We start from the raw sequence: 115,343 nt of genomic DNA, 5'->3' as shown, positions 1-115,343 counted from the left end.
ATGCACCCAAAGTTGGTATGGTAAACGTAATTTTATGGTGCGCCGACAATAAGAACAACACATTATATGAACAAACATTTCAAGTACCTGTCAATGAATCAAAGACAATTACGGCACCAGAAATAGCAGGCTACACAGTAGCAACAACCTTTCCTGCGATTAACGATCCACATTCTATGGTAACAACTGATTATCAGAATAAAGCGTACACTGTAACACCTGGTGGAGTTGAAATGAATGAAGCGATTCGAATTCAGTTTAACTATCGAAAAATTGTTCCAAAGAATTATTCTGCTACTTTTCGTACAACTGAGACTCCCCCTTATATTAGCTCCAACGGGGAAAGCTACAGCTTCAATATATATGATGAAGATGGTTGGGAAGTGGGGTACATCTCATGTACGTTCCCGAATGAAGATTCCGATGAGTTTTATTGGTATGCTTGGGATTATGACTCTGATTATCCTGTAGAAGGAACCGGTGGACGTAATGGACAGCCTATTATCTATGAAATTGGCGATGCAAAATATAATGTTACATTAATTGTTGATCAACGGGCACCAGTAACATATTCCACCATTTCTTTTGCAGTTGAGGGAAATGGACTATTGTCAGATGCTAATCCAATTGAAAGAAAAACAGGCTACTATTTATCTTACGATGAATTGCCTACGGTTACTCCAGCTGCAGGACATCGATTTGTTGGATGGCGTACAGAAAATCAAGAGTGGCTTGCTGGTCACGGAACAGAGATACGTCAAGATATAACCTTAACAGCTGTTTTTGAAGCAGGTGAATTAGATTGGTCTAAGTATGATGCTTCTCTCGCAGATTATGAAGCATATGTTCAATTAAAAGATATTTATGATCATTTTCAATGGTGGAGTGACTGGGAGGCTTGGAACAGCATCTATCAGGATTATTTAGAAATTAGAAATCGTACAGATATTTCTCAGAAGGAAATAGATCTTTTATCGCAACCTTTAGGGGGAATGCACCTGAATTTTATTGACCATTACTTTATGTATGGAGAAAAAATACAACATCGTATCAAAGAGATTTTTGATTCATTGCAAGACATTTATCAAGATACAACTAGCTATACCAGTGCATCCAAACAGTTATTTGATCAAGAATATTTGAACACAAAAACACTATTGGAACAAGAAACAAAAGATCATGGTGCCTATGAAAGAGAATTATTCACAGCTTATCAAGGTATGGTGGATGCTCGTAGAAACTTAGTCCGCAACGACGGAACTAAAAGTTTAACCGGTATAAACTTAGTCCCTTACCCAGGAATGTCTTTTGATGGGGAACTTGCACCATTCTCAAGTTTCATGATGCAACTTTATTATTCGGATGGTACTTATGAGAACCTTTATTTGAATAAAAATGATTATATAATCTCTACTGGCAACGATCAAGATATTATTACTGACGAAGGAATCATTTTCCATGGGGAAGGTCGTAGGGATATTTCAGTTATTCGTCAAGGATATAAAACTGGCAGTGGCTATTCAGTTGTTAAAAGAGAAGATCCAGCAGAAGATTTTTCAAAGGCAAAAGAAGCGATGAATCAGTTTAATGGACTGAAGGAAGCCGATTATACACCAGAATCATGGAAGAAGATGCAGCAAATTCTTGCGGATCAAGCAATTGGTGAAACGCCTGTCAATGAATTTTTACAAGCGATAATTGACGGAACTTATCCAGAGGAAGTTAGTCAATCATGGCTAGACTGGCTGACGGAAACACTACAGACAGCAATGAGTGAACTAGTCAAAAAAGACGACAGTGGTAATAACGGAAATAATGGAAATAGCGGCAATAATGGTTCTGGCAACAACGGATCGAATAATGGAAACAACTCAGGAGCAGGTAACAATGGCGGAACCAACAACAATGCAGGCAACGCCAACAATAATGGAACAAAAGATAAAGATACTAATTCTGATAACAAAAATGCAGATGATGGCGGTCAGAATAATTCAGCACCAAAAAATACTGGCAAAGAATCAAATAATGGGAAAGTAAAAACTGTAAACGTAGATAAATACAGTCACGTTAATACACAAGGAGCAACGGAAACTAAAGGACTCCCTCAGACAGGGGAAAAAGGATCTTTCGTTTTATCGTTGATAGGTATTTCAACCCTTGGTGTTGCTTTGGCAGGTGCGTTTTTAAAGAGTAGGAAAAAATTTGATTAATAGTAAAAATGTGAGCTCTCTTTGGTTTTCAAAGAGAGTCCATTTTACTTTATTAAGCATAAAGATAAATTTACCCACAATAGCTTTGGAGATTAATGGGTATCCGATTTAGGATGATAATCAGGAAAAATCATATTCGTCTAACTCTTTGAAGCAAGTAATGAGGGACATAAAAAGTAGTAATTGTTCATTGAAGCAATTATATAGAAGGGATGGGATAGGTATTTATAGATTAAGTAATTAGTAGTTTAATAAAGCTACTTTCCCAAAAACTCCCCCATCTTTTTGACACTTTCCTTCTAACATGTTATGATTCTTGGCGAAAGAGGGAACATCTGATGATTTACGATTACTATTTTAGATTTACAAGAAAATCAGCTCTTAACAAATGGATACGATGAAGCATTGTTAGGGGCATACAATAAAGGTTGAGACTTCATCGAAAACGCCCGAAATAGGCAGTTTTATTTGTCGTGCTTGGTGTTTTCGATTTGGAAAAAGACGTTGTAGCTGCAGACAATTGCTGTTGTCTGCGGTTTTTTTGTTAGTCTTGCTTTTCGCAGCATGCACATATGCACGAAATAGCTGTTAGAATCGGTGATGTTTTCCTGCACTAGAATGAAACAGTAAATAAGGAGATAGAAAAGTTATGATGAATTTAGTAGATATTACTCAGCAGTTTGGCGATAAGCTGCTGTATGAAAAAATTAATGCGCAAATTAATAAAGGTGAACATGTGGGCCTAATTGGTCGGAATGGTGCTGGCAAAAGTACTTTGATTAAGATTATTACTGGTGAAATTTTGCCGGATGAGGGACAAATTGTCGTTTCCCCTAAATTTCATGTGGGCTACTTGGACCAGTATGTAAATGTGGATGAAACCTTAACCATTCAAGAGTTTCTGCAAACGGCCTTTGCTGAAGATATTGCCAAGGAAGCAGAGATTATCAAATTGTACGAAGACTATGCCACCGATATGGATGACAGGTTGTTAGAACGAGCTGGCAAGCTGCAAAACGAACTAGACCAAGGCGAGTTTTATCAAATGAATACCTTGATCGATGAATTGGCTACTGGATTAGGAATTAATATTCTTGGTATGGATAGTCCCCTGAAGAATTTGAGTGGAGGACAGCGTTCAAAAATTCTTTTAGCTAAATTGCTGTTGGAAAAACCAGATTTGTTAATTCTGGATGAGCCCACCAACCATTTAGATGATGATCATGTACATTGGTTGACGGATTTCTTAAAGGATTTCCCAGGAACGTTCTTAGTCGTTTCTCATGACCAAGATTTCTTAAACGCTGTAACGACACATATCATGGATATTGAATTTGGACAGCTCACCAAATATACCGGAAATTTGGAAAAAGCATCGAAGCAAAAGGAATTGCGGGCGGAAACATACATGCGCCAATATGAGGCTCAACAAACACATATCAAGAAAACGGAAGAATATATTCGGAAATACAAAGCGGGTTCTCGTTCAACCATGGCGAAAAGTCGGGAAAAACAATTGGCGAAGGTCGAGCGTTTGACACCACCATCAGATGCACCAACGCCAAACATTGTGTTCGAGCCAGTACCGCTAGTAACGACCTTGGCTTTGGAAACGGATGAGCTGTTAGTCGGCTACGACAAACCATTATTAGCACCATTACAATTAACTATTCGTTATGGCGAAAAGGTTGCTTTGCGCGGGTTTAATGGTATTGGTAAATCGACGTTGATCAAAACTTTGATCGGTGAAATTCCGGCGTTAGGTGGCAGCTTCCATTTTCCTAACCACACGAAGATCAATTATTTTTCTCAGGAATTAGCTTGGGAAAATCCTTTGGAAACCCCGTTTCAGTATTTAAGCAATCGTTATCCAAAGGCCAATAACAAAGAGCTTCGTCGTCAGCTATCTCGTTCAGGTCTTAGCAGTCAGCTAGCTCAGCAAAGCTTAAAAACTCTCAGTGGTGGAGAACAAACAAAAGTAAAGCTGGCTGACATGACGATGATTAAAAGCAACTTCCTAATTCTCGATGAACCAACAAACCATATCGATCAAGCAACCAAAGAGAATTTACAGCTGGCTTTGGAGAAATTTCCAGGCACAGTTGTCGTCGTTTCTCACGAAAATGGTTTTTACGAAGATTTTGTGGATCGGGTAATTGTTTTAGGCGAAGAATAATAGATAAAATTGGAGGGCGATCTATTCACTTAGATCGTCTTTTTTTGTTTACTTTTCATTTTTCATCCGTCAGAATAAATATAAGATGTCAACGTATTTTGACAAGCCTTCAAGGCGTTTGCAAGCGAGAATTGCTAGTCATTGCAAGCTTTTGCCTTTACGCTTGTAGTAAAGGAGGATATCGTCATGGTTGGAGAAATTTTGAAAGAACACCGAAAAAAGTTGAAGTTGACTCAACAACAAGTGGCTGATCAACTGCATATTTCAAGACAAACGATTTCTAATTGGGAGACCGGAAAAAGTCTGCCGGATGTTTCTATGCTAATTGAAATTAGCTTACTTTTTGACCTATCATTGGATTACTTAATAAAAGGAGACCCGCAGCTGATGAAAAAAATCAAGGAGGATACAACTGTGAATCAATTGATTTCAAAAGGCATCTTTTTGTTGATCATTTGTTTAGCAGCATCGACGTTTTCAATTTTAACTTTACCTTTTAATGGATTGCAAGTTCAAAATGGGGTCGTTTTATTATCGGCAGATATTTTACTTCAGCTGTCTGCTGTTGTAGTTGTAGTTTGGATGGTTGTTATTTATATCAAAAATTTTTATGAGAAAGCTGAAGGTCAAATTCAACGATCAATTCATCGAGTCATCCAAGTTTTTTTGACACTCTCTTTAGGAATTACCAGCTGTTGTGTTGTTTTAACTGTATTGAATTATTTGGGAATTATTAGTTTTCTAACGTGAAGTTATTAGATATTTGGAAGATAAAGCGTCCTATTTGAGGACGCTTTTTCCTTTTAGTAGTTTTGAAATTAAAAAAAGGGAGTTGAAAGAGCTTACTCGACTGTGTACAATGTGGATAATAAAAGGGGGTTGTTCTATGGGGAGAAAAGAAATTATTTTTGACTTTATTACTGAACAAACGGCAAAATTTATTGCGGGCGAAGAGCAGGTAAAACTAGATTCTACAAAAATTTCTGAAGAATTACATATTGCACGCTACAATGTTAGTCGTGATTTAAACAGGTTGGCTGAGGAAGGAAAGGTATTGAAATTTTCTGGCAGACCTGTTTATTTTCTTACAAAGGAACTAGTAGAAAAAGCAGTTGGATATAAAATTATTGCTAACGATGAGCTTGATTTTGAGGAAATGAAAAACTCGCTGCTGTCAGAAGAACCTACGCTGCCAGCTGATTATCCATTTACTGAATTAATTGGCTACGATGGCTCACTGGAAAATGCGATTCGTCAGGCAAAAGCAGCCTTACTTTATCCCCCCAATGGACTACACACGCTTTTGACAGGACCTTCTGGATCGGGCAAAACGACCTTTGCTCGCTTTATGTATCAATATGCTGAGCGAGTAGGAACTTTGATTGAAGGGGCACCTTATGTGGTTTTCAACTGTGCGGATTATTCCAATAATCCCCATTTGCTGCTAGATCATTTGTTTGGACATGTGAAGCAGGCCTTTACTGGAGCTGAGACGGATAAAGCGGGATTGATTGAGACTGCTAACCAAGGAATCTTGTTTCTGGATGAAATTCATCGCTTACCACCAGAAGGCCAGGAAATGTTGTTTTCCATAATGGATCGAGGAGAATATTATCGTTTAGGGGAATCAGCTAAGCCCCGCAAGGTTCAAGTTCTGATCATTGGAGCGACAACGGAAGAAATTCAGGGAACCATTTTGGCGACTTTTTTGCGACGAATTCCATTGACTATTAATATGCCTAGTGTGAAGGAACGTGGCTTAACAGAAAAAATTAAGCTGATTTATTTCTGCTTTGAACAGGAATCTAAAAAAATCAATCGCAGACTGCAGGTCAATGAAGATGTTGTTCGTTTCTTCCTGCAATATGATCCAGTAGGGAATATTGGACAGATCAAGAATGATGTGCAATTGTTATGTGCGAATGCGTTAGTCGACAGTATTTCTAATCAGCAGGAAACCGTTCAGGTGAAGCTTTCTCACCTATCCACCTATTTGATTGATCAATTTTATTATGCTCATTCCAATGAAATGAATGATCAGCAAATGCGGGAAAAGCTGAAGCTGTTAAAAATCGATGAATTGGTTTTTACACCTCAGCAGGAGAAAAATGCCGATCCGTTTTTATTAGTGGATGAGGAAGAAAGTGTGTCACACGATGTTTTGGAAACTTATCAACGTTATCTGGAAGGCAAAGGCACACTCTCACCATTAAAAACGATTATCCACGGGAAAACACAAGAGCTGGCGGAAAAGCAGCAAAATCGCCAGCAGCCCATTTTCAAAATTGTTTCTCGCAAAAATTACGAGGTCACGGTCAATATTTTGAAAAAAATCGCACAGGTCAATCATTACCATTTAGACGAAAGCAATATTAAAAGCTTGGCCCTGCATTTGGATACGTTAATCGAAAAAATTTCTGAAGGGTATTCTTTCCGGGACAACACATTTTTAGAGCATAAGCGCCAAAATGACTTTGAGCTGGAAAAGGAATTGGAGGTAGCTGAGCATATCTGCACAGAAATTTCGAAACAGTTAGAGGTGGAATTACCGGAAAGTGAAAAGTATTTTATCTCATTGTATTTGAAGGCAATGAGTGAGAAATACACGGAGAAAAAAATTGGTGTGCTCATTCTAACCCATGGCAACGCTGCTGCGACAGATTTTGCAGCAACTGCCAATCAATTGTTGAATGTCGAACATGCAGTGGGGCTCAATATGCCGCTTTCGCAATCCGTCGGGGAAACTTTGGAAAAGGCAACCGCGATTGTTCAAAAGCTTGATCAAGGAAAAGGGGTAGTTATCCTTAGCGACATGGGTTCGCTGAATATGTTCGGTGACATCATTAGCAAGAAAACCGGAATTGCTACTGAAACGATCAAAATGGTAACCACACCGATGGCAATTGAAGCAACAAGAAAATCTTTGCTGCCCAAAATGACTTTACGGAAGCTCGCTGAGGATATTGTCGAACAAAGCGGCTATATTGGAAATAGTGTGCAGGAATTTCAAGAAAAGAGTTTGGAAGAAAGCAGTGGAATTTTTGAAGAGGATCGCCGCAGTAAAATCATCTGTATTTTGGAAGAGAGCCTGATTTTTTTAGATGGTGCTGCTATTTATGATTTATTGGAGATTGAAGCCAGGAAAATTTGTGAACAGTATCAGATTGATCATTATGAGGATTTTTGGATTAAGTTTTTATTCCATACCAGCAGCATGCTGGAGCGGGCGATTCGCAAGGAACAGTTTCTCCGAGAAGAAACGAAGCGAATTATTCAGCAAAATCCTAGCTTGCATGCTTATCTTCGGGAAATGCTGATACCGATTGAGAATCGGTTTGCTATCTCAATTGAAGATAGCGAAATCAGCTTTTTAATGGAGCTGATTGAAGTGAATTCGGAAATGACTGTTTAACAGCACACATAGGAAGGATCGCCAGCACACTAATAAAACCTTACAGCACACATAAATGGAAAAGACAGATAAAGCTAAAGCCACGAAACAGCCAATGAGATAAAAGGCTGTTTTATGGCTTTTTTAGTGTTGTTCACAAAGTTGGCACAGGGCTTGCTTTATTAGAAGTGAGGAGGTGAAAGGATGATTGGACTATTGATCATGACTCATGGTGAGCTGGCTAAGGGCTACTTGTCAGCCTCGGAGTTGATTTCAGGAAAAGCGGAAAACATTGATTCATTAGGACTCTTTCATGAAACAAGTATTGAAGATTTCAAAGAAGCAGCGGCAGAAAAAATACAGATGTTGGATCAAGGGGAAGGGGTATTAGTATTTTGCGACATCTTTGGTGCAAGCCCATACAATGTGACCGCTCAAAACTATCATCTATTAAAAGGAAAGGTAAATTATCGATCTGTAACTGGGGTGAATTTGCCGATGGTAATCGAGGCAATTTGCAGTCGTGAAACCATGGAGCTGGATCAGCTGGCTCAATATATTCAAACGGTAGGTAAAGAAGGTATTAAGGAACTTTTTGAGACGATGGAGAGGAAGGATTGACATGAGTGAGATTGTATTAACCAGAATTGATGATCGCTTAATTCACGGGCAGGTGATGACTGCCTGGGTGAAAAAAACACGAGCCAATCAAATTTTGATTATTGATGATGAGGTTGCCAAAGATGAGTTTATGCGAGAAGTGTTGAAAATGTCGGCGCCAAATGGCATCGATATTGTGGTTAAGGGGTTAGCAGATGCGGTGGCGTTTTTAAATCAGCAGGGAGACAATGACAAACGTTTAATTATTTTAGTTAAGGGACCGACAGTGATTGAACAGCTTCTGGAAAATGGCATCGCAATTGATAAGTTGGTTGTTGGAGGAATGGGCGCAAAAGCAGAAAGACGAGTATTATACAAGAATATTTCCGCTTCCGAGGAAGAACGAGCAGTATTCAAGCGAATGATTGATCGAAAAATTCCAGTGGTCATTCATATTATTCCCGACCAAAAGGAAACGGATCTTTCCAAGTATCTGTAAATAGCATAGCTTAAAAAGGAGGAGAAAAAATGTTACTATCCGCAATTTTAGTTGCCATTATTTCAACTGTTTGTAACTGGTGGCCTAGTCATTTAATCACTCGATCTTGGCTTTATCCGATTTGGTCAGGTTTCTTAGTAGCTTTGGCGATGGGAGAACCGCTAATGGGGATGCAGGCAGCTGCATATATCAACCTGGCTTATCTCGGTTGGATTACTGCTGGTGGAACGATGCCCGGAAACTTACCAGTTGCAGCTGTATTTGGTACAGCAATGACTATTTTATCTGGTGCTGATCCAAGCTTGGCAGTCACCTTTGCTGTTCCATTTAGTTTGTTCGGAATTTTGACCTTCCAGCTGACTATGTCAATCAATGCGTTATGGGTTCACCAGGCCGAAAAATTCTTAGATAACGGCAACATTCGTGCGATGCGAATGATGAATTATGTACCCTCAGGAATTTTAAACTTTGTCATTACCGGAATTCCAGCTTTCATTTTAGTTTATTTTGGTGCTGAACCGATGCAGAACTTGTTAAACATGATTCCTGATTCGTTTGTTACAGCAATGCAGGTTGTGGGAGCGATCATGCCCGCATTAGGGATTGCTATGCTGATCAGCTTCATGGGGAACAAAAAGATTATGCCATTTTTCTTTTTAGGTTTTATTTTGGCCGTTTATTTAAAATTGGACGTAATGGCGATCACTGCGATTGCCGCAATTCTGGGTTTTGTTTTCTACAACACTGGTTTCTTAGATATGAAACCTGCTGGAAAGGAGCAATCATAGATGGAAGTGAAATTAACGAAGAAAGAGATGTTGAAAAACTGGGCGTTAACTTATTCCAGTGAGACTGCCTACAACTATGAACGTCTGCAGGCTCTAGGTCAAGCGAATGCCATGGTTCCAGTAATTCGCAAGCTGTATCCCGATGACAAGGAAAGACAAGTCAAGGAATTAAAGAAGTATTTTGTCTTTTACAATACAGAGCCTTCTTTTATTGGGACTATGATTCCTGGTGTAGCTGCAGCGATGGAGGAACAAAGGGCAAATGGTGCTGAGGATATTACGGATGAAACAATTAATTCACTTCGTACAGGTTTAATGGGGCCAATCGCTGGGATTGGAGACACAGTCAGTCAAGGAATAGTGTATCCGATTTTGGCTGGGATTGCTTGTTCATTAGCGATTGATGGCAGCTATGTAGGTCCAATCTTTTTTGAGATTGCCTATAAAGCCTGCTTAATCGGTTTTGGTTGGAACATGTATCGTTTAGGTTATCAAAAAGGAAAATCCTTTATTTTAACCATGCTGCGTGAAGGTACAATTGCTCGATTGACGGAAATTTTCAGTATGATTGGGTTGATGGTAGTCGGTTGTATGACCGCTTCACGGGTGAATGTGGTAATTCCGCTGATTTTAAATATTAAAGGAGTAGAGCTAAACGTTCAAGAGCAGGTAATCAATGCTTTAATGCCAGGCTTGGTGCCGTTGGGAATTACGATGCTGGTATATTGGTTAGTTCGAAAGAAAGTAAATATCAATCTGATCATCTTGATCATTTTTGTCCTAGGAATTGCATTAGCTTATCTTGGCGTGCTGGGAATTCCTGAAGGATAGAAGGAGGATTTAATGAAAGCAGTTGAATTAGTTTCCATTGGTCAATTAACTTTAGTAGAAAAAGAAAAGCCCTCGCCTAAAAAAGGCGAGGTGCTGTTAAAAATTATGGCTTGTGGAATTTGCGGTTCAGATATTCCCCGTACTTTTGTTACTGGGTCTTACCATTTTCCAACCGTTTTAGGTCATGAATTTTCGGGTGAAATTGTAGCTTTGGGTGACGAGGTTGAGGAAAGCTATTTAGGCAGAAAAGCTGCTGTTTTTCCGTTACTTCCCTGCAACCAATGTGAGTTTTGCCAGTCGGGAAATTATGCGCAATGTACCAACTATAATTATTTTGGTTCACGCACAGATGGCGGCTTTGAAGAGTATTTGGCAGTTCCGGTGTTTAATTTAGTGCTTTTGGAAGATCAGGTCAGCTTTGAAGAAGGTGCGATGGTGGAACCAGCAACGGTTGCTCAGCATGTTGTTAATAAAGCTCAGGTAACCTTAGGTGATTCAATTGTCATTTTTGGAGCTGGCCCAATTGGAGTAATGGTTGCACAGTGGGCCAAAATCAACGGGGCGGGAAAGGTTTTACTAGCCGATATTGATCAGACAAAGGTTGATTTTGCTAAAGAGCTGGGCTTTGAATTTGTTTGCAACAGTGGGGAAGTTTCGGCAGAAGAATTCATCAAAGAAACTTTAGGCGGAAAATTGGCGGATATAGCTGTGGAAGCAACTGGCTCCAGTGCAGCCTTTGATCAATGTGTCCAATCCATACGCGCATTTGGTCGCGTAGTATTGTTAGGCAATCCTCATTCTGATATGACACTAAAGCAAAAAACATACGATCAATTTATGCGAAAAGAGGGCACGATTGTCGGCATGTTTAACAGTGTTTATGATAAAATTCCTAAAAATGAGTGGCGAGTAACCGCCCAGGCTATTGCCGATGGAAGCTTGAATTTGTCTCCGTTAATTACCCACAAAGTGCCAATTGAAGAACTGATAGCAGCCTTTGATATGGTTCATGAGAAAAAAGAATTTTACAATAAGGTGTTGATGGTTCATGAAGACTTATTATGAAAATAGTCAGGCAGTGATAGAAGAGTTAAGTCATCTGTTAAGTAAGGTTTCTCAAGAACAGATAGACAGTTATGCCATGGAACTTCTACAGGCAGAAAAAGTTTTCTTTATCGGTGTAGGACGGGTTCGGCTGGCGTTGGAGGCTACTGTAAAGCGATTGACACATCTGGATATTCATTGCCATATGGTGGGGGATTTAAATGAACCACCGATTACCAGTCAGGATTTATTAGTGGTAGGCAGCGGTTCGGGTGAATCAGTGATCCCGTTAGAAATTGCTAAAAAAGCTAAACGCTTTGATGCGCGCATTGTTCATCTGACGTCTAATCCAACAAGTTCAATTGCTCAGCTGGCGGATGTCATTGTCCAATTCGAGAGTCCATCAAAAAGTTCACAGGCTTTTACGTCAATTCAACCGATGACCACAGTATTCGAGCAAGGCTTATTATTGTTCCATGATGTATTAACCTTGCAACTGATGGCGGAAAAAGGCTTGACCTTTGACGAAATGAAAGCTAATCATGCCAATTTAGAATAGAGGGAAATAGTTTGAAAAAGAAAACCGCAATGATTACCGGTGCCGCTGGCGGTCTGGGACAGGCCGTCGTGGAAAAATTGATTGATCAAGATTTTATGGTATTTGTGAATGATAACAATCAAAAACGCTTGGATCTGTTAGCAGAAAATTATGATTCCAGCAGTATTTACCCAATGTGTTTTGATGTTACTGATGAAGCGGCTTGGCAAAAAGCAGCAGCAACTATTCAGGAAAAAGCAGAAAAGTTGGATGTACTGTTTAACAATGCCGGAATTTTTAAAATTGCTACGATTGAAGATACAACGGTTGAGCTGTGGGAGAAAACGCTGGCCGTAAATACATTAAGTATGTTTTTAGGAATTAAAGAAATGCTTCCTTTATTAGGTGACGGCAGCAGTGTCATCAACACTGCTTCTATTGCTTCCTTTCTAGGATCAAAAAACCGCATTGCTTATGCAGCTTCTAAAGGAGCAGTGGCAGCACTAACGAAAGCTGCTGCAATCGAGTTAGCACCGCGAGGTATTCGGGTAAATTCCGTACATCCTGCTTATATCAATACTCAAATGGCCGAACATGCGGCTCAAGCTACCGATCGCACTAAGGAGGAAATGGGCCAGCGGATTCCTTTACACAATCGAATCAGTACAGCTGATGAGGTTGCCGATGCAGTTGTTTTTCTAGCCACAGAGGGGTCACGCTTTATGACTGGTGCCGAGATGGTTGTTGACGGTGGACAATCGGTTAACTAAAGGAGGAAAGCTGATGGTACAATTATCACCTTCACTAATGTGTATGGATTTAGGTAAATTCAGTGAACAGATTGCTTACTTAAATACGGTAATGGATTATTATCATATCGATATTATGGATGGACACTATGTAAACAATATGACGCTATCACCATGGTTCATCGAACAATTACAAGCGCATACTCAAATTCCACTAGATGCGCATTTGATGGTAACAAATCCAGTAGAATATGTTGAACCATTATTGAATTTAGGTGTCGAAGTAATCAGCATTCATGCGGAGCATCTAAATGGTCATGCCTTTCGAGTGAGTCAAACAATTAACGCACAAGGCAAAAAAATGGGTGTCGTTCTGAACCCCGAGACACCGATGAATTTGATTTTAGACTATCTTCATTTAATTGATATCGTAACGGTGATGACAGTCGACCCTGGGTTTGCTGGACAGAAATTCATCGTAGAGAGTTTAGACAAAGTTCGTTGGCTGAAGAATTATCGCGAGGAAAATAACCTGTCATTTTTAATTCAAATTGACGGTTCCTGCAACGAGAAAACTTATCCGGTTATGTTAGAAGCAGGAGCGGATATTTTGATTGTGGGCTCCAGTGGATTGTTTAACTTGGATGATGATATCAAGAAATCTGTTGCGTTGTTAAATGAACATTTAGCAAAGGCCACAGTTTAAAAGTAGAGAACCGAACGATTATAAGTTAGGGTTCCTTAAAACAGGAATCTACACAAATAATCGTTCGGTTCTATTTATTGCTTTCTTTCGTTTTTAGACGCGTTTCTTCCTATTTAATAGGAACATTAGCAAGGCTTGAATAAATAGCGCCCCAATTAGCGAAGCCGCGATAACCAATTGTCCTGTTTTAGAATTGAGAAAACTGGAGAAATCATTGATACGCAGCAAAATACCACCAAACAAATAAACCGACAATAGAGGAATAAAGGGGATCCAAGGCGCTTTATCCTTTTCACGAATAAACAGGGCGACAAGAATAAAACCCGTTAACAAAATGAATAAGATTCCAGTGGTACGATTTAAAGTAATCACCAAAGGAGTAGAGATGAAAATCATCAAGAGAAGTCCACAAACTAAGCCTACAAGAATGAATGTGTAAAACAATAGGCTGCTGATTTTCGACTGATAACAATAGACACTATGACCTAGAAGTTTCAAAATGAAGATGGCAAAAATAACCGTCAATAGTCCCACGATTAAGTAACGGCCTAAATCGATTCCTTTGGTTGGATCAATCAGAGTTGGTATAAACATAATCAAAAGATAAGTCACTAGACCGGTTAGCACTACCTTCGCTAAATCTAGTAGCTTTATCGGCAATTGTTTAATAATTTCGTCTGCAATTTGTTTAGGATTTTTGCCAAAATATTCTTCAGCAGAAATTCCCTGATTTTGTGCGTCTAAAAGGTCCTGCAATATTTCCAGTAAAAGTTCTTCGGATTGCTGATTATCTCTGATCATTGATTTTGCTCTAACATAAATTAACAGATTCCCGTAGTATTTTTCATTTTCTGCTGTCAGTTCTTTTTGCAGCTCTGCGTTAGTTTCCTCCAATGTAGATTTAGTCATTCCCCTCAACTCCTTCAATTATTCGTTCCATATTATTTTTTAAGTCTGACCACTGAGCCAAAAATTTTTCTTTTTCAGCAGTTCCTTCTTCAGTGATAGCATAATATTTTCTTTTTGGTCCGTTTTCAGAAGCGCGCATGCTTCCCTTAATTAAATTTTTCTTTTCTAGAGAAAGCAGTAGAGGATAAATGGTGCCTTTTGAAATATTGGTGAAGCCAAAGCTGTCTAAACTTTTGCTTAGTCCATAACCGTATAGTTCTTCTTTAGATAATAAAAGTAAAATACTTCCTGTTAAGACACCTTTCAACATTTGGGAATCAATTTTATCGGACATTTTTCCACCTCAATCACTAGCTTGCTTTACAAGTTAATCATAGGCTAAACAAGCTAGTATGTAAAGCAAGTTAGTGATTTTTTTTGTAGCCATAATAAAAGGCACTAAGTTTCCTTAGTGCCAGAACAATCAATTATTCCATAGTTCCTTTAACGCCTTCAATTACTGCATTGCGAAAGCCGTATTTTTCTAAAGCAACAACGCCTTTGATAGTTGTACCGCCGGGTGTTGCGACACCGTCTTTCAATTCGCCGGGATGTTTCTTTGATTGCAGCGCCAATTCGGCAGCGCCTTTAATCATTTGTTGGGCGATTTGGTAAGAAAGGTCGCGGTTTAAACCGTAAAAAACGCCGGCATCGGATAATGCTTCAATAAACAGATCGACAAAGGCTGGGCCACAGCCAGCTACTGAACCAACAATACCTAACAAAGGCTCATCGATTTCAACCAATGTTCCTAGCAGCTGCAGTCTTTGATCAATCGTTTCCTTGTCATCTGTAGTTAATTGTTCGCTATAAGAGATGCCTAAAACGCCTTCGTTGACTGAGACAGGTGTGTTGGGAATGCAGTGAGACAACGGATAATCCTTTCCTAGGACTTCCGCCATTTCTGCTAAATCAACACCAGCCGCTACAGAAACCAAAGGAATTTTCTTTTCAATTACAGCAGCAGGTAAGGACTGAATGATTGGCAAAACGGCCGCAGGATTCACCGCTACAATAAGCAGAGAAGTCTCAGCTAAATCTTCTAATTGATCAATTAAAGTAAAACCCAATTCCTTTTGACGATTAGCTGCGGTTTTACTTCGGCCACCTTTAACTAAAATATTTTCGGGTTGAACTTTTCCTGAAGCAATAAAGCCTTGAATCATCGCAGTGCCCATGTGACCGGCACCAAAAAAGCCAATTTTCATAACAAAAAACCTCCTCCTTCTCATTATAACGAGAAAGAGGAGGAAAGCTAAGGGGTTTGCTTTACTATTGCCCTTTTTATTAGGCAGTTTTTTTAAATGCGGCTGATTGAATGTAGCTGTTGCTTGTATGTTGTGCATGAGCTTTTTGCTCAGCAGCCATTAACTTGGCTCTGTTTAAAATATCTTCTTGTCTTTTATGTTCGTAAGCATCAATTCGTTGGAAATAAGCACGTTTCTTCATTTGACTCGTTTGATATCTCCAGATAATCAAGGCGACTAGCAACAATAATCCTAGTAAATAAAACATATTGAACACCTCCATGACCCTATTGTAAGTGATTGTTTGCAATCTAAGTAGGACATATGTCATACTTGAGAAAAAGTGGAGAAAAAAGATGGAAAACTATCAATTAACAGAAGTACATCGAAAATTATTGGAAAAGTATGGTCTTTCGGACATGGATACCAGGTGTTTTATTCATTGGTACAAAGCAGGAGAAACTATTCATAATGAAGGGGAGCCTTATCAGCACCTGATTATGTTGGTTTCTGGGAAAGCCAAAGTTTGTACGACTGCCTCAAATGGCAAAGATTTGGTATTGAGTTATTATGTGTCAGGTGGATTAATTGGCGATATGGAATTGGCAAGTACTACGAATACGGGTACCGCTTCAGTAGTAGCACTATCTCCGGTAGAGTGTTTGGTGATTCCTTATCAGCATCAACGTAATTTTTTACTGGAAAACTTAACCTTTGTTCAGCATTTAGCCCGAGGTTTGTCGGAAAAATTACTTTTAAGCTCACAAAATTATGTCTCAACTGCTCTTTATACTGGAGAACAGCGTCTGTGTTCTTATATTTTACAGGGAGCATACAAAGGATATTTTCAGGATAATTTGACAGATGTAGCCGCAACAATTGGCATGAGCTATCGCCATATGTTTCGTTTATTGAAAAATTTGTGTGAAGAAGGAATTCTAGAGCGGGAAAATCACAGCTTTTTGATTTTAGAAGAAGAAGAATTACAGGCACGTTCTTCTGAAGCAGCATCAAAACACGACTAATGAAGTTTCGATGCCATTAGTCGTGTTTTATAAGTCGTTATTGATCACATTTTGTCTCGACAATTTCTGCAATTTGAATTTTATAATCTAAATTCTGCTGGTAATTCAACGAAAAATAGCAGGCATATATGGTATCCAAAATAAAATTAATCGAAGCTAGAGAAGAAAAGTCGGCAATTTTGGAATAGGATGTTTCTCGCGTGGTCGTGTTCAAGACGACGTCAGCCCATTCAGCTAGGCGATTATTACCAATACTAGTAATGGCAATAATGGGTACATGGTTCTCTTTTAGCAGCTTAACTGATTTTAATAAGGCGGAGGTTTCGCCAGAATAGGAAAGACAGATAGCACAATCAGCATCAGTCGTCATAGCCGCATCATGAAAAGGATCTGCAGAAATTTCGGCTTCTTTATTGATCCTTCTAAGCTTAAACACAAACTCTTCTCCTGCATAATTTAAATTGTCTACCGCAAACACCCGAACTTTTTTGCTTCTTTCCATAATCCGAATAGCTTGATGAAGCTCATCGTGTGAAATCAGCGAAAGAGTATCGTGAATACTTTCAACATGCAGCTGCCCCATTTTGTCAATAATCGTCATCAAGGGATCTTTAACATAAAAGGGATGATCAGCATCTATTGATTGGAAATGTTTTTGCAGGTAATTGATTTCTGTTAAGAAGGTTTCTTTGAATTCTACCCAGCCGGCGCAGTCCAATTTTTGGGCAATTTGTACCAAAATTGACGGCGAAGTAAAGGTTTCGTTGGCAATCGCTTTCACAGAGTAATCCTTAATCAAGGATTTTTTTTCTAAAATAAAATCTATCACCACTTTTTCGTTGGGAGAAAAAGGATAATCTTTCATTCGTTGGGTTAATAACATAAGCTCACCTCTACTATTTCTTTGCTTAAAGTATAGGCGATTGCTAGTGCGAACACAATACGAGAAGGAAAATAAACAACAAAGAAGAGGGAATAAATAATTTTAGAATTTAAAAACTAAATTTTTATTTTTTAAAAGTTCGAAATTACCAATGATAATGGTTTTGTGTGCTAGGTAGTAGTCAAGCAGCAGCTTTTTCTGCTGTTTTTTATTATGCGAAAAAGCATACTGATTTGGAGTTCAAATTTTTGTCTAAAATTAAGGATACTGCTACCCTTTAAGAGAGTTATAAAAAGAAGGAGGGCTTTACTAATGAGATATACAAATGGCAATTACGAGGCCTTTGCCAAAAGCAGAAAACCAGAAGGTGTCGATGATAAAAATGCTTATATTGTAGGCGCGGGTCTGGCTGGTTTGGCGGCGGCTGTATTTTTGATTCGTGATGGGCATATGAAGGGGGAGCATATCCATATTTTTGAAGAATTATCCCTTTCTGGTGGTTCGCTAGATGGTAAATTCATTCCACATGATGGGTTTGTTACTCGTGGTGGACGAGAAATGGAAAATCATTTTGAATGTTTATGGGATTTATTTCGTTCGGTCCCTTCATTAGAGGTTGAGGATGCTTCGGTTTTGGATGAATTTTATTGGTTGGACCATGATGATCCTAATTCTTCCAACTGTCGGATTATCCATAATCGCGGAGAGCGAGTTGAAGATGATGGAGAGTTTACATTGTCGAAAAAAGCCCAACGAGAATTGGTTGAACTCTTTATGACTTCAGAAGATCAATTAATTGGTAAGCGGATAGAGGATGTTTTTGGCGAAGAATTTTTTGCATCAAATTTTTGGCTGTACTGGTGTTCAATGTTTGCCTTTGAAAAATGGCATTCAGCAATAGAAATGCGCCGCTACGTGATGCGTTTCATTCATCACATCAAAGGACTGCCGGATTTTACAGCTTTAAAATTTACGCGCTACAATCAATATGAGTCATTGGTGAAACCGTTACTAAGTTTCCTAGAGGACCAAGGTGTAGATTTCCAATACGAAACTAAAATCGAAGCTATTGAGGTCGATATTCAATCCGATAGCAAAACGGCTAAAAAAATTAGTTTGACTAAGGCTGGCAATGCAGAAACGATTGAATTAACTCAAAAGGACTTGGTTTTTGTTACGAATGGTTCCATTACTGAAAGCTCCACCGAAGGAGATCATAATACACCAGCGCCTATAACTCATGAATTAGGCGGCAGCTGGAATCTATGGAAAAATTTAGCTAAACAATCACCTGAATTTGGTCATCCAGAAGTCTTTTGCGACAATTTGCCAGATGAAAGCTGGTTTGTTTCAGCAACTGTAACGTGGGAAAACTTTGACATTGAACCATACATTAGTCGATTAACGCAAAGAAAATTGCGGACGGGGCATATTGTTACCGGCGGAATTATTACTATTAAAGATTCCAACTGGTTAATGAGCTTTGCGACCCATCGTCAACCACATTTTAAGGAACAAAAGGATCAACAGACCGTTACCTGGGTGTATGGTTTGCTTTCTAATACCCCAGGGAATTACATTAAGAAGCCGATTGAAGAATGTTCAGGTAAAGAAATTGTTCAGGAGCTGATGTATCACTTGGGAGTACCTGAAGATGACATTGTACGCTTCTCTGAGAACTCTTGCAAAGTGATTCCGGTTTATATGCCGTTTATTACTTCGTACTTTATGCTGCGAGAACCTGGTGATCGACCATTGGTTATTCCTAATGGTTCAACCAATTTAGCTTTTATTGGAAACTTCGCTGAAACGCAACGAGATACTGTATTTACGACAGAATATTCGGTACGTACTGCCATGGAGGCTGTTTATCAGCTTTTAGATGTAGAACGAGGTGTGCCAGAAGTATTTGCTTCGGCCTATGATTTGCGCACCCTGGCAAATTCCGTGTATTATCTAACCGATAAAAAGAAACTGACTGAAATGGATATGCCATTTGTGGAACGCAAGCTGGTAGAAGGTTTTGTGAAAAAGGTAGAAGGAACATACATCAGTGATATTTTGAAAGATAATCATTTGATTTAGGCAAAGAAAAGCAGGAAAACTGTGTCTATCAGTTTTTTTGCTTTTTTCTGTAGTCATCTATATATAAACTAAAACAGGCAATGTATAATTAACAAAAGATCGTAAAAGGGGTAAAAAATGAAGCAAATTAGATGGGCAATGATGGTGGTAATTGTTGTAATGCTTAGTGGGTGTAGCCAAATAAAAAAGACAACTCAAATGACGCATGAAAAAGAGTCCAGCAGTCAAACCAATGAGCGAAATGAAAAGGAGCAGCTGATTGCTGATTATCCAGAAACGTTATTGGCATGGATTTATCAGAACGAGGCGTTCAGCTTTGATTACGAAGAATTTACGGTTGACCAATACAACAAGTTCGTTTCCGTTGAGAATAATGTTCGTGGTAAATATGTTTATGATCCTCAACAACCAGCAGCCGCTCACCAAACGTATGAATTGGAATCAATTGCCGGAAAAGTCAGTGATAAAATTGACCACAAGGAAGTTATCAAAGATGGAACCTTTCAAGCAATTGCTGTTCCCAATAAGGAAATTATTTTTTCTACTGATGAGCAGTTGACGAGTAGTTGCTGGCATCGGGTCGCAGTGATGAATTATCTTGATCTGAGAGGCTTTAAGCGAACCAATGGTGGAAAAGAACGCTTAGCAAATGAGCGTGAGCTTCGTTTTCTGCAATATGAAAACAGTGAGGGAAAGGTGATTAAGCTTTATTTAGACGATACGCCGCAGCTTTACGGAGTGGGTGTCAGTAATCTAAATACACCTGAAGAGGATCATCAGCTCTATATCATCAGTAATATTTCGCAAGATGTACCAGAGGAAATGTTTGAGACAGATGAATACACTGAAAAATAAAGGAATAGCAACATTTGGTTGTTCTTGTCTAACTGTTACTCTTGTCAGATAATTTATAGTGTGATATTATTTCAACAGCAATTAGGACAAATTCTCCGAAAAACCCTTTTGGGCATATAAATTGTTAGGAACATACATTTATATGAAAAGGGAGAGAATAAAAATGTCAAAAGCTATTTATGATGAAAAGAATTGGAAAAGAAACATAGCATACCTGCTAACCTCACAAGCGATCTCAATGATCGGAACGATGTTGGTACAGTATGCTATTATTTGGCATGTAACATTGTCAACAAAATCAGGAACCATGATTGGATTAATGAGCTGTATCGGGCTTTTACCGATGGTTTTAGTCATGCCTTTTGCGGGAGCACTTGCTGATCACTATAATCGAAAGAAGCTTGCCATCGTATCAGACAGCTGTGTAGCTGTCGTATCTTTGATGATGGCAATCATTCTGCTTGTGAATATTCGTATGGAGAACAATATTCTCCTGCTGCTGGCAGTCACGTTCATTCGTTCTGTTGGACAAGGATTTCAAACGCCAGCAATTTCATCAATTATTCCACAGCTTACCCCTAAAAAACACCTGGTACGTGTTAATGGAGTTGACCAAACCATTCAGGCAGTGATGCTGCTGGCAAGCCCAGCATTGGCAGCTGCTTTGCTTGCTGTTTTACCCTTGGCTGGTATACTTATGATTGATTTCGTAACAGCTGCAATTGGCATTACTACAATGTTTTTCAAAGTGAAAGTTCCATTACTGCAATCGGCAGAAGTCAAGAAAATTAATGTTTTCGAGGAAATAAAAACAGGTATAAATTACTTGCGTACCCATAAAATTCTAATTGCACTTATTGTTGCAGGGTTTGCGGGAAGCGTATTTTCTACGCCAGCATCGAATTTAGGACCTTTGCAAATTACTCGTAAGTTTCATGATGGCTTGTGGCAGTTATCGACCATTGAAATTGGATTTGCCTTGGGAATGCTGCTGGGGGGATCCGTTATGAGCACCTGGGGAGGACTTAAAAATAAAATCGAAACTGTAGCTTTAGGCTATTCATTGTTGGTTATACCATTTATCCTACTAGGTATTACCTCTGTTTTTTGGTTATATTTGGCAATGATGGCAGCAATCGGATTTGTTGTTCCAATATCACGGACTGCGATGGTGTCATTTTTTCAATCAGAAACCGATGATGAACATATGGGCCGTGTTATGAGCATAGTAACCATGGCTATCAGCATTGCTTCGCCAGCTACAATGCTGCTGCTAGGTCCATTGGCAGATGTCATTTCGATTGATTATATTATGATAGCTTCGGGAATTTCAATGATACCACTTGCGGTATGGCTATTATTTGGCAAAAGCTTCCGTTCATAAGGTTGCTACAAAACTTCTTAGCGTCTGAAACAAAAACCGAGCAGACTTCGCTAGAAAAGGAAGCTGCTCGGTTTATTTTCTTTAAAGATCATTTGCTGGTTGCTTCATTATCCGTTTCGTTTGTAAAATATTTCCAATAATATAAATCAGGATGCCTAACCATATAAAGGAGAAGGCAATAAATTGGGACAATCCATAAGGTTCATGGAATAAGAAAATAGCTAAGGCCAACATAATTGTGGGATTGACATACTGTAAAAAGCCCAATGTGACATAAGACAAACGCTTGGCCGCATTGGCAAATAACAACAGAGGAATTGCTGTGACGATTCCTGCTCCCATAGCCAAAAGGTTAGTAGTTGTATCGTATCCTAAGAAGCCAGCCTCCGAGAAGAAGAATAGATAAATCAAACCAATCGGAGTAATAATCATTGTTTCCAAAGTAATACTAGTTACGGCACTTAAATCAAGCTGCTTTTTAGTTAAACCATACAGGCAAAAGGAACCTGCCAAAATAATTGAAGCCCAAGGAAATTCCCCCGTTTGAAGGGTCAAAAGAATGACACCAATCAAGGCAAAAAAAGTTGCAATTTTTGCTGAACGTGTTAAAGGCTCCTTGAGATAAATGGCTGCTACCAAAACATTGAATAGCGGATTAATGTAATAGCCCAAACTGCCTTGCTGAACATGCCCGGAATTTACAGTATAAATGAACACGCCCCAATTAATAGAAATAAAAATAGCAGCTGACGTAATTGCCAGGATGTCTTTGCGATTTTTCAATAATGATTTTGTTTCATTGAGGAAGACCGGAATTTTTCGGGTGATAGCCATATAAATAAGCATAAAGACCAAGGACCAAATAATTCGATAAAACAATACATCCACTGCACCAACGCTGGGCATCAGCTTCCAATAAAGAGGGATAAATCCCCATAAAATATAGGCGCTAAGGCCATAAATCAATCCTGAATTTTTTTTCACTACGGCCCTCCTTTATTATCTTGAGTGAAATGAAACTTTACTTTAGGCTGTAAGATGTAGTTCTAAAGCTAGGTATTAAACTGAAAATGAGTAGTAAAAAAGATAGGGAGGGCACCAATCGGATGATTGATCCCCTCCAGATTTTAACGTTGATTATTCCTCGTCTATGGAAGCACCAGATAACGGCATGGATGGAAGTTCGCCGTCCGCGGATTGTCCTAAGCGCAGGAAGTAAGATTTGGTTTCCTTAAACACCACAGGACTCAAAAGAATCAAGGCGATGATATTTGGAAAGGCCATTAATCCGTTAAAAATATCGGCAATCGTCCAAACAGCAGTGACTGTTAAGTAAGGACCGATAAATACGGCTGCAATGTAAACGATTCGGAAAGCAGAAGAAAACTTCGTGTTTCCGTTGGTCAGATAACTTAAGCAGCGCTCTGAATAATAGTTCCAGCCTAGAATCGTAGTAAAAGCAAAGAAGGCTAAACAAATCATTAATAATAATGAAGCGATCGTTTGTGAAATTGGCAAAGCCTCAGTAAAGGCATAAATAGTTACTGCCGAACCTTCCAAGCCGGTTTGCCAAGCACCAGTAAGAATAATTGCCATTCCAGTCATATTACAAACGATAATTGTGTCAATGAAAGTTCCCGTCATTGATACTAAACCTTGACGGACAGGTTCTTTTGATTGAGCAGCTGCCGCAGCAATTGGTGCACTACCTAAACCAGATTCGTTAGAGAAAATTCCTCGGGCAATTCCTTTTTGCATGGCAATCATCATGGCTCCTAGGGCACCACCAGAAACAGCCCGCAAACCAAAGGCGCTTTGAACAATTTCGACAATCACAGCTGGTAGCTTGCCGATATTCAAAATAATCATAAATAAGCAAAGGCCAACGTAGATAACAATCATTAATGGAACAATAATTTCAGATACACGGGCGATCCGCTGCACCCCACCAATTAACACGATTGCGACTAGAATAGTTACCACGAACCCTGAGATAATAGTTGCCCACGTGTAGTCATTGCCAAACAAACTAATTGTATTTAGTCGATTGGGATCAAAGAATGTTTCCGCAGCTGAAGTGATGCCGTTGATTTGTGTAATCGTTCCGATACCAATCAAGCCTGCAATGGCACCAAAGAAGGCGAACATCTTAGCCAGCCAGCGCCAGTTTTTTCCTAAGCCATTTTCGATGTAGTAAAATGGTCCTCCTAGCGCATTACCGTTATCGTCAAAGGTACGATATTTTACCGCCAACAAGCCCTCAGCATATTTGGTAGCCATCCCTAATAGTCCAGCTAATTCTAACCAGAATAAAGCTCCAGGGCCCCCAGCTACAATTGCGGTAGCTACCCCAACAATATTACCAGTACCGATTGTTGCAGAGAGGGCAGTACATAAGGCTTGGAAGCTTGTTACATCACCCTGACCACCTTCCTCATTTTTTACCATATACTTCAAAGCCAATGGCAAACGGCGAATTTGGATGCCTCGACAACCAACAGTCAGCACCACGCCAATTCCCAGAATCAAGAAAATCATTGGTGCTCCCCAAATTATAGAATTAAAATTTGTTAAAAATGCGTCCATCCAACCCCTCCTATTTCTTGCCATTTTATCATAAAATAGCCATAGGAGTGATAAAAAAGTAAAAAAAGATTTGTTATTACATGGGAATGTTCGTTTTTTTTGAAATAGATTACGATTTGATAGAGGATTTCGAAGAAGATTTAGCAAGCTTTATTAACGACAAGGAAAAACGCCGGCATAACCCGGCGTTAAAAGAGCTAATCTATTTTAGTTGTTCCGCTGCCAATGTGAGCAACATAAAATTCTGGAGCATATCCAACGGTGTTTAAGTATTCATCATAAACATTGTTTTTAAAGGCCGGGATAGCTGCTTCTTCAACTACAGCAATCGCACAGCCGCCAAAGCCAGCACCGGTCATGCGGGCACCTAATACACCTAGTTGTTTTTGTGCTGCTGAAACTAGGGTATCTAACTCTAGTCCGGTAACTTCATAATCATCCCGTAAAGAGGTATGGGAATCATTTAACAGCTGACCAAAGGCAGTCAAGTTTCCTTTAACCAATTCTTGTTTAGCAAGTAGGGTTCGTTGGTTCTCTGTTACGGCATGGCGGGCACGCTTAACTAAGACGTCATCACCAATTAAATGAATGTTGGCTTCAAAGGTTTCTTCATCTAAATCACCTAAAGAGTGAATATCCAACTCTTTTTGCAGGCGAGATAAAGCTTCTTCACATTCACCTCGGCGTTCATTGTATTTAGAATCCGCCAACTCACGACGCTTATTGGTGTTCATGATGACAATCGCATAGCCGTCTAATTTCACCGGAACCATTTCGTATTCTAAGGTATTGGTATCCAACAGGATGGCTTTGTCTTTTTCACCAAAGCCAATCGCAAATTGATCCATAATTCCAGAATTAACGCCGATAAATTCATTTTCAACTTTCTGACCTAGTTTTACTAATGTTAGGCGATCCAGCTTCAGCTGGAAGAGATCTTCCAAAACTACCCCTACTAATAATTCCAAAGAGGCACTACTAGAAAGGCCGGCACCGTTAGGAATCGTTCCATCAACCAGCAGCTCAAAGCCATGATCAATAGTGAAGCCAGCTTCTTTCATTTTAAGAATCATACCTTTTACATAATTAGCCCAGTCGGCATTTTTGTCAAAGGACAAATCATCTAAAGAAAAGCTGATGACACCTAATTCGTCAAAGTTTGTTGAATACACCAAGACCTTTTGATCTTCACGGGGACTAGCCACACCGTAAGTACCGTAAGTGATGGAAGCAGGGAAGACATGACCGCCATTGTAATCAGTATGCTCGCCAATTAAATTTATTCGACCTGGCGAGAAGTAATGACTGGTCTCTCTAGGACCAAATACCTCGGCAAATTTAGTAACTAATTCTCTTTTTATTTCCATAACTATTCCTCATTTCCTTCTATTATAAATTCAGTAATCGTTGTAAATGGCTGATAGGCAGTCAATTTGATCGAACCAAAGCTTGGAAACTGTTCCGCTCCTGGGGCGGTTTGAGTCTCAAAGGTAATCCCGCCATGATTAGCCATTTTTTGTCCGTGCATTTCAGGGGTGTTGTCGCCAAAATTCGCAGTGAACAAAACAACACTGCTGGCATCTGTTTTTACGGTCAGTTGAACCTTTTCATCTGGACTGGTCAAGGTTGCAGCTGGAATAGCTAAGTCTGATTGATTTAAAAAGAAAGGATGATCCATGCCATCTGCCAACTGTTTTTGATCAAAGTCACTGGCAAACAATTCAGCTAAAGCCTTTTTCTTAGTGAAATCAAAGGCGGTTCCAGCAACCGGCAGTTTTTGTCCAGTTGGAATGGTGTCATTTCTTAGTTCCGCAAATTGAGAACTATTCAACCAGAGTTGGTGCTGGTCAATTGCTTGAGTACACTCACCGGTTAAATTGAAATAAACATGATTCGTAGGGTTAAATAAGGTATCTTGATCACTAATTCCACGAGTTGTAATGCGCCAAATATTATCAGCGGTCAGAGTGTAACGAACCTCCATGTCTAACGTTCCAGGAAAACCGTGCTCACCTGTTGGACTGATCAAGTTAAACAAAACCGAGGCTTCGTTATGGCCCTCGATAATGGTATAGGTCCATTTTTTACTTTCAAATCCAGGCTGTCCACCGTGTAAGGAATGATGGGTCGCTTCATCAACATCCACCTGAATAGTTTGCCCATTTAGTTCAAAGATCCCATTTTCAATTCGACCAGCAGTTCTTCCAATACTAGCTCCAATAAAGGGATCCTTCGCTAAATACTCCTCAGCAGAATCAAAACCTAAGACCAATTCTCGGCGGGAATCTGCCACGGGTACACTCAAGCTAACAATTCTTGCTCCTAAATCAGAAACAGCTAAACGCATGCCTTGTTGGTTTTCTAAAGTGATTAAGTGGAATCCTTTACCGAAGTCTTTTTTACTAATTTTCAATCGAAACATCCTTTCCATTATCCATGAATGAGCATTTTGATGCATATGATTGGCTTCTATATACCAAATAGTAGCAAAAAAACGCTTCCTTTTTTACTTCCTTCTGTGATTACTATTTAACTTTTTGTTGCATCTTATTATACTGGTAGTAAGGAGTGTGAGCAAATATGGAGCAGGCAATGTTTTTAAAAAAAGGACAGCATTATCTTTCTGGCGATTTGCAGTTTCAGTTTTGCGGGGTTTCCCAGACTTTACCGTATCATTCATTTGGTCCGGCTATTCGAGAATGCTTCGTTTTGCATGTGGTATTGGAAGGAAAAGGGACCTATCATGTGAAAGATCAAAAATTTCAGTTGAAAAAAGGGGATCTTTTCTTGATTCGTCCGGAGTTGACCACTTTTTATCGTGCGGATGCCGAGGAGCCTTGGCTGTATGCTTGGTTGGCTTTTAGCGGAGAAACGGCAGAAGAGATTATTCGACATTCAGCATTTGGCGAAGAGGGTTTTACTATGATAACTTCGGATACGCAACAATATGTGGAAACGATTAAGCAGTGCATGGAGTATAGTCAGGATAATTTACTAAATGAATTGCATTTAAATGAACTTGCTTATCATTTCTTAGCTAATTTGCTCAAAGATGGGGGAAAGGTGAACGCCTCGGCAGAAGAGCTTTCTTCACCATTAGCATTGGCAACGGTTGAATATATACAACAACACTACGCAGAAAAAATTACGGTAGAAGCTATCGCCAAGCATTTGGCGGTGAATCGCAGCCATTTGTCTCGAGTCTTTAGTAAACAGATGGATATGGGGATTAAAGAGTATTTGAACGGTGTTCGGACCAACAAGGCAGCTTTTATGTTGGCTTATACACAAGAAACGGTGGAGGAGATTGCTATCGAGGTGGGCTTTAACAGTCTCATCGTTTTTAGCCGGACATTTAAAAAAAGTACCGGTGAAACTCCTACCGAATATCGAAAACGTATGATGAATACGTCAATGGCAAAACGCACCTTTTCGGACATGGAGGAGCAGTTAAAGCAGCAGGCTATCGTACCAAGAGCGACTTAAATGATTGGAATTATTTAGCTTTATATTTTGAAACCTTCCATTCTCTCATTGTTATCTTAAAATTTACATGGTAAAATTTTATTAGAATATCAGAATCCTGATATATTGAAGTTGAAAAGCCATCATATATTTTAATTAATCATGTGAAGCTTCAATCAATAGTAGGAGATGATAAGCGAAGCGTTTTTGAAAAAAAGAGGGGGAGTTATCATGCAAGCAGCAGATGTAAAGCAAGGATTGCGAAAGAATTTTTTTACAGTCATTTTGTTGGCAATCGCAGGATCAATTATTTATGGTTTAGCTTATTTTCGATTGTATTATTATGATGCGTATGTTGCTACCTATGGATTAACCAATACTCAAATGGGATCCTTAGGAAGTGCGTATGGGTTTATGGGACTTGTTTCCTATTTAATAGGAGGTATTTTAGCGGATCGCTTTGCGGCAAAAAAATTATTGGTATTCTCGCTGATCGCAACTGGATTAGGGGGCTTTTTACATTTATTTTTTACTAGCTTTATCGCACTATTTCTAATTTATGCTCTATGGGGAGTTACTTCACTATTAACCTTTTGGCCAGCTCTATTAAAGATTGTGCGGATGCAGGCAACGGACGATGAGCAAAGTCGTGCGTATGGAATTTTTGAAGGAACTCGAGGAATTACCAACGTGATTCATATGGCGATTGCCACAGCCATTTTTGGCTTTTTCCAAAAAGGCTTGACCGAGGCAGCAGGTTTGCGCTGGATTATCATCTTCTATTCGGTGATCCCGATTTTGTGCGGCTTGGCCTTTTTATTTTTAGTAAAAGAACCGACCCGTTCAGAAGAGGACACTTCTACTGAAAAGTTCAAATTCAAGGATGTTTTGGATGTCATCAAAATGCCGGCAATTTGGCTGATTGTTGGAATGATGTTTACTAGCTATATTTTCAATATGTCGATTTATTATTTTACTCCGTATGCCTCCAACATTATCGGCACCTCAGCGGTTTTTGCGGCGATTGTCACAGTTTTAGCGCAATATTGCCGACTAGTAGCAGCACCAATTGGCGGTTTTTTGGCTGATAAAATCAGTAAATCAACGGTTATGATGGCCGGTTTTGTGATTATGGGACTGGGTACTTTGCTGATGCTTTCGATTGCAGGAATGAGCGGTCAAATTCAAGTAGTTCTGCTGATTGTTGCAGCTAGTATGGTTTACTTAGCGATGTATTCAAATTATGGAATTTTCTTCTCTTTCATGTCAGAGGGAGGAATTCCGTTGCGGCTTTCGGGTGTAGCTATTGGCTTAGCCAGTACTTTAGGCTATTTGCCAGAAGTTATCGCGCCGTTGGTAGCTGGTAATATTTTGGACCGTTTTGAAGGTAATACGGGGTACTTTATCTACTTTAGTTTAATGATTGCAATGGCAGTAATTGGAGCTGTCCTGTGCTTTATTTGGGGCAGAACCTATGGCAAAAAGTATAAAGAAGAACAAAAGCTAAAAGCAGCACAACAATAAGGAGGAACCAATGGTGAAAAAAATCGTAACAGAATTTCCTTATCAGGTAACAGTTATCGAAAACGAATGGTTTACTTTATCAGATGGCACACGCTTATCTTGTCGGAGATGGCAGCCAGAATCAGAAGAACCACTGCCAACGATTCTTGAGTATCTACCTTATCGAAAAACCGATGGGACTCGCGGAAGAGACAATCCAATGCATGGCTTCTTTTCCGGTCATGGCTACAATGTTGTCCGAGTAGATATGCGCGGGACCGGTGAGTCAGATGGACTGTTGGAAGATGAATATTTGAAGCAGGAACAAGATGATGCCCTGGAAATTATTGATTGGATCAGCAAGCAGCCGTGGTGTGATGGTCAAGTGGCTATGATGGGGAAATCATGGGGCGGCTTTAACTCTTTACAAATTGCTGCAAGAAGACCGCCAGCGTTAAAGGCTGTCATGGTGGTTGGCTATACAGATGACCGCTACAACAATGACATCCACTATAAGGGCGGTTTGATTTTAAATGACAGCTTCTGGTGGGGAGCGATTATGCTGGGCTATCAGTCGCGGGCGATCGATCCGCACGTAGTTGGTGATCGGTGGCGAGAAATGTGGCTGGAACGCCTGAAAAATATGCCATTATGGATGGCTAACTGGTTAGAACATCAGACACGAGATGATTATTGGAAGCATGGTTCAGTTTGCGAGAATTATGATGATATTCAAGTACCTGTGTTCTGCATGGATGGTTATGCTGATTCTTATACCAATACTGTTTTAAGTTTACTAAAGGGATTAAGCGTTCCGAAAAAAGGAATTATCGGACCGTGGGCACATGTATATGCACATGACGGCGTGCCGGAACCAGCAATTAACTTCTTAGGCGAAGGCGTGAAATGGTGGGATCATTGGCTGAAGGGCAAGGATAACGGAGCAATGGATGGTCCGATGATTCAAGCCTGGATTGAGGATAGCATGCCGCCGTCTACACATATGCCTGTGAGCAAAGGCCGTTGGGTTGGTTTAGAGGATTGGCCGTCAAAAGATGTAACGCCGAAATCTTATGGATTAACTTATGGGCGCTTAGTGCATGAGCGTGGGGAACAAGAAGAGCAGGCTGTCCTGCATACACCATTGAACCATACTTTACTGGCTAATGAATGGATGGGCGCAGGGGTACCAGGTGAATCTCCTGGGGATCAACGTATCGATAATGGCTTATCCATGACCTTTGACTCTGAGATTTTAGAAGAAGAGTTGGAAATCTTTGGTTATCCAAAGGTTGAGGTGAAATTGTCTAGCGACAAGCCGAATGCTATGATTTACGCTTCCTTATGTGATGTGGCCCCTGATGGCGCATCTACTCGTGTTTCATATGGTGTAATGAACTTGACTCATTTGGAAGGCCATGACAAGGTAGTTCATCTAACTCCTGGTAAAGAGGTTCAAGCATTTGTCGATTTAGACTGCTGTGGTCATCGGTTCAAGGCGGGCCATCGAATTCGTTTGTCGTTAGCGAATACTGCTTGGCCAATGTTTTGGACGATGCCGGAAGAGTATAGTTTGACCTTAAACTTGAAGGATGCTCGTTTTACCTTGCCGATTTTCCATGGCGAAGACATTGCTGGTCCAGATCCGGAAGCACAATCTGCTCCATTGACACCAACCACCGTTTTATCAGAAGGTAAAGTAGAACGGGAAATCAATTATGACCTAGTGAGTGATACATGGACCTGCATGACCAACGGAATCGGCGGAGTATTTGGTGAAGGAATCTATCGTTTTGATGAGGTGGATGTCACGGTTGAGCACAATCTGAAGCGCGAGCTGACCTTATCGAATCGCGATCCGCTATCCGCTCATTACACAATTACTCAAAATATGCGGATTGGTCGTGAAGGCTGGTGGACTAACGCGGATATTACAACAACACAAACCTCTGACAAAGAATATTTCTATATTACTGGTCAGATGGATGTTTCGGAAAATGAGCAACATGTTTATACGAAAAAATGGGATCAAAAAATTAAACGTAACGGAATGTAATCTTTAACGAATCTTCTATTTGGTGCATTATTTATGCATCGAATAGAAGATTTTTTTTGTAAGCTAGCAGATGTAAGCTGAAGGTATTAATAAAGACTAAAACTGCGAAGTTTCGTATTAGTTTAGAGTAGACTGCGATTACTTATTTGGATTTATGTTAGCTAAAAAAGAAATATAAACGAAGGTATTTTTTTACAATCGAAATTTTATTATGCTGAATATTATTTAAAAATAGGATTTACAACTTGTTGGATGGTTTTTATTCCATGTTTTTCATAAGAGGTTGTTAAAATGGAGTGTTTTTTTAATGATAAGCTTTGTTTTTTTTAATGGAAGGGCGTAAAATAGAAGCATAGAAAGACCAGAGGAACGGAGGACTGTCTCAATGAAGGAGTATTTGCGAAGAATTGAACAGATGAAGCAAAGACTTAGAACGACCAAACCAGAAGTCGATTTGGAAAACGCCCGAATATTAACTAGAGTGTTTAAGGAAACCGCTGGCGAGCCTATAGCAGTCCGAAAAGCCAAGGCCTTTAAGGCTCAATGTGAAGAAAAAACGATTGAAATTTTTAGTGGGGAATTAATTGTTGGCAGTCCAGGCAGTAAATTACGTGGTGGGATAGTAAGTGTAGATACCTGCTGGTCCGTGTTGGCAGATGAACTAGAAACCATTAGTACCCGGGCTCATGATCCATTTTATTTAAGCCCGGAGGATAAAAAACTATTTTTAGAAGAAATTCAGCCTTACTGGCAAGGACGTTCTATCTATGATGCGTGGGTAAAACAAATACCAGAGGATACCAAAATTTTACGGGACAATGGTGTAGTCTTTATTGATAAACGTTTGATGCGGGGATCAGGTGAGGTGACCGCCAGCTATAAACAAATCATTGATGAAGGTTTAGTAGGTATTAAAAAGCGGGTGTTGCGCCGGAAACAATCATTAAATTTAACTGAACCAGGTGCCTATGAGAAGGATTGCTACTTGTCAGCCTTATTGATTACTTTAGAAGGGTTAGAAATTTTGGCTGCCCGTTACGGGAAAGAAGCATTGCGTTTAGCTGAAATCGAAACGGATTGTACCCGTCAAGAGGAACTGATCACGATTGCCCAAATTTGTCAGCGGGTACCGAAATATCCTGCCAGAACCTTCCATGAAGCTTTGCAATCTCTTTATTTCTATCATATGTCTTTATTTATGGAGCAAAATGCAGAAGGATACAACCCGGGACGAATGGATCAATACTTGTATCCTTACTATAAAGAAGATATTCATTCAGATCGTATTACTGAGGAAGAAGCGCAAGAGCTTTTGGATTGCTTGTGGGTGAAATTAAATGAGGTTTGCTTGTTCCAGGATAAAGCAACTGCCACTTTTGTAGCTGGCTACCCAACCTTGCAAAATGTTTGTGTAGGTGGGGTGGACAGTTTAGGCCGTGATGCGGTAAATGAGCTTTCTTATTTGATTTTACAAGCAACGGAAGAGGTTCGTTTGTCTCAGCCGTCCTTGTCTGTTCGGTATAGCTTAGCCAAAAACTCCAATCGCTTCCTACGTCGGGTAGTTGAACTGATTAAATTAGGCACAGGTTTTCCGGCTTTTCATAATGATGATGTTGGCGTGCGGATGCTGATGAATAAAGGGGTACCGCTGAAGGAAGCCTTTGACTGGAATCCCTGTGGCTGTGTGGAGACTAGTCTAGAGGGACGGATGAAGCAATACACTTCGTTGGCAGATATTAATCTAGGCAGTGTTTGTGAACTAGCCTTAACTAATGGAAGAAATCCGAAAACTGACGAAATAATCTCAATTGAAACGGGAGATCCCCGCAGCTTTGGCAGTTATTATGAGTTCAAGGAAGCCATCAAGGCACAAATGACCTATGTAATTGAAGCCTGTGTAAAGGGTAGTCATGTGATTGACGAGCTGTCAATGGATCGCCCTGTCCCTGTTTTGTCTTTGACTCACCGGGAATGTATTGAAAAAGGATTGGATTATTCGCGAGGCGGAGCTAAGTATACGTGCGGAAATGGAATTACTTCTGTTGGAGTAGCTGACCTAATTAACACCTTGGCAGCAGTTAAGGAATTGGTATATGATCGCCAAGCTGTGACGATGGATGAATTGTTAACTGCAGTCGAAAATGATTTTGAAGGCTATGAGTCGATCCGTCAATTGTGCGAGGGAGTCGCTAAATATGGCAATGCTGATCCGGTAGTAGATGAAATTGCCAGTGAAATGTTCACCTTTATCGCTGATGAAATTGAATCATATGAAAGTAAATTTGGTAAAATGACGCCGGGCATTCTGCCGGTGACAGTTAATACTTTATTTGGTTTGTCGGTAGGTGCACTGCCTTCAGGACGTAAGGCTGCTTCTCCTTTGGCTGATGGAGTGAGTCCTAGCGGTGGAACAGACCGCTTGGGCCCGAATGCAATTTTGCGCTCAGTATCCAATATTCCTCATGACCGCTTTGTTCAGGGAACCTTACTAAATATGAAAATTACACCGGACTTGATTCGGACGGAAAAAGGAATTACTCAAATGATGGCGATGCTGAAATCCATTTGCTCACTAGGTATTTTCCATGCGCACTTTAATGTAGTTGATCGTGAAGTTCTGCTGCATGCGCAGGAGGCACCGGAAGAGCATCGAGGATTATTAATTCGTGTAGCAGGCTACACAACCTATTTTGTAGATTTAAGCGAGGAAGTTCAAAATGAAATAATAAACCGAACCCCGCAAAGAGGTCTGGTAGCAGGTGAAGCATGGAAGGAACAGTATTAAGAATTGAACAGGGCTCGCTGCATGATGGTGCTGGTTTACGGACAGTCGTTTATTTAAAAGGCTGTCCGTTACGTTGTGCCTGGTGTTCGACTCCTGAATCACAAAGCAAGCTGATTGAAAAAGGATTTGGTCAGCGAATGACTGCCGATGAAGTAATGGAGGAGATTGAAAAGGATGATGTCTTTTACTTTCACTCAGATGGCGGAGTGACCATTAGTGGCGGCGAAGCATTAATTCAGGCGGATTTTACTAAGGAAATTTTGCAGAAATCAAAATACGTTGGGATTAATACAGTACTGGAAACTAGTTTTTGTGTTCCTTACAATGAAATTCAAAAAGTAGCTCCTTATGTGGATACGTTGTTTGTGGATGTAAAAATTTTTACTAATACGCTGCATAAAAAATGGACAGGCCTAGACAATCAACAGATTTTGACGAATATTCGCCGCTTTTTGATAGGGTATCCTAACTGTGAAGTACGCATTCGGGTCCCTGTGATTCCAGGGATTAATATGAATATTACCGAACTGTTAACAATTGCGTGTTTTGTAGCAGACCTTGATCGTTTTGTGCCGTTAGAATTGCTGCCCTATCATCGCTATGGGATGCACAGCTACAAAGCTTTAGGGTTGGAGTATCCATTAACAGATACGCCAGCACCTTCCCATGAGGAAATGTATGCATTAGCCGATCAGTTGGCTCGAACCGTTCCTCATTTGCCAGTTACAACATTAGCTAAAACATTTATTTATTGATTTTAAGCATCCATTCAGGAATCCGCTGTGATTGCTGATTTTATAGATTTGATGAGGAAAAATCAATCAGAGTAGGCAGGATAAAAGGAAAGACACTCGCTATCTGCAGTGAACTCAAGAAGTTGAGATTGCCGCAGTAGTCGAGTGTCTTTTACTATCTTTTTTCGAAGCTGATTTTTCGGATAAATACTGGGTCGATGGGGGTATCTTCATCGTTTGTTGGTTGGGCTGCAATGTCTTTTACTATTTCTAAGCCTTCGTAAACTTGTCCGAAAACAGTGTAACGACCGTCCAGCTCCGGCAAACCGCCCATATCCAAGTAGGCCTGCTTTACATTTTTAGGAAGGGAAAGCTTAGGCAGCAGGTCAGCCTGAACTTTGGTATTTTGCACGATAAAAAATTGATTGCCGTTAGTATGGGGGCCGTGATTTCCTAACGCCAAAGCGCCATTAAAATGATAAAGTCCCCGATGTACCTCATCAGCGAAAAAGCCATCATAACTAGAAATGGCTTCATCGCCAGAACCATCTAAAGCGCCGCCTTGAATCACAAACTCGCTAATTACCCGGGCAAACGGTGTATTGTCATAAAACCCTTGTTTCGCCAATGTTCGCCAATTTGCTGCAGCTAAGGGAGCTTGATCAGGAAATAACCGGAGACGAATTTCACCAAAATCTGTCAGTAACACACAAATTTCTTCCTGCTGCGGTTTTTCTAATTGAAGCAGAGGAACCTCTGCCACAGAAACGCCTTGATCCTGCCATAGAATATCGTAAATTCGCCAATTCACTCCAGCTTGATTTCCTAACCGAGCCATTGCTAACAAAACCGTATAAGCTGTTTCCTCTGCTTGAAAGGTTAATTGCAGATGACCTCGTAAATCATTGTAGTCATCTGAGGCAGCGACTTGGTAAAACAGCTGCCATTGACTATGCAAATAATCCAATGGCTGATTAGCAAAGGCAGCAAAATAGGCAAGAACTTTTTCCCGCTGCAAGCTGTCAGTTACTAAAAAGCTTTCCAACTGTTGTTTAGGAATTGCCGCTAAAAATGCTTGGCAAACCGCTTTTATTTCAATCGCGTCCCAATGTCGGGCAATTAAATGATTGATTGGTGCCTCAGCATGGTAATCACGCAGGTTATGCAAATTTTTCACCACTTTCTTCTATTTATATAGTCATTACAACGTCGGCAAGGAAGTAAGATAACGTTCTTTGCCTTGAATCACCAATAACTTTTCTACCTGGCAATCTGCTAACAGCTGGCTCATCTCTTTAAAGCCCAACTGATAGTCTTCCGCAATATGAGCATCCGACCCTAAGGTAAAGAGCTTCCCGCCAACACTTTGGTATAAAGGAACGGCATAGCGATAAAGGTCTTCATTGCCATACTTCACAAAGCTCTTAGCATTTAATTCCATCGCCAATTCTCGTTCCACCGCTTTTTTGAAAATCGCCAGCAGCTGATCCTCAAAATGTTCAGCTAATTCTTCCGCTGTGAAGGTGAAGCGGCGTAATCCGTAATCAAAGTGAGTTAAAATATCCCCTTCCGGAAACCCCTCTACTACCTTCAGCATTTGCTCAAAATATCCTCTGGTCGTTTGAATCGGGTCCTTAGTTAAAACTACGTCGTCCATATAATCAAAGCGGCCATTTTGATGAATACTAATCAGCTTTACATCATAGGGATGCTGATGAAGGTAATCAGTAATTTCCTTCTCTTGTCCAGGGACAACACCAATTTCAATTCCTCGCAGAAATGTGGTTGAATACTGTTCTTTTAATTGCTCCAGCTTGTGTATATATGCCGGGTAATCGGGAATGTCATCCTTTCCAGTAGAAGGATTGCTTAGATCAAAGTGATCCGTTGAAACGAAAAACTCAGGCTGATAGGCTAAATACTTTTCAAATTGCTCCTCCGAATCAAAAGAAAAATAGGTGTGGAGATGTTGATCATAATACGACATATTGCCCCTCCTTTTTCTACTATCATAACGCAAAACCTGTGGAAGGTTAACGGGAATTCGCCGAAATTTACAAACCACATCCAACCTTTACATTGTTCACAAGAACTTTTCGCAAAATTGATTCTCTTATTACAAAGCTTTGTTAGAGTGGAATTATCGAAAGGGGATAATGATCAATGAAAAAAATTCGTACCATGACAATCGGGTTAATTTGTGTGACAACATTAAGTTTAGTATTAGCAGGCTGTGGATCAGGGGAAGCCACGAATCAGTCGGCTGCTGAGGATGACTCTTTAGATACGATCATTGAAAAAGCCAAGGAAGAAGGAGAGATTGCCAGCTTAGGGATGCCTGACACTTGGGCAAACTGGGTAGGAACCTGGGAGGACCTTGAAGAAGAGTACGGACTAAGTCATGTGGACACGGATATGTCTAGTGCGGAAGAATTGGCGAAATTTGAATCAGAAGGAGAAAATGGAACGGCCGATATTGGTGATGTTGGGATCAGCTTTGGACCGTTAGCAGAAAGTAAAGAGCTGACACTGCCATACAAAACCAGCTATTGGGAAGAGATTCCTGATTGGGCCAAAGATGATAATGGCGACTGGTTGCTAAGCTACACTGGAACCATTTCCTTTATTACGGATAAAGACAATGTGGATCAGGCACCCACTAGCTGGAAGGAATTACAGGAAGGCGACTATCAGGTTAGCGTAGGGGATGTGACGGTTGCCAACCAAGCGCAATTTGCAGTCTTGGCGGCGGCCATTGCTAATGGTGGTGATGAAAAAGATATTCAACCAGGTTTAGACTATTACAAAAAAATGGCAGAAAAGGGTCGTTTATCGACAGTTGATGCCAGTGTGGCGAACCTAGAAAAAGGCGAAATCGATGTAGCAGTCGTTTGGGATTTTAACGGCTTAAATTATCGTGATCAAATTGATTCCGAGCGTTTTGAAGTGACAGTGCCGACGGATGGCTCCATCATTAGCGGCTATACTACCTTGATTAATAAGAATGCTCCCCATCCGAATGCAGCGAAATTAGCGCGGGAATACATTTTATCTGATGAAGGGCAAATTAATTTAGCAAAAGGCTATGCTCGACCAATTCGTGAAGTCGAGTTGCCGAAGGAAGTAGCAGAAAAGTTATTACCAGAGGATGCGTATCAGGCCGCAGTACCAGTTGAAGATAATGAAGCGTGGGATAAAACCTCGGTGGAGCTTCCAGAGCTTTGGCAATCCGAGGTACTGACCTATGCAAAATAAACTGGATAAGCTAATTGTGGTTATCCTCGACGGCTGTCGTTACGACACAGCCGTCGCCCAGCTTGGGTTCATGAATCACTTGGTGGAGCATGAACAAGCAAGTCTGCTGAAGGTGATAAGTGAAATGCCAAGTAATTCACGTCCGCTATATGAAGTATTGATGACAGGCGTGCCTACTTATGAAAATGGGATTTACAGCAACTACCATGCCCAGCGATCCAAAGAGTGGTCGCTGTTTGAATTAGTCAAGCAAGCTGGCGGCAAAACAGGAGCCGCCGCTTACCACTGGTATAGCGAATTGTACAATCAGGCCCCCTATAATATTTTGGTTGATCGCATTCAACACCAGGAGGAACGACTGATTCAGCATGGAATCTTTTATAGCGAGGACTCCTATCCTGATTCGCATTTGTTTGCGGATGCGAATTATTTAGTTGACCAGTATCAGCCTGATTTCTTAGTGGTACATTCTATGAATATTGACGATGCAGGTCACAAGTTTACCGCGAATTCACGTGAATATACGGCAGCGGTTAATCGGGCAGACGGGTTATTAGCTGTTTGTATTCCCGAGTGGCTGCAAAAAGGGTATCAGGTAGTTGTGACTGCTGATCATGGGATGGATGAGCACGGATTGCACGGCGGAAGCTTGGCTGCTCATCGAGAAGTCCCTTTTTATTTAATTTCAAACAAACGAGAGCAGCTGAAAGAGGAGCCAATGCCGCAATTAATGGCTGCACCCTTGTTTTGCTGGCTATTAGGAATAGCACCGGCTGAAAAAATGCGGGACCTTCAAGCTCTGATGAAAGGATGAGATGATGAAAAAACGCTTGGTTCTTGTTCCAGCATCCTTTATTTTCTGTGCGTTTTTATTGCTGCCTTTAATCTTTATGATTTTAGGCAGTTTGCGTAGCGATTTAACCAACCAATGGACCTTAGCAAATTACAGCGATATTTTCAGCAATAAATATTACACTCAGGCCTTTGTTAACAGTGTGCTGATTGCTGTCAGCTCTAGTGTGATCGGCTTAATTGGCACGTTTATTCTGTGTTTGTGCTTAATGAATCTGTCGACTAAGCTGCAGGAGAAAATTACTTTTGTTTCCAATTTAGCGGCTAATTTTGCCGGGATTCCTCTGGCTTTTTCCTTCATTATTTTGCTGGGTAATGTAGGGGTGTTGAAAATGATCTTGCCATTTCTGGCGGATTTTAATTTGTATTCCTGGTGGGGATTAACGGTTACGTATACGTATTTCCAAATTCCATTAGGGGTTCTATTTTTGTATTCCAGCATGAAGGAAGTCAAAAAGGAATGGCTGGAATCCGCTCAATTACTGGGTGCTTCGCCAACCTATGCTTGGTTTAAAGTGGCCTTGCCGTTTCTGCGTCCTTCGATTGCCAGTACCTTTGTCATTTTGTTTGCCAATGGGATGGGAACATACGAAACTGCCTATGCTTTGACTAGCAGCAACGTCAATCTTTTAACGATTCGAATCGCGGCGCTGGTATCAGGAGATGTGTTTGCTAAACCGAATTTAGGGAGTGCGTTGGCGGTAGCTTTAGGCGTCCTGCTGGTAGCAGCAATGCTGATTATTCAAAAGAAAGGCAAGGTGGTGCAGTCGTGAAAAAGTTAGTTAAACCGATTTTGGCCTGCTTTGGCCTGTATTATTTTCTGCCGATTATCGGTACGATTCTGTATGCCAGCTCCACTAAATGGTCCAAGACGATTTTACCCGATGATTTTACCTTGCAGTGGTTTCAGCAGCTGCTGACAGATAAGGAATTTATTGCTGCGGTGGGGCGTTCTCTTTTATTGGCAGGAGTGGTATTGTTAACGATTCTGTTGTTGATGATTCCTACGATTATTTGGATTCATTTGTATTTTCCTCGGCTAAATCGTTGGCTGGAAAAGCTGGTTTTGCTGCCGTATGCTTTGCCAGGGGTGATTCTGGTAACGGCTTTACTTCGAACCTATGCGAAGACAGGCATTCCTATGTTCATAGTATTGGTAGGTGCCTTGTTTATCACAGCTTTGCCGATTGTCTTTCTTAGTTTGAATAATCAAATGCGGTTAATCAATTTGAAGGAGTTGGTAGATGCGGCAGAAACACTAGGTGCTCCGATGTCGACTATCATTGTCCGTGTGCTGTTTCCTAACATTCGGATAGGTGCGACTTTAGTTTCCCTAATGATATTTTCTTCAGTTTTTGGGGAATATATGCTGACCAATCTATTGATTGGTGGACGGTTCCAGACAGTGCGTATCTACATGCTGCGGCGCATGAACGAAAACGGACATTTGGCCAGTGCGGTGATGGTTTTGTATCTGCTGTTTATGGTGGGAATTGCCTTAACTACCTTTATGCTGACCAACCGCCAAAAGCAGCGGCTGACTGTTAAGCAGACGAGTGAAGAAAAGCAGTCTAAAAATGAAGCCCTTAAAGGAGTCGTGACGGAAAATGTTTTTAGAAATACATGATCTTCATCTGTTTTTCGATGAAAAACAGATTTTAGCTATTGACGAGATTCAAATTGAAAAAGGCGAACTGGTAACATTGTTAGGTCCCAGCGGCTGCGGCAAATCAACGTTGCTGCGCTGCATCACTGGATTGGAAAAACCGAAAAGCGGTGAGATTGTGCTGGACAATGAACATATTGCCGATAAGCCCACCAAGGATCGCAATATTGGTTTTGTTTTTCAAAATTATGCGCTTTTTCCTACTATGACGGTATTTGAAAATGTAGCCTTTGGTTTAAAGGTAAAGAAGCTGAGTGCTGAGGCAATTCAGGAAAAGGTGCTGAAAATGCTGGCTTTGGTGGATATGACTGAGCATGCGGATAAAAATGTCCAGTTTCTTTCTGGTGGTCAACGACAGCGGGTGGCGTTGGCCCGATCCTTAGTTACTGAACCAAAAGTCTTGCTGCTGGATGAACCTTTAAGTGCATTGGATGCACGTATTAGAAAACAGCTGCAGCGGGATTTGCGTAAGATTCAGCAATCCTTGGGCATGACCATGATTTTTGTGACCCACGATCAAGAGGAAGCGATGCGAATCAGCGATCGGATTTTTGTGATGGAGGCAGGCCGAGTGGCGCAGGTTTCTAATTCCAGAGAGCTGTATCAGAATCCTCAGAGCCGTTTTGTTGCGGAATTCATTGGTAATTATAATCGGTTTGAATGGTTCGAGCTGGATCAATATACCCGTGAGTTTTCTGCTAAGGGCAATCGCTACATTTATTATTTACGACCTGAGCTGATTCAATTTGAGCCGATTCCTCAAGGGGTTAAGATTCCCATTCATTTAAAGGAATCCTTCATTCTTGGCAACATTCAACGCTATGTTTTTCAAACATTGGAGGGCAAAGAAATCTTAGTGGATCGCTTGAATGATCAGGAAGAAAAAATTGGCGATGCGTTGTATATCCAACTGAAAGATATTTTAGCGATTCCCGTAGAGCTTGATGCGCAGCGTCTGGCACAGAAAAGCTAGTTTTTAAGGGGCAGCCTTTCCTTTCATCATTGACTTTTTCAGTCGCAGTTTTTATGCTGGAGCTGTAGAAGGTATACAGCTTGTGCCAGTATTGAGTCAAGGAGGGAAGCAAATGACAAAAGCACTTATTTTTGATTTCGATGGAACCATGATCGACAGCGAGTGGTTGTTTTATGAGAGTATCAATACTTATTTATCGGAGCAGTTTGACTATCAAATTTCCCTTGCAGAGTATCAGCTAGGGGTGGGGACAGCGGCAGAAATGTCCTTTTATGAACGGATGAGTCAAGCAGTGGGGCAGCCCGTGGATGTGGAACGCTTTGAGCAGCGAATTCTGGAGGACCAGAAAAGAAACTATGCTACGGCTGAACTACGACCGGGAATCAGTGAACTAATAACGCAAGCCTATCAGCTGGACTGGAAAATCGGAGTAGTTTCAAATTCAGAAATGCGGGAGCTAGCTTACTATTTTGATACTCATCCCACGATCAAGCAAAAAATCGATGTTTTTGTAACGATTGATGATCTTCAGGCGGGGAAACCAGATCCAGCAGGGTACTTGTTGTGTTTGAAACGGCTGGGGGTTGATCAGGCTGTCGTAATTGAAGATAGTCCAGTAGGCGCACAAGCAGCGGTGGCAGCGGGATTAGTTACCTATGTTTATCCTAATGAATTGACAGCAGACATGACATTTCCAGCTGAGGTGAAAGCTTTTCGACAAGTTCAGGAAATATTTAGCTAATACAGTAAAAAGCTTGATCAGCAGATCAAGCTTTTTTGCGGTAGTGAAGTTCGATTAACTCGCCAAACTGACGTGTTTCTACAAAGGTCAAACGAGCAGCTAGGCTATGAGGTCCAAATAAGCGTTTGCCTTGGCCTAAAAATACTGGAGCAATTTGGATGAACCACTCATCAATAAGATTGGCTTCGATTAGCGGGTGCAGCAATGTACCGCCGCCCACGATCCAAATATCCTTTTCTTCTTCAGCTTTCAATTGCTGGACATAGCCGACTGGATCAGCATGAAGCGTGAGTTGTCCATCGACAGCTTTCTGATTACGGGAGAAAACAACAATTTTCTGATCTGGATACAAGGGCTGGTTTTGATTTAACCGCAGTGCCTCTTCATAAGTAATCCGCCCCATCACTACGGTCCCAATGGTTTCAATAAACGCTTCGTAGCTGGTGTGATCTCCCACGTGGGTTTGCAGCAGCCAGTCCAAGTCTTCGTTTTTTCCTGCTAAATAACCATCTAAACTAATGGCGCCGTAAAAGACAACCTTTCCCATGACATCCGCTCCTTTGCTGGTTCAAGTATAACAAATCCGCTGTCTCATTCTTCTTTTTCTGCTTAGCAATAAAGTGCAGTCTTTTGCTGAAAGGGATGAAAACCGCTAGAATAAAAGGGAGGAGGCAGGCAAATGACATTTTATGGAATTAATTATATTGAAAGTCAATCGAGTTTCAATGATTATATCAAATACGGCATTATTTTTTTGGCATTGATTTTTATGATGGTAGCCTTCAGCCTGTACATGCGGCATCGGATTCAGACGAAGTATCGTGATTTAAGTATTATGTTTTTCTTGTTGCTGGTATTTATGCTGGGGGTGCAATATTCTGACTATGCCCAAAATCAAAGCCGGTATACACAATCATCGCAAATGGTGGCTTTTATCAAAGAGGTGGCACAAGAATTTGATATTAAGCAGGAGGATGTGCTGGTGAACTCGGTACAGTTTACAGATGGCGTAGTAGTGAAGATTCAGGATACGTATTACACAGTCAATTTAAGTGCTGACCAAAGCTCTTATCGGTTAACGGAAACCTATTTAATGAACACACAAGTTGAGGTCAATAAGTAAGGAGGAAGAGGATGGCGACATATTATCCAGTCATTTTAAAATTTGCATTAGGAATTATTTGCTTAATTTTTCAAATTAATATCTCGGGTAAGGGCAACCTGGCTCCTTCATCGGCTATGGATGCTGTACAAAATTATGTCCTTGGCGGAATTATTGGCGGTGTGATTTACAACGATTCGATTACGGTGCTGCAGTTTGTCTTGGTACTGGTTATCTGGACATTTTTAGTGATGTTGTTGAAGTTCATGAAGGAGCACAATCGGTATGTGAAAGTATTGATTGACGGCAAGCCGGTGAATTTGATTCAAAATGGACAGGTGGAGGTACAGGAGTGTTTGAAGCACGGCATTTCAGCCAATGAGTTGATGTTTAAATTAAGGAGTAACGGAATTTATGAGGTAGAGAAGGTGAAGCGGGCGATCTTGGAACAAAATGGTCAGCTGACCATTATTGAGTTCGGCGATGAAAATATCCGTTACCCGATTATTGTGGACGGCCAGTCAAACGAAGATGTCCTGGAATTAATTGGCAAGGATCAGAGCTGGTTGATTGCAGAGATTAAAAAACGTGAATTCAGCAGTATTTCGGATATTTACTTAGGGGAATATGTTTCTGGAGATTTGCGATTAAGTGGTTATAAGCAATAATTGCATGCGAGGCATGGATTCAATCCGCTAAAAACCGATCCTTCATTTAGGTGAAGGATCGGTTTTTTAGTGATGAATATAGTTTTCTAAAGGCTTTTGATAAGTCGACCAATCGATTGCTTCACCATTTAAATACTTAGCTAAAAGATAGCCGATGTAAGGACCGGTAGTTAAACCGGAGGAACCCAAGCCACTTGCCACCAGCAAATCATCCCGCAGTACCCCGAAAAAAGGTGCGAAGTCGGAGGTGTATGCGCGGGTGCCCACTCGAAAATGATAAGGAGCGGAAAACAGTTCGGTTGGCTTGGATAAAAATTCGGCAGCACTGCTGCTTAACTGTTGAAAGGCCTCTTTGGTAGCTGCTAAATCCCAGCCGCTATCATTTTCGTGCGTTGCCCCCAGCAAAATTTTTCCTTCAGCAAAAGGAATTAAATCTGCTTCGCCATCCAGCATGGCAACGGGCCAGCTAGCCGACTCGCGATGATCGGTTTGAAAAACTAATAATTGCCCTTTTTGCGGACGGATGTCTGTTTGGTAATTCAATGGCTGCAGTAAAGCCTTCAAATGCGGTCCCGGGGCTAAGATAACTCGATCATAGTGGACAGGCCGATTATCCGCCAATACAGTTAATGAGGCAGCTTGTTTTAGGGTTACTCGCTGGTTGACCAAATGAGCGCCCTTTTTTTCTGCCAAAGAACGCAAGCGCTGTAAATAGGCTTTGCCGTCTAAACGTCCACCGCCGGAAATGGCTAAAGCCGCCGTCGGTTTCAATAAAGGAAGCCGTTCAGCTGTTTCTGCTTCTGTTAATAGCTCAATCTCGCCAATTGCTGGAGCAGCCTCTCGCCGTTTCAAGGCCAAATCATACAGTTCCTCTAATTGGGATTGCTTCCGCAGCAGCAAAGTTCCCGAACGCTGATAAATCCCAGCATCCAAATCAAAATCTTGAATCAGCTGCGGGAAAAAGCTGGCGCCGTCTTTTGCTAAGGCATACCATTGCTTGTTGCGCCGTTTAGACAGCCAAGGAGAAATTATGCCCGCACTGGCACCAGTCGCCTGACCGGTAGGCTGATCATAAATCGTTAGATCAAATTTTTCTCTATTTAAGTAATTCGCTAAGGTTAGGCCGATGATGCCGCCGCCGATAATGGCCACTTTTTCCATAAGAATTCCTTCTTTCCGCTATTTATTCTGGCATAAATAGACAAAACAAACAACTGAAAACTTTTTTGGGATTTTACTTTACCTGTCGTAGTAATTACGCTATACTAATTACAACGACAGATGAAGTAATTTATTGGAGGTGGCAAAATGATTTCAAGCGATGGGATTCGCGGGTATAATGACGTGATCATTTTGTCGGTCTTAAGTGAAGGAGATTCCTATGGCTACGCAATTTCTAAACGAATTCGCGAGGTAACGGAAGAGCTGTATGTAATTAAAGAAACCACCTTGTATTCGGCCTTCAATCGTCTGGAAAAGAACGGACTGATTCAGCCTTATCCAGGAGAGGTGACCCATGGCAAGAAGCGGACCTATTACCGAATCACGGAGGTTGGCAAAACGTTTCTAACCGATAAACGATTAGAATGGCAGCAGACCAAAGAGGTTGTGAACCGATTTATGAAAGAGGGATAATATGGACACGATAAAAAATTATTTGGAAACCTTGTTTATTGAATTTCCAAAAACACAAGAAGTCCAGCGAGCGAAGGAAGAGCTACTGGCAATTATGGAGGATCATTACTGGTCTTTACGTGAAGAAGGTAAAAGTGAGCATGAAGCCATTGGTGCAGTGATCAGTGAGTTTGGTTCCGTCGACGAGCTTAAGGATACTTTGCAGTTTAGTACTGATGAAGAAAGCGAAGTAGAACTGGATCAAGATCCTATCAGTCAAGAGGAAATGCTGGAATTTATGGCCAAACGCAAGCGCAGTTCGTCAGGCTTAAGTCTAGGAATTGCTTTTTGTATCTTATCAGTAGCGACTATCTTAGGTGCTGATATTGTCGGGTATGCCAGCAGCTTAGGTTTAGCGGCATTCTTTGTTTGTGTCGCCACTGGTGTAGGCTTGATTATTTATAATGCTATGCAAATGTCGTCAGAGGGTAAGCCCTTGAATGACCGTTTTGTGCCGAAAGCTGTGCAACAGCTGGCTAAAACAGAAAGAAATGCTTATCAAAAAAGTTTCCAGTTTAGTTTAGTCCTTGGAATTGCTTCTTGTGTGTTAAGTTTAGTTCCGGTCGTTCTCTTTTCAGGTTTTTATATATATGGAATGGGCGTTCCTTTAATGTTCGTTTTCATCGCTGCTGGCGTTTTCCTGATTGTCTATGGCAGTGTGTATTATAGCAGCCACAACAAGTTTATTGATAATCGCTATTTTGTGTTAGATGATGATAAGCTAGGCCCAAACGCTCGGAAGGAACGCTATGGTGAAGCCGCTCCGATTGGGATCATCTTGGAAAAGGTTTATTGGCCGGTAGTAGTTTGTACCTACTTTATTTGGTCATTTTTAAGTGGTTCCTGGGCCTTTAGCTGGATTATTTTTGTGATTGCTGGCGTTGTCCATGAAGCATTAATTAGTATTTTCAGAAAAGCTTAGCAGGCAGCGGAGGTTCCGCTGCTTTTTTTGTATGCTTTGAAAACCACCTGCTATGCAGGTGGTTCCGGAGAGCTTCCAGCGTGGTAGTGAAAAAACCTCCTAGAATGTTAAACTGATGCTGGTTTCCCGACCGCATCGCAAACAAATTAGGAGGTACCCTTATGAAAAAGGACAAAGAAAGTTTATCACATACCAGTTGGAGATGTAAGTACCACGTTGTATTTGCCCCAAAGTATAGAAGGCAGATTATCTATGGAAAATACAAACAAAGCATCGGCGAGATTATTCGAGAATTATGCGAACGAAAAGGAGTAGAAATTCTCGAAGCAAATGCCTGTAAAGACCACATTCACCTACTTGTTAGCGTCCCGCCCAAAATAAGTATTTCTCAATTCATGGGTTACTTGAAAGGAAAAAGTAGTTTGATGATATTCGATCGTCATTCCAATCTAAAATATCGTTATGGGAATCGAAAATTTTGGTGTCGTGGCTATTACGTGGATACAGTCGGACGAAACAAGGAGAAGATAGCAGAATATATTCGTAATCAATTACAAGATGATTATGCAGCAGATCAGTTAACATTATTTGAAGAATATGATCCGTTTACAGGAGAAAAAAACAAAAAGAAATAATCCGAGATTCTTTTAGAATCAGTGGGTAATAGTGGTGCGGGAGGAAGCCCCTTCAGAAGGCCTTTTAGGCCAAGGCCGGTAAAAGAGGCTTTCAGCCGAAGAGCAAACCACCCGTTACCACGGGTGGTTTTGATTGTTCTGATTTCGTTAGCTGTTAAAAAGCCGATTTTTGCCATTCAATTAGGCAAAAATCGGCTTTTTGTTTATTTAGACGGCTGTATAGCCACCATCTACTAATAAGGTAGCTCCGTTGACAAAGCTGGCTTGATCGCTGGCTAAGAAGGCCACTGCTTCAGCCACTTCCTCCGGCTGTCCGAGACGTCCGATGGGATGCAGGTCTACTAAGGCTTGAGTTGCTTCATCATCCATGTCACCTAGTAAAGGAGTTTCGATATAACCAGGGGCAACAGTATTTACCCGAATTCCTTCTTTACTGTAGCTGGCTGCAATGGTTTGACTCAGCATCTTCACGCCACCCTTAGAGGCAGCATAGGCGGGAATTCCTTCACGGGCATCAACACTATGAATGGAGCCGCAATTGACAATCGTTCCGCGGTCTTCCTGCTGCAGCATTTGTTCAACCGCAGCCTTGTCAGAAAGAAAGACACCGGTTAAGTTCACATCAATCGTTGCTTGCCAGTCCTCTGGCGATAATTCAGTGATGGGCGCATCGCTAGACATTCCGGCATTGGCGACTAAAATATCTACCTTGCCAAATTTCTCTACAGCAGTGCCAACCATTTCTTTTACTTGCTGATAATCAGTAACGTCAGTTTGTACAAAAATACCATTTGCTTCATCAACAGCTAATTCCTGGAAAATTTCATCGCCGTCTTCGTTCATATCCGCGACGACTACCTTTGCTCCTTCTTGGTAAAACAATTTGGTGCAGGCCGCTCCAATCCCGCTTGAACCACCAGTGATAATCGCTACCTTGCCTTCAAAACGCTTCATTAAAAATTCCTCCTTTAATTTGTTTACTCATTCAAGGTAACAAGTTTTAAGTTTAATGACAAAAATAGTGCTTACACAAAAAATCCGACTACTTAATAAAAGTAATCGGATAAACATTAATCAAATAAGCTAATTTGTTTGGCCTTGATTGTTTCTAAAAAACGGCGATCATGTTCGATCAGCAGCATAGCCGGCTGAACCCGCAGCAGCAATTCCTCCAGCTGCTGCTGATTAAAGACATCTAAATAGTTCAATGGTTCATCCCATAAATAAAGCTCGGCAGGTTGCGATAGGGACTTCGCCAGCTCAACCTTTTTGCGCTGACCCATGCTCATTTCCTCAATCAAGTTATTAAAGACCGTTCGTTCCATCCCCAGCTTGCGCAGGTTATTCAAAAAGGCCGAATAATCTAGCTGATGCTCTTCCGCGAAGGCCTGCAGGGTTCCCCGATTGTCCTCGTAATTTTGTCGGACGTAACTAATCCTCAGCTGCTTAGGCTGCAGCTTAGTCCCTTCAATTTCACCGTCAAATTGGTCCAATAAATAAGAAAAAATGCTGGATTTACCAGAACCGTTAGGACCAGTTAGTGCAACGAGCTCGCCTTTATCTACTTGAAAGGAGAGGGGAGGAAACAAATCCTCCTGATACCGCAAACGCAGATTCTCTATTTTTAGCAGTTGCTGATGATGAGTGGGCTGATAGTCCATGGTTAACTGATCAACTTCCTCCAAATCCTTCAGTAAGCCTTCCTTGGCATTAATTTGGTCATTCATGCGTTTATTAAGGTTCTTGGAGCGCTTCATCACGCGAGCGGCTCGAGCCCCAATGAAGCCGGTGTCGTTAATCGCACCGCTGCCTTTTTCGGAAGGCTTTCCGTATTTGTCAGTTTCTCGATTATGAGACCACTCGGCTTTTTCTGCGGCGGTTTGTTTTAAGCGGGAAACCTCTTTTTTGAGTTTGCTGTTTTGAGCCTGCTCAAAATCATCCCGCAGTTTTTTCTGTTCCTCGTAGGTAGAAAAATTCCCTTGGTATAACACTAGCTGGCTTTTTTCGATCGCCAGAGTATGATCAGTGACCTGGTCCATGAAGCTGCGATCGTGACTGACAACAATAAAGCCGCTTTTTTTCTGCAAATAGTCGGCTACATGCTGCCGTCCTTTGGCATCTAAGTGATTGGTAGGCTCGTCAATTAAGGGAAAACGATCAGCCTGAGTGAAAAGCATCGCCAGCAGTGCCTTGGTTTGTTCGCCGCCAGACAGAGTGGAGAAGGGCTGCCACAGGATCTCGGGATTTAATTGGATCAGATTCATTTCCCGCTCTAACTCCCATAATTCAAAGTTTTCAGCATCGCCTAAAACCTCATAGGTCAATCGATCCTTTTCATGAAGGGCTGCAGGAAAATAAATGGCCTCCACCGGCAGATCGATTCGTCCTTGATAAGGATAATGGCCTAATAATAAATGCAGCAGGGTTGTTTTTCCCCGTCCATTGCGGCCGATCAGCCCCAGCTTCCAGCTTGTATCCAGTACTAAATTGGCTGAAGAAAACAACGTCGTTCCTTGTTTATCAAAGCCAAAGGTTAAGTGTTCAATTTTAATTGTAGCCATTTGTGCTCACCTCGTTAAAAAAATCCAGTTCTTTTCAGGAATAGCAAAAAAGGCGACAAAAAAGAGACCCCACCTTGAAAAATTAAGCCAATCCTGAAAATCTGCCCACTCATCCCCTTGGTTTCAACCAAAGTGGTTCAGTTAGACAACTTTCAACATTCGCTTAGTTTTTCAACGGCATGATCCCTCGTTTCTTAAAGTAAATTAAATAATGGGGAGACTCAGTCTTAAAAAAAGTGGACGTAGCTGCTTCCCCTAACAACTACGCCCAGGAGTGATCCTCGTAAGAAAAAACGAGGGCGAAGATATAAACTATCTTCTAATAATATAATATCATAAAATTTCTTGTAATGTGACACTTTTTATAAACTTGTAGACATTTTTATGGCTTTGAGGTTTTACTCTTTGATAGAATAAAGGAAAACCAGGAGGTGCATGTGTGAATATAGCTGCTATTTATCATCGGCCAGAGAGTGAATTTGCTTATTTATATACTCAGGATACGATGCGGATTCGATTACAAACAGCCAAAGATGATGTTAAAACCGTCGCGTTAATCAGTGGAGATCACTACTTATTTAATCAGAAATGGTATTTAGAAAAAGCGATCATGGGCAAAGGGTTAACCACCGCTCACCATGATTATTGGGAAATTGAAGTTTCCAGCGAGTATCGGCGCTTGTCTTATGCTTTTTATGTAGAGGATCACGCCGGAAATGAGTATTTTTATTGTGATCAGGGAATTTTCCCTTATCAAGAAGAATTCATGAAGCAGGATAGTACCTATTTCCGGATGCCGTACTTTCATGAGATTGATCGCTTTAAGGCACCAGAGTGGGTTCACCAAACGGTCTGGTATCAGATTTTTCCCGAGCGCTTTAATAACGGCAATCCTGCTAATGATCCTGAGGGTACCTTGCCTTGGGGCAGCAAAAAGCCAGATCGTGAAGACTTTTTCGGTGGTGACCTGCAGGGGATCATTGAGAAGCTGGATTATTTAGCGGAGCTGGGGATTAACGGCTTGTATTTGTGTCCGATTTTCACGGCGCCATCGAATCATAAATATGATACGGTGGATTATTTAGAGGTTGATCCCCACTTTGGAGACAAGGCGCTGTTTAAGGAATTGGTGGATAAGGCCCACAGCAGAGGCATTCGAGTAATGCTGGATGCAGTGTTCAATCATTTAGGTGCCAGCTCCAGACAATGGCAGGATGTATTGAAGAAGGGCAGCCAATCTAAATATGCCGACTGGTTTCACATTCATTCCTTTCCGGTACACTATGATCCGCTGCCTGACTCTGAGTTTGGCAAGAATATTAATTATGATACCTTCAGCTTTGTGCCTAACATGCCGAAGCTGAACACGGCGAATCCGGAGGTGCAGGAGTATTTACTGGAGATAGCTGCGTATTGGATCAAGGAATTTGATATTGATGGCTGGCGCTTGGATGTTGCCAATGAGGTGGACCATCATTTTTGGAAAAAATTTCATGACCGCGTGCTGGCGGAAAAGGCTGACTTGTACATTTTAGGTGAAATTTGGCATTCTTCTCAGGCGTGGCTGCAGGGGGATGAATTTCATGCCGTGATGAACTATGCTTTCACCGATAGTATTAAGGCGTTCTTCTTAACCCCAGAAGTCACTGGGGCCAATATGCTGGATGGTATGAATCATCAACAGGTTTTGTATCGCGATCAGACGAACGAGGTGAATTTCAACCTGTTGGATTCTCATGATACTGCCCGAATGCTGACGCTGTGCGAAGGGAATAAGGATTTATTGCGCAGTATTTTTACCTTTATGTTTTTACAAAAGGGCACACCTTGTATTTATTACGGAACAGAGGTGGGCTTGGCTGGCGGAAATGATCCAGATTGTCGTCGCTGTATGCCATGGGAAAATCAAAATCAGGATCAGGAATTACTGGCATTTTTCCAGCAGCTGATTCATTTGCGAAAAAAATACGCTGATGTTTTAAGCTTTGGGCAATTACGCTGGAGGACTGAAAAGCAGCGGCTGATTATTTTCCAACGCAGCTATTTAGGCAAAACATTGCGCTGCATCTTTAATGAGACGGCTGAAGAGCAGCTGGTAAGCAAAAAAGGAGCGCCATTATTTAATCAGCAAACAATTATTGAAGAGGATTATCTTCTGGCTCCTCATGGTTTTGTAGTAGAAATGATCTAAGAAAGACTGTTGTATCAACGTTTAGCGTTGAACAACAGTCTTTCTGTTTCGATCCTGCTATTTAATATGCGTTTATATCTTTTATTAATACACATATTGACATTGTATATGTATCGTATTAAACTAAGTTCATACCAAATAAACGATTAGAAGGAGAAACGTAATGACTCAATGGGTTTATCTATTTTCAGAAGGATCAAAAGAACAGAAGGGCTTGCTTGGCGGTAAAGGGGCAAACCTGGCTGAAATGACTAAATTGGGCTTGCCGGTTCCTACAGGCTTCACTGTGACGACTGATGCTTGCCTGTGCTATCTAAACCAAGGCAATGTCTTAACGGAAGAAATGAAGGGGCAAATTATCCAGGCCGTGGATCAGCTGGCTGAGAAAACGCAGAAGGCTTTTGGCGATGCTGAGAATCCTTTATTAGTTTCCGTCCGCAGCGGTTCTAAATTTTCAATGCCTGGCATGATGGATACCGTACTGAATTTAGGTTTAAATGATCAAACAGTTGAGACCTTGGCTAGAAACAGTCAGAATGAACGCTTTGCGTATGACTGCTACCGTCGTTTGCTGCAAATGTTTGGTGACGTAGTAATGGGGATCGACAATCAAAAATTTGAGTCACGGATCACCGCGCTGAAAAAAGTGCATCAGCTGGAGTTTGACAATGAATTAACAGCAGAGCATTGGAAGCAAATTGTAACCGAATACAAGGAAATCTATCGTCAAAACATTCAACGAGAATTTCCACAGGATCCAATTGAACAATTATATCTGGCCATTGAAGCAGTGTTTGGCAGCTGGAATAATCAGCGAGCGAAGACGTATCGTCGATTGCACGACATCAGCGATGATTTAGGAACAGCGGTGAATATTCAGGAAATGGTCTTTGGAAACTTCGGCGAGACTTCAGGAACAGGGGTAGTCTTTTCTCGGAATCCATCGACTGGCGAGCCGGGGCTCTTTGGGGAATATTTAATCAATGCGCAAGGCGAAGACGTGGTTGCTGGCGTACGAACACCGAAACCGATCCAAACCTTGGCGGATGATCTGCCTGAGCAATACCAGCAGCTAAAAACGATTTGCGAAAATTTAGAAAAGCACTACAAAGATATGCAGGATGTGGAATTCACGATTGAACGGGAAAAGCTGTTTATTCTGCAAACCCGTAATGGAAAACGGACTTCTAAGGCGACAATTACGATTTTACTAGATATGTTTAATGAAGGGCTGATTACAGAAGACGAGCTGGTTATGCGTCTAGAAGCTAAGGATTTAGAGGCATCACTGCATCCAAGCTTCCAAGAAGAGACCTTGAAGAACCGCGTACCATTCTTAACCGGTTTGGCAGCCAGTCCTGGAGCGGCCGTCGGAGCAGCTTACTTTACCGCAGATTCAGCAACCTTAGCTAAAGCGCGGGGTGAAAAGGTAATTTTAGTGCGGGAAGAAACCTCTCCAGAGGATATTGAAGGAATTGCGGTCAGTGAAGCAGTAGTCACTGCTCGCGGCGGAATGACCTCCCATGCGGCTGTGGTGGCCCGTGGAATGGGAATCTGTTCAGTGGTAGGCTGTGAAGCTTTAACAATGGAAGAGGACCAAGGAATTGTTGGGGGAGAAACCATTCAAGAAGGCACCATTCTATCAGTAGATGGCACGACCGGGAGTGTCTATTTCGGTGAAATTTCGTTAGAAGAATTAAGCAATACGGTTGCTTTAGACGATCTGCACGAAATTTGGGATCGTCATGCCAAATTCCAGGTCCGGGCGAATGCCGAGACACCTAAAGATATCGAAACAGCGATGGCCTTAGGTGCAACAGGAATCGGCTTAGCTCGGACGGAGCATATGTTCTTCGAGAAATCTCGTTTACTGCAATTTAGACGCCTCATTTTAGCAGATTCCTTGAATGAACGTTTAGAGGTACTGAAGCATTTGAAGCAAGTTCAAAAGGATGATTTCAAATTTATTTATCAAGCGGCGCAAGGCAAAGCCACCACCATCCGTTTGCTAGATCCGCCATTGCACGAATTTTTACCGAAAAATAATGACGAATGCCGTGAGGTTGCCAAGGATTTAGGCAAGACCTTCAATGAAGTAAAACGGAAAACAGACAACTTGGCTGAAACCAATCCTATGCTGGGCTTCCGGGGCTTGCGTTTAGGTGTAGCTTATCCTGAAATCTATCAAATGCAGGGGGAAGCGATAATTGAAGCTGCCTATGAGGTTATGAATGAGCAGGGCTATGAGATTCAGCCGGAAATCATGATACCATTTACCATTGATGCAGAAGAGTTTGCTCGTGTGCGGGAATCCATCGAAACCGCGATTCAAACTTCTTTAGCACAATATGAGCAAGAAATAAATTACCAAATTGGCACAATGATTGAAATTCCGCGAGCTTGTTTAGTAGCGGATCAGATTGCTAAGTATGCTGATTTCTTCAGCTTCGGAACCAATGACTTAACGCAAATGGTGTTGGGCTTGTCGCGGGATGATTCTCCGCGGATTGTCACTCAATATTTAGAAGCAGGGATCATGCAGGATGATCCATTCCAAGTACTGGATGAGGATGGCGTTGGAGCCATGATGAAGATTGCGATTGAAAAAGGCCGTCAAGTAAAACCAGATTTGAAGATTGGGATTTGCGGAGAAGCCGCAGCGCATCCGAAATCCATCGCCTTTTTAAATCAGCTGCCGATAAATTACATTTCTTGTTCACCATTTAGAATTCCACAGGCGAAGATGACACTTGCACAGCACGGTGTCAAGAGCTTGATCAAACAATAACAAACGCTATCCTCATGAAAAAAATACTTTTTCGTTTGCTTGCCTCTCGATTTGTTTTTAAACAAATCGAGGGGTATTTTTTTGTTTTCACACTATATTCACATGCAAATTTTATATACTAACAATTCGATGAGAATAAAAGAACGAATATGAATGAATTATTATTTGAAAACGTATACAACATCCGTTATAATTTCCTTAGATTTCAATATTTATCGTTGGTAACACAGGCTTTTTTCAGGTTGTTTGATAACGTGAATAACCAGGGGTTGGTGAATCGGACACCTTCTTTTTTGTGATGATTCTGTTAAAAACCATCCAAGGGGAAATGACGCGTCCTGTTATTTACGCTATAATAACCGATTAGGGAGGTGAACTCAACTGCAAGATTGTAAATGTTAGAATAACGTGATTTTTCTCATGGAGCAGCAGAGGAGCATGTTTTCCTAGTTCGTATTATTACTCTTTTAAAAAAAATTGGGTTATGATTATTGATAGGAAGAGGGTTCGGCTAGTTCTCCGATGGAAAATAATCTGTGTTACTGCAAGAACTTTCTAATTCGTACTGACGGAAATTTCCGTTAAATAAATAAGAGAGCAGGGAGATTAACAAATGACAATTGATTGGCAAAAAGAAGTCGAAGCACGCAAAGATGATTTGATGAAAGACCTGGAAGATTTACTCCGCATTGACAGTGTTCGTGATGTTGAACACGGAACAAAGGAAGAACCGTTAGGACCTGGTCCAGCAGCAGCATTGCGTAAAGTATTGGAAATTGCTGAGCGTGATGGTTTTGAAACAAAAAATATCGAAAACGTTGCTGGTCACATTGATTATGGTGACGGCGAAGAAATGTTTGGTTTGTTAGGCCACGTTGACGTAGTACCAGTTGACGACAACTGGGATACTGATCCATTTGAACCAGTGGTAAAAGACGGCAAATTGTATGCTCGCGGTTCCAGCGATGACAAAGGACCTTCAATTGCTGCTTACTACGCAATGAAAATTATTAAAGATTTAGAATTGCCATTATCTAAAAAAATCCGCTTTATCTTTGGTACTGACGAAGAAAGCGAATGGGTAGGCATTCACCGTTACATGGAAGTCGAAGAAATGCCTAAGGTTGGTTTCTCACCAGATGCAAACTTCCCTATTATTAATGGTGAAAAAGGAATCTTGTCTTATGAAGTAACCTTTGAAGATCAAGCAGGCGATACTGGCGCGTTCACTTTAGAAAGCTTCAAATCAGGCTTGCGTACCAACATGGTACCTGGTGATGCAACAGCTGTCTTGAAGGTAAATGACGAAGCAAAAGCGGCTGACTTGAAAGCTGCCTTTGAAACATTTATTGCTGAAAAAGAAGTGGATGGCGAATTCAAGGAAGAAAATGGCCACATTACTTTAACAACGATTGGTAAAGGGGCTCATGCTCAAGAACCTAAATTCGGTATCAATGCTGCAACTTACTTGGCAACCTTCTTAGTTGATCATGACTTAGATGCTTCAGGCGCTCATTATGTAAAAGTGGTTGCTGACTACATGCATCTAGATTACAACGGTAAGAAACTGAATGCTTATACTAAGCATGATGTGATGGGAGAAACGACTTCATCTGCTAACTTGTTTGATTATACGCAAGATGGTGTGAAGAAAGTTACCTTGAATGTTCGTCATCCTGAAGGAATCACTAAAGACGACATTTTGGATAATATGAATGAAGTATTGAAGGACGCTGGCGTTTCAATCGAAATTATCGGCGACATCAAGACTCCTCACTATGTACCTGGTGACGATCCATTAGTTAAAACTTTATTGGATGTTTACGAAGAACATACCGGCAATAAAGGCGAAGAGCAATCAATCGGCGGCGGAACCTATGGCCGTATTCTGGAACGCGGTGTTGCTTATGGCGCCTTGTTCCCAGGAGAAGAAAACGTAATGCACCAACCAAACGAATTTATGCCAGTGGATAGCTTGTTAAAAGCAACTGCAATCTACGCTGACGCAATTTACCGTTTGGCAAAATAAAAATGACAGGCGCTGGGAGTCCTGTTTAAAAGCAGGACTCCTTCATCATGTGTACCTTAGGGAAAAAGGTAGGAAAGGAATTTCGGATAATGAAAAAATTGTCGAAAGACGCATTTGGCGGCGTGTCCGGGAGAGACTACGTACCATACGTAGAGGACAAGCCGAAAAAATCAGGCTCAGGAATTATCTTAACGCTAGGGATTATCTTAGCAGCGGTATTCGCAGCCTCAACTGCATATTCAGGGATGAAGGCAGGACTTACGGTTGCCGCAGGTATTCCGGGAGCAATTATTGGTTCGGGTTTAATTTCACTATTTGTTAAACCACGGACAATTTTAGGTAAAAACTTGTTGCAATTGATGTCATCTGGTGGAGAATCAGTAGCCAGCGGGATGATTTTCGTATTACCAGCCGTAATTTTAGTTGGCGGGAAAATCAATTTCTTCGAAGGCGTGGCTTTAGGTGTTGGCGCAGTATTGTTAGGTGTCGGCGTATTTACCTTAGTTCAAGATTATATGCTGGTGGATGAACACGGTAAATTGGTTTACCCTGAAGCGATGGCCATCTCTGAAACGTTAGTAGCTTCAGATACTGGCGGCGAATCTCTAAAATACATGGGAATCGGATTTGGTATTGGCGGTATTATTACTGTTTTGACAGGCTCTGTATTTGGTATTATGAATAATGTGATCAGCTATGTAAATGAGAGCTTCTACAAATGGAAATTTGAAACCGAAGTTAACCCATTATTAGCTGGTATTGGTTTTATCGTCGGAATGGATGTCTCATTGTTGATGTTTGCTGGATCAATCCTAGCAAACTTTGCGATTGCTCCATTGTTAGGCTACTTCATGGGAATGGCTGGCAGTGATGCAAGTATTTGGGACAATGCAGGTCAATTGTTAAATACAGCTGACTTTGCTGTAATTTCTGGTTCATACGTTCGTTACATTGGTGCAGGTATGATGATTTCTGGTGGATTAATCGGGGCTATTAAATTGATTCCAACCATCATTTCATCTATTTCAGCAACCATGAAGGGTCGTAAGACAGAAGGCGCTGATTCTGAAGGCGGCGGCGGAATGCTTCCACTAATTATCGGTGCAGTCGTTGCATTGGTTATGGGATTTGTCATTACAGGAAACATAGCGATGGCTCTAGTCGGTGGTATCTTGTCAATCATCTTGAGTCTATTATTCGTAATTGTTGCTGGTCGTTTGACTGGAACAATCGGTACATCTAACTTGCCTGTATCAGGTATGACAATCGCATCAATGGTTATTTTGACTTTGGTTTTCGTCGTAATGGGCTGGACTTCAGCTGAAAATACGCAACAGCTATTATTGTTTGGTACCTTTATCGTACTAGCAATCTCGGTTGGTGGTGGTTACTCACAATCACAAAAGGTTACTTTTGTTATGGGTGGTAACTTCAATGAAGGACGTCGTTACTTTGTAATTGCTAATATTGTCGGGGTTATTATTGTAACGGGTATGATGGTTATCTTGACTCCTCAATTGCAAATCACTGGAGCTAACCCACCATTTGGTTTGCCGCAAGCCAACTTAATGGCAACCTTAACTGCTGGTATTACTTCAGGCAGTCTGCCATGGCACATGATTATTGCTGGTATCGTAATGGGGATCGTTCTGCAGCTGCAAGGCGTTTCAATTATGACCTTCGCAATTGGGTTCTACTTGCCAATTTCAACAACTTCAATCATCCTAGTGGGTGCGTTGATTCGAGTGTTCATTGAATACATGAACAAGAAAGAAACAGAAGAGGTTGGCGAAGAACGGATTACCTTAGGGATCAGCTTATCCTCTGGTTTAATCGCTGGTGGTTCCATCATCGGTTTGATCGGAATTATTTTACAGGTTACGGGAATTGTTACTCCAGGAGCACCAACTGGTTTCTTAGGAAGCAATGGAGCAGCCTTCTTACTGCTGGTTATTCTAGTTGTTGCGATTGTAGTGCCTTTGTTAAAAGTAAAGAATGTGAAAGCTAATGACAAATAAAACTTCAGCTGCACTCAATGCTGAAACGGATCAATTATTGGATCGTGTCTACCAGATGAAGCCGGGCCTGCACTATGAAGTCCGTGATGGCATCGTCTTTGTAATCAAAGAACAAAATGCTTGGATTCAGCGCATGCTGCGAAAAATCAAGTACAAGATTCCAGAAACGTCCGAGATGGAGCTGGATCAATACGGCAGCTTTATCTTCCAGCAAATTGATGGGCAACGCGATGTGCGAGAGATTGGCGAACGCTTAGGTGAAGCCTATGAAGAAGCCAACGCTCAATTGTATGATCGTCTGCTACTGTACTTGAATCATTTGGAAAAAAACGAAAAATATATTGAACGAGTAAGCTAATAAAAGAGCTTGTTTTACGGCCTGAGTCGTAAAGCAGGCTCTTTTTTGCGGCGGCATTTTCTGTGAGAGTTTAAATTTAGTGAAAGAAAATCTTCGTGATACAATTAATTTGAACCTAGAAATTTCAGGATAACTGACTTAAGCATCAAGACTTTTTGGACAGTAAATAAATGCTTGGAAGAAGGAGGAAGAACAATGAGTAAACGAACGATGGGATTTGTGATCGGACATAAATCAAATGAAAAACGCCGAGCCTTGCTGCCGGCAGACATAAAAGGAATTAAAAACAAACAGCAGCTGGTTTTTGAAACAGGCTATGGTAAACATTTTGGAATTGAGGATGGGACTTATGAACAGCTAGGCTGTCGAGTGGCTCAGCGCGACGAAGTGCTGAAGCAAGCTATCATTTGTGATCCTAAGATTGGTGAAGCGGACTATTTAGATGCATTAAAGGCCGGACAAGTAATGTTTGGCTGGATTCATACAAGCTCAAATCAAGGAAAATTGGAGCCGCTTTACGGGTGGGACATTGAGATGATTGCTTGGGAACGAATGTATCAAGACAATCGTCACTGCTTTTGGGAAAATAATCGACTTGCTGGCGAGGCAGCCGTTATGCATGCCTATTTGCTTTATGGGAAACTACCAGAGGAAACCAAAGCAGCCGTAATTGGTCGGGGAAATGTGGCGCAAGGAGCCATTCGCCTATTAGAAAAATTAGGGGCTGAAGTGGTGATTTACAATCGCCACCAGGAAAAACTTCTGCAAAAGGAATTGGAGCAGTTTGATGTGATTGTCAATGCCGTAAAATGGGACAAAGAGCGAGAAGACCACATTATTTCGAGAGCGGACTTGAAAAAGCTGCCGCCTCATTCATTAATTATTGATATCAGCAGCGATACCAACGGTGCTATCGAAACCTGCCGACCTAGCGAGGATGACGAATCCCTTTATGAAGTCGATTCAATTTTGCATTATACGATCGACAACACACCTAGCATTTTCTTTCAAACCGCCACTAAAGCGATTTCTAAAGTAGTCGCAACGTATGTAGATGATTTAATTGAGAACCAAAGCAATCCCGTTTTAGATGCAGCGTATGTAGACACGAAAGAAAGCTAGTACTTATCTTATGATAATGACAGAGTTCCTTCAGACCTTTACAATATAAAAAAAGGAATGGAGGCAGCTGGTGATGACAGGAATTGAAACAAGTCTTCGCGAACTAATTAACTGCTATCAAAAAGTACCCATCAATCAGGAGCTTTTCACAAAAATTGTGTCATTGGGAACTAAAGTTGAGTTCCAAGCAGGTGAGTTAATTGTTGCTGCTGGTGACACGGAAAGTCGGCTGTATTTATTGGTAAAGGGACTCGTTCGTAAGTTTTATTTAGATAGTCAGGGCAATGATCTGACCCATCTTTTTATGCAGGAGGGAAGAGTCTTCGGTACGCACAATGTCGTTTACGGTGGCCAGGTGATGTGCAACTTCGAAGCCGTTGAACCCTGTGAGACAGTATGCTTTGATTGCAAGAAAGTTCAGGAGCTGATGGTAGCTGAACCCGCTTTAACCTGGATATATATCGGTTTACTAGAAGAAACCTTGCGTCATAAGTTAATGAGAGAAACCGCCTTGATTAATCAAAATGCCACCGAACGCTATGTTGAATTGAAACAAATGATTCCCACCATTGATCAACGAGTCAATCATGCCCACATTGCTAGCTATGTAGGTATCACGCCAGTTTCCCTCAGTCGAATCCGCCGTACATTAAGGGAGGAAGTCTGATGGCAAAAATTTTGGGTGCTATTTTAGCTGTTATACTCGTTGCTGTCCTGCTAATCAAACTGAAACAAAAGCCGGATATTGTGGTTGACAAGAATTATCAGCCTTTATCGGTCACGATTCCAGCGTTCGGTTCGGATGGAAAGATACCAGAACGATACTCTGGTAATGGTGAGGACATTTCACCAGCAATGCAACTGTCTGATTTAGATAGTGACGTCGTTTCTTTAGCTGTAATCATGGACGACATTGATCATCCGCTGATGGGGGTGTACAATCACTGGGTCATTTGGAACCTTCCTGTCCAGCAAGTGATTTCAGAAGCAATTCCTCATGGACCAAGTGTGCCAGAGCTATCAGGAGCTAGTCAGGGAGTCGGTTATGGCAAGCATCGTTACCGTGGACCTAAGCCGCCCTTTGGCAGTCATCGGTACAAGTACCACGTTTTTGCGCTGAATAAAAAATTGACGCTGGAAACCACTTCAAAAAAGGAAGAATTGTTAGCGGCAATGGAGGGGCACATTGTACAATATGGTTCTGTTATTGGGGAATACCCAGGAGACTAAAATTAGCCGAATAGGAATAAAAAGCATCCGCTTTACGGCTTTGACCGTGAAGCGGATGCTTTTTGATTGTTAAATATCCACATCGTAATGCTTTTCAAAGCCATCAATGGTTCCAAAGGTTAAGTAGACCTTATCTTTTTGATTTTCCAGCTTGAATCGAAGGATTAAGCTTTGCGATTTTGGGGGTGGGATTTTCTTCTCAGCATCAGGCAGCTCCAGCAGGTCCAGTGGCAGAGCATTTGGGTCGTTGGGCTCTTTGACCTGCTCACCTTTAAAGATAGGGAACATTTCATTAAATGAAAGAATCTCTTCTGATTCGTTGGTCCATTTAATTCTGCAATAAAAAATAGCTGAACTGTCTTTGCCACTTTCTAAAAAGGTGAGCTTAGCTGAAGGAAAGGCGACAAGATCCTCTGAACCATACTTCAGTACTTCATAGTCAGTTTCTGCTGTTGATAAGGTCTCCATTTTGGAAACAGGCGTACAGGCGCTCAGCCAAAATACAAAGCTTAGTAGTAAACAGAATGTGAGTCGTCTTTTTTTCATTAGATTCTCCTTAATAGGTCTCTATTTTCTGATAAGCACGAAGCGTTAGGACAAGCGAAATGAGCGTCAAGGCAATCATCACTGGCAGTTCGACGGCTTTGATGAAATAGACGGGTTGAATTAAGTAGCTTCGCAGGGCAGTTCCAGAATTATCAGCAATACCTTGATACAGCAGGCGGATAAATTTAGTGCCCAAGCCGAATCCCGCCAGCAGAGTCAGCCAAGTTTCTAAAAAGAGGGGGAAGGCTACATACCCGCTGGAGGCACCAAGATACTTCATAATCGCAAATTCTTCCTTGGCAGCAAGGAAATGTTTCGTAAAAATGGTGCTGTAATAAAGCGTTCCTAAAACGGCGGCAGTCAAAAGCGCTGCAGCTGTCAAAACCTGAAAAATAGTCAACAATAAAATCAGCTGCTGCTGTGCACTTACCAAGCTGGAGGTATCCAGCTGCTGTTGATTTTCCAGCTTAGCTTTTACTAATACCAAATAAACTCTGCCTAATCCATTTAATAGAAGGGAAAAGAGCAAGCTCAAGCCTAAGTTAGTAAAAGTGACCGTTGAGTTGCGCTTGATTTGCAAAAGGGCATCAATAGTGATGGAGGCAAACTTAGTCATTGGACTCTCCTTTTTTTACAAGTATAAAGTATCTCGCAGTTTGAAGAAATAGCAGAGGTGAAATTGAGCCTGTCAATACAGTCAGGATACCATCAAAGGATTATGCTATACTTTAATAGAAGGAAAAGGGGGAGGGTGACGATGTTGCGGGCTTTTTTACTGAGAGATGCTAGCTACACCTTTATATATGCGTTTCTATACAACTTATGTATTGTGGTTCCGATTATCTGCTTGGCAGGGTTATCGGGATTTCTAATTAAGCTGGTGGTTTTTGTGGCTAGCTTGGCGGCGTCGTTGGTGCTGATTCATCATTTTCCAGCAAAACAGTTTGAGCGCAGGCACTTGAGTATTCTTTACAGCGGCTGTCTATCTTTGAAGATTTTTATCATGAGCTGTTTGCTGATGCTAGTAATGGTGCTTTTTTTCTTGCTGTTTAATCAAATCTTCTGGCCCCATGCCTTGGCAGGTGCGGCTTGGTTTATGTTGCTGGAAGCTGTATTATTTTGGAACGGGATGATTCGGGTCTTTCTAACTTCTGTTCAGTTAGGGCTGAAAATGCGGATTCTTGCTGTCTTATGCGGATGGATTCCTTTGGTAAATATTTACATGCTGCTGAAGGTAATTGCCATTGTTGAACGAGAGCTGGCATTTGAATATCAAAAGGATTTAGTCGACGAGGTAGCTGCCGAGACGCAGCAGTGCCGCACAAAATACCCGATCCTGCTGGTTCACGGGGTCTTTTTTCGAGATATTGAAGCCCTCAATTATTGGGGACGCATCCCTCGCTTTTTAAAGCAGCGAGGAGCTGAAATCTATTACGGCAATCAAGATTCTGCCCAGGCAGTAGCTTATTGTGGTGCACAGCTGGCAGAGCAGATTCAGAAAATTGTCGAAGAGACGGGCTGTGAAAAAGTAAATATCATTGCTCACTCTAAAGGTGGTCTCGACAGCCGCTATGCTATCTCCAACTGTGGAAGCGCACCCTATGTGGCCTCTTTGACCACCATTAATACGCCTCATCAAGGCTGTATTTTTGCCAATTACTTACTGAAGAAAGCTCCGGCTAAAATAGTCAGCGCTGTTGAAGCTGTTTATAACGGAACGTTTCGCAAGCTGGGAGATTCTGACCCCAACTTTTTAACGGCTGTCAGTGATTTAAGCGACGAAGCCTGTTTGACACTTAATCAGCAAATGCCGAACATGGCGGGGGTACGTTATCAAAGTGTTGCCACCTTTGTAAAAAAGGCCAGCAGCGGCAAGTTTCCCTTGAATCTTTTTTATCCAATCGTTAAGCACTTTGATGGCCGCAATGACGGGCTGGTTTCAGTCGAGTCAGCGGGCTACTTTGAAGAAACCATAGTAGTGGAACCACCAGCCAGACGTGGAATTTCCCATGCCGATGTCATTGACTTAACCAGGGAAAACATTGACGGCTTTGATGTCCGTGAATTTTACAAAGAGCTGATTCTTGATCTAAAGGAAAAAGGCTATTAGCTGCTAAACATAATTTGAGACGTCAAACACATGGGAATGATGTGTTGGGCGTTTTTTTGTACCGCTCCAAAAGCCGCGCTACTTCCGCTTTTTTCTCCGCCGGTTGATTTGATTGATGATGCTTGGTTTGTTTTGCTGCGGCTTGCCCTTGCGCAGCGCTTGAAGCTGTCTGAGTCGTTCTTCTCTAGTAAGTGGCCGTTTACTCTGGCTTTTTTCACTATCTGCTTTCTCCTGTTCCTGCTGAACCTGCCGCAATGGTTTCCTCTCTAAAATAGCTTTCAGCGTCAAATCAGGAAGCTCTTCTTCCGGCACGGTGGAAGGATCGAAATTCTCCATTAAGAAATCCCGTTGAGCCTGGATGTCTTGATCATCGTTAGGGTTAAGAGCAGTTTCCTCTTCAGCCGTTTCAGCATCATTAGCGGTTTCGACTTCAACTTGGGTAGTAATTGGTAATAGCTTCCCGCTGAGTTTTTGCTGCAATTTCACTGCTTCTTCTTCATTTCTGTTATCAAAGCCTGACTTATAAATTAAGAAATCCGCATAAATCGGCTCCACAAAACGACGGACCCCATCTTTTTCAAAAATGTCCAAGGTTCCTAAAATCGATAGGAGGGCATAGTGTTGTTCTTTTGTGATAGTAGGATTGACATTGCTGAGGGTCCAGCTGTGTTTTTTGCCATTGGCATCCTTGAAGTAGGAAATCATATTGGATTTCTGTTTGGTAGGCTGTTCCTTAGAGTTCAATAAAGGACGCAGATCTTCTATATATAAACGAGTGCTCTCGGTTAATTGCTCAAATTCTTCTTGGCTGTTGAATAGGCGGTTGATAACGGTTTGCAATTCGTCGTCGTTAAAATGATCGCGGAAGTAAATACAAGAAAGTGGGATGGATCGAACAGCATCGTTTTCCAAGAATAAGGACCGAATTAATTCCTTGGCAATGAAAGAAAAATCAGACGCACTCAACCCATTTCGTACAGCAATGGCAATTGCACAAAAGATGACATGAACGGCATCTTGAGTCTCTTTATAGTAGTCATTTATGCGCTTTTCTAAATTTTTCCGATTTCTAAATCCAAATACCTGTGATCTGCCCAACTTTACTTTTGTCATTTTAACTCTCCTCGCCGTTATAAGAATACGGTTTCATATTACTACAATAGGATATAGAAAATCAATAGTGTTTTCTTATTTTTCTCGGAGATTATTTTTTGTAATCGGCGGAAAATAGATTATAGGTGATATTTTAAAAAAACTACTACAATTACGAATGATTGTCAGAACTGAATTTCCAAGAGTTAAGAAAAATAATTATACAAAAAAATTGTTTTTAAAAATCAATCACCTTGGGTAAAAAATTTTTTTACAATATTAGGAAACGGAGATTAGAACGTACAAAAAATTGGCAAACGCATCGTGGGGTAAAAAAGATCACATATTTGTGACTAAATCTTGCAAATCCTAAGTAGTTGGTAAAGGTCTAGAGTGAATTAGTTTAAGGCTGAACATCAAGTAAAAGCACATAAATATATTTTTAAAAAAAAACGTCTAAATTTCAAAAACGACTGTTTATCAGTTTCTAAAAATAGTTATTTTCAGAAGCTTACTTTTTATAAGCGTTTAAAATTAGAAGTTTATTAAATCACAAGACAGAATCTGAAATAAAAATTATTAGAAAAAATAACATGAGTATCGGTACATATAAAGATAAAAATTTGAGTTATTTAAAATTACTTAGCAGGGGTTGAGGGGTGTTTTGTTAGTAGTTTATGAGTTTATAACTTAATGATGACAGTTATTTAACATTATGATTAAGATAAAATGATTGATTTTTAATGACGACTTATTTAGAATACAAACCATCATCAAAAAACACAGAGTAATCTGAATATTTGGAAAAAGGGGAATGTATATGAAGAAGATGATGGCGTTTGGTGTTATTGCATTGTGTGGAATCGCGTTGGCAGGATGCTATGGCAATAGTGACAGTGATACAGGGAGCAGCAGTGCAGCAGGCGGTGGCGGAGGCCAAAGTGGGGTGTTCAATGTCGTCGTTCCACAAGAAATGCCTTCTGCTGATTTGTCGCTGGCAACCGATACAATTAGTTTCTCAGCGTTAAACAATGTATATGAAGGAATCTACCGTTTAGATAAAGATAATAAGCCGCAAGCTGCCGGTGCTAGTGAAATGGCAGAGGTTAGTGAAGACGGTTTAACTTATAAAATCAAATTAAGAGAGGACGCAAAATGGTCGAATGGTGATCCAGTAACAGCCCAAGATTATGTCTATGGCTGGCAACGAACGGTTAAACCGGAAACGGCTTCTGAGTATGCCTACTTGTTTGAACCTGTTAAAAATGCCGCAGTTATTACTGCAGGAGAGAAGCAACCATCAGAATTAGGCATTAAAGCTGTAAATGATCATGAGCTGGAAATTACCTTGGAGCAAGCAACACCGTACTTCCAATATCTGTTGGCCTTCCCATCCTTCTTCCCGCAAAACCAAAAGGTGGTAGAAGAAAACGGCAAGGAATATGCGACTAAGAGTGATAAAGCCGTTTACAATGGTCCATTTACCTTAGAAGGCTTTGACGGTCCAGGAACGGACACCGAATGGTCTTATAAGAAAAATGATAATTATTGGGACAAGGATACTGTTAAGCTGTCGGATGTTAATGTCAGTGTAGTAAAAGAATCTTCGACTGCGTTGAATCTGTTTAAGGACGGTCAAGCGGATGATGTCATTCTTTCAGGCGAACTGGCTCAGCAAAATGCTAATGATCCTAGCTATCAATCCTTTAAAGAAGCTACGACGTACTATTTGGAGTACAACCAACGGGAAGACAATTCTCCTTTCCGCAATGAAGATTTGCGTAAAGCCATTTCTTATTCAATCAATCGAGATGCCTTGACGAAGCAAATTTTAGGGGATGGCTCGATTGCCTCAACCGGTCTAGTTCCAGAGGATATGTCTAAAGATCCAAAAACCGACGAAGATTTTGCTAAGGAAGCCGGCAATTTAGTTTCCTACAATAAAGAAAAAGCCAAGGAGCATTGGGACAAAGCGAAGCAAGCCTTGAACATTGATTCCTTGAACTTTAATATTTTAGCGTCAGATACAGACTCAACCAAGAAGCTGATTGAATATCTGCAAAGCAGTATTGAAGAAAATCTGCCTGGTGTGACTGTAACACCAACACCGGTTCCGCTATCTGTTCGTTTGGATCGCTCAAACAGTGGAGACTTTGATGTATTGCTTGGTGGTTGGGGTGCCGACTATGTTGACCCAAGCAGCTTCACTGATTTGTTCACCACTGGGAATTCTTATAACCGTGGACGCTGGAGCAACCCTGAATACGATAAATTGATTGAATCAGCAGCTACTACCAACGCTACCAATGAAGCGGCTCGTTGGGAAGACTTGCAAAAGGCCAATAAGCTGATCGTGGATGAAATGGGGATTGCCCCAATCTATCAAAAGGCAGAAGGTCATTTGATTAATGAAAAGGTCAAAGGAATTGTTCACCATCCTGCTGGAGCCTCATGGGATTATAAGTGGACTTCTATTGAAGAATAAAGCTTAAACACTAGCAATGAACAGAAAAAGAAGGGAGGCTCCCAATAATAGACCAGTCAGAACTAGGCTAAACATCAGAGGACCTGCTGGGATAGAACTTGAAGGAACCGCCGTCTTTTTCTGCTTTTTTAATTGAAAGGATTGCTGGAACAGGTGGAAAAAGCCCGAGGATCGTACCCAAAGAAATCCGCTGACAATCATCAGCGGCAAACTGAATAGAAACAAACGATCAGACAAGGCTTGTAAGGTTAACGTATCGGTGAAAGCTGAATAACCGACCACTGCCAAAATAATAATAATGCCCAGACTTAAGGGCAAGACAATTTTTCTCATAATAAACTCCTTTTGCTTCGTTATCTGTAATTTAACGAAGATCAGAAGGGAAGTCAAAGAATAAAGGCTGCAAAAGAGTAGGTAAGCCTTTCTAAAAAGGATAGAGCTGTTCAATAACTGAACACAAAAAAGGGAGGCAAGGTTTCATTGAATAGTTACATAAAATATCTATTAAACCGTGTATTTTTTATGATTATTACCCTGTGGCTGATTGCGACAGTCACTTTTTTCCTGATGCAATTATTACCAGGAACCCCTTATACCAATCAAGAACGTTTAAGTCCGGAAACGATTGAAATGCTCAATCGTCAAGTCGGCTTGGACAAACCGGTAATTGTCCAATACGGGATTTACCTATCCAACCTGCTTCACGGTGATTTCGGAATTTCCTTCCAATTTAAAAACCAGCCTGTGGCCGCTTTGCTGGCTGGCCGGATCGGACCTTCGCTGCAGCTGGGCTTGCAGGCAATTATTTTTGGGACCTTAGCTGGAATTTTACTAGGAACTATTTCAGCTATGAAGCAAAATACTTGGGTGGATACTTCCTCTACCTTAATGGCGATCTTAGGCCGGTCAATTCCCAACTTTGTATTTGCCGTACTGCTGCAATATGTTTTTGCCATTAAGCTAGGCTGGTTTCCCATCGCGAAATGGGACGGCTTCATCTATACTATTTTACCGACGATTGCCTTAGCGATGTCGCCATTAGCCGATTCGGCCCGTTTTGTCCGAACGGAAATGGTGGAGGTGCTCCACAGCGATTACGTGGAGCTGGCTCGAGCAAAAGGGCTGAGTCGTTGGCAAATTGCCTTTAAGCACGGCCTGCGCAACAGCCTGATTCCTCTGTTGACCTTGATTGGTCCTTTGGCTGTGGCACTGATGACGGGTTCACTAGTGGTCGAAAATATTTTTGCCATTCCCGGGATTGGCGAGCAGTTTGTTAAATCAATTACCACCAATGATTATCCAACCATTATGGCGGTTACCATTTTGTATTCCTTTATGCTGGTGGTTGTCATTTTCATCGTAGATATTTTATACGGCTTGGTTGATCCACGGATTCGCCTGTCAGAAGGGAGCAAAGGCTAATGGACGTATCAAAAAAAGTAAAAGACCTGCCAGCGAGTGCCTTTGAACTGCTGCAGGGCAGTACCGCAGCTAAGCGAGAAGAAATTGCGATGCCTTCATTGACCTTTATGCAGGATTCATGGCGCCGCTTGAAGAAAAATAAAGCGGCCGTCATTTCAATGGCAGCTCTAGGCATCATTATTTTGATTTCAGTAGTGACGATTTTCGTCTCCCCCCATAATCCAACCCAGCAAAACATCGATTACATTAATTTGCCGCCACGGATTCCCGGTGTCGATATTGATGGCTTAAACGGGAAGATGGAAGTGGCTGGACAGATGGTGGATAAATATCAGGAAGCGGATGTCCCAGCCAATGTGAATTTCTATTTAGGAACTGACGGCTTAGGTCGCGATGTTTTAAGCCGCTTGTTTATGGGAACCCGAATTTCACTTTTGATTGCCTTCATTGCGGCTCTGTTTGATATTACCATCGGTGTGGTTTACGGCCTGATTTCCGGGTTAATCGGTGGTCGGGTAGATAACGTGATGCAGCGTTTCTTGGAGGTTCTGTCGGGAATACCTAATTTAGTGGTAATGATTTTGATGCTGGTGGTTTTCAAGCCAGGTATTATTTCAATTGTAGCGGCAATGGCGATTACCAACTGGATTCCGATGGCCCGCATTGTCCGGGCGCAAACCCTTAAGCTAAAGGATCAGGAGTATGTTTTAGCTGGCATGACCTTGGGCGAGCCCAAATGGCGGATTGCTTTAAAGCATATTTTGCCTAACATCTCCAGTGTCATCATCATTCAAATGATGTTCAGCATTCCCTCAGCCATTTTCTTTGAAGCCTTCTTGAGCTTTATCGGGCTGGGGCTGACACCACCGGCGGCTTCACTGGGAACTTTGCTGAATGACGGCTACAAGACCTTCTTGTATTTGCCATACTTATTATGGATTCCGGCGATCACCATTTCGGTTATTATGATTTGTTTCAATCTGTTGGCTGATGGTGTACGGGATGCCTTTGATCCAAAGATGAAGGAGTGACACACAGGATGGAAAAAGTTTTGGAAATGAAGAATTTAAACATCTCCTTCGATACTTATGCCGGCAAAGTCAAAGCCATTCGCGGAGTGGATTTGGATCTGTATAAAGGAGAAACACTGGCTATCGTAGGCGAATCCGGCAGTGGGAAATCAGTTACTAGTCGCGCGATTATGCAGCTGCTGTCGGCCAATGCTAACATTGACCATGGAGAAATTATCTTCAAAAACGAAAATTTAGTCGATAAATCAGATAAAGAAATGCGCCGGATTCGCGGTAGGGAAATTGCCATGATTTTTCAGGACCCAATGACTTCCTTGGATCCGACAATGCCTATCGGAAAACAGGTGGCTGAATCTCTGCGCAAGCACAAGAAGGTTTCAAAAAAGGAAAGTATGGATGCAGCGTTAGAATTATTGGAGCTAGTCGGGATTCCTGATGCGCCAAAACGTTTGAAGAGTTATCCTCATCAATTTTCCGGCGGACAAAGGCAACGGATTGTAATTGCGATTGCCTTAATCTGTTATCCAGAAATTTTAATTGCGGATGAACCAACGACAGCTTTAGATGTGACGATTCAGGCGCAGATTTTAGAGCTGCTAAAAAATATCCAATCGAAAATGAACACCTCAATTATTTTTATTACCCATGATTTAGGCGTAGTAGCAAATGTGGCTGATCGGGTGGCCGTTATGTATGCTGGGAAGATTGTTGAAGTGGGAACTGCTGAGGAGATTTTCTATAATCCGCAACACCCATATACCTGGGGCTTGTTAGGATCAATGCCCACCTTGGATGATGCCAACGAACGATTGTTTGCCATTCCAGGCTCACCGCCGGATTTGCTGGACCCGCCTCAGGGAGATGCGTTTTATCCTCGCAATCCCTTTGCGCTGGAAATTGACACCCAAGAGGAGCCGCCCTTTTTCCACTTGTCGGAAACCCATAAGGCAGCAACCTGGCTGCTGGCACCGCAGGCTCCAACGGTTACTCCCCCGCAGGAAATTCTGCGCCGCTGGGAATTGTTTCAAAACCATCATGGCATACGGCTGCAAAAATGATTACCGCAGTTTCAAGGAGGAGGAATTAGGTTGGCAAAAGTCTTATTAGAAGTGAAGGGCTTGAAGCAGTCCTTTAATATAGGAAGAAAAAATGAAGTGAAGGCCGTAAACGATGTCAGCTTTCATATTAATGAAGGGGAAACATTTGGCCTAGTAGGTGAATCCGGCAGCGGAAAATCAACTACTGGACGTACGATTCTGCGCCTGAATCAGCCAACTGGCGGCGAAATTATTTACGATGGTCAGGATATTACTAAAATCAAGGGTAAAAAAGCCGAAACCGCCTTTCGCAAGGATGTGCAAATGATTTTCCAAGATCCCCATGCGTCATTAAATCCCCGTATGAAGGTGAAGGATATTATTGCTGAAGGGTTGGATGTTAACGGCCTAGTGGCATCTAAACAGGAACGGGATCAGCGGGTGAATCAGCTGCTGGAAACAGTCGGTTTGAATCCCAGCCATAGTTCCCGTTATCCTCATGAGTTTTCTGGGGGACAACGTCAAAGGATTGGCATTGCTCGGGCCTTAGCGGTAGATCCACGGTTTATCGTGTGTGATGAGCCGATTTCGGCCTTGGATGTGTCGATTCAGGCACAGGTGGTTAACTTGCTTCAGGATTTGCAGAAGTCTCATGGCTTAACGTATTTGTTTATTGCCCATGATTTGTCGATGGTGAAGCACATCAGTGACCGTATCGGCGTAATGTACAACGGCCACTTATTAGAGATGGGCAGCAGTGACGACATTTATCATTATGGGGTGCATCCATATACGGAAAGTCTGTTGTCAGCTATTCCATTGCCAGATCCAGCTTACGAACGTCAGCGGCAGCGGATTACTTATCAAGCTGACCCGCGCGACACAAAAGAGCGTCAGCTGCGAGAGGTAGCCCCGGGACACTTTGTCTATACTTCAGCAGACGAAGTTCCCTATTTTGCGAAAAAATTACAAAAGAAAAAAGCGGCTGCTAAGGCAGTCAGCTGAGTTTAAGACCAAAAGCGGCCGCTTTTGGTCTTTTGCCTGTCTTTTTGGTTTCTTTAAACAGTTATTTCCCTGGCAATTGTCTATTATGAACAACGTTTTCTTACTTAAAATCGATTAAGATAAAAGTAATAGTAGGAAAGAAGTGGATAATAATGGAAGAATTGAGAATAGAAAGACGTTTAATCATGACTCCCGGACCGGTGGGGATTGATCCGCGAGTATCTCAGGCGATGAGCTCCTCTATCTTAGGACAATTTGACCCTGATTTTACCAATATCATGAATCAAACGATGGAGATGATTCGCGCATCCTTCATGACAAAAAATAAATGGTCTTTTCCAATTGACGGGACTAGTCGAGCGGGAATTGAAGCTGTGATTGCTAGCATTGTTAAGCCAGGGGATAAAGTCTTAGTTCCCATCATTGGTCGTTTTGGTCAGCTGCTGGTTGAATTAGCGGAGCGCGCAGGTGGCGAGGTACACACAATCCAACGTCCAATGGGGGAAGTTTTTGATCAAGCAGAAATCATTGCTGCTTTGGATGAAATTCAGCCAAAGGTTTTGGCTTTGGTCCATGGAGAAACCTCTACTGGCCGGATGCAGCCGATGGATCAACTGGGTAAAGCGTGTAAAGAACGAGGAGTCTTCTCCGTTGTTGATGCTGTAGCAACCTATTTGGGTACGGTGATTCCGGTAGATGAATGGGAACTGGATGCAGTAATTGGCGGGGCACAAAAGTGTTTGTCGATTCCTTCGGGTATTACGCCGATTACCTTTAATGATCGTTTTGCGGAGGAAATTAATAAACGTAAACGAGTGGAAAGTGGTATCCGGACTGCCGAAGATGAGGCAGATAATCCCTTTATTACCAGTAATTATTTAGATTTAACTCAGCTGCAGGATTACTGGAGTGAGCGTCGCCTGAACCACCATACCGAAGCAACCGTTATGATGTATGCTTTGTATCAAGGCTTGCGTCTAGCTTTAGAAGAAGGGGTGGAGAAGCGAGCTCAGCGTCATGAATATCATCATACCGCTTTGAAAAAAGCTTTAAAAGCCTTGGGACTAACCATTTATAGTGACAATCATCATGAAATGAAGATGGTTACCTGCGTCGAAATCCCGGAAAACTTAGATGGAGAAGCCTTTCGCAGTGGTCTGTTAAAAGAGTATGGAGTAGAAATCGCCTCCTCTTTTGGTGCGCTGCACGGCAAGATTTGGCGCATTGGCACAATGGGCTATGTCGTCCAAAAAATGAATATCGTGACCTTTGTCACTATTTTCTCAGCTTATCTGGTGAATAGTGGTGTGAAAGGCCTAGACCCTAATGCAGCCTTGCGTACGTTGTTGACGTATTATGAAAAGGAAAGCTATTAAGTAGTCAATTGTAAGAGTATGGAAATCGCCCAGAAACGAGCCCTTTCCTGCTCTTTTTTTCTTTCTAGACAGGCAGTTTGTTCGAAAAGCACAAAGATTCTCTTCTTCTTTTAGCAAGTATGACCAATGTAGAAAACGGGTTAACCGCTTACAATAAAAGACGATAAAGGAAAGGAAAACTTCAGGTTGGCAGTCAGCTGGAAGACGACGGTCTTTCATCGGTAAAAACGCGCGTTCATTCTATTGCTTATAAGGATTCACTTCTCAATTTATCACGCAGCTTTGATACTAAGCAGCTTTTCTTAGATATCAGGCATTCGAACTGATTTGCAGTTAGGAGGAAGGGATATTGAAGAACGAAGATTACCAGGTTTCTCAAGAGGAAATCGCTCAATTTAAAGGGCGGGGCTACAACGAAGACATGCTTCCTAAAACTTTAGAGAAACGAAATATGGGTGTAAAGAATTATTTTACCCTTTGGATGGGTTCAGTGCACAACATTCCGAATTATACAGCGGTGGGAGGCTTTCTCTTTTTGGGATTATCGCCAATTAATGTGATGTTTGCTTTAGTCATCAGTGCACTGGTGGTCGCGTTATTTATGACAATGAATGGACGTGCCGGATCGAAATACGGCATTCCTTTTGCGCTTCACTTGCGCGCAACCTATGGTGATATTGGGGCCAAGCTTCCTGGGTTTCTGCGAGGCTGTGTTGCAGCAATCGCTTGGTTTGGCTTACAGAACTATACCGGTTCTTTGGCATTATTGGTTTTAATCGGCAAAGTTTGGCCCGGCTTTTTGGCTCTAGGAGGCGACGCCAGCTTTTTCGGAATTGGTATTCCTGGTTTAATCGCTTTTACACTTTTTTGGGCCTTGAACGTGTTGATCGGAATTGGCGGCGGCGACATGCTGAACAAATTTACCGCTATTTTAAGTCCCTTGATTTACATTGTGTTCGGTGGAATGGCTATTTGGGCCTTGCGGGTTGCGGGCGGAATTGGACCAATTTTGAACTTTGATACGACTGGTGCAACTCAAGCAATGAACCCTGTATTTGCTTACTTTATGATCATTAACTCGGTTTTAGCCGTTTGGGCTGCTCCAGGAGCCAGTGTTTCTGACTTTACTCAAAATGCAAAATCTACGAGAGATCAAACGGTTGGTCAAATGGCGAGCCTGCTGGTTGCGTACGTGATTTTTGCCTTCTCAAGTGTAGCTATTTTGATTGGCGGATCGATTCATTATGGTATTCAAGAATGGAACGTTTTGAATATCGTGGATCGTTGGGACAGCTTCCCGGCGATTATCGTAGCCATGACAGTGTTCTTACTGACAACGATTTCTACCAATGCAACGGGAAATATTATTCCAGCAGCCTACCAGCTGTGTGCGTTATTCCCGAAAAAAATGACCTATAAAAAAGGGGTTATTCTTGCTGGTTTAATCAGTTTTGTCATTATGCCTTGGAAGCTGATGGAAAATGCCGACAGTATCTTTATTTTCCTGAATTCAATTGGTGCCGTACTTGGCCCGGTTGCAGGTGTGATGATCGCTCACTACTTCTTTATTCGCAAACAAACAATTGATTTAAATGCCTTGTACATTGACCCAAAAGCCGATAATTCTAAAAATATTTATCGTGGAATTAATCGTCAAGCCTATATCGCTACAATTATTGCGTTGATTGTTTCCTTAAGCGGACAATTCATTCCCGCAATGCAAGCGATCTCTAACGTCTCTTGGCTGGTTGGCTTTGGCTGTGCATTTGCTATTTACCTTGGTTTGAAGAAATTAGGCTCTGCAGGAAAAACTGAAGAAGCCTTTGATTAAAAAAAGAGAGGATGAAAAAAGTATGAATCACGATTTAGTAATTAAGAACGGTCTGGTTATTTTAGAAAGCGGAGAAGTCAAAACAGATGTTGCAGTGAAGGATGGGGTTATTTCAGCTATTGGAGACGATTTAGCTGGCGAGAAAGTAATCGATGCTGCTGGTTTGGTTGTCAGTCCTGGGATGGTGGATGCCCATGTGCATATTACTGATCCGGGAGGCGGCTACCGCGACTTATGGGAAGGCTATGTAACCGGAACTGCTTCTTGTGCTAAAGGCGGCGTAACATCTTTCATGGAAATGCCGTTAAACCAAGTACCGGCGACCACCGACAAAGAAAGCTTGGAGATTAAGTACCAAGCTGGCGACAATAAATTACGTTCGGATGTGGGCTCCTTTGGCGGTCTGACTCCGTTAAACCTTGAAGGCGGTATTCAAGAATTAAATGACGGCGGCGTAGCAGCGTACAAATGCTTTATGGCTACCTGCGGGGATCGCACGATTGATGGCGACTTCATGAATGTGGATGACTACTCGTTATATGAAGGCATGAAGCAAATCGCTAAAACAGGCAAAGTGTTGGCAATTCATGCGGAAAACGCAGCAATCACCGACAAATTAGGGGATTTAGCCTACAAAAATGGTGAAACAACCTTGAAAGCTTACGTTGAAAGCCGACCAGTCTTTACCGAAGTGGAACCTATCCGCCGGGCGATTTTGTTCGCTAAAGAAACCGGCTGTCGCATTCACATCTGTCACGTGGCTTGTCCTGAAGGGGTAGAAGAAGTAACCAAAGCTCGGGCAGAAGGGGTGGATGTAACCTGCGAAACTTGCACGCATTACCTGTACTTCCATACTGATGAGCTGGATGCTATCGGGCCAGTAGTGAAATGCTCACCACCGATTCGCGACTTAGAAAACCGGGCAGCTATGTGGGACAAATTAATGGCAGGAGAAATTGCCTTTGTTACCTCGGATCACTCACCATGTACGCCCGATTTGAAGGATAAAGAAAATGCCTTCGAAGCGTGGGGCGGAATTTCAGGTGTACAAAACAACGTAGATGTGATGTATGACGAAGGGGTACAAAAACGCGGCATGTCTTTGAAGCAGTTCGCTGACATTATTGCGACGAATCCTGCTGACCGCTTTGGGTTAGATACTAAAGGCCGGATCAGCGTAGGCAAAGATGCTGACTTTGTATTAATCAAGCCAAATGCACCGTATACGTTGAAGGCAGAAGACTTAGAATACCGCAACAAAATCAGTCCCTACATTGGTCGTGAAATTGGCGCTCAGGTAGTAGAAACCATTTTACGGGGACAAAGTATCTACAGCCAAAGCGAAGGGGTAACAGCTGAGTTCCCTGGACAATTCATCAAAAAATAATAGCTAGATTGCTGGCAGCAATTTAATTGGTTTGGCTTCGCCCAAGCTGGCGAAGCCTTTTTAGATAAGGGAGGACGTAATAAATGGAAATCAATGAAAATAAGCGAGCTCCCTATTGGAAGCAGATCATTTTCATCTTAACTGCAGGCTGGATTGTTATCTGGATTTATCGGACGGTGCTAACCCCGATTTATCCCATCATTAGTAATTATTTTGGCGGGGCCACCGATGCTCAGCTGGGGAACATCTCCAGCTTTTATTTCTTAGGCTATGTCAGCATGCAGATTCCATCAGGGCTTTTAGTCGATCGCTTTGGTAAGAAAAAAATTATGATTCCCGGCTTTTTGCTGTTTGGATTAGGGACTTTATTTGTGGCAAGCGCCAGCAGCTTAACCGCGGTTTTTGCTGGGAGTGTCTTAGCCGGTTTAGGCTGCGGAACTTATTATGGTGTGGCTTACTCATTGACAACCGAGTATGTACCCGCCGATAAAAAAAGCTTGGCCACTGCGATTGTTAATAGCGGAACAGCTGTCGGCAGCGGCTTAGGCCTGGTTTCTTCCAGCTTCTTAGTCGGTGAGGGCGTTCTGCCTTGGCAGTACTTGCTGTTTGCCACAGTTGCTCTAATTGGGATTATGGTCATTATTTTTGGCAAATTTATCCGACCGGAGCAAAAAGACGTCAATCATAAAGCCGTCGAAACATCGAAAAGCAAAGGCTCCATCAAAGACTTGTTTAAACTGCCGATGATTGCTGCCTATATTCTCTATTTTTCGACCTTGTATACCTACTATTTAATCGATACTTGGCTGCCGAACTTTTTAGAAACGGAACGCGGGTTTCAAGGGACAGCGATTGGGCTGGCCTCGTCCCTGGTCTTTTTCACGGCTATTCCTGGGGCACTATTTTTTAGCCGAATTGCCGATAAGATTCCTACCAAAAAAACCACGATTATTATCATTTTAGAAATCTTGGCAGCTGGTATGCTGTTCTTCACCATTACCACCTCCAACCAAATGCTGTTGGTTTTTGGGATTATGGCGTATGGGTTCTTTGGTAAGCTGGCCGTGGAGCCGATTATCATTTCCTGGCTGGGACAGTTTGCGCCTAAAAAGAGTATTGCGACGACTTATGGTGTGTTTAATTTCTTTGGAATGTCGGCATCGGTTATCGTGCCATCGGTTACTGGTTTTATCTCGGATGCCACCGGGACTAAAGTTTATGCATTTTATCTAGCGATTGGCATTATTTTAGCCGGTACTTTGGTGTTCTATTTAATTAATAGATTTTGCCAGGAAAAGGCGACCAATGCTGTAGTAAACAATTCTAATTAATGCAGCCTAAAAACTCGAACAGGTTTCAGACTTTAAAGACTGATAACTGTTCGAGCTTTTTTGAGTAAATTTCCTTCTAATGGGCTTCCGGCTCAGATAGAAACAAGGCGACCCTCAGCTGCAAAGAAAATTCAGGATCGTTGATAGGTGTGTTGAATAATTCTTCGCATTTTTTTATTCGGTATTTCACTGTGTTGCGATGAATAAACAAAGCCTCAGCCGTTTTAGTGATTTCACACTGATTATCCAGATAGGTCATGATCGTGCGGCGCAGCTCAATGTCCAGCTGATTTTCAGGGTAAGCCAGATTCTTCAAGATGGAGATACAAAAGTAACGCAAATCCTCATCTGAAACATTCTCAGTAATGCGCTTAATTCCTTGAATCTTATTGTAGTAAACAAATTTATTCGAGCCCTCAGCTTCCTCAAGAGCATTTTTGCTTTCCTTGTAAGAAAAATGCAGCAGATCAATGTTATTAACTGGATCACCAATGCCAAAGCGAGTGTAAACACTAAAGAACTTGGCCAGATAATCATGAACCTCTTCAAGTATCGGTAAAATATCTTCCTTTTGCTGCACAATAAAGATCCATTGATTCAACTGTTCTGTAGGAAAAAGCATCATGCTCTTATATTTTTTTTCGACGTTGTCATAGAGATAATCATAAATTAAAGCATCTATTTCCTTGGAATAATATTGCTTGTTCATAGGAATGACAGCATGAATGTAGACGATTCGATAATAATTGGAGTTCAGCATGGGAAAATGCTTTTTATACTCCAGCCATTCGGCATCTTCAGTCAAGGTTAAATGATTCAGTAAATACGTCAGCAGGCTGCGCCGCTCCGCCCGTTTTTCATTTTTTAAGGTCTGTTCCTTGTATAAGGTTAGGGTCAGAACCGTCAAGGATTGCTGAATGGCGAATTGGGAGAAGGGATACGGCAGCTTTTCGGCTTCAAAAATCACCAGCATAAAGGGGAAATAGCGATCTGAGCCAATCGGAAAGACACTAATTAAGGTTTTTTCATCCTCAGCCAGCTCGAAGATAAAGCTTTCCTTTGCTTTGCGCTGCTGACAATCTTTGATTTTTTCCAGCAGGCTTTGAGTTTTCTGTTGGGAATTCAACAGATCGTAATTAGAAAACTGCAAGCTGGAGCAGGTAATCTGTCCAAAGGAATCCACTAAAATAATCGATTGCTTAATCATAGAGCTGAGCTGTTTGATCAAGGTATCCAGTGATGCACCACGAATCATTAGGTTAACAAATTTTTGTTGGATTTCTAAAGAAAAAAAGATTTGCTCCGTTTGATCCTTCCAAATGTAGCTTAAAAGCTTATGGGAGATATCTCCCAAGGTCATGCTCATGGGAATTTGAATAATTGGAAAAGATAATTCATTGGCAGTATCAATTACCCGTTGGTCTAAGGTTGGGAGGAAGCGGCCTACCTTAATCGCGATTCCGGCAGAAGACACACGGGCTAAGGAACGGATAAACTCGCATAAGCCCTCCACGTCATCTTGAAAGGCCATGGCAGTGGTTACCAGTAGGGCATTGCTGGGAATATAGTAACTGACATCCGGTGTTTCAGAAATTTCCACTGTATCTAAAGGACGCTCCAAATCAGCCCCTTCATTAATCAGCTGCAATTCGGAAAAACGTTGAATAGCTAGAATATGTTTTAATGTAGTCAAAAAGGTTCCCTCCTTGTTTTTTCAGCATTTTTAGTAGGTTATAAAGGAATTTCTGCGCTGACTGTTTTCAAAGTAGTAATGGTTTGCTGAATTTTCTCTTCCGTGGCTCGAATGGCGGGCATCGATACACTTAAGGTACAAATAATTTTCCCCTGGCTATCGCGAATCGGTACAGCGACACACTTAACGCCAATTTCACACTCTTCTTCATCTAGCGAATAACCTGCGTGCTGAATGTCAGAAATTTTTTGCTGAAGTGCTTCTTTAGTCGTCAGTGTATGTGCGGTTAACGCCAACAGTGGAGTCTCATCTAAGTAGCGAGTGAGTTCTTCAGAAGTCATAGCAGACAAATAAAGCTTACCTGCGCCAGTGCAATACAAAGGGGCTCGTTTACCGATTTTTTGAGTAACATTAAGCAGGTTATCGAGACTATCAATTGATTCAATGTAGACCAGCTCCTGGTTGTCACACAAGGAAAGACACGTAGCCTCTGCCAAGTGATTTGAAACCCTTTGCATAAATGGACGGATTAATTCGATCATATCATGGTAAATATCTGTATGATTGGTCAATAGCTGGAACTTGAGTGAGAGAGAATACTCACTGGTTCGAGAATTTTGCTGAATGTATCCCATGGTTTGCAGTGTATAAATCAGACGCAGAGCTGTTGCTTTAGGCAAACCGGTTTGCCTAGAAATCTCATTTAGCGGCAGTTCCGCACCGCTTTCTGCCATCATTTCAATAATGGCAAAAGCCTTTTGCAGCGAGTGATTCACTTTCATATGTTTTTCTTCCATATCGATAGACTCCTTGGAATTAATATTGTTCAATTGTTCACTATGAACAAATCGTAAAACGAGCTGCCAAAAAGAGACCGCTCTCATTGTTATGGTGATGAGCCCATGGTAACATACAATAAAATGAAACGCAATATCACATAGTGAAACGAAAGAGGGAGATTATATGAAAGCAGCAGAAGCAATTGTGCAAATTATGGTTAAAGAAGGAATCACCGATGCCTTTGGAATTCCAGGAGCAGGCATTAACCCCGTTTACAAATATTTAGAGGATGCGCCAATCGAGCATTTTTGTATGCGCCATGAAGAAGCCTGTATGCACGCCGCCGATGGTTACTATCGAGCCTCTCACAAAATCAGCGCTGCGCTTTGTACCTCTGGGCCTGGGGCAACCAACTTTGTTACCGGTCTTTATACTGCCAACATCGATTCAATTCCGGTGCTGGCGATTACCGGACAGGCCAATACGTGGCAAATGGAGCAGGATGCTTTCCAATGTGTAGATATGGAAAGTATCGCGGCAACGGTTTGTAAAAAAGTATTTTGCATTAAGGATGCAGCGAAAACCCCTGAAATTATGAAGGAAGCTTTCTACCTGATGCGTTCTGGCAAACCAGGACCAGTTTTGCTGGACCTGCCTTTAGACATTCAGCAAACGGAAATAGATTTTGAGATTGACAGCTATGAGCCAGCAACAGTTGAAACACCAGAAGCTGATCAAGCCCAAATCAAGACCGCTATCGATATGCTGGCTGCTGCCAAAGCACCGATCTTCATCATGGGCGGTGGTGTTATCTTGTCGAAGGCTGAAAAAGAACTGCTTCAATTGGCAGAAATGCTGGAAATACCCATCATTACTACCTACATGGCCAAAGGCGGTGTACCGGTGGAGCATCCATTGAATGCAGGACATGCTGGCATTCAAGTAGGCCAGCCGATTGGAAACAAGTATTTCTTAGATTCCGATCTGGTTATCGGCATTGGCAATCGCTTCACTGATCGTCATACCGGTAATCTAGAGGTTTATCGCAAGGATCGTCAATTTATTCATATTGATATTGAAGCGAAACAAATCGGTAAAGTGTTTGAGCCGGATTTGGGTATTGTTGCTGATGCAAAAAAAGCTATCCAAGCATTAACTGCAGAAGCAAAAGCGCGTAATTTGGGGCCAATCAATCCTCAGCGTGCCGCTGATCTGCCGCAAACACGTCAGGAACTAGCTCGCAAAACTGATTTTGAAGGTACTCCGATGATGCCGCATCGGGTATTCCATGAAATGAATGCCGCCTTTGATGCAAATACAATGTTTACTGCCGGCTGCGGAATCACTCAGATTTGGAGTGGACAGTTGCAGGAAATTGACCGTCCTAGAAGATATCTGCCATCCGGTGGTGCGGGTACACTGGGCTATGAAGTACCAGCAGCCTTTGGGGCAAAGGTGGCAGATCCCGAAGCACAATCGGTAACTGTGTTGGGAGACTTTGGATTTACCTTCATGGGAGAAGAGATTGCTGTAGCGGCCGCCTTCAAGAAGCCGATTATCGTAATTATCGTGAACAATGCTTACCTTGGCTTGATTCGTCAAAATCAAAAGGGAGCTTACGGCTTTGAGTATGCGGTAGATATGCCTTACAACCAAGACGGCACGATGGATTACATTAAGGTAGCAGAAGGCTTTGGCTGCCAAGGGGAGCGGGTCTTCACGCCAGATGAGTTGAAGGCCGCCATCAAACGAGCGCAAACTTCCGGTCGAACCTACGTGATTGATGCAATTTGTGTACCAGAGCAATTGTGCGATATGGGGACAGCCTTAGACAATGTAAAATCCTTTGTAAGTGCTGACCAGGTGTAATAAAACGGAGCTTTTCTTCCTAAACGAAGAACAGATTTCCTTCGTTTAGGAAGTCAAAAAAATATACAGAAAAGAGTGAGTGAGATGCGCGAAAGTATTCATAAATATTTTGATATGGGCTTAATTCAATGGATGAGCTATCCACCGCAACGCTACGATATGCTGGAAAGTGTCACCAAGGTTGCGCAGGATTCCTTCTTCAATGCAATTGAGATGACCCAAATTCCTGATGACGATCACCGAGCAGCGGCACGAGATTTATTGGCACAAAGCCACATGCGCGTTTGCTATGGCGCACAGCCACGGTTATTAGGACCAGGCTTGAATCCTAACGCTTTAAACGAAGAAGATCGAGTGCTGGCTGAGAAAACTTTATTGGAAGCAATCGATGAAGCAGATTATCTGGGCGCAAAAGGAATTGCCTTTTTAGCGGGCAAATGGAAGGAAGATACGAAAGAAGAAGCCTATCAGCAGTTGTTGAAAACCACCCGCAACCTGTGCTCCTATGCAGCGAAAAAGGATATGATGGTGGAGCTGGAAATTTTTGATTATGACATGGATAAATGTTCCTTGATTGGACCGGCACCTTTAGCCGCACGTTTTGCTGGGGATGTTCGCTTGACCCACAATAATTTTGGCTTGATTGTCGATTTGTCGCATTTCCCAACTACCTATGAAACGAGCAAATATGTCATTCAATGCACGAAGCCTTATATTACCCATTTGCATATTGGCAATAATGTGGTCAAGGATGGCTGTGAATGCTATGGGGATTTGCATCCTCGTTTTGGTTATCCTGACAGTGCCAACGATGTGCCGGAATTATTAGACTTCTTCCAAGTGTTGAAAAATGAAGGGTTCCTTGATGCACGTGATCCGATGGTTTTGTCCTTTGAAGTACAGCCGCGGCCTCACGAAGATGCAGATATTATTGTTGCCAATACAAAGCGCGTGATTGAACGTGCTTGGTCACTGTTAGAAGAGTAGAAAGGATGACAACGATGAAAATTGTAGTATTAGATGGCTATACTGAAAACCCAGGCGACTTGAGCTGGAAGGGCTTGGAGCAGCTAGGAGAAGTCACGGTTTATGACCGGACACCGCAGGAAAAAGTTCTGTCGCGCATCGGGGACGCCGAGATTGTTCTCGTTAACAAGGTGCAATTAAGCAGAGAAATTTTAGAACAAGCACCTGCGATCCAATATGTAGGGGTCTTAGCAACAGGCTACAACGTAGTAGATGTGGATGCAGCTAAGGCATTAGGCATTGTAGTTACCAATATCCCAACATATGGTACTGACACTGTAGCACAATATGCTATTGCTTTGCTGCTGGAGCTTTGTCATCAAATCGGTGCCCATTCTGACTCTGTAAAGCGTGGTGATTGGACTAATAATTTGGACTGGTGCTATTGGAATTCACCGCAAATGGAATTGGCCAATAAAACCATGGGCATCGTCGGATTTGGCCGCATTGGTCAAAAGGTCGGTCAAATTGCTCAAGCGCTAGGCATGAAGGTGATTGCCAACGATAAAGGTATTAAAGCCGATACCCTAGCCGGAGCAAAAATGGTCAGCTTGGATGAATTATATGCTGAAGCTGACGTGATTTCGCTGCATTGCCCATTGTTCTCAGATACAGAGGGAATGATTAATCAGGAATCCATCGCCAAAATGAAGGATGGTGTGCTGATTATCAACGATTCTCGTGGTCAGCTAGTGAACGAAGCAGATCTGAAAGCCGGCTTAAACTCAGGAAAAGTTGGCGGAGCCGCAGTTGATGTGGTGTCCACCGAACCGATTCAAATGGACAATCCTTTGTTGAAAGCCAAAAATATTATTATTACCCCGCACATGGCCTGGGCATCGCGGGAATCACGCGCCCGTCTGATGGAGATTGCCGTAGAAAACGTGAAGAAATTCCAGCAGGGGACTCCAGAAAATGTAGTCAATCCTTAAAATATAGGAGGAATTTCAATGAACATTTTAGTTGCCATGGATTCCTTTAAAGGCAGCGTCACTTCATTAGAAGCTGGCGCTGCTGTCCAGCAAGGGATAAAGCAAGCCGGTCTGAAAGCTGAAATAACCATTTTGCCAGTGGCAGATGGCGGAGAAGGAACAATTGAGGCCTTTGTCCATCAAACGGATGGAGAAATTCAACAGTTGCCGGTTACTGGTCCGCTGGGTGAGCCTGTTGAAGCCGCTTATGGCATCATTAAGGACCAAGCAATTTTAGAGGTGGCGGAAACTTCCGGCATTACACTGGTCAAAAAAGCTGATTTAAATCCTTGGAAAGCAACCAGCTATGGGTTAGGAGAATTGATCCAGCAGCTGATCAAAAAAGGTCAACGGAAATTCATTATTGGTTTGGGGGGCAGTGCTACTAATGATGGGGGGCTTGGGATGCTGCAGGCGTTAGGCTATCGCTTTATTCAGGCTGACGGTTCGGAAATTGGTCGCAATATTTGTGAATTAAAACACATGGTTGGGATTGATGCTAGCCAGGTATTGCCGGAAATCCAGGAGTGCCAGTTCACGATTGCCAGTGATGTAACCAATCCTTTAAATGGGCAACAAGGTGCTACGGCGATTTTCGGACCGCAAAAAGGAGTAAAGTCCCATGAAATCAAAGAAATTGATCAGCTGTTGAAGCGTTTTGCTGCAATTACGGCTGACTATTTGCAACGGGACATGGCTACGACCCCAGGCTCTGGAGCTGCAGGCGGACTGGGCTTTGCCATTTTAGCTTATTTAAACGGTGAAATCCAACCCGGCTTTCAATTGCTAGCCCAAAAGAAACAGCTGGCAGAAAAAATTCGGGCGGCGGATTTACTCATCACAGGTGAAGGCCGCTTAGATGCCCAATCAGTAATGGGGAAAGTGCCTTCTGCCTTAGCCAAATGGGCACAAACTGAACAAAAGCCGCTTGTTGCCATTGCCGGTAGTGTTTCTGATGATGCAGGACAATGCAACGATTACGGAATTGATGCCTTTTTTCCAATTATTCGCCAAATTGCCTCCGAAGAAGAAACCTTAAAGAAAGCAACAACTCTTGAAAGTATTCGCCAAACAGCTGAGCAGCTGTTCCGTTTCTATCAAAAAATACAGTGAAAGAAGGTAAAATCGATGTCAAAATCAAAAATTGAAGAACGCTTGTTTAAAATTAGTGAACTAGCCTGTTTTGATCCCAATGAAGGAAAGAAATCCTTCTTTTATGAAACCGATAAAACTGCAGGAGCGCTATGGTGTCTAGAGCCTGGTCAATCTGTTTTTAAGCATTCTCATACAACCTCCGACGATCTATGGATCTGTGTACAGGGAACTGGTACGTTTTATCCTGGTCATGATGAGGAAGTAGAGATCACTAAAGGCGATTTAATTATTTCTCGTCCTGGCGAGCAGCACGGCATGAAAAATACTGGAGATGAACGTTTTGTTTTTGTAGGCGTAGCCGGGCCTCATCCAATGGATTTGATTGTACACGATTAAGCTGGAGAAAATTCCAGCTTTTTTTTTGAGGAAAAAAATTTCAAGAAATTGTTGACAGATCCGATTTTACCACGTATGATGCATACAGATACCAGTGGTATGTAAGAGGTGAGGAAAATGGCGAGAGGAAGAAATCCAGAACAAACGCGTCAGAAAATATTAGATGTGGCGGAGAAGCTTTTTCTAGAAAAAGGCTACGATGATACTTCTATCCAAGATATCATTAATGGTTTAGGAGGAATGACTAAGGGTGTCATTTATCATCATTTCCACTCTAAGTTTGATATTTTGCAAACCTTGATGGCTGACGCTGGAGAATCGACTACTTTTAGTGAGTGGCAGGGAGACAATGGACTGGAGAAGCTGCAAAATTCATTAAAGGAATCTATAAATGCTCATAAAAAGCAATCCATTGGTTATTCAGCAGCTGTTGCGTTGCGCAGTCCGCGTATTTTAGGAGAGCAATACCTGCAAGTATTTGAAGAGTACACGCCGGAAATAGCTAAGATTGTCCAGGAAGGAATCCAAGACGGTTCCATTCGAACTGAATTTCCTGAAGAAGTTGCGGAGCTGACGCTGATTACTATGAACCTATGGCTGGGCTTTCAGATCAGTGTACTGACAGAGGCTGAGGCGAGAAGGAAAATGCAGTTTTTTAAACAATTATTTGAAGGAATCGGGGTACCCTTGATTACCGATGAGTTATTAGAAGACAGCTACAAATTATTTGCTTTGTTGAAAAAAGGATAGTCGGAGCATCGACTATTTTTTTCAAGATATACATACCGGTGGTAGGTAATTTTTTTTAGCCTAATACATACCGCTAGTATGCAAAATGAGAGGAAGTTTTATTATGGAAAAGGTCGTTACTATTACACGGTTAGAAAAAAATTATGGCACCAAGAGTGTCTTGAAAGGAATAGACTTAACGGTTGATCAAGGAGAGATTTTTGTTTTACTCGGAAAAAATGGTGCTGGAAAGTCCACGCTTTTTAAAGTTTTAACAGGACTAGCAATAAAAACTAACGGCAGCTTTCAGTTCTTTGACAAAGATTATGACCGGCAAATTGATAGCAGGAAGATCGGCTTCAATATCAATGACCCCGTATTTTATGAGAATTTAAGCGGCAGAGAAAACTTAATTATTCATTGTGCTTATATGCAGATTTCGAATGTAAACGTAGATTACTGGCTGAACCAAATGGGCTTGGAAATTAATGATATACCAGTCAAAACTTATTCCACCGGCATGCGGCAGCGCTTGGCTTTAGCTCGGTGCCTGGTTCATGATCCTGCACTAGTAATTATCGATGAACCGTTAAATGGACTTGATCCGAAGGGGATTCGTGAATTTCGTCAACTGATCGAGCAAATTGTGGAGATGAACAAAACAGTAATTATGTCCAGCCATATTTTAGCTGAGGTTGAAGCTATTGCTACACGGATTGCAGTAATTTCCAATGGAGAAATTGTTTTAAATCAAACGAAGCGTCAGCTGATGGCTGAACATGGAAGTAATTTTGAGGATTACTTAATTGAAAAAATGGAGGGAAACTAAAATGAGCCTAATAAAAATTGAACGTCAGAAGAGATCACTAAAACCCTATTTGTTGACAGCAGGAATCATTCCGTTGGTTTCTCTAATGCTGGTTTACTTAATTGCCATAGTTTCCAGTCAGCCGATACCAGCCCCTGTTCCAAGCGGTCAGGACATAAGCAGCTATCAGTTTTTCTATCAAATTTCCTTTATTGCGAATGTAGCCGGCTATGTCATGTTGGGAGCAGCCATGTTGATCAAATATGTGATGGAAGCTTATTCAGAACGTAATATCTATTTAACGCTGGGCTATCCAATGTCGCGTAAAAAAGTGTTCTTCAGCAAGTTGTTACTGTGCTTATCCGTTATCGGACCAGGAGTATTTATTAGTATTTTTGTAACAAATACATTGTTCTTTATTTCAGAGTCCGTTTACCAATTGGCAGATGACACGTTGAATTTCCAACATGTATTGGATCAGCTGCCATTAATGCTGACTGCGGTTGTTTTGGTTATTTCCATTTGTTTAATTGCTTTATTCATTGGTTGGTTGAGAAATTCAATTCCTTTGGTCATCATTTCAGCAGTACTGCTGTTCAGTATTCCAAGTAATTTAATGTCTAGCGGTAATATTTTTATTATTATGCCACTAACAGTCTTCTTATTTATTTTTAGTCTAATCATTGTGGCTTTATTGAACAATAAAGTTTCCCGCTTGGAGGCTTAGCAGAATGAAAGATAAAAATTTTCTGTTATTGGTGGGTAGTCAGCTGTTCTCAGTTCTGGGAACCACGATTATTCAATTTGTGATTTCGCTTTATGTGCTGGATATTACTCAGTCAGCTTTGTTGTTTAGTATCATTACTGCCTTGTCGATTGTGGGCAAACTGATTTGTTTACCCTTCTGTGGGATTCTGGCTGACCGCTTGTCTAAAAAGCGTTTGATGATCATGATGGATTCCTTATATGTAGGCTTTTCAGTCGCATTACTATTGGCAACAAGACTTGAAAATGTGTTGCCAATGATTGGAGTCTTGACCGTTTTGATGGGCATGGTCTCAGCCTTTGAAACCCCGGTGGTTCAATCGGCTATCCCGTTAATTTGCCAGCAAGAGGATATTCCCAAAGCCAATGGAATTATTAGTTCAATTGGTATGCTGGGAAATATTATTGGACCGGTTGTGGCTGGAATGATCTATCGCTTTGATGCAGTTTATCCTATTTTCTTAATTTGTGGGTCTTTATTTGTGGTAGCAATCGGTTGTGAAATTGCCTTGTATATTCCCATCTTGCCGCAAAAAACAGGGACTCAACGGGTGGGCGAGATAGTTGTTGGCGATTTGCTGGAAGTGGTAGGCTATTTAAAAAATGAGTTGACTATTGTCAAAATCGGCTTAGTGGCTTTCTTGCTGAATTTGTTCATCTCTTCCTTTATTCAAGTGATGATCCCCTTTATCGCGCGAGTTCAGATTGGTATCAGCGAGGAACAATTTGGGTTAATGAATACGTTCTTTGCACTGGGAAGTTTAGTAGGAACCTTGCTGTATAGTGCTTTTGCTAATCGTCTCTCCAACAATAGTATTTTTAAAGGCTTGATTGGTATGAGCTTGCTTTTCTTGGGATTAACTGTGCCCCTAGGACTAATGCCTAGTGGTTTGCCAGCTTTTTGGATTATGGTAGCTTTAGTGACGATTCTTTTGGGAACTGTTACGCTAGTCTCTGTTCAGCTGATTGTTTATATTCAATTGATAACTAAGCAGGCTTTGCTGGGACGTGTGATGTCTTTTATTATGATTATTTCAACTTTGGCAGTACCTTTAGGACAGCTGATGTATGGTGTTTTAGGAGATCAGCTGGGAAGAAACAACCTGTTGATATTAATCATAGCTCTAACAGGTATTACGCTAGGTATTTCTTGGTATTCTCGAAATATTTTTCAACAAATGAAAACACAATTGGCTCAATTAAAGAGTGAGTAGTCAAGAAGCTGATTCCACTGTGGGATCGGCTTTTTGTTTGTTTTGGACATACGTGATTTTAGCTGGTTCAAAAGGCTGATTTGGTGTTTTTTTGCCGTTGTTCAAAAGTGACAAAAAGCAACTAGCTTTTTATTTGCTTTAACTAGTGCTTGAGAAGTTAAGAACGCTTACAATTGAGATAACTTAAACAGACAAAGGAGCAAATAAAAGATGGATCATTTAGCAATGCAAGTAGAAGAAAGCATTAACTGGTTATCAAGTATTGGTGCAGATCCTGCTGGCGGTATTAGTCGACTGTTGTACGATGACAATTGGTTAATTGCTCAAAAAGGCTTGGAAGAAAGATTTCAGCAAATTGGGCTGCAAACTTCCTTTGATGAAGTAGGGAACTTGTTTGGGCGCGTAGAAGGCAGCAAATATCCAGGTGAAACAATTATGTCAGGCTCTCACGTCGATACCGTTGTGAACGGGGGCAGCTTGGATGGACAATTTGGAATTATTGCGGCCTACTTAGCCGCTAAATATTTATTGGAAACGTATGGACAGCCGTTACGCAGCTTGGAAGTTATCTCCATGGCTGAAGAAGAAGGCAGCCGCTTTCCTTATGCTTTTTGGGGAAGTAAAAATATCTGGGGCTTAGCTAAAAAAGAAGAAGTAATTGAAGCAGCAGATGCAGAGGGAATTGCTTTTGTGGATGCAATGCGCAAATCCGGCTTCGATTTTCGATCAGACGCGGATATTCGTCAGGATATTAAGGCTTTTGTGGAAATTCATATTGAACAAGGAAATGTACTAGAAACCATCGGTAAACCAATCGGTATTGTTAATAGCATCGTTGGACAAAAACGCTATACCATAAAATTAAGCGGAGAAGCCAATCATGCTGGTACGACACCCATGTCCTATCGTAAAGATGCCATTTACGGCTACAGCAAAATTGTCAGCCACGCTATTGAAAAAGCGAATCAGGCAGGTGATCCGCTGGTACTCACCTTCGGCCATGTTGAGGTGGTACCAAACACGGTGAATGTAGTTCCAGGACAGGTTACATTTACGATGGATTGCCGCCATACAGATGCAGAATTTTTACAAAGCTTTACTAAAGAGCTGGAAGCAGACATGCAAGCGACAGCTGCTGAGCAGGGCTTAACAATTGAGATCGATCTCTGGATGGATGAACAGCCGGTTCCAATGTCTGATGAAATTGTGCAGGCATTAATTGCGGCCTGCAATGAAAATAAATTAGATTACAAGCTGATGCACAGCGGCGCAGGACACGATTCGCAAATTTTTGCCCAATTTGTACCCACCGCCATGCTGTTTGTTCCAAGCATTGCCGGTATCAGTCACAATCCGGCTGAAGCGACGGAGCTGTCAGATTTGGTTGAAGGTGTGAAGGCCTTAATCGTTTCATTATACAAATTAGCATACGAAGATTAAGTAGAGAAAGCAGGGAAAATAATGGGTTATCGCACAAAACAAACGGGTTATCCTAATGAACTATTGGCTTCAAGAGCCATTGTCCAACGAGGAAATTTTGCATTGATTCCACCCAAGGGTTTGGTTAAAAATATCATACCAGGATTTGAGGATTGTGAAATCAGTATTTTAGCCTCGCCAAAATTAGGTGCAACCTTTGTAGACTACAGCTGTACCGTACTGCCTGGTGGGAAAAACGAAATGGGCTTTGGCGAAGAGGGCATTGAGAGCTTTTTATATGTCATTGAGGGAACGCTGCAAACTAGGGTAGGAGAGGACAGCTTTTGTTTAGAAGCAGGCGGTTATGTTTATGCACCACCGACTAAGAAAATTTATTTCCGTAACGAAACCAATGAAAATGTCGAAATCTTTTTATACAAGAAACGCTATCAGCCTCTTGGGGAGCTTGAGCCGTATACCGTAGTAAGTAATGTCAATCAATTAGAAGCCGAAGATTACGAGGGCATGACTGATGTCCATTTGACCAATCTTTTACCAGCAGGGCTGGAATTCGATATGAACTTTCATATTTTGGCCTTTGATCCCGGTGCTTCTCATGGCTATATCGAAACCCATGTTCAAGAACATGGGGCAATTATTTTAACCGGCGAAGGTCTTTATAACTTAGACAATCACTGGATCCCAGTGGAAACTGGTGATTACATTTTTATGGGTGCCTATAGCTTGCAGGCTGGGTATTCAGTTGGAAGAGAACGTCCCTTTAGTTATCTTTATTCAAAGGATTGCAACCGGGATGTGACACTATAGGAGGGAAAATTTATGACTGAGACAATAATTCGGATTCCTTCTCAGGAGCTGGAAGAATTGATTGCTCAAAAGTTAATCGCTGCTGGGTTAAGAGAAGACTTTGCCGAAGAAATGGCGGAGCATTTGACTTACGCAGATCGACGGGGCATTCATTCTCATGGAGCTGTTCGGGTGGAATACTATGCCGAACGAATTGCTAAAGGAGGACTGACCATTGACCCAGTCTGCCGCTTTGAACAAACGGGCCCTTCCTGCGGCATCTATCATGGCGATAATACGGTGGGCCATGTAGTTGCTAAGCGAGGAATGGAGGAAGCAATTGCTTTAGCAAAGGAAACCGGTATCGGCGTTGTCGGCATTAAACGGATGGGACATAGTGGTGCTCTTTCTTATTATGTAGATTTGGCAGCACGCCAAGAGATGGTGGCCTTATCCTTTTGTCAATCCGATCCCATGGTTGTTCCCTTTGGCGGAGCGGAATATTATTTTGGTACCAATCCCATAGCTTTTGCAGCACCCACCAACAATGAACGGCCGATTGTTTTTGATATGGCGACTACAGTTCAGGCTTGGGGCAAGGTATTGGATGCCCGTTCGAAAAACAATGCCATTCCTAACGATTGGGCAGTGGATGAACTAGGAAATCCCACTACTGACCCCTATGCTGTGAAGGGCTTGCTGCCAATCGCAGGACCAAAGGGTTACGGCTTAATGATGATGGTAGATATTTTGTCAGGTGCTTTATTAGGACTTCCCATCGGCAAGCATGTCAGCTCCATGTATGAGGACATGACAGCCAAACGTAATCTAGGACACTTGCACATCGTAATTAACCCGGCTCATTTCACTAATCCGGCTGATTTCAAAAACCAGCTGTCGCAAATGATTGATGAGCTTCATCAGATTAAACCTAGACACGGTTTCGAGGAAGTTTTATATCCCGGTGAGCTTTCTGAGCGTAAGGCTTTGGAAAATGAGGCCAGCGGAATCCCAATCGCCAAACAGGTGTATGACTATTTAATCAGTGATACGGTTCATCATAATCACTATGAAAACGCCAACGCATTCGCCGAAAAATAAAGGAATAGTGGAGGAGAAAAATGTTACAAACAATCATTAAGCACAACAGCTACCAGGATTCAGTTGTTTTGATGCTGTTAACCAGTAAAATTAATCAGCTTCCTGAGGTGAGCCGAGTATCCATTATGATGGGCACCCCAGCCAATAAAGACATTTTTATTGCCAGCGGCTTTGAGACAGCCGAATTAGCTGAAGCTTCGGCTAATGACATGGTTATCATGTTAGACATGGCAGATGAGAGCCAGACTGAAACGATTTTGACTCAAATTGACGAAATGATCGCTAGCCAAAGTGAAGGATCGGATCAGCAAACAGAAGAAAAAATTACCAGCTGGAAAGCAGCTGTGAAAAAGGCACCCGAGGCTAAGGTTGCGTTATTTTCAATTCCTGGCAGCTATGTGGCTTTAGAAGTTGAGAAGGCTTTGGATTTAGGGCTGCATGCCTTTGTTTTCAGTGACAATGTACCAATTGAAGACGAAGTTCGCCTAAAGCAAAAAGCCCATGAAAAAGGCTTAATTGTGATGGGGCCCGATTGTGGTACTGGTATTATTCATTCGATTCCATTAGCTTTTACCAACAATATTCGAGCTGGTAAGGTAGGCATTGTAGGGGCTTCCGGGACAGGTATCCAAGAGGTCAGTACGTTGATTCATCGATACGGTGGCGGAGTTACCAATGCGATCGGTACCGGTGGTCGTGATTTGTCTTCGGCGGTGGGAGCAATCTCCATGATTGACGGTATTTTAGCCTTAAATGAAGACGAAAATACGGAAGTCATTACGATTATTTCCAAGCCGCCAGCGAAAGAAATCGAAGAAAAGGTCATGGCCTTACTGCGGAACATTCAAAAGCCGATCGTGACGATTTTCTTAGGCGTTGATCCTGATTATCATGAGGAAGACTTGTATCATGCGTTTACTTTAGATGAAGCGGCTCAATTATCGGCAAAGTTAGTCCAGCAGGAAGCCGCGATTTATCAGCCGGCGGAGGCATTACCAATTGGTATCTCTCTAACCGAGAAGCAAACAGGAATTCGCGGCTATTATTCTGGAGGCACCTTAGCGTATGAAGCGGCCTTCTTAATTGAAAAAGCTTTTGGAAAGCTAGGAGAATCACCAGAGGGCTATATGCTGAAAACAGATGAACATGAAATCATCGATTTAGGTGATGATCTTTATACGCAAGGCAAGCCCCATCCAATGATTGATCCTGAAAATCGGATGAACCTGCTGAAGGCGGTAGTGGAAGATGAAACGATCGCAGTTGTGATGTTTGATGTAGTGCTGGGCTATGGCGCCCATGGGAACATGGCTCAAGAATTTGCCAATGTTATCCCAGAGGTTCGGCAAGCTTTGAGTGCTCAGGATCGGGAAGTTGCCTTTGTAGCAACCGTTGTTGGAACCGAGCTGGACATTCAGAATTTTGAGCAGCAAAAACAAATTTTATTGGATGCAGGAGTGACAGTTTGCCAAAACAATGTGCAAATGGTTCAAACAGCCCTGCAGCTGATTGGCCAAACGATTGAATTAAAAGCCAAAGAAATTATTCCACGCAAAGCTTCTGATCAAGCAGTCGGCAAAGCGTCACCATCCTTAATGAGCTTACTGTCCAGCAAACCGGAAATTATCAATGTAGGCTTGCGGAGTTTTACAGACTCTGTGACTGAAAATAATGGAAAAGTTGTTCAATTTGACTGGCAGCCAAGTGCTGGCGGCGATGTGTATCTGCAAAAGGTTTTGCATTTTTTAGATACCCTGCAATTGAACGGCGCAAAGTAAGGAGAACATTATGACAAACTATCGAACAATAGATGAAGCCAACCAAGCGGTTATTGATAAAATTGTTGCCTCAGCCCCTTTTTTATTGGATGTTGTCCCAGCAAAATCGGTGATCTCCGCTTTGAATAATAAGGTTTTACTTCATGCGGGACCGCCGCTCCAATGGGATGAAATGACTGATCCCATGCAAGGGTCTTGCGTAGGAGCTGTGCTTTTTGAAGAATGGGCCGCCAATGAAGATGCGGCACGGGCACTGTTATCAGAGGGTGCGATTGAGTTTATTCCATGTCATCACGTAGACGCAGTGGGACCAATGGGCGGGATCACGTCACCTAATATGCCCGTCTTCATTGTTGAAAATCAAACGGATGGCAACCGGGCTTATTGCACAATGAACGAAGGAATTGGTGCAGTTCTACGATTTGGTGCGTATTCTGAAGAGGTTGTTACTCGACTGCGTTGGATGCGAGATGTCTTAGCACCAACCTTGAGTGCTGCTTTAAAAACGATGGAAAACGGCTTAAACCTAAATGTACTAGTGGCCAAGGCTTTGAGTATGGGGGATGAATTCCATCAGCGTAACATTGCTGCTTCATTGGCTTTCTTGAAGGAGGTTGCTCCTATCATCACTGATCTGGAAATGAATCGTGAAGATAAAAAAGCAGTAATGAAATTTTTAGCTGATACGGATCAGTTTTTCCTAAATGTGATGATGGCTTCTTGTAAAGCGGTCATGGACGGTGCTCGCCGGATTGAAGCAGGAACTGTCGTGACAGCTATGTGCCGCAACGGGAAAGATTTTGGTATTCGGATTAGCGGAATGGGTGATGAGTGGTTTACTGCTCCCGTTAATACACCCAACGGACTCTATTTTGCTGGCTATTCAAGTGATGATGCCAATACCGATATTGGGGACAGTGCGATTACAGAAACCTTTGGAGTAGGTGGAATGGCGATGATTGCTGCACCGGCGGTTACTCGTTTTGTAGGCACTGGCGGTTTTTACGAAGCGCTGTCGATCAGTAATGAAATGGCGGAAATTTGTATTGATCATAATCCGAACTTCGCTGTCCCTACCTGGGATTTCAAAGGAATTTGTTTAGGAATTGACGCCCGTAAAGTAGTAGAAACAGGGATAACACCCGTCATTAATACGGGAATTGCCCATAAGAAAGCCGGAATTGGTCAAATCGGTGCGGGTACCGTTCACCCACCGCTGGAATGCTTCCAAAAAGCCATCGTAGCCTATGCTAAAAAGTTAGGAATGAAATAAGAAAGTGAGGGAGTCTGATGCTCTGGAAAGCCAAAACAATTGGTCAAACAATTGAAGAAATTTCCGCAGCTGCGGCTTCCTCAACTTCTTTTCAGCTACATAGTCGTTTTGCTAATGGCTTTAATTTGAGCAGTCAACACCAGTTAATTTATGTAGGAAACGATCGTAAAGGTACCATTCCCTTTGGTATTCATTTGTCAGCCGCTGATTTTGATCAGATTGGGACCATCCATCGGCCCTTTTATTTTGAACGTCAGCTAGATAGCTGGTTGTTAACCAATCAAGAGTATCAAATTGATTTACAAACGAGTAAATCCTTTGATGGTCGGCTGAACAGGATAAAGCCTGAGAACTTGAAGGAGAAAATGGCGGCTTTGTCCACTTATGAATTGAGGACAGGAATGGATTTTAGTGCTGAGCTTGCTGGAGCTTCACCAGTGTTCCAGCGGCTTTTTTCACCTGAAAGAACATCATTTACGAAAAGTTTCTTCTATTATATAGGGCGTGGAATTGGATTGACACCTTCAGGGGATGATTTTTTGATTGGTCTGCTGGCGGTTGATCAAGTATTTCAATTCCTATCCGCTGATTTTCGGCCGGTTTTGTTAGAACTGGCGGCTGAAGGGAAGTGGACTACCTCGGTATCTAATGCGTACCTGACCTGTGCCTGCAACAATCAATTCAGCAGTTTAATAAAGAATACAATTGACGCTTTAGACGGCTCATGGCAGAACTGGCAGCAGGCGATTACTGATTTAGCAGACAGCGGCAGCACCTCTGGCTGTGATACATTGGCCGGTATTTTAGCAGGTGCAAACTTATATTTGAGAAAAGGGGAGTTGAATCAATGAGTGAACGTGTAGTATTAGCATTAGGCGGAAATGCCATCCTTCAACCAGAGCAAAAGGGAACTTATGAAGAACAAAAGAAAAATATCGAAAAGGCCTGCCAACGAATTATTGAACTTGTAAAAGGGGGATATCAAGTCATTGTAACCCACGGCAATGGCCCGCAGGTTGGACAGATTTTACTGCAAAATGAATTGGCTCAGCCTGAAATTCCGACGATGCCTTTATGGGTTTGTACAGCGGAATCACAAGGCATGATTGGTTCAATTATGCAGGAAGCCCTAAAAAATGAAATCAATCGCAACCATTTAGATAAAAATGTATCAGCAGTTTTATCTTTAACAGAAGTAGATGCGAATGATCCAGCTTTCAATGAACCTTCTAAACCAGTCGGTGCTTTTTACTCAAAAGAAGAGGCTGACCAACTAGCGGAAGAAAAAGGCTGGGTAATGATGGAAGATGGTGGTCGCGGTTACCGCCGGGTAGTCCCCTCACCAAAACCTAAACGTATTTTAGGTTTAGAAAGCGTCAAAACGTTATTAGACAACAATACGGTAGTAATTTCTGCTGGTGGCGGGGGTATTCCTGTTATTCGTGATCAGCAAAACAACTTGCAGGGCATTAGCGCAGTCATCGACAAAGATTTATCGGCACTGGAATTGTCAAAAGAAGTTGAAGCCGATGTACTGATGATCTTAACCGACGTATCCAACGTCTTCATCAACTATGGCCAAAAAAATCAACAAAAACTAGAAACTATTTCCCTAGCAGAGGCTGAGCAATATTATAATGATGGTCATTTTTCAGCTGGCAGCATGGGGCCAAAAATGAAAGCCGCCATTGATTTTGCTCGCAACGGCAAAAAAGCGATCATTTGTTCACTGGAGGAAGCCAAGGATGCCTTGGTTGGCAAAACAGGAACCACTGTTTCGGGAATAATTTAACCATTAAGACCTGCCAGCAGATAGCAAGCTGGTGGGGTATTTTTTTGCAAGGCTGACTTATTGAGTTTGCTATGACGAAGTAGCTCGTATCCTATTATATAGAGGCAGAAAAACTTTCTATACTGTAAAAAGTTTAGGAAGTTTTTTGTATTCTAATTATGCAACAAAATGCATTTTATAAATTTGCAAGCTGCTTATATTTTTATAAGTTATAGATTCATGCTAGTAAGAGATATCGCATAAATAGCGTGAATTCAACTTTGTGGATTTTGATATTCGATTAAGAGTTAGGTTAATAGCTGCTATATTAAAATAAGATGAATTTTGAGCGATAATAAAATGTATATATCGTGTGAAAACCCATATACAAAGTGTAATTTTGATGGTAAAATGCATAAATATACAACAAATTTATAAAGGTAAATGAACCATTATTTTTATGCACAGGGGAGAAAAAAGGATGAAGCTATGGGGAGGCCGTTTTAACAAGGAAGAGGATCAGTTAATGCAGGAATTTGATAATTCCTTGCCTTTGGGAAAACGTTATTACGAAGAAGACATCATCGGCAGTATGGCGCATGCCACAATGCTGGGAGATGTAGGGATTTTAACACCAGATGAAAGTAAGAAAATCGTGGCTGGCTTAAAAGAAATTTTAAGTGATCTTGATTCTGGAAAATTAGTGATTGATGAGGATGCTTTTGAGGACATTCACAGCTTTACTGAGCTGACTTTGACACAGCGAATTGGTGAACTGGGTAAGAAATTGCATACAGCGCGCAGTCGTAACGATCAGGTAGCAGTGGATACGAAGCTGTATTGTCGCAAAAGAGGCAATCATTTTATTGAATTATTGGATCGTTTGATTCAAGCTTTACAGGAAAAGGGGGCTGAAAATCCGGTGCTGATGCCAGGGTATACGCATTTGCAGCGGGCGCAGGTAGTGACCTTTCAATATCATTTAGGAGCCTACGTAGAAATGTTCAAGCGGGATAAGCAGCGTATCCAGAATGCCCTTGAAATAATGAATGAAAATCCTTTAGGTTCGGGAGCCTTGGCTGGTACAACCCACCAGATAGATCGCAACAGGACGACAGAGTATTTAGCTTTTGCTTCGGCTTCAGCCAATTTCATGGATGCAGTAAGTGATCGTGACTACATTATTGAACTGCTTTCAGCCTGTTCATTAATTGCGGTGCATTTAAGTCGTTTAAGTGAGGAATTGATTCTGTGGTGTTCCCAGGAATTTAAATTTATTTCCATGGATGATGCCTACGCTACTGGCAGCAGCATGATGCCGCAAAAGAAAAATCCGGATGCCGCAGAATTGGTTCGCGGACATGCTGGCTTGGCGATTGGCTCACTGGTTTCGATGCTAACGATTATGAAGGGCTTGCCTCTAACCTATAACAAAGACATGCAGCTGGACAAGGAAGCATTTGTTTCAGCGTTTGACCGAACGGATCAGACCTTAACTATTATGCAAAAGATGATTGCCACCTTGAAGGTTCATGGGGAAAATATGGAAAAAGCCATCAAGTCCGGCTTCTTGAATGCGACAGACTTAGCGGATTATTTGGTGAAAAAAGGCCTGGCCTTTCGTGATGCTCATGATGTGGTGGGAAGGATTGTTTTGTATTGTGAAGAAAACGAACGCGCAATTGAAGAGCTGTCACTAACTGAGCTGCAAACCTATTCGGATCAAATTAAGCAAGATATTTATGATTATCTGGACTATGAAGCCAGCTTGAAGCAAGGAACCAAAAGTGAAATCAGGGGAGGCATAAAGGAATGAAGAAAAAACACCTTTTATTGTTGACCTTTGCGGCGATTGTAATCGTTGTTTTGTTCACTAGCACACCGGTTGAGGCTTCTGGATTGGAGCTGCATTTTGATCGGATTTTTCCCTATAAAGGGGTCTACTTAAATGGACTAAAAAGCACCTTGAAAATCACCATGTTTTCTCTTTTAGGAGGCTTAGTCTTAGGTATTCTATTATCGATTATTAAAGTATCTTCTATTAAACCATTGAAGCTGGCAGCACAGTTTTATACATCGATTTTTCGCGGCACTCCGCTGCTGGTGCAGGTATTTATTGTTTACTTTGCGACACCTCAGCTAGTTAACTATGAAATTCCAGCCTTTAATGCAGCGGTGATTGCCTTCTCACTGAACTCTGCCGCTTATATTTCAGAAATTTTGCGGGGAGGGATCGAAGCAGTAGATGTGGGGCAAATGGAAGCAGCCCTGTCTTTAGGTGTATCCAAAAGAGATGCTATGATGGATATTATTATTCCCCAGGCATTAAAAACGGTTCTGCCGGCCCTAGTGAATGAAACCATTGCCTTGTTGAAGGAATCTTCACTAGTTTCCACAATCGGGATGCTAGATTTAATGCGTTCGGCACAGGTAGCCATGAATGCAACGTATTTAGCTTTTGAGCCTTTTATTGTGGTAGCCGCAATTTATTACATCTTAGTTATGATTTTGAATACCTTTGCCGGATTTATTGAAAGGAGATTGAAGCGCAGTGATCGATATTAGAAATCTTCATAAATCCTTTGGCTCTGTGGAAGTGTTAAAAGGAGTCAATTTGCAAATTGCCAAAGGGGAGATTGTCGCCATTATCGGGCCCTCCGGTTCAGGAAAGTCGACAATCCTACGCTGTATGAATCTGCTTGAAAAACCAGATGCGGGTGAAATTATCATCGATGGTCAAGATATTACACAAAAGACCATCGATATTAAAAAGGTCCGGGAAAATACGGGGATGGTGTTTCAGCATTTTAATCTATTTCCCCACAAAACAGTGTTGGAAAATATGATTTATGCCCCCATGAAAGTCAAAAAGCTGGATAAAAAAGTAGCAACTGAGAAGGCTCGCCAGCTTTTACAACGAGTTGGCCTAAGCGACAAGGAAAATGAGTATCCTTCAAAATTATCTGGTGGTCAAAAGCAGCGGGTGGCTATTGCCCGTTCGTTGTGTATGGAGCCGGAGGTCATGCTGTTTGATGAACCTACTAGTGCACTAGATCCAGAAATGGTAAAAGAGGTATTGGCAGTTATTCAAGGCTTGGCAGATACCAACATTACGATGGCGTTAGTAACACATGAAATGGGCTTTGCCCGGGAAGTAGCCGACCGGATTTGCTTCGTGGAAAATGGGATTATCGAAGAAACGGCTACACCAGAAATTTTCTTTACAGCACCACAATCGCAAAGAGCGCAAGAATTCTTAGCGAAAGTATTATAAAAAAGGATGGGGAAAAAATGAAAAAATGGAAATTAGCGATGGCAGCACTAGGGTTAGTTGGCATGTTAGCAGCATGTGGAGGCGGCGACAGCGGTACAACCGACAGCACTCAAGAAGCAAGTGGCAGCGATTCATCTAAGCCGTTAGCAGGCCAAACCCTGAAGGTAGCCATGAGTCCAAACTTTGTGCCGTTTGAATCGGCTGAGTTAAACGACAAGGGTGAAACTGAAATTGTCGGATTTGACGTGGACTTGATGGATCAGCTGGCGAAGGACATGGGCTTTAAATATGAAATTATTGAAACGGAATTTAAGGGCCTAATCGGTGAATTACAGTCTGGCCGAGCGGACATGATTATTTCAGGGATGACCGCTACTGAAGAACGTGCGAAAAGCGTTGATTTTTCAGACCCTTATTTCTATACAAAAACGGGTGTAATCTTCCCGAAAGATCGTGAAATTAAGTCAGTTGAGGACATGAAGGGGAAGAAAATCGCAGTAAGCTTCGGAACCAATTACGAAAAGCAAGCACAAAGCATGGGGGCAGAAGTTACACCTTTTGACTCTGGTGCCGCAGTGTTGCAGGATCTGTACAATGGTCGAGTTGATGGTGCAATGATGGATGCAACTAAAGCAGCCATTGAATCTGAGAAAAATCCAGACTATTCTTACATTATTTTCAGCGATGAAGAGCTGGGAATTACTGGAGACAACACCTTTAACATTGCTTTTGCCAAAGATTCTGACTTAACTTCAGAATTTAACACCTACATCAACCAATACCGTGAAGACGGCACGATGGATGAAATTGCTTCTCGTTGGATGGGTGAAAAATTCATTGAGGAAAACAAACAAAAATAGATACAAGCAAATCTTTGTAAACAGAACTTCCTATGTGTTTCTAGCATAGGAAGTTTTTTTTTGCAGGATTAAAATCTTCTCGTGAACTACCCGCCACTTAGCTAAACCTATCGGTTCTTCATGCTTGAAGTGGGAGCTTCTTGGGAACAGAGCTTACTTGCAAGAGTATGTCTTTGCTTGCAGCGGCTTCTCTTTTTTGCCAAGCTATCCCCGTAGTTCCTACGGTTCTTGATTTGGTTATACGAGGGCTTGCAGTCGAAGTCCCTCGTTTAGAATGTTGATACTGGCATTGATGTCTCGGTCATGGTGAGTATGACAAACTGGACAAGTCCACTCTCGGATAGATAGAGCCTTTTTACCATCCTTGTGTTCACAGGATGAACATATCTGACTAGACGGGTACCATCTGTCTACCTTAATTATTTCTCGTCCATACCAGTTGGCTTTGTATTGCAGTTTCGTCACAAAGCTGGACCAAGAAACATCGGAAATATTTTTGGATAATTTATGATTCCGCAATAGACCTTTCGTGTGTAAGTCTTCAATACAGATCACATCGTGGTTTTTGATAAGATCGGTACTCAACTTATTTAGAAAGTCGTTGCGTTGGTTTTTGACTTTTTCGTGCACTCGTGCCACTTTGCATTTTTGTTTTTGGTAGTTCTTGGCTTCACTTAGCTTTTTGCCTGCTTTCTTAGCTCGCATCCCGCGTCGAGACAGCTTCCGCTGTTCGCGTTTCAATTTTTGTTCCATTTCAGAGGTAAAGCGCTGGTTATTAATCTTCTGGCCGTCCGAAAGAATGGCAAAGTCTGTAATTCCCAGATCGATGCCTACGAATGTGTTTGTTTTAGGTAGTTTTTGTATCTCTTCTTTGCATAATAAAGAAAGGTAATATTTGCCACTTGCATGACGGGAGATTGTTGCTGATCGGAGCTCTCCTTGTGGTTGGCGATGAAGTTTGATGCGGACAAGGGATTTTAGTTTCGGTAGTTTGATGTATTTGTTATCCACCAGCGAAATAGTACCATGTTGATTATTGGTGGTGTAGCTTTGTATAGGATGACTTTTGCTTTTGAATTTAGGGAACCCCACACTTTTATTGCGAAAGAAGTTGTTGTAGGCCTTGTCCAAATTCAGTTGGGCGTTCGCTAAGGAGAGGCTGTCGACTTCTTTCAAATAGGGATAGTCGTTCTTGAATTTGGCTGGAGTAGGCTTTTTCAATTTTTGGGAAGGATCTTTTTTCATTATCTCATACGCCTTTATCCGCTCATCCAACAGTAGATTGTACACTTTTCGAACACAACCAAAAGTCTTGGCAAAGAAGATTGCTTGTTCTTCTGTGGGATAGATGCGGAAGTTGTAAGCTTTTAGTTGTTCCATCAAGTTCTCCCTTTCTTTGCTTGCTCAGATCACAAGAACATATGTTCTTTATGTGATTATATCATGTGCAAAATAGTGTAGCAATACATTTTTTGTCGATTTTTGAGTTGCACCATGCAACCCCAAAACCGACCGGCATTCATCACCCATCTATAGAGGATGGGCGACTTCTGCCTGAAGTTCTCTTAAATCAGCAACCGTTTTCATCAAACTCTAACCGACAGATTTTAGCAGGTTTGTTATAATTAAACTATCTGAAGGAGGAGATTCGTGCATGAAATTGAATCAGTTTGGTTTACAGCAAGTATCATTAGAAACCGCTAAGCAGGAATTGTCTGCTCTTGGCTTTTTAACTCAGGAGGCACCAGCAGCAACAGACCTGTATTTTAACTTTTTAAAAAAGAGCTTCGTCCTGGTGCAGGATGAGGGTGGCTTTGTTGCTAAAATGGGAAATTATTTAGCAACACCTACAAGTGATTTGGCAGCCTTTTATCAAAGCAAAGAAACTATCACCAGCGATGTATTTTATTTAGTGGCTCTGCAATTGCTGGAGTTCGAAGCAGGTGTTGACTTTAAACCAGAGAATTTGGCAGAAGAATTGAAAAAGATCAATTTGCCAACCGTTACTGGAGATTTCAGTCAAGTGGATACGGTGATTGAAGCTTGGTATTTATTGCTGAACAGCCACACTAAAAATGGTCTGGCGTTCATCGACAAATTAGCTAACCTTGGCTTTTACCGCCAGCAGCAAATCGAAAAGCCCTTTTTCTTTAACGGCAAAGCCCAGGCAGTTTTCGAAACTGAAAAGATCATCCGTGAGGTCGTCTATGTTGAGGCACCGCTGGATACTGACGATGATGGTCAGCGGGATTTGTTAAAATTAGAAATTCTGCGTCCAGGGGAAACCGAAGACGGGTTGAAGGTTCCCACTTTATTCACTGCCAGCCCATACAGTCAAGGAGTCAATGGCCCAGCTGGCGAAGCATTAACCTATGATGTCAATCAGCCACTGGAAAGAAAAGAACCAAATGACACTAAATACGAGGATATTCAATATCAACCAGTAGAAAAGAAATTGCCTGCTGAACGAGTGGTGGCTGGTTCAGCAACCCATGCGACAGAAACCTTTGTGAAGGAAAACAATCATAGCTTGAATGACTTTTTCTTGGCTCGTGGGTTTGCGGTAGTTTATGGTGCGGGTATTGGAACCAAAGATTCTGACGGCATCCAAACCTGCGGCTCCGTGGAACAAACCACAGCGATGGTGGCGTACATTGAATGGCTGGCAGGCAATCGTCGGGCCTTTACCAACCGCACCGACAATATCGAAATTAAAGCTTGGTGGAGCAACAAGAAAGTAGCGATGACTGGTAAATCTTACTTAGGAACTTTGGCTACAGCTTGTGCTACTCGTCAGGTAGAAGGTCTGGAAACCATTATTTCCGAAGCGGCAATATCTAACTGGTATCAATACTATCGCGACAACGGCTTAGTAATCGCTCCAGGCGGATTCCCTGGGGAGGATGCGGATGTATTAGCGATCGAAACCTACAGTAAAATGCAAAATGCCGGCGATTACCTTCACAGCAAAAAATTCTTCGAGGACTACTTGAAGCAAATGGCGGAATGGCAGGACCGGAAAACGGGGAATTACAATACCTTCTGGGATGAGCGCAACTATTTGCCGTTTATCAAGGATATTCAATGTGATGTTGTAATGGTTCATGGGTTAAATGACTGGAACGTGAAGCCGCGGCAGGTAGCTGATCTGTGGGATGCGTTGAAAGAAGTACCGGTAGCTAAAAAACTGATTTTGCATCAAGGTCAGCACATCTATATTAACAATGTGCCGTCGATTGATTTCCATGACATGATGAATTTATGGCTGAGCCACAAGCTTTACGAGGTAGAGAATAATGCCAAAGAAATTTTGCCAGACATTGTTTATCAGGCGAATACTGATGCAGAAACCTGGCTGACTGCCAAAGACTGGAAAGGCAATCAGCTAGAGACCTTATACTTTGGAGAGAAAGCTTTAGAAACTGAACCACAAACAGGCCAAATGACCTTCAAAGACCAATTACCAGAAGATCAATTCACTGCCTATACGAAAAATATTGAGAAATGGGAAAGGGAATTGAAGGAAGCAGGTCCCATGGATGGCCATCGCTACTTGGCGAAATCAGCTGTTCTATCCGAAGAGCTGTTTCTGAACGGCCGTCCAAAAGTAACAATTCGAGTAGCCTCTAGCCAAGCTTTGGGTATGCTAAGTGTCGAGCTGATTGATTTCGGTGATGCCAAACGCCTAAAACCAGTGCCGGACGTTTTAGTACCAAAAGGCTTGCAGCTGGGCTATAACTGGCGTGAGGACAACGTAGTGGAATTGAAGCTGGGTGCACCAACGCCTCACAAGTTGATTTCCCGCGGACATATCAATTTGCAAAATCGTGAAAACCCTTGGAAGGTTAACGATTTGCAGGCTGGTGAGTTTGTCGAAATAGAGCTTGAACTGCATCCAACGATGTATCACTTGCCAAAGGGTCGTCAAATTGGTTTAGCTGTTTATGGCACTGATTTTGAAAAAACGGTTCGCGGTAATCAGGATATCGAATATACCTTAGATTTAGCTGCTTCACGTATAGATTTGCCAATAGAATAAATGTTTGCGACTCCTTCCGTTTTTAATTGAAGGAGTCTTTTTATGCGCAAAAAAACCAGCCAAACAAGTTGGCTGGAACTGAAATATGGGGTATAGGGATGTGTTACAACTAAAGCATACCATCGACTGTTAAATGTGACAAAAAATATGCACTTCTTGTTTACTCTTCAGCAGTTGAGAAATCTAAAGGACGATAAATGATCTCTTTGTTAACGTTAATTGTTAATTCTAACAGCTGATGGGGAGCAGAAATTACTTGAACTTGTTCTCCAGTAACCGACAAGATTAATTGTTCAAAATGATTCATGCCATAATTAGCTGCAGCCATTACATACCCATCCTCATTCGTCGTAATGATCAGATTCGCAGGTGTCGCTAACGACCAGCCATAGGGCAGCGAATAGTGAATCAATTCTTTTGGTTGTTTCGTCATCCATTAACACTCCTTTTCTTTTCACTATAGCAAATTAAGGCCAAGAGTTACAGGTGAAGTTTCAGAGAAGATTGGTAATGATCCGATACAATTCATGAACAATTGCGTAAATTATTAGGTCGTAGCAGATGGCTTTAGAAAAAGGAGCAATTTTTTGTTTTAGGGTGGTATAAGCATTTACGATCATAATAATCATCCTTTCGCTTCTAACTTGAATTAAGCTTACCGGAGCTTCGTGAATAGACCATAAAAGAAATGAGAAAAATACCTAAAGTTATTTATAAGCTCAGGCCATCAGCCCTTAAATAGCTATAAAACTAGGTGAGAGGAAGGCCTATCGTTTAAGATAGTTGAGAGAAAAGCGTTTTCTTGATATAATAAGATAAAAATATCGCAAAAGAAATAGGTGAAAAAAAAATGAAATTTAGACCTAGTGAAATAGAGCATCCGATAAAAATGTACATTCGCAGAGATTTAGGGATTACAGTTGAACAATTTGGCAAGGTTGCGGGAATTCCACAGTCCACCTTGGCTACCTGGATCAAACGGGAACGCCGGGTTGAAAAGCTGCCTATTGATTTCTACAGCTCATTGGCCACGGTTAGTGAAAAGAAGATTGAGGAAGTCTACCGAGAATTATTGCAATGGCAGCAAAGCTATGATCGCTACAAGCAGGAACGGCTGCAATTAATCGAAGATGAAAAGCCGCTATTTGCGCTGGCAGCAGAAGAAGGCGCAGCCATCTATCGCATTTACCGTGGACGTAAAGAAGAAACACTTTTGCTGGAGCCAGCCAAAAAACTGCGCAAAGCCATTGATAAACTGGACGGGGAATCCTTCATTCAGGTAATGATTGAAATCTATGGCAGGGCGGCTCAACCAATGCCGACATGGTTAGCTCAGACCTTTAGCAACAAAGCGCAAATCAAGGAAGTCGGCCAAGCCTTTTACAATGAACTGCTGATAAAAGGCTAATCGTATCTTTTGGCTAGTTTAGTTCTTTGTATTACACTAGCCAAAAGGAGACGATGACTTTGAAAGAGCGTGTGGTATTATTTAGCGATGCGATTATTGCAATTATTCTGACAATCATGGTATTGGAGCTGCCAATAAAATATGGCACAAATGGGGCATTAAATTATCCCTCTTTATTCCGGGCAATTGGTATCTATTTTATCAGCTTTTGTTTTGTTGCTAGTGTCTGGTTTCAGATGGCCTATGCCTTTAATGCAATTGAAAAAGTGAAAAACAAGATTTTGGTTGTGTATATGCTGCTGCTATTTTTTCTGTCATTGGTGCCGTCAGCTACTCGTTTATTAATTGAAGACACTACGCAGGAAACACTCTTGATTTATGGGGTGCTTACCTTAATTGTTACCTTCACAGCAAGACGAATGGCAGTTTCTCTAACCAAACAAGCGATTCAAGACCCTTCACTGCAAAAACGGCGAGTGGATGAGTTAAATCGTCAAGATATGTTTAGCTTGCTGGCCCGATTGGTTTTACTGGTGATCGGCTGGTATTTGGTCGAGCCGGTACTGATTATTTATTTAATTTTGCCGATTTTGGCTTTCATGCAAAATGTTGCCGATCGGGAGGAAGACAATTTTGTAGAAACCCTTACTCCAGAGCAGCGCTCGATGTATTTTGAAGATCGTGGAGGCGACCTCCGCACAGCGGCTAAAAGATATTCTCAATTGCTGCGGGAGTCTTTAAAGGATGGAGACAATCAGAATCGCTGGTCTAGCTTAATGGAGGAGTGGGACAAACGAGTCAATCAAGAGCTTTCAACCAAAGAACAACAGCTTAATCAAGCAACGGATGAAAAAGAAAAAGCCAAGCTGACCTTTGAGGTGGCTCAGCTGAAAAAGCAGCAGCAGGCCATTAGCATGCAGCAGCAGCGGTATCAACAGCGAGCTGCTCGTGTGAAGCATCAAAAAGAATAAAGCAAAAAAGTAAGAGATCAAATCCACATAGTGATCTCTTACTTTTTATTTGCCCGAAATTTTTTATAGTTCCAAGCTTTCATGGGAGACAAACTTTGAATTCGGTGGTATGATAATTTCCAAACAAACGGTGACACTTTGTCACTTGAGAGAACTAGAAATTTTTTCAATTACTCATTCATTAGAAAGGTCCTGGTAACTTTGAAAAAATCTACCTTTGCTTTAATCGTTTTTATGACGGGTGTTTTTATGTCGGCTCTCGATAACGGGATAATTTCCAGTGCACTATCAACCATTAACTACTCCTTCAATGTAAGTGAGGTGCAAGGAACCTGGGGAATTACACTTTATACACTAGGAATGGCTATTTCGACTCCGATTATTGGTAAGCTGGCTGATAAATTTGGCCGGCGAAAGCTTTTTCTGATTGAAATCAGTATTTTTGCTTTGGGATCACTGCTGGTAGCTTTGAGTTCATCCTTTGTCTTTTTCTTAGCAGCGCGTTTGATCCAATCAATTGGCGGCGGTGGAATTTTTATTATTGCCTCTAGTCATGTGCTTTCCACTTATCCGAAAGAAAAACAGGGGGGCTTACTTGGAATTTTAGGAGCTATAAATGGGGTTGCCTCAGTTGTGGGACCTAATTTGGGTAGTGTGATTTTAAATACTACTGGTCATTGGAGCTGGCTGTTTCTGATAAATTTACCTATCGCCGTTTTTGTGTTAGTCAGCGGTTTTCTGGTTATTCCTGAAACGAAGGCAGCAGCGATTAATAAGCTTGACTACCAAGGTTTAGTGTTATTGACTTTAGGAATTCTAAGCTTCATGTTCGCCATAACTAATTTACAAAGCAGTTCTTTGATTAACAGCTTGCTGCAGCCGCAAGTCTGGGGCGTGTTCTTGCTGGGGCTATTGTTTTTTGCTATGTTTATTCGAGTTGAAAAGGGGATTAAGGAAGGGATCGATCCGTTTCTGCCTTATCAATTGCTTAGAAGCCGTGGCTTTGTCTTAACGTTGTTCATGGGCTTGCTGTCAGGAACCTTAATTGCTGTGTTTGTGTTTATTCCAAGTTTTGTGGAACAGCGGTATGGTATTTCTGCTAACAATAGTGGTGTATGGATGAGCGGCATAGGAATGGGCGCCATCGTTGGTGCAGGAGCTGGAGGTGCGCTGGTATCAAAACAAGGTGCTACGAAGACAATTATTCTCTCTGGATTACTGTCTACCTTTGGCTTTGGTTTAGTTGCTTTCCTTAGTCCTTCCGTTTGGTGGTTTGTTGGCTCATCGACAATTGCCGGGATCGGGTTTGGAATGTTGATGGGGGCACCGTTCTCAGTACTAATGTCTGAGATTGCTAGTGAAAAAGACAGCGGAGTTGCTTTAGGAACCTTATCTGTTTCTCGTCAAATTGGTTTAACGCTGGCTCCAACTATTTATGCTACGTTAGTTCAGCAAGGCTTTAGCAGAATTGATCTTGGTGCAGCGACCTCGGTTGAACAAGCCTATCGAAAGCTGCAGGAAATGAATGCCGGTCTTGAAAAAAACAATTTGTTGAATGCTTTCCATAGTGCAGCTGCTGGGGCCTACCAACAAATGTTTCTCTTTGCTGTGGCAGCCTCTTTCTTGATATTAGCAGGCGGCAGCTATTTGAAAAAGAAGAATTTTTAATTAAGCAGTAAAAGACAATCAGTCCAGATCGATTATTCATTGATCTAGTTCTGGTTGTCTTTTTTCGAGGTATCAAAAAAAGGAGTTAAAAAGCCATGTGCTTCTTAACTCCTTTTTCACTTTTCTACTATTATATAGGTCTATATAGGTTCTTTTATAGCTCGGCGCGAATTGTTCCAGCTAACTTAGACAATTCTTCGGTTGTGCGGCTGGTATGCCGTGCAATATCAGCTACCCGCAGAAAGCTGTTTTTGTACATTGCAACTTCCCTCAGTTTTTTGTATTTTTCCTCGACTTCATTGTAGGTAACTGGTTTTCGATCAGTCTGCTCTACGGTCTCAGAACCGTTTACATAATGTAAGCCTAAAAAAGACAACGCATCATTGACACCGTCTAGGAAAGCTTCATACTCTTCTTGACGAATTTTTCCGTCAGCTAAGCGTTTCTTTTGTTTTTCAATAAAAAGCTCTACTACTGTTTCCATTCTACTACCCCCATTTGCTTGAAGAAAGAACAAACTCTTTTCCTGTTTATTGTACTATGAAAAATCAGTTTTGTGTCATCAAAAAGCAAAAAGAGGGCCAAAATCTCACAAAAAAATCTGTTGTTATAATAAAAGCGAAAAATTCTGAGAATCCCTATAATTTCCTGTTTCTTTTATGGTAAAATGATTAAAATGCAAAGGAGTGAAAAAATTGGAAAACATTGAAAAGCATCTCAGAAAAGCTAAAACCTGGAATATGGTGCTTCTAGTACTTGGGTTAATTTCGTTAGCTTCATCTTTATTCAGTTTACCTTCAACATTGAATCCCCCAAAAGAAACTTATGATGCGATGGGATCATACGGTGCTCAAATGTATGAGTATTTGAACAGTCCGATGACCAAAGCCATCTATATTATAAGCCTTGTAATTACGATTGCATTGATCGTTTGTTACTTTATGGCCAATAAGAAACTAAAAGAAGGCAAAGCCCCTTCTAAAATTCCTTATTTTGCTAAACTGGGTTGGACAGTTGTTTCTTTACTAATAGGTTTTATCACTACACCAAAGGGCGAATTTATGGGCGTCGATATGTCAGCTGCTACCCAAATTACGTCAATCGTAACAAGCGCTTTGATCTCTATCCCAGCCATTTTGGTAATCGTTCACCTATTCAAGGCTGAACCTGAGGAGTAAATTATGAAGAAGAAAAAAATGACAAAAAAACAAAAGGTGCGTTTGAGTATTATCGCTGGTGTGTTGGCAGTTGTCTTGTTAGTTGGAGCTTATATTTTTTCACAAAATCGCAGCTCTAGTGCTGAACAAACTAGTGACTACCAAACAGTTACCCTAAAGAAGGCTGAGGACTTAACCTTCAATGGTGCTGTTACAGCCTCCGATACGCAAGACTACAATCTTGATTCAACCTTGGGTAAAATTACTCAAGTTCACGTAACAGACGGTCAGCAGGTGGAAGCGGGCGCTGTTTTATTAAGCTATGAAAGTCCTGAATATCAATCACAGGTTGATGAACAGAATAATGGGATGAGCAAGCTGAACTTAGCTTTGTCTAATGCCCAAGAAAGCTTAGGAGCAGCTCAAGCCAAGCAAGCTAAAGCGAATCAACAGTTGAATGAAGCCATCACTAACTACAACAACACAAATGAAAATAGTAGTGAAGAGGCGGCTATGAAGAAAGAGCAGTATAAGGGTGAAATCACTCAATACGAAAGTGCTTTAGAAGCTGCCAACGATGCTGTTCTCCAAGCCCAGCAAATGGTTGAGTCAGCACAGGTAGACTTGCAGTCGGGTAACCAGTCAATTGCCAATCTGCAAAACAAAGCACATACTACAGTTAACAGTACAACTAGTGGTATAGCTTATGTAAATGAAAAAGGTAAAACGGATCCTAGTGTTGCAGTGGTTCAAATTGTCAGCTCAGACGTGACAATCGAAGGCAAGGCTTCTGAATATGATTTCCAGCGGCTGCAAAAAGATCAGCGAGTAACGGTTAAACCGGTAACTTCCGATGAAGAAATTCCAGGAACGATAACTAACGTTAGTCAATTGCCGGAAGCGGCCGCACCTGCTGCGAATAGTTCACAGGGTGGAGCCAGTGCCAATTCAGTTTCAGTTGCCAATTATGATTTCACTGTAAAACCAGACAGACCGCTTCAATACGGCTACAACGTTCAAATTACGTTGCCTTTGGATGAAGTTCGTTTGCCAAGCAATAGTATTGTAGAAAAAGATGGTAAGCAATATGTTTTCGTAGTTAAAAACGGTAAAGCTAAGAAAACAGAAGTGCAGACAGAAGAACGCAACGGTTTCTTAGTCGTTAAAGCAGGTGTGAAAGCAAAAGATCAGATTGTTTCCAATCCTGATGACGAGTTAAAGGATGGTCAGGAATTGGCGGTGAATTAAATGATCGAGTTGAAAAACATCAATAAATACTACCGATCAGAAGAAGAGACACTGCATGTATTAAAGGATATTAATCTATTTGCAGATGCCGGGGAAATGATTGCGGTAATGGGGCCTTCTGGATCAGGAAAATCAACCTTGATCAACACCTTGGGGTTCATTGACACCAAATTTGAAGGGGAGTATTTGTTTGAGGGAGAAAACTTAGTGACCTCATCAGATGATCGTTTATCCAGAGTTCGCAACGAAATCGTCGGCTTTGTCTTTCAAAATTTCAGTCTAATCGAAAACAATACCGTCTATGAGAACGTAGAGCTGCCGCTATTATACAGTGGTTTAGGTTTTCATCAAACCAAAGAGCGGGTAATGACCGCCTTGGAAAAGGTTGGTTTGGCGGATAAGGCAGAAAAGCATCCGAAGCAATTGTCAGGTGGTCAACAGCAGCGGGTAGCGATTGCTCGAGCACTGATTAATCAGCCGAAGTTTTTGATTGCTGATGAACCGACAGGCGCCTTGGATACCCATACTTCACAAGAAATTATGGAGCTGTTTAAGGAGTTAAACCGCAAGGAGGGGGCAACGATTTTCATGGTTACCCATGATCCAGAGGTTGTTCCTTATTGTACTCGTTTAGTTTCGATTCGTGATGGAGCGATTATCGAAGACAAGGCGGTGGTCAGCGAATGAAGCTATACGTAAACTGGCGATCCTCATTAGGATCTATTTTCAAAAATAAAAAACGCAGCTTTTTGACGATGTTTGGGATTATTATCGGGATTGCAGCGGTTATTGCCATTCTTTCGATTGGTAAGGCTTATGAAAAGCAAATGATCAGTGCACTGTCTTCTGGTGATTCCGATCGTTTGGAGGTAAATCTGCAATTTACACCCGATGACTGGAACCTGTATAATTCAAATATGGATTTGATACCCAAAACAGATTTCACTGCTTTAGAGCAAATTCCTGGGGTTGAATCGATTGAATATCCTTTACCCGATTATACTTCGGATATGTACTATTTCTCGCAAACTTTGTCAGTTCGTGGAAAAACAAAGGACTATCGTCTTGGAATAAAAGATGGAGAAGGTACTGAAGCCGTTGCTGGTCGAGCGCTAACTTCATATGATAATGAAACCATTGAGAAAATTGTAACCATTGATGAAGGATTGGCTGAAGAGCTATATGGTGGCAGCGAGCAAGCTATTGGTCGCGGAATTACGATGGATAAAGGTGCAGTGATGACGATTGTCGGTGTATATCCTAAGGTAGAAGGAGACACCATGTTTTCTAATGGTGCAGCTGCTATCGAGATTCCACTTGAAACTTATAAACAAGTTTTCGGTAACTCTGAAGATACTAGCTCGATTACTTTGGTTTTATCTTCAGGGGCGCAAATGAACAAGGTCGCTGATAAAGCTATCAAGACCCTGGAAGAAAAGGGTATGATGCGTGACCTAGGTAAGTATTCAGTTTCCAATATGGCGATGATGACCGATGAAATCAGCAACATGATGAGTACCATCACTGTCTTCATTAGTTCCGTTGCCGGAATTTCACTCTTTATTGCTGGAGTCGGCGTAATGAATATGATGTATATCTCGGTTTCTGAACGAACCAAAGAGATTGGGATTCGGCGTGCGCTAGGGGCAACTCGGGGAGCAATTCGGACTCAGTTCTTGCTGGAAGGCATGACCTTGACTCTAGTCGGAGGGATTATCGGCTATATCGTCGGTATGATCCTAGCTTATGCTTTGGGCTCAACCATGGAACTTGAGGTAACGATTGATCTGTTCACCGTGTTACTAGCAGTCGGTGTTTCCAGTGGTATTGGCCTAGTCTTCTCGGTAATGCCAGCTTCTGAAGCTGCCCGGAAAGATTTGATTGATATTTTACGTTAAAGCCAAAAGTCCAACTGTCAAAAGTTAAATTGACAGCTGGACTTTTTTTGTGAATAATAAAGAGACAACCAAAAAATAATGAAGGACTGTGAGGGTTTGCTATGGAAAAAGCCAAACAGCATCAATTGTTAAAATTGATCGAAAAAGACTGTCGGTTAACAACACAAGAATATGCCATTATGCTAGGGGAAGAAGAGAGCATTGTGGCCGCGGAGATTAAACGTTTGGAAGACGCCAAAGTAATTGCCGGCTATCGTGCGTTAGTTGACTGGGACAAGGTGGAAGATGATTGGATCGAAGCCTTGGTCGAAATCAGCACCTTGCCACAAGGTGAAGATGGCTACAAAAAAGTTGGCGATACCATTCGCAAGTTTCCAGAGGTAGAATCCTTATACTTTATCAGTGGCGGATTTGATTTTATCGTCTTGGTTCAAGGACGCAATATCAAAGAAATCTCCAAATTTATTTCGAGTAATTTAGCACCAATTCCAGAGGTTACCGGGACAAGAACCCACTTCCTGCTGGATAAATTCAAGCAATGGGGAATTGATCTGGAGGACGATAATACGGATCACCGGATCATGGTGTCGCCATGAGAAATTTCTTAGCGAAACAAATGGAAGACATCCAGCCTTCAGGTATTCGAAAATTTTTCGATATTGTTTCTGAACAGCCGGATGCAATTTCTTTAGGGGTTGGAGAGCCCGACTTTGATACACCGCGTCATATGACAGAGGAAGGCATTCGTTCGCTGCGAGAAGGTCGAACATTTTATACCGCAAATGCTGGGTTGTTACC

General features: G+C 41.8%; 105 protein-coding genes and 1 pseudogene (2 of these 106 only partly in view). 80 read left to right on the top strand and 26 right to left on the bottom strand.

Translation table 11 applies throughout. The features are described 5' to 3' along the window. The 12 genes from I588_RS02495 to alsE form a co-directional block, all read left to right on the top strand. On the top strand, nucleotides 1-2,210 hold the 3' portion of the coding sequence (locus tag I588_RS02495) for an LPXTG cell wall anchor domain-containing protein (RefSeq protein WP_010757364.1). 433 nt of this gene lie to the left of the window's left edge; only the last 2,210 of its 2,643 coding nucleotides appear in the window; the start codon falls outside the window, past its left edge; it ends in the stop codon at nucleotides 2,208-2,210. Between the two features lie 649 nt (nucleotides 2,211-2,859). Then, on the top strand, nucleotides 2,860-4,386 hold the full coding sequence (locus I588_RS02490) for an ABC-F family ATP-binding cassette domain-containing protein (protein WP_010757363.1): 1,527 nt from the start codon (nucleotides 2,860-2,862) through the stop codon (nucleotides 4,384-4,386). A 186-nt stretch (nucleotides 4,387-4,572) separates the two neighbouring features. Next, a complete protein-coding gene (locus tag I588_RS02485) occupies nucleotides 4,573-5,136 on the top strand; it encodes a helix-turn-helix domain-containing protein (protein ID WP_010757362.1) in 564 nt (187 codons plus the stop codon). Between the two features lie 136 nt (nucleotides 5,137-5,272). Continuing rightward, complete coding sequence (locus I588_RS02480; RefSeq protein WP_010757361.1) at nucleotides 5,273-7,798, top strand: sigma-54-dependent transcriptional regulator; 2,526 nt, start codon at nucleotides 5,273-5,275, stop codon at nucleotides 7,796-7,798. Nucleotides 7,799-7,981: 183 nt separating this feature from the next. Beyond that, entirely contained in the window at nucleotides 7,982-8,398 is a 417-nt protein-coding gene (locus tag I588_RS02475; protein WP_010757360.1) for a PTS sugar transporter subunit IIA, read from the top strand. Nucleotide 8,399: 1 nt separating this feature from the next. Then, nucleotides 8,400-8,876, top strand: coding sequence for a PTS sugar transporter subunit IIB (locus I588_RS02470; RefSeq protein WP_010757359.1), 477 nt, complete (start codon nucleotides 8,400-8,402; stop codon nucleotides 8,874-8,876). Nucleotides 8,877-8,905: 29 nt separating this feature from the next. Further along, nucleotides 8,906-9,664: a PTS mannose/fructose/sorbose/N-acetylgalactosamine transporter subunit IIC gene (locus tag I588_RS28005; RefSeq protein ID WP_010757358.1), complete on the top strand. Its 759-nt coding sequence runs from the start codon at nucleotides 8,906-8,908 to the stop codon at nucleotides 9,662-9,664. Then, entirely contained in the window at nucleotides 9,665-10,495 is an 831-nt protein-coding gene (locus tag I588_RS28000) for a PTS system mannose/fructose/sorbose family transporter subunit IID (RefSeq protein WP_010757357.1), read from the top strand. Between the two features lie 12 nt (nucleotides 10,496-10,507). Then, nucleotides 10,508-11,560: a galactitol-1-phosphate 5-dehydrogenase gene (locus tag I588_RS02455; protein WP_010757356.1), complete on the top strand. Its 1,053-nt coding sequence runs from the start codon at nucleotides 10,508-10,510 to the stop codon at nucleotides 11,558-11,560. After that, complete coding sequence (gene hxlB / locus I588_RS02450) at nucleotides 11,544-12,098, top strand: 6-phospho-3-hexuloisomerase (protein ID WP_010757355.1); 555 nt, start codon at nucleotides 11,544-11,546, stop codon at nucleotides 12,096-12,098. The genes I588_RS02455 and hxlB overlap by 17 nt, the downstream gene beginning before the upstream one ends. A gap of 11 nt (nucleotides 12,099-12,109) precedes the next feature. Then, nucleotides 12,110-12,847 (top strand): SDR family NAD(P)-dependent oxidoreductase, encoded by a 738-nt coding sequence (locus tag I588_RS02445; protein ID WP_010757354.1) that lies wholly within the window; start codon nucleotides 12,110-12,112, stop codon nucleotides 12,845-12,847. A gap of 13 nt (nucleotides 12,848-12,860) precedes the next feature. Beyond that, nucleotides 12,861-13,532, top strand: a complete 672-nt coding sequence (gene alsE, locus I588_RS02440) for a D-allulose 6-phosphate 3-epimerase (protein ID WP_010757353.1) — start codon at nucleotides 12,861-12,863, stop codon at nucleotides 13,530-13,532. A 93-nt stretch (nucleotides 13,533-13,625) separates the two neighbouring features. Here alsE and I588_RS02435 read toward each other — a convergent pair whose 3' ends face one another. From I588_RS02435 to I588_RS02420, 4 genes are all read right to left on the bottom strand, one after another. Further along, the gene (locus I588_RS02435; RefSeq protein ID WP_010757352.1) at nucleotides 13,626-14,441 is read right to left on the bottom strand and encodes a DUF1129 domain-containing protein; all 816 of its coding nucleotides are present in this window, start codon (nucleotides 14,439-14,441) and stop codon (nucleotides 13,626-13,628) included. Beyond that, nucleotides 14,434-14,775 carry a PadR family transcriptional regulator gene (locus I588_RS02430; RefSeq protein WP_010757351.1) on the bottom strand — a complete coding sequence of 114 codons (342 nt, stop codon included), beginning with the start codon at nucleotides 14,773-14,775 and terminating at the stop codon, nucleotides 14,434-14,436. Before I588_RS02430 ends, I588_RS02435 begins: the two co-directional genes overlap by 8 nt. Nucleotides 14,776-14,908: 133 nt before the next feature. Continuing rightward, nucleotides 14,909-15,688, bottom strand: a complete 780-nt coding sequence (gene proC, locus I588_RS02425) for a pyrroline-5-carboxylate reductase (protein WP_010757350.1) — start codon at nucleotides 15,686-15,688, stop codon at nucleotides 14,909-14,911. A gap of 79 nt (nucleotides 15,689-15,767) precedes the next feature. Beyond that, nucleotides 15,768-15,995, bottom strand: coding sequence for a hypothetical protein (locus tag I588_RS02420; RefSeq protein WP_010757349.1), 228 nt, complete (start codon nucleotides 15,993-15,995; stop codon nucleotides 15,768-15,770). Nucleotides 15,996-16,083: 88 nt separating this feature from the next. On the opposite strand from I588_RS02420, the gene I588_RS02415 reads away from it, so the two are divergent. Continuing rightward, a complete protein-coding gene (locus tag I588_RS02415) occupies nucleotides 16,084-16,752 on the top strand; it encodes a Crp/Fnr family transcriptional regulator (protein ID WP_010757348.1) in 669 nt (222 codons plus the stop codon). A gap of 37 nt (nucleotides 16,753-16,789) precedes the next feature. Here the strand turns inward: I588_RS02415 and I588_RS02410 are convergent, their stop codons facing one another. Further along, nucleotides 16,790-17,635 (bottom strand): MurR/RpiR family transcriptional regulator, encoded by an 846-nt coding sequence (locus I588_RS02410; protein ID WP_010757347.1) that lies wholly within the window; start codon nucleotides 17,633-17,635, stop codon nucleotides 16,790-16,792. A 312-nt stretch (nucleotides 17,636-17,947) separates the two neighbouring features. On the opposite strand from I588_RS02410, the gene I588_RS02405 reads away from it, so the two are divergent. From I588_RS02405 to I588_RS02395, 3 genes are all read left to right on the top strand, one after another. Beyond that, nucleotides 17,948-19,720, top strand: a complete 1,773-nt coding sequence (locus I588_RS02405) for an oleate hydratase (protein WP_010757346.1) — start codon at nucleotides 17,948-17,950, stop codon at nucleotides 19,718-19,720. A 117-nt stretch (nucleotides 19,721-19,837) separates the two neighbouring features. Continuing rightward, nucleotides 19,838-20,575, top strand: coding sequence for a hypothetical protein (locus tag I588_RS02400; RefSeq protein WP_010757345.1), 738 nt, complete (start codon nucleotides 19,838-19,840; stop codon nucleotides 20,573-20,575). Between the two features lie 163 nt (nucleotides 20,576-20,738). Next, a complete protein-coding gene (locus I588_RS02395) occupies nucleotides 20,739-21,959 on the top strand; it encodes an MFS transporter (protein WP_010757344.1) in 1,221 nt (406 codons plus the stop codon). Between the two features lie 81 nt (nucleotides 21,960-22,040). On the opposite strand, the gene rarD is transcribed toward I588_RS02395, so the two are convergent. From rarD to I588_RS02375, 4 genes are all read right to left on the bottom strand, one after another. After that, nucleotides 22,041-22,943 (bottom strand): EamA family transporter RarD, encoded by a 903-nt coding sequence (gene rarD / locus I588_RS02390; RefSeq protein WP_010757343.1) that lies wholly within the window; start codon nucleotides 22,941-22,943, stop codon nucleotides 22,041-22,043. A 153-nt stretch (nucleotides 22,944-23,096) separates the two neighbouring features. Continuing rightward, nucleotides 23,097-24,545, bottom strand: coding sequence for an alanine/glycine:cation symporter family protein (locus tag I588_RS02385; protein WP_010757342.1), 1,449 nt, complete (start codon nucleotides 24,543-24,545; stop codon nucleotides 23,097-23,099). A gap of 197 nt (nucleotides 24,546-24,742) precedes the next feature. Next, entirely contained in the window at nucleotides 24,743-25,912 is a 1,170-nt protein-coding gene (locus I588_RS02380; protein WP_010757341.1) for a galactokinase, read from the bottom strand. A gap of 2 nt (nucleotides 25,913-25,914) precedes the next feature. Next, on the bottom strand, nucleotides 25,915-26,958 hold the full coding sequence (locus tag I588_RS02375) for an aldose epimerase family protein (RefSeq protein ID WP_010757340.1): 1,044 nt from the start codon (nucleotides 26,956-26,958) through the stop codon (nucleotides 25,915-25,917). A gap of 167 nt (nucleotides 26,959-27,125) precedes the next feature. Between I588_RS02375 and I588_RS02370 the strand changes: the two genes are divergently transcribed. The 5 genes from I588_RS02370 (at nucleotide 27,126) to I588_RS02350 (ending at nucleotide 35,109) form a co-directional block, all read left to right on the top strand. Beyond that, nucleotides 27,126-28,031, top strand: coding sequence for an AraC family transcriptional regulator (locus I588_RS02370; RefSeq protein WP_034693283.1), 906 nt, complete (start codon nucleotides 27,126-27,128; stop codon nucleotides 28,029-28,031). A gap of 210 nt (nucleotides 28,032-28,241) precedes the next feature. Beyond that, on the top strand, nucleotides 28,242-29,534 hold the full coding sequence (locus tag I588_RS02365; protein WP_010757338.1) for an MFS transporter: 1,293 nt from the start codon (nucleotides 28,242-28,244) through the stop codon (nucleotides 29,532-29,534). 10 nt (nucleotides 29,535-29,544) lie between these two features. Then, a complete protein-coding gene (locus I588_RS02360) occupies nucleotides 29,545-31,569 on the top strand; it encodes a CocE/NonD family hydrolase (protein ID WP_010757337.1) in 2,025 nt (674 codons plus the stop codon). 385 nt (nucleotides 31,570-31,954) lie between these two features. Beyond that, the gene (locus I588_RS02355) at nucleotides 31,955-34,354 is read left to right on the top strand and encodes a glycyl radical protein (protein ID WP_010757336.1); all 2,400 of its coding nucleotides are present in this window, start codon (nucleotides 31,955-31,957) and stop codon (nucleotides 34,352-34,354) included. Further along, nucleotides 34,336-35,109, top strand: coding sequence for a glycyl-radical enzyme activating protein (locus tag I588_RS02350; protein ID WP_010757335.1), 774 nt, complete (start codon nucleotides 34,336-34,338; stop codon nucleotides 35,107-35,109). The genes I588_RS02355 and I588_RS02350 overlap by 19 nt, the downstream gene beginning before the upstream one ends. 154 nt (nucleotides 35,110-35,263) lie before the next feature. Here I588_RS02350 and I588_RS28135 read toward each other — a convergent pair whose 3' ends face one another. The 3 genes and pseudogenes from I588_RS28135 to I588_RS02340 form a co-directional block, all read right to left on the bottom strand. Next, nucleotides 35,264-35,797 (bottom strand): peptidylprolyl isomerase, encoded by a 534-nt coding sequence (locus I588_RS28135; RefSeq protein WP_342662613.1) that lies wholly within the window; start codon nucleotides 35,795-35,797, stop codon nucleotides 35,264-35,266. Nucleotides 35,798-35,875: 78 nt separating this feature from the next. Further along, nucleotides 35,876-36,256 (bottom strand): annotated as a pseudogene (locus tag I588_RS28130) (peptidylprolyl isomerase); the annotation flags it as partial. 33 nt (nucleotides 36,257-36,289) lie between these two features. Beyond that, nucleotides 36,290-37,075, bottom strand: coding sequence for a PHP domain-containing protein (locus I588_RS02340; protein WP_010757333.1), 786 nt, complete (start codon nucleotides 37,073-37,075; stop codon nucleotides 36,290-36,292). Between the two features lie 176 nt (nucleotides 37,076-37,251). On the opposite strand from I588_RS02340, the gene I588_RS02335 reads away from it, so the two are divergent. The 6 genes from I588_RS02335 (at nucleotide 37,252) to I588_RS02310 (ending at nucleotide 42,576) form a co-directional block, all read left to right on the top strand. Then, on the top strand, nucleotides 37,252-38,343 hold the full coding sequence (locus tag I588_RS02335; protein WP_010757332.1) for an ABC transporter substrate-binding protein: 1,092 nt from the start codon (nucleotides 37,252-37,254) through the stop codon (nucleotides 38,341-38,343). Beyond that, on the top strand, nucleotides 38,333-39,157 hold the full coding sequence (locus I588_RS02330) for an alkaline phosphatase family protein (RefSeq protein WP_010757331.1): 825 nt from the start codon (nucleotides 38,333-38,335) through the stop codon (nucleotides 39,155-39,157). The genes I588_RS02335 and I588_RS02330 overlap by 11 nt, the downstream gene beginning before the upstream one ends. A gap of 4 nt (nucleotides 39,158-39,161) precedes the next feature. Further along, the gene (locus tag I588_RS02325) at nucleotides 39,162-39,968 is read left to right on the top strand and encodes an ABC transporter permease (RefSeq protein WP_010757330.1); all 807 of its coding nucleotides are present in this window, start codon (nucleotides 39,162-39,164) and stop codon (nucleotides 39,966-39,968) included. Beyond that, a complete protein-coding gene (locus I588_RS02320) occupies nucleotides 39,965-40,822 on the top strand; it encodes an ABC transporter permease (protein WP_010757329.1) in 858 nt (285 codons plus the stop codon). Before I588_RS02325 ends, I588_RS02320 begins: the two co-directional genes overlap by 4 nt. Continuing rightward, nucleotides 40,803-41,834, top strand: coding sequence for an ABC transporter ATP-binding protein (locus tag I588_RS02315; protein ID WP_010757328.1), 1,032 nt, complete (start codon nucleotides 40,803-40,805; stop codon nucleotides 41,832-41,834). Before I588_RS02320 ends, I588_RS02315 begins: the two co-directional genes overlap by 20 nt. 112 nt (nucleotides 41,835-41,946) lie before the next feature. After that, nucleotides 41,947-42,576, top strand: coding sequence for an HAD family hydrolase (locus I588_RS02310; RefSeq protein ID WP_010757327.1), 630 nt, complete (start codon nucleotides 41,947-41,949; stop codon nucleotides 42,574-42,576). 25 nt (nucleotides 42,577-42,601) lie between these two features. Here the strand turns inward: I588_RS02310 and I588_RS02305 are convergent, their stop codons facing one another. Beyond that, a complete protein-coding gene (locus tag I588_RS02305; protein WP_010757326.1) occupies nucleotides 42,602-43,123 on the bottom strand; it encodes a dihydrofolate reductase family protein in 522 nt (173 codons plus the stop codon). A 132-nt stretch (nucleotides 43,124-43,255) separates the two neighbouring features. Between I588_RS02305 and I588_RS02300 the strand changes: the two genes are divergently transcribed. Then, complete coding sequence (locus I588_RS02300; protein WP_010757325.1) at nucleotides 43,256-43,699, top strand: DUF3290 domain-containing protein; 444 nt, start codon at nucleotides 43,256-43,258, stop codon at nucleotides 43,697-43,699. Nucleotides 43,700-43,710: 11 nt separating this feature from the next. Then, the gene (locus I588_RS02295) at nucleotides 43,711-44,346 is read left to right on the top strand and encodes a DUF421 domain-containing protein (protein WP_010757324.1); all 636 of its coding nucleotides are present in this window, start codon (nucleotides 43,711-43,713) and stop codon (nucleotides 44,344-44,346) included. 66 nt (nucleotides 44,347-44,412) lie between these two features. On the opposite strand, the gene I588_RS02290 is transcribed toward I588_RS02295, so the two are convergent. Continuing rightward, on the bottom strand, nucleotides 44,413-45,507 hold the full coding sequence (locus I588_RS02290; RefSeq protein WP_010757323.1) for an NAD(P)/FAD-dependent oxidoreductase: 1,095 nt from the start codon (nucleotides 45,505-45,507) through the stop codon (nucleotides 44,413-44,415). 147 nt (nucleotides 45,508-45,654) lie between these two features. On the opposite strand from I588_RS02290, the gene I588_RS02285 reads away from it, so the two are divergent. The 3 genes from I588_RS02285 to tnpA all read left to right on the top strand — a co-directional run bounded on the left by I588_RS02285 (nucleotide 45,655) and on the right by tnpA (nucleotide 47,577). Then, entirely contained in the window at nucleotides 45,655-45,981 is a 327-nt protein-coding gene (locus tag I588_RS02285; RefSeq protein WP_010757322.1) for a PadR family transcriptional regulator, read from the top strand. 1 nt (nucleotide 45,982) lies between these two features. Next, on the top strand, nucleotides 45,983-46,942 hold the full coding sequence (locus tag I588_RS02280; protein WP_010757321.1) for a permease prefix domain 1-containing protein: 960 nt from the start codon (nucleotides 45,983-45,985) through the stop codon (nucleotides 46,940-46,942). Between the two features lie 161 nt (nucleotides 46,943-47,103). After that, the gene (tnpA, locus tag I588_RS02275) at nucleotides 47,104-47,577 is read left to right on the top strand and encodes an IS200/IS605 family transposase (protein ID WP_010755290.1); all 474 of its coding nucleotides are present in this window, start codon (nucleotides 47,104-47,106) and stop codon (nucleotides 47,575-47,577) included. 207 nt (nucleotides 47,578-47,784) lie between these two features. Here the strand turns inward: tnpA and I588_RS02270 are convergent, their stop codons facing one another. Together I588_RS02270 and abc-f are read right to left on the bottom strand one after the other, a co-directional pair. Then, nucleotides 47,785-48,531: an SDR family NAD(P)-dependent oxidoreductase gene (locus tag I588_RS02270; protein ID WP_010757320.1), complete on the bottom strand. Its 747-nt coding sequence runs from the start codon at nucleotides 48,529-48,531 to the stop codon at nucleotides 47,785-47,787. Between the two features lie 116 nt (nucleotides 48,532-48,647). Further along, on the bottom strand, nucleotides 48,648-50,138 hold the full coding sequence (gene abc-f / locus I588_RS02265; RefSeq protein ID WP_010757319.1) for a ribosomal protection-like ABC-F family protein: 1,491 nt from the start codon (nucleotides 50,136-50,138) through the stop codon (nucleotides 48,648-48,650). Nucleotides 50,139-50,577: 439 nt separating this feature from the next. Here abc-f and I588_RS02260 point away from each other — a divergent pair, with 439 nt between their 5' ends. The 8 genes from I588_RS02260 to I588_RS02225 all read left to right on the top strand — a co-directional run bounded on the left by I588_RS02260 (nucleotide 50,578) and on the right by I588_RS02225 (nucleotide 61,874). Then, nucleotides 50,578-52,329 (top strand): glycoside hydrolase family 13 protein, encoded by a 1,752-nt coding sequence (locus tag I588_RS02260; protein ID WP_010757318.1) that lies wholly within the window; start codon nucleotides 50,578-50,580, stop codon nucleotides 52,327-52,329. A 163-nt stretch (nucleotides 52,330-52,492) separates the two neighbouring features. Continuing rightward, complete coding sequence (gene ppdK / locus I588_RS02255; RefSeq protein WP_010757317.1) at nucleotides 52,493-55,117, top strand: pyruvate, phosphate dikinase; 2,625 nt, start codon at nucleotides 52,493-52,495, stop codon at nucleotides 55,115-55,117. Nucleotides 55,118-55,730: 613 nt separating this feature from the next. Next, nucleotides 55,731-57,146, top strand: a complete 1,416-nt coding sequence (pepV, locus tag I588_RS02250) for a dipeptidase PepV (RefSeq protein ID WP_010757316.1) — start codon at nucleotides 55,731-55,733, stop codon at nucleotides 57,144-57,146. Between the two features lie 89 nt (nucleotides 57,147-57,235). Continuing rightward, nucleotides 57,236-59,164 (top strand): OPT/YSL family transporter, encoded by a 1,929-nt coding sequence (locus tag I588_RS02245; protein ID WP_034693589.1) that lies wholly within the window; start codon nucleotides 57,236-57,238, stop codon nucleotides 59,162-59,164. Next, entirely contained in the window at nucleotides 59,154-59,522 is a 369-nt protein-coding gene (locus I588_RS02240; protein WP_010757314.1) for a PqqD family protein, read from the top strand. The genes I588_RS02245 and I588_RS02240 overlap by 11 nt, the downstream gene beginning before the upstream one ends. A 195-nt stretch (nucleotides 59,523-59,717) precedes the next feature. Then, nucleotides 59,718-60,644 carry an NAD(P)-dependent oxidoreductase gene (locus I588_RS02235; protein WP_010757313.1) on the top strand — a complete coding sequence of 309 codons (927 nt, stop codon included), beginning with the start codon at nucleotides 59,718-59,720 and terminating at the stop codon, nucleotides 60,642-60,644. A 73-nt stretch (nucleotides 60,645-60,717) separates the two neighbouring features. Beyond that, nucleotides 60,718-61,311 carry a Crp/Fnr family transcriptional regulator gene (locus tag I588_RS02230; protein ID WP_010757312.1) on the top strand — a complete coding sequence of 198 codons (594 nt, stop codon included), beginning with the start codon at nucleotides 60,718-60,720 and terminating at the stop codon, nucleotides 61,309-61,311. Further along, nucleotides 61,311-61,874 (top strand): YbhB/YbcL family Raf kinase inhibitor-like protein, encoded by a 564-nt coding sequence (locus tag I588_RS02225; RefSeq protein WP_010757311.1) that lies wholly within the window; start codon nucleotides 61,311-61,313, stop codon nucleotides 61,872-61,874. The genes I588_RS02230 and I588_RS02225 overlap by 1 nt, the downstream gene beginning before the upstream one ends. 69 nt (nucleotides 61,875-61,943) lie before the next feature. Here the strand turns inward: I588_RS02225 and I588_RS02220 are convergent, their stop codons facing one another. Both I588_RS02220 and I588_RS02215 read right to left on the bottom strand, forming a co-directional pair. Next, nucleotides 61,944-62,420, bottom strand: coding sequence for a hypothetical protein (locus tag I588_RS02220; protein WP_010757310.1), 477 nt, complete (start codon nucleotides 62,418-62,420; stop codon nucleotides 61,944-61,946). A 10-nt stretch (nucleotides 62,421-62,430) separates the two neighbouring features. Continuing rightward, complete coding sequence (locus I588_RS02215; protein WP_010757309.1) at nucleotides 62,431-63,036, bottom strand: cell division FtsX domain-containing protein; 606 nt, start codon at nucleotides 63,034-63,036, stop codon at nucleotides 62,431-62,433. Nucleotides 63,037-63,177: 141 nt separating this feature from the next. On the opposite strand from I588_RS02215, the gene I588_RS02210 reads away from it, so the two are divergent. Then, a complete protein-coding gene (locus tag I588_RS02210; protein WP_010757308.1) occupies nucleotides 63,178-64,530 on the top strand; it encodes an esterase/lipase family protein in 1,353 nt (450 codons plus the stop codon). A gap of 78 nt (nucleotides 64,531-64,608) precedes the next feature. On the opposite strand, the gene I588_RS26325 is transcribed toward I588_RS02210, so the two are convergent. Beyond that, nucleotides 64,609-65,643 (bottom strand): hypothetical protein, encoded by a 1,035-nt coding sequence (locus I588_RS26325; RefSeq protein WP_010757307.1) that lies wholly within the window; start codon nucleotides 65,641-65,643, stop codon nucleotides 64,609-64,611. 799 nt (nucleotides 65,644-66,442) lie between these two features. Between I588_RS26325 and I588_RS02200 the strand changes: the two genes are divergently transcribed. Continuing rightward, nucleotides 66,443-68,107, top strand: a complete 1,665-nt coding sequence (locus tag I588_RS02200) for a peptide ABC transporter substrate-binding protein (protein ID WP_034693280.1) — start codon at nucleotides 66,443-66,445, stop codon at nucleotides 68,105-68,107. 3 nt (nucleotides 68,108-68,110) lie between these two features. On the opposite strand, the gene I588_RS02195 is transcribed toward I588_RS02200, so the two are convergent. Further along, nucleotides 68,111-68,440: a hypothetical protein gene (locus I588_RS02195; RefSeq protein WP_010757305.1), complete on the bottom strand. Its 330-nt coding sequence runs from the start codon at nucleotides 68,438-68,440 to the stop codon at nucleotides 68,111-68,113. A gap of 147 nt (nucleotides 68,441-68,587) precedes the next feature. On the opposite strand from I588_RS02195, the gene opp3b reads away from it, so the two are divergent. From opp3b to I588_RS02155, 8 genes are all read left to right on the top strand, one after another. Next, the gene (gene opp3b / locus I588_RS02190; RefSeq protein ID WP_010757304.1) at nucleotides 68,588-69,529 is read left to right on the top strand and encodes an oligopeptide ABC transporter permease; all 942 of its coding nucleotides are present in this window, start codon (nucleotides 68,588-68,590) and stop codon (nucleotides 69,527-69,529) included. Beyond that, a complete protein-coding gene (locus tag I588_RS02185) occupies nucleotides 69,529-70,560 on the top strand; it encodes an ABC transporter permease (RefSeq protein WP_010757303.1) in 1,032 nt (343 codons plus the stop codon). Before opp3b ends, I588_RS02185 begins: the two co-directional genes overlap by 1 nt. Nucleotides 70,561-70,568: 8 nt before the next feature. Next, nucleotides 70,569-71,618, top strand: coding sequence for an ABC transporter ATP-binding protein (locus tag I588_RS02180; RefSeq protein WP_010757302.1), 1,050 nt, complete (start codon nucleotides 70,569-70,571; stop codon nucleotides 71,616-71,618). Nucleotides 71,619-71,648: 30 nt separating this feature from the next. Next, nucleotides 71,649-72,602, top strand: a complete 954-nt coding sequence (locus I588_RS02175) for an ABC transporter ATP-binding protein (protein ID WP_010757301.1) — start codon at nucleotides 71,649-71,651, stop codon at nucleotides 72,600-72,602. A gap of 152 nt (nucleotides 72,603-72,754) precedes the next feature. Beyond that, nucleotides 72,755-73,978 (top strand): pyridoxal-phosphate-dependent aminotransferase family protein, encoded by a 1,224-nt coding sequence (locus tag I588_RS02170; protein ID WP_010757300.1) that lies wholly within the window; start codon nucleotides 72,755-72,757, stop codon nucleotides 73,976-73,978. Between the two features lie 349 nt (nucleotides 73,979-74,327). Continuing rightward, complete coding sequence (gene allW, locus I588_RS02165) at nucleotides 74,328-75,809, top strand: allantoin permease (protein ID WP_010757299.1); 1,482 nt, start codon at nucleotides 74,328-74,330, stop codon at nucleotides 75,807-75,809. Next, a complete protein-coding gene (allB, locus tag I588_RS02160; protein ID WP_281169981.1) occupies nucleotides 75,805-77,196 on the top strand; it encodes an allantoinase AllB in 1,392 nt (463 codons plus the stop codon). Before allW ends, allB begins: the two co-directional genes overlap by 5 nt. 83 nt (nucleotides 77,197-77,279) lie before the next feature. Further along, nucleotides 77,280-78,527: an MFS transporter gene (locus tag I588_RS02155; protein ID WP_010757297.1), complete on the top strand. Its 1,248-nt coding sequence runs from the start codon at nucleotides 77,280-77,282 to the stop codon at nucleotides 78,525-78,527. Between the two features lie 76 nt (nucleotides 78,528-78,603). Here I588_RS02155 and I588_RS02150 read toward each other — a convergent pair whose 3' ends face one another. Together I588_RS02150 and I588_RS02145 are read right to left on the bottom strand one after the other, a co-directional pair. Continuing rightward, nucleotides 78,604-80,220, bottom strand: a complete 1,617-nt coding sequence (locus I588_RS02150; protein ID WP_010757296.1) for a PucR family transcriptional regulator — start codon at nucleotides 80,218-80,220, stop codon at nucleotides 78,604-78,606. A 38-nt stretch (nucleotides 80,221-80,258) separates the two neighbouring features. Next, nucleotides 80,259-81,017: an IclR family transcriptional regulator gene (locus I588_RS02145; RefSeq protein ID WP_010757295.1), complete on the bottom strand. Its 759-nt coding sequence runs from the start codon at nucleotides 81,015-81,017 to the stop codon at nucleotides 80,259-80,261. Between the two features lie 166 nt (nucleotides 81,018-81,183). Here I588_RS02145 and I588_RS02140 point away from each other — a divergent pair, with 166 nt between their 5' ends. The 20 genes from I588_RS02140 (at nucleotide 81,184) to I588_RS02045 (ending at nucleotide 102,156) form a co-directional block, all read left to right on the top strand. Next, nucleotides 81,184-82,869, top strand: coding sequence for a thiamine pyrophosphate-dependent enzyme (locus tag I588_RS02140; RefSeq protein ID WP_010757294.1), 1,686 nt, complete (start codon nucleotides 81,184-81,186; stop codon nucleotides 82,867-82,869). Nucleotides 82,870-82,953: 84 nt separating this feature from the next. After that, nucleotides 82,954-83,856 (top strand): sugar phosphate isomerase/epimerase family protein, encoded by a 903-nt coding sequence (locus I588_RS02135; RefSeq protein ID WP_010757293.1) that lies wholly within the window; start codon nucleotides 82,954-82,956, stop codon nucleotides 83,854-83,856. Between the two features lie 14 nt (nucleotides 83,857-83,870). Continuing rightward, nucleotides 83,871-84,827 carry a D-2-hydroxyacid dehydrogenase gene (locus I588_RS02130; RefSeq protein ID WP_010757292.1) on the top strand — a complete coding sequence of 319 codons (957 nt, stop codon included), beginning with the start codon at nucleotides 83,871-83,873 and terminating at the stop codon, nucleotides 84,825-84,827. An 18-nt stretch (nucleotides 84,828-84,845) separates the two neighbouring features. Then, nucleotides 84,846-85,979 (top strand): glycerate kinase, encoded by a 1,134-nt coding sequence (locus tag I588_RS02125; RefSeq protein WP_010757291.1) that lies wholly within the window; start codon nucleotides 84,846-84,848, stop codon nucleotides 85,977-85,979. Between the two features lie 15 nt (nucleotides 85,980-85,994). After that, complete coding sequence (locus I588_RS02120) at nucleotides 85,995-86,357, top strand: cupin domain-containing protein (protein WP_010757290.1); 363 nt, start codon at nucleotides 85,995-85,997, stop codon at nucleotides 86,355-86,357. Between the two features lie 117 nt (nucleotides 86,358-86,474). Then, the gene (locus I588_RS02115; protein ID WP_010757289.1) at nucleotides 86,475-87,107 is read left to right on the top strand and encodes a TetR/AcrR family transcriptional regulator; all 633 of its coding nucleotides are present in this window, start codon (nucleotides 86,475-86,477) and stop codon (nucleotides 87,105-87,107) included. 103 nt (nucleotides 87,108-87,210) lie between these two features. Beyond that, entirely contained in the window at nucleotides 87,211-87,915 is a 705-nt protein-coding gene (locus I588_RS02110; RefSeq protein ID WP_010757288.1) for an ABC transporter ATP-binding protein, read from the top strand. Nucleotide 87,916: 1 nt separating this feature from the next. Then, nucleotides 87,917-88,621 (top strand): hypothetical protein, encoded by a 705-nt coding sequence (locus I588_RS02105; protein ID WP_010757287.1) that lies wholly within the window; start codon nucleotides 87,917-87,919, stop codon nucleotides 88,619-88,621. Between the two features lie 4 nt (nucleotides 88,622-88,625). Then, complete coding sequence (locus I588_RS02100) at nucleotides 88,626-89,873, top strand: MFS transporter (protein WP_010757286.1); 1,248 nt, start codon at nucleotides 88,626-88,628, stop codon at nucleotides 89,871-89,873. Between the two features lie 210 nt (nucleotides 89,874-90,083). After that, nucleotides 90,084-91,313, top strand: coding sequence for an allantoate deiminase (gene allC, locus I588_RS02095; protein WP_010757285.1), 1,230 nt, complete (start codon nucleotides 90,084-90,086; stop codon nucleotides 91,311-91,313). A gap of 21 nt (nucleotides 91,314-91,334) precedes the next feature. Continuing rightward, nucleotides 91,335-92,120 carry a (S)-ureidoglycine aminohydrolase gene (allE, locus tag I588_RS02090; RefSeq protein WP_010757284.1) on the top strand — a complete coding sequence of 262 codons (786 nt, stop codon included), beginning with the start codon at nucleotides 91,335-91,337 and terminating at the stop codon, nucleotides 92,118-92,120. Between the two features lie 12 nt (nucleotides 92,121-92,132). Continuing rightward, nucleotides 92,133-93,200: an ureidoglycolate dehydrogenase gene (allD, locus tag I588_RS02085; protein ID WP_010757283.1), complete on the top strand. Its 1,068-nt coding sequence runs from the start codon at nucleotides 92,133-92,135 to the stop codon at nucleotides 93,198-93,200. A gap of 20 nt (nucleotides 93,201-93,220) precedes the next feature. After that, nucleotides 93,221-94,978 (top strand): acyl-CoA synthetase FdrA, encoded by a 1,758-nt coding sequence (gene fdrA, locus I588_RS02080; protein WP_010757282.1) that lies wholly within the window; start codon nucleotides 93,221-93,223, stop codon nucleotides 94,976-94,978. Between the two features lie 10 nt (nucleotides 94,979-94,988). After that, on the top strand, nucleotides 94,989-96,251 hold the full coding sequence (locus I588_RS02075; protein WP_010757281.1) for a YlbE family protein: 1,263 nt from the start codon (nucleotides 94,989-94,991) through the stop codon (nucleotides 96,249-96,251). 17 nt (nucleotides 96,252-96,268) lie between these two features. After that, a complete protein-coding gene (locus I588_RS02070) occupies nucleotides 96,269-97,102 on the top strand; it encodes an oxamate carbamoyltransferase subunit AllH family protein (RefSeq protein WP_010757280.1) in 834 nt (277 codons plus the stop codon). Then, nucleotides 97,099-98,043, top strand: coding sequence for a carbamate kinase (gene arcC, locus I588_RS02065; RefSeq protein WP_010757279.1), 945 nt, complete (start codon nucleotides 97,099-97,101; stop codon nucleotides 98,041-98,043). Before I588_RS02070 ends, arcC begins: the two co-directional genes overlap by 4 nt. 460 nt (nucleotides 98,044-98,503) lie before the next feature. Next, nucleotides 98,504-99,838 (top strand): argininosuccinate lyase, encoded by a 1,335-nt coding sequence (gene argH, locus I588_RS02060; protein ID WP_010757278.1) that lies wholly within the window; start codon nucleotides 98,504-98,506, stop codon nucleotides 99,836-99,838. Next, on the top strand, nucleotides 99,835-100,587 hold the full coding sequence (locus I588_RS02055; protein WP_010757277.1) for an amino acid ABC transporter permease: 753 nt from the start codon (nucleotides 99,835-99,837) through the stop codon (nucleotides 100,585-100,587). The genes argH and I588_RS02055 overlap by 4 nt, the downstream gene beginning before the upstream one ends. Beyond that, on the top strand, nucleotides 100,574-101,296 hold the full coding sequence (locus tag I588_RS02050; RefSeq protein ID WP_010757276.1) for an amino acid ABC transporter ATP-binding protein: 723 nt from the start codon (nucleotides 100,574-100,576) through the stop codon (nucleotides 101,294-101,296). Before I588_RS02055 ends, I588_RS02050 begins: the two co-directional genes overlap by 14 nt. Before the next feature lie 17 nt (nucleotides 101,297-101,313). Then, nucleotides 101,314-102,156 (top strand): substrate-binding periplasmic protein, encoded by an 843-nt coding sequence (locus tag I588_RS02045; RefSeq protein WP_010757275.1) that lies wholly within the window; start codon nucleotides 101,314-101,316, stop codon nucleotides 102,154-102,156. Between the two features lie 237 nt (nucleotides 102,157-102,393). Here I588_RS02045 and tnpB read toward each other — a convergent pair whose 3' ends face one another. Further along, on the bottom strand, nucleotides 102,394-103,536 hold the full coding sequence (tnpB, locus tag I588_RS02040; protein WP_010757274.1) for an IS200/IS605 family element RNA-guided endonuclease TnpB: 1,143 nt from the start codon (nucleotides 103,534-103,536) through the stop codon (nucleotides 102,394-102,396). 274 nt (nucleotides 103,537-103,810) lie between these two features. Between tnpB and I588_RS02035 the strand changes: the two genes are divergently transcribed. Beyond that, nucleotides 103,811-106,195, top strand: a complete 2,385-nt coding sequence (locus I588_RS02035; protein ID WP_010757273.1) for a Xaa-Pro dipeptidyl-peptidase — start codon at nucleotides 103,811-103,813, stop codon at nucleotides 106,193-106,195. Between the two features lie 160 nt (nucleotides 106,196-106,355). Here I588_RS02035 and I588_RS02030 read toward each other — a convergent pair whose 3' ends face one another. Together I588_RS02030 and I588_RS27995 are read right to left on the bottom strand one after the other, a co-directional pair. Next, entirely contained in the window at nucleotides 106,356-106,628 is a 273-nt protein-coding gene (locus tag I588_RS02030) for a hypothetical protein (protein WP_010757272.1), read from the bottom strand. Between the two features lie 61 nt (nucleotides 106,629-106,689). Continuing rightward, on the bottom strand, nucleotides 106,690-106,824 hold the full coding sequence (locus I588_RS27995) for a hypothetical protein (protein WP_281169973.1): 135 nt from the start codon (nucleotides 106,822-106,824) through the stop codon (nucleotides 106,690-106,692). A gap of 221 nt (nucleotides 106,825-107,045) precedes the next feature. On the opposite strand from I588_RS27995, the gene I588_RS02025 reads away from it, so the two are divergent. From I588_RS02025 to I588_RS02015, 3 genes are all read left to right on the top strand, one after another. Continuing rightward, entirely contained in the window at nucleotides 107,046-107,603 is a 558-nt protein-coding gene (locus tag I588_RS02025) for a hypothetical protein (protein ID WP_010757271.1), read from the top strand. 59 nt (nucleotides 107,604-107,662) lie between these two features. Further along, complete coding sequence (locus I588_RS02020) at nucleotides 107,663-108,574, top strand: TMEM175 family protein (protein ID WP_010757270.1); 912 nt, start codon at nucleotides 107,663-107,665, stop codon at nucleotides 108,572-108,574. Nucleotides 108,575-108,775: 201 nt separating this feature from the next. Next, nucleotides 108,776-110,242, top strand: a complete 1,467-nt coding sequence (locus I588_RS02015; RefSeq protein WP_010757269.1) for an MFS transporter — start codon at nucleotides 108,776-108,778, stop codon at nucleotides 110,240-110,242. 154 nt (nucleotides 110,243-110,396) lie between these two features. Here the strand turns inward: I588_RS02015 and I588_RS02010 are convergent, their stop codons facing one another. Continuing rightward, nucleotides 110,397-110,726 (bottom strand): hypothetical protein, encoded by a 330-nt coding sequence (locus tag I588_RS02010; RefSeq protein WP_010757268.1) that lies wholly within the window; start codon nucleotides 110,724-110,726, stop codon nucleotides 110,397-110,399. 211 nt (nucleotides 110,727-110,937) lie between these two features. On the opposite strand from I588_RS02010, the gene I588_RS02005 reads away from it, so the two are divergent. The 6 genes from I588_RS02005 to I588_RS01980 form a co-directional block, all read left to right on the top strand. Beyond that, the gene (locus tag I588_RS02005) at nucleotides 110,938-111,420 is read left to right on the top strand and encodes a hypothetical protein (RefSeq protein ID WP_010757267.1); all 483 of its coding nucleotides are present in this window, start codon (nucleotides 110,938-110,940) and stop codon (nucleotides 111,418-111,420) included. Between the two features lie 3 nt (nucleotides 111,421-111,423). Beyond that, nucleotides 111,424-112,647 (top strand): efflux RND transporter periplasmic adaptor subunit, encoded by a 1,224-nt coding sequence (locus I588_RS02000; RefSeq protein ID WP_010757266.1) that lies wholly within the window; start codon nucleotides 111,424-111,426, stop codon nucleotides 112,645-112,647. After that, nucleotides 112,648-113,334 (top strand): ABC transporter ATP-binding protein, encoded by a 687-nt coding sequence (locus I588_RS01995; protein WP_010757265.1) that lies wholly within the window; start codon nucleotides 112,648-112,650, stop codon nucleotides 113,332-113,334. It begins immediately after the preceding gene. Beyond that, on the top strand, nucleotides 113,331-114,545 hold the full coding sequence (locus tag I588_RS01990; protein WP_010757264.1) for an ABC transporter permease: 1,215 nt from the start codon (nucleotides 113,331-113,333) through the stop codon (nucleotides 114,543-114,545). The genes I588_RS01995 and I588_RS01990 overlap by 4 nt, the downstream gene beginning before the upstream one ends. 101 nt (nucleotides 114,546-114,646) lie before the next feature. Continuing rightward, entirely contained in the window at nucleotides 114,647-115,141 is a 495-nt protein-coding gene (locus I588_RS01985) for an Lrp/AsnC family transcriptional regulator (protein ID WP_010757263.1), read from the top strand. Next, nucleotides 115,138-115,343, top strand: partial view of an aminotransferase class I/II-fold pyridoxal phosphate-dependent enzyme gene (locus I588_RS01980; protein WP_010757262.1) — the beginning only. It continues 961 nt past the right edge of the window; the window shows 206 of its 1,167 coding nt (coding positions 1-206); it begins with the start codon at nucleotides 115,138-115,140; its stop codon lies off the right edge, out of view. Before I588_RS01985 ends, I588_RS01980 begins: the two co-directional genes overlap by 4 nt.

It is taken from the genome of Enterococcus pallens ATCC BAA-351, from assembly GCF_000407485.1.
Taxonomy (GTDB): domain Bacteria; phylum Bacillota; class Bacilli; order Lactobacillales; family Enterococcaceae; genus Enterococcus_A; species Enterococcus_A pallens.
Note: the sequence above shows the minus strand (reverse complement) of the source record. Positions and strands in the feature narration are given on the sequence as shown.

Coding starts and splice junctions, on each gene's coding strand:
- I588_RS02490 (WP_010757363.1), top strand. CDS start 2,860: ATGATGAATTTAGTAGATATTACTCAGCAGTTTGGCGATAAGCTGCTG.
- I588_RS02485 (WP_010757362.1), top strand. CDS start 4,573: ATGGTTGGAGAAATTTTGAAAGAACACCGAAAAAAGTTGAAGTTGACT.
- I588_RS02480 (WP_010757361.1), top strand. CDS start 5,273: ATGGGGAGAAAAGAAATTATTTTTGACTTTATTACTGAACAAACGGCA.
- I588_RS02475 (WP_010757360.1), top strand. CDS start 7,982: ATGATTGGACTATTGATCATGACTCATGGTGAGCTGGCTAAGGGCTAC.
- I588_RS02470 (WP_010757359.1), top strand. CDS start 8,400: ATGAGTGAGATTGTATTAACCAGAATTGATGATCGCTTAATTCACGGG.
- I588_RS28005 (WP_010757358.1), top strand. CDS start 8,906: ATGTTACTATCCGCAATTTTAGTTGCCATTATTTCAACTGTTTGTAAC.
- I588_RS28000 (WP_010757357.1), top strand. CDS start 9,665: ATGGAAGTGAAATTAACGAAGAAAGAGATGTTGAAAAACTGGGCGTTA.
- I588_RS02455 (WP_010757356.1), top strand. CDS start 10,508: ATGAAAGCAGTTGAATTAGTTTCCATTGGTCAATTAACTTTAGTAGAA.
- hxlB (WP_010757355.1), top strand. CDS start 11,544: ATGAAGACTTATTATGAAAATAGTCAGGCAGTGATAGAAGAGTTAAGT.
- alsE (WP_010757353.1), top strand. CDS start 12,861: ATGGTACAATTATCACCTTCACTAATGTGTATGGATTTAGGTAAATTC.
- I588_RS02435 (WP_010757352.1), bottom strand. CDS start 14,441: ATGACTAAATCTACATTGGAGGAAACTAACGCAGAGCTGCAAAAAGAA.
- I588_RS02430 (WP_010757351.1), bottom strand. CDS start 14,775: ATGTCCGATAAAATTGATTCCCAAATGTTGAAAGGTGTCTTAACAGGA.
- proC (WP_010757350.1), bottom strand. CDS start 15,688: ATGAAAATTGGCTTTTTTGGTGCCGGTCACATGGGCACTGCGATGATT.
- I588_RS02420 (WP_010757349.1), bottom strand. CDS start 15,995: ATGTTTTATTTACTAGGATTATTGTTGCTAGTCGCCTTGATTATCTGG.
- I588_RS02415 (WP_010757348.1), top strand. CDS start 16,084: ATGGAAAACTATCAATTAACAGAAGTACATCGAAAATTATTGGAAAAG.
- I588_RS02410 (WP_010757347.1), bottom strand. CDS start 17,635: ATGTTATTAACCCAACGAATGAAAGATTATCCTTTTTCTCCCAACGAA.
- I588_RS02405 (WP_010757346.1), top strand. CDS start 17,948: ATGAGATATACAAATGGCAATTACGAGGCCTTTGCCAAAAGCAGAAAA.
- I588_RS02400 (WP_010757345.1), top strand. CDS start 19,838: ATGAAGCAAATTAGATGGGCAATGATGGTGGTAATTGTTGTAATGCTT.
- I588_RS02395 (WP_010757344.1), top strand. CDS start 20,739: ATGTCAAAAGCTATTTATGATGAAAAGAATTGGAAAAGAAACATAGCA.
- I588_RS02385 (WP_010757342.1), bottom strand. CDS start 24,545: ATGGACGCATTTTTAACAAATTTTAATTCTATAATTTGGGGAGCACCA.
- I588_RS02380 (WP_010757341.1), bottom strand. CDS start 25,912: ATGGAAATAAAAAGAGAATTAGTTACTAAATTTGCCGAGGTATTTGGT.
- I588_RS02370 (WP_034693283.1), top strand. CDS start 27,126: ATGGAGCAGGCAATGTTTTTAAAAAAAGGACAGCATTATCTTTCTGGC.
- I588_RS02365 (WP_010757338.1), top strand. CDS start 28,242: ATGCAAGCAGCAGATGTAAAGCAAGGATTGCGAAAGAATTTTTTTACA.
- I588_RS02360 (WP_010757337.1), top strand. CDS start 29,545: ATGGTGAAAAAAATCGTAACAGAATTTCCTTATCAGGTAACAGTTATC.
- I588_RS02355 (WP_010757336.1), top strand. CDS start 31,955: ATGAAGGAGTATTTGCGAAGAATTGAACAGATGAAGCAAAGACTTAGA.
- I588_RS02350 (WP_010757335.1), top strand. CDS start 34,336: ATGGAAGGAACAGTATTAAGAATTGAACAGGGCTCGCTGCATGATGGT.
- I588_RS02340 (WP_010757333.1), bottom strand. CDS start 37,075: ATGTCGTATTATGATCAACATCTCCACACCTATTTTTCTTTTGATTCG.
- I588_RS02335 (WP_010757332.1), top strand. CDS start 37,252: ATGAAAAAAATTCGTACCATGACAATCGGGTTAATTTGTGTGACAACA.
- I588_RS02330 (WP_010757331.1), top strand. CDS start 38,333: ATGCAAAATAAACTGGATAAGCTAATTGTGGTTATCCTCGACGGCTGT.
- I588_RS02325 (WP_010757330.1), top strand. CDS start 39,162: ATGAAAAAACGCTTGGTTCTTGTTCCAGCATCCTTTATTTTCTGTGCG.
- I588_RS02315 (WP_010757328.1), top strand. CDS start 40,803: ATGTTTTTAGAAATACATGATCTTCATCTGTTTTTCGATGAAAAACAG.
- I588_RS02310 (WP_010757327.1), top strand. CDS start 41,947: ATGACAAAAGCACTTATTTTTGATTTCGATGGAACCATGATCGACAGC.
- I588_RS02305 (WP_010757326.1), bottom strand. CDS start 43,123: ATGGGAAAGGTTGTCTTTTACGGCGCCATTAGTTTAGATGGTTATTTA.
- I588_RS02300 (WP_010757325.1), top strand. CDS start 43,256: ATGACATTTTATGGAATTAATTATATTGAAAGTCAATCGAGTTTCAAT.
- I588_RS02295 (WP_010757324.1), top strand. CDS start 43,711: ATGGCGACATATTATCCAGTCATTTTAAAATTTGCATTAGGAATTATT.
- I588_RS02290 (WP_010757323.1), bottom strand. CDS start 45,507: ATGGAAAAAGTGGCCATTATCGGCGGCGGCATCATCGGCCTAACCTTA.
- I588_RS02285 (WP_010757322.1), top strand. CDS start 45,655: ATGATTTCAAGCGATGGGATTCGCGGGTATAATGACGTGATCATTTTG.
- I588_RS02280 (WP_010757321.1), top strand. CDS start 45,983: ATGGACACGATAAAAAATTATTTGGAAACCTTGTTTATTGAATTTCCA.
- tnpA (WP_010755290.1), top strand. CDS start 47,104: ATGAAAAAGGACAAAGAAAGTTTATCACATACCAGTTGGAGATGTAAG.
- I588_RS02270 (WP_010757320.1), bottom strand. CDS start 48,531: ATGAAGCGTTTTGAAGGCAAGGTAGCGATTATCACTGGTGGTTCAAGC.
- abc-f (WP_010757319.1), bottom strand. CDS start 50,138: ATGGCTACAATTAAAATTGAACACTTAACCTTTGGCTTTGATAAACAA.
- ppdK (WP_010757317.1), top strand. CDS start 52,493: ATGACTCAATGGGTTTATCTATTTTCAGAAGGATCAAAAGAACAGAAG.
- pepV (WP_010757316.1), top strand. CDS start 55,731: ATGACAATTGATTGGCAAAAAGAAGTCGAAGCACGCAAAGATGATTTG.
- I588_RS02245 (WP_034693589.1), top strand. CDS start 57,236: ATGAAAAAATTGTCGAAAGACGCATTTGGCGGCGTGTCCGGGAGAGAC.
- I588_RS02240 (WP_010757314.1), top strand. CDS start 59,154: ATGACAAATAAAACTTCAGCTGCACTCAATGCTGAAACGGATCAATTA.
- I588_RS02235 (WP_010757313.1), top strand. CDS start 59,718: ATGAGTAAACGAACGATGGGATTTGTGATCGGACATAAATCAAATGAA.
- I588_RS02230 (WP_010757312.1), top strand. CDS start 60,718: ATGACAGGAATTGAAACAAGTCTTCGCGAACTAATTAACTGCTATCAA.
- I588_RS02225 (WP_010757311.1), top strand. CDS start 61,311: ATGGCAAAAATTTTGGGTGCTATTTTAGCTGTTATACTCGTTGCTGTC.
- I588_RS02220 (WP_010757310.1), bottom strand. CDS start 62,420: ATGAAAAAAAGACGACTCACATTCTGTTTACTACTAAGCTTTGTATTT.
- I588_RS02215 (WP_010757309.1), bottom strand. CDS start 63,036: ATGACTAAGTTTGCCTCCATCACTATTGATGCCCTTTTGCAAATCAAG.
- I588_RS02210 (WP_010757308.1), top strand. CDS start 63,178: ATGTTGCGGGCTTTTTTACTGAGAGATGCTAGCTACACCTTTATATAT.
- I588_RS26325 (WP_010757307.1), bottom strand. CDS start 65,643: ATGACAAAAGTAAAGTTGGGCAGATCACAGGTATTTGGATTTAGAAAT.
- I588_RS02200 (WP_034693280.1), top strand. CDS start 66,443: ATGAAGAAGATGATGGCGTTTGGTGTTATTGCATTGTGTGGAATCGCG.
- I588_RS02195 (WP_010757305.1), bottom strand. CDS start 68,440: ATGAGAAAAATTGTCTTGCCCTTAAGTCTGGGCATTATTATTATTTTG.
- I588_RS02185 (WP_010757303.1), top strand. CDS start 69,529: ATGGACGTATCAAAAAAAGTAAAAGACCTGCCAGCGAGTGCCTTTGAA.
- I588_RS02180 (WP_010757302.1), top strand. CDS start 70,569: ATGGAAAAAGTTTTGGAAATGAAGAATTTAAACATCTCCTTCGATACT.
- I588_RS02170 (WP_010757300.1), top strand. CDS start 72,755: ATGGAAGAATTGAGAATAGAAAGACGTTTAATCATGACTCCCGGACCG.
- I588_RS02155 (WP_010757297.1), top strand. CDS start 77,280: ATGGAAATCAATGAAAATAAGCGAGCTCCCTATTGGAAGCAGATCATT.
- I588_RS02145 (WP_010757295.1), bottom strand. CDS start 81,017: ATGGAAGAAAAACATATGAAAGTGAATCACTCGCTGCAAAAGGCTTTT.
- I588_RS02140 (WP_010757294.1), top strand. CDS start 81,184: ATGAAAGCAGCAGAAGCAATTGTGCAAATTATGGTTAAAGAAGGAATC.
- I588_RS02135 (WP_010757293.1), top strand. CDS start 82,954: ATGCGCGAAAGTATTCATAAATATTTTGATATGGGCTTAATTCAATGG.
- I588_RS02130 (WP_010757292.1), top strand. CDS start 83,871: ATGAAAATTGTAGTATTAGATGGCTATACTGAAAACCCAGGCGACTTG.
- I588_RS02125 (WP_010757291.1), top strand. CDS start 84,846: ATGAACATTTTAGTTGCCATGGATTCCTTTAAAGGCAGCGTCACTTCA.
- I588_RS02120 (WP_010757290.1), top strand. CDS start 85,995: ATGTCAAAATCAAAAATTGAAGAACGCTTGTTTAAAATTAGTGAACTA.
- I588_RS02115 (WP_010757289.1), top strand. CDS start 86,475: ATGGCGAGAGGAAGAAATCCAGAACAAACGCGTCAGAAAATATTAGAT.
- I588_RS02110 (WP_010757288.1), top strand. CDS start 87,211: ATGGAAAAGGTCGTTACTATTACACGGTTAGAAAAAAATTATGGCACC.
- I588_RS02105 (WP_010757287.1), top strand. CDS start 87,917: ATGAGCCTAATAAAAATTGAACGTCAGAAGAGATCACTAAAACCCTAT.
- I588_RS02100 (WP_010757286.1), top strand. CDS start 88,626: ATGAAAGATAAAAATTTTCTGTTATTGGTGGGTAGTCAGCTGTTCTCA.
- allC (WP_010757285.1), top strand. CDS start 90,084: ATGGATCATTTAGCAATGCAAGTAGAAGAAAGCATTAACTGGTTATCA.
- allE (WP_010757284.1), top strand. CDS start 91,335: ATGGGTTATCGCACAAAACAAACGGGTTATCCTAATGAACTATTGGCT.
- allD (WP_010757283.1), top strand. CDS start 92,133: ATGACTGAGACAATAATTCGGATTCCTTCTCAGGAGCTGGAAGAATTG.
- fdrA (WP_010757282.1), top strand. CDS start 93,221: ATGTTACAAACAATCATTAAGCACAACAGCTACCAGGATTCAGTTGTT.
- I588_RS02075 (WP_010757281.1), top strand. CDS start 94,989: ATGACAAACTATCGAACAATAGATGAAGCCAACCAAGCGGTTATTGAT.
- I588_RS02070 (WP_010757280.1), top strand. CDS start 96,269: ATGCTCTGGAAAGCCAAAACAATTGGTCAAACAATTGAAGAAATTTCC.
- arcC (WP_010757279.1), top strand. CDS start 97,099: ATGAGTGAACGTGTAGTATTAGCATTAGGCGGAAATGCCATCCTTCAA.
- argH (WP_010757278.1), top strand. CDS start 98,504: ATGAAGCTATGGGGAGGCCGTTTTAACAAGGAAGAGGATCAGTTAATG.
- I588_RS02055 (WP_010757277.1), top strand. CDS start 99,835: ATGAAGAAAAAACACCTTTTATTGTTGACCTTTGCGGCGATTGTAATC.
- I588_RS02045 (WP_010757275.1), top strand. CDS start 101,314: ATGAAAAAATGGAAATTAGCGATGGCAGCACTAGGGTTAGTTGGCATG.
- tnpB (WP_010757274.1), bottom strand. CDS start 103,536: ATGGAACAACTAAAAGCTTACAACTTCCGCATCTATCCCACAGAAGAA.
- I588_RS02035 (WP_010757273.1), top strand. CDS start 103,811: ATGAAATTGAATCAGTTTGGTTTACAGCAAGTATCATTAGAAACCGCT.
- I588_RS02030 (WP_010757272.1), bottom strand. CDS start 106,628: ATGACGAAACAACCAAAAGAATTGATTCACTATTCGCTGCCCTATGGC.
- I588_RS27995 (WP_281169973.1), bottom strand. CDS start 106,824: ATGATTATTATGATCGTAAATGCTTATACCACCCTAAAACAAAAAATT.
- I588_RS02025 (WP_010757271.1), top strand. CDS start 107,046: ATGAAATTTAGACCTAGTGAAATAGAGCATCCGATAAAAATGTACATT.
- I588_RS02010 (WP_010757268.1), bottom strand. CDS start 110,726: ATGGAAACAGTAGTAGAGCTTTTTATTGAAAAACAAAAGAAACGCTTA.
- I588_RS02000 (WP_010757266.1), top strand. CDS start 111,424: ATGAAGAAGAAAAAAATGACAAAAAAACAAAAGGTGCGTTTGAGTATT.
- I588_RS01995 (WP_010757265.1), top strand. CDS start 112,648: ATGATCGAGTTGAAAAACATCAATAAATACTACCGATCAGAAGAAGAG.
- I588_RS01990 (WP_010757264.1), top strand. CDS start 113,331: ATGAAGCTATACGTAAACTGGCGATCCTCATTAGGATCTATTTTCAAA.
- I588_RS01985 (WP_010757263.1), top strand. CDS start 114,647: ATGGAAAAAGCCAAACAGCATCAATTGTTAAAATTGATCGAAAAAGAC.